The organism is Kribbella sp. CA-293567 (assembly GCF_027627575.1).
GTDB lineage: Bacteria > Actinomycetota > Actinomycetes > Propionibacteriales > Kribbellaceae > Kribbella.
This window is the reverse complement of sequence record NZ_CP114065.1, coordinates 1,878,725-1,991,903: the sequence shown is the minus strand read 5'-3', so window position 1 is coordinate 1,991,903 and position 113,179 is coordinate 1,878,725. Positions and strand designations below refer to the sequence as shown.

At 69.0% G+C, this 113,179-nt stretch carries 113 protein-coding genes (2 of these 113 cut by a window edge); 55 read left to right on the top strand and 58 right to left on the bottom strand.

The window, feature by feature from the left end; genetic code table 11:
* The 4 genes from OX958_RS09660 to OX958_RS09645 all read left to right on the top strand — a co-directional run.
* Positions 1–559, top strand: partial view of a TetR/AcrR family transcriptional regulator gene (locus tag OX958_RS09660; protein ID WP_270136914.1) — the 3' portion only. The gene continues 71 nt to the left of window position 1, outside the view; 559 of the gene's 630 nt are visible here — the last part of the coding sequence; its start codon lies beyond the left edge, outside the window; the stop codon is at positions 557–559.
* A gap of 112 nt (positions 560–671) precedes the next feature.
* Positions 672–899 carry a DUF3107 domain-containing protein gene (locus OX958_RS09655; RefSeq protein WP_270136913.1) on the top strand — a complete coding sequence of 76 codons (228 nt, stop codon included), beginning with the start codon at positions 672–674 and terminating at the stop codon, positions 897–899.
* Between the two features lie 147 nt (positions 900–1,046).
* On the top strand, positions 1,047–1,319 hold the full coding sequence (locus tag OX958_RS09650) for a GlsB/YeaQ/YmgE family stress response membrane protein (protein WP_270136912.1): 273 nt from the start codon (positions 1,047–1,049) through the stop codon (positions 1,317–1,319).
* A 213-nt stretch (positions 1,320–1,532) separates the two neighbouring features.
* On the top strand, positions 1,533–1,811 hold the full coding sequence (locus OX958_RS09645; protein WP_270136911.1) for a GlsB/YeaQ/YmgE family stress response membrane protein: 279 nt from the start codon (positions 1,533–1,535) through the stop codon (positions 1,809–1,811).
* A gap of 62 nt (positions 1,812–1,873) precedes the next feature.
* Here OX958_RS09645 and OX958_RS09640 read toward each other — a convergent pair whose 3' ends face one another.
* Positions 1,874–2,548 (bottom strand): ferritin-like fold-containing protein, encoded by a 675-nt coding sequence (locus tag OX958_RS09640; protein WP_270139021.1) that lies wholly within the window; start codon positions 2,546–2,548, stop codon positions 1,874–1,876.
* A 323-nt stretch (positions 2,549–2,871) separates the two neighbouring features.
* On the opposite strand from OX958_RS09640, the gene OX958_RS09635 reads away from it, so the two are divergent.
* Together OX958_RS09635 and OX958_RS09630 are read left to right on the top strand one after the other, a co-directional pair.
* Entirely contained in the window at positions 2,872–5,370 is a 2,499-nt protein-coding gene (locus OX958_RS09635) for a DEAD/DEAH box helicase (RefSeq protein ID WP_270136910.1), read from the top strand.
* A gap of 147 nt (positions 5,371–5,517) precedes the next feature.
* Positions 5,518–6,468, top strand: a complete 951-nt coding sequence (locus tag OX958_RS09630; RefSeq protein WP_270136909.1) for a DUF4349 domain-containing protein — start codon at positions 5,518–5,520, stop codon at positions 6,466–6,468.
* 111 nt (positions 6,469–6,579) lie between these two features.
* Here OX958_RS09630 and OX958_RS09625 read toward each other — a convergent pair whose 3' ends face one another.
* A complete protein-coding gene (locus tag OX958_RS09625; protein WP_270136908.1) occupies positions 6,580–7,329 on the bottom strand; it encodes a ParA family protein in 750 nt (249 codons plus the stop codon).
* A 68-nt stretch (positions 7,330–7,397) separates the two neighbouring features.
* Here OX958_RS09625 and OX958_RS09620 point away from each other — a divergent pair, with 68 nt between their 5' ends.
* Positions 7,398–8,255 (top strand): alpha/beta fold hydrolase, encoded by an 858-nt coding sequence (locus OX958_RS09620; protein ID WP_270136907.1) that lies wholly within the window; start codon positions 7,398–7,400, stop codon positions 8,253–8,255.
* A gap of 145 nt (positions 8,256–8,400) precedes the next feature.
* On the opposite strand, the gene OX958_RS09615 is transcribed toward OX958_RS09620, so the two are convergent.
* Together OX958_RS09615 and OX958_RS09610 are read right to left on the bottom strand one after the other, a co-directional pair.
* Complete coding sequence (locus OX958_RS09615) at positions 8,401–9,468, bottom strand: hypothetical protein (protein WP_270136906.1); 1,068 nt, start codon at positions 9,466–9,468, stop codon at positions 8,401–8,403.
* Entirely contained in the window at positions 9,465–9,983 is a 519-nt protein-coding gene (locus OX958_RS09610) for an RNA polymerase sigma factor (RefSeq protein WP_270136905.1), read from the bottom strand. Before OX958_RS09610 ends, OX958_RS09615 begins: the two co-directional genes overlap by 4 nt.
* Positions 9,984–10,300: 317 nt before the next feature.
* Here OX958_RS09610 and OX958_RS09605 point away from each other — a divergent pair, with 317 nt between their 5' ends.
* Genes OX958_RS09605 through OX958_RS09595 form a run of 3 tightly spaced genes read left to right on the top strand, consistent with a single transcriptional unit; the run spans position 10,301 to position 12,874 of the window.
* Positions 10,301–11,098 (top strand): ABC transporter permease, encoded by a 798-nt coding sequence (locus OX958_RS09605; RefSeq protein ID WP_270136904.1) that lies wholly within the window; start codon positions 10,301–10,303, stop codon positions 11,096–11,098.
* Positions 11,091–11,918 carry an ABC transporter permease gene (locus OX958_RS09600; protein WP_270136903.1) on the top strand — a complete coding sequence of 276 codons (828 nt, stop codon included), beginning with the start codon at positions 11,091–11,093 and terminating at the stop codon, positions 11,916–11,918. The genes OX958_RS09605 and OX958_RS09600 overlap by 8 nt, the downstream gene beginning before the upstream one ends.
* A gap of 2 nt (positions 11,919–11,920) precedes the next feature.
* Positions 11,921–12,874: an ABC transporter ATP-binding protein gene (locus tag OX958_RS09595; RefSeq protein WP_270136902.1), complete on the top strand. Its 954-nt coding sequence runs from the start codon at positions 11,921–11,923 to the stop codon at positions 12,872–12,874.
* A gap of 34 nt (positions 12,875–12,908) precedes the next feature.
* On the opposite strand, the gene OX958_RS09590 is transcribed toward OX958_RS09595, so the two are convergent.
* The 4 genes from OX958_RS09590 to OX958_RS09575 form a co-directional block, all read right to left on the bottom strand.
* Positions 12,909–13,220, bottom strand: coding sequence for a hypothetical protein (locus OX958_RS09590; RefSeq protein WP_270136901.1), 312 nt, complete (start codon positions 13,218–13,220; stop codon positions 12,909–12,911).
* Positions 13,217–14,041 carry a hypothetical protein gene (locus OX958_RS09585; protein ID WP_270136900.1) on the bottom strand — a complete coding sequence of 275 codons (825 nt, stop codon included), beginning with the start codon at positions 14,039–14,041 and terminating at the stop codon, positions 13,217–13,219. The genes OX958_RS09590 and OX958_RS09585 overlap by 4 nt, the downstream gene beginning before the upstream one ends.
* A gap of 91 nt (positions 14,042–14,132) precedes the next feature.
* Positions 14,133–14,750 carry a MarC family protein gene (locus tag OX958_RS09580; protein ID WP_270136899.1) on the bottom strand — a complete coding sequence of 206 codons (618 nt, stop codon included), beginning with the start codon at positions 14,748–14,750 and terminating at the stop codon, positions 14,133–14,135.
* Complete coding sequence (locus OX958_RS09575) at positions 14,747–15,628, bottom strand: PHP domain-containing protein (RefSeq protein WP_270136898.1); 882 nt, start codon at positions 15,626–15,628, stop codon at positions 14,747–14,749. The genes OX958_RS09580 and OX958_RS09575 overlap by 4 nt, the downstream gene beginning before the upstream one ends.
* 78 nt (positions 15,629–15,706) lie before the next feature.
* On the opposite strand from OX958_RS09575, the gene OX958_RS09570 reads away from it, so the two are divergent.
* The gene (locus OX958_RS09570; protein WP_270136897.1) at positions 15,707–16,111 is read left to right on the top strand and encodes an NUDIX hydrolase; all 405 of its coding nucleotides are present in this window, start codon (positions 15,707–15,709) and stop codon (positions 16,109–16,111) included.
* Between the two features lie 19 nt (positions 16,112–16,130).
* On the opposite strand, the gene OX958_RS09565 is transcribed toward OX958_RS09570, so the two are convergent.
* Both OX958_RS09565 and OX958_RS09560 read right to left on the bottom strand, forming a co-directional pair.
* Positions 16,131–16,508 carry a hypothetical protein gene (locus tag OX958_RS09565; protein WP_270136896.1) on the bottom strand — a complete coding sequence of 126 codons (378 nt, stop codon included), beginning with the start codon at positions 16,506–16,508 and terminating at the stop codon, positions 16,131–16,133.
* Between the two features lie 16 nt (positions 16,509–16,524).
* The gene (locus OX958_RS09560) at positions 16,525–17,112 is read right to left on the bottom strand and encodes a histidine phosphatase family protein (RefSeq protein WP_270136895.1); all 588 of its coding nucleotides are present in this window, start codon (positions 17,110–17,112) and stop codon (positions 16,525–16,527) included.
* A 127-nt stretch (positions 17,113–17,239) separates the two neighbouring features.
* Here OX958_RS09560 and OX958_RS09555 point away from each other — a divergent pair, with 127 nt between their 5' ends.
* Genes OX958_RS09555 through OX958_RS09530 form a run of 6 tightly spaced genes read left to right on the top strand, consistent with a single transcriptional unit; the run spans position 17,240 to position 24,851 of the window.
* On the top strand, positions 17,240–18,373 hold the full coding sequence (locus OX958_RS09555) for a LacI family DNA-binding transcriptional regulator (protein ID WP_270136894.1): 1,134 nt from the start codon (positions 17,240–17,242) through the stop codon (positions 18,371–18,373).
* Positions 18,374–18,386: 13 nt separating this feature from the next.
* A complete protein-coding gene (locus tag OX958_RS09550; protein ID WP_270139019.1) occupies positions 18,387–19,679 on the top strand; it encodes a sugar ABC transporter substrate-binding protein in 1,293 nt (430 codons plus the stop codon).
* Between the two features lie 6 nt (positions 19,680–19,685).
* On the top strand, positions 19,686–20,579 hold the full coding sequence (locus OX958_RS09545) for a carbohydrate ABC transporter permease (protein WP_270136893.1): 894 nt from the start codon (positions 19,686–19,688) through the stop codon (positions 20,577–20,579).
* Positions 20,579–21,391, top strand: coding sequence for a carbohydrate ABC transporter permease (locus OX958_RS09540; RefSeq protein WP_270136892.1), 813 nt, complete (start codon positions 20,579–20,581; stop codon positions 21,389–21,391). Before OX958_RS09545 ends, OX958_RS09540 begins: the two co-directional genes overlap by 1 nt.
* A 31-nt stretch (positions 21,392–21,422) precedes the next feature.
* On the top strand, positions 21,423–23,021 hold the full coding sequence (locus OX958_RS09535) for a glucoamylase family protein (RefSeq protein ID WP_270136891.1): 1,599 nt from the start codon (positions 21,423–21,425) through the stop codon (positions 23,019–23,021).
* Positions 23,022–23,039: 18 nt separating this feature from the next.
* Positions 23,040–24,851 (top strand): GH39 family glycosyl hydrolase, encoded by a 1,812-nt coding sequence (locus OX958_RS09530; RefSeq protein WP_270136890.1) that lies wholly within the window; start codon positions 23,040–23,042, stop codon positions 24,849–24,851.
* A 25-nt stretch (positions 24,852–24,876) separates the two neighbouring features.
* On the opposite strand, the gene OX958_RS09525 is transcribed toward OX958_RS09530, so the two are convergent.
* Entirely contained in the window at positions 24,877–25,380 is a 504-nt protein-coding gene (locus OX958_RS09525; protein ID WP_270136889.1) for a MaoC family dehydratase, read from the bottom strand.
* Between the two features lie 178 nt (positions 25,381–25,558).
* Here OX958_RS09525 and OX958_RS09520 point away from each other — a divergent pair, with 178 nt between their 5' ends.
* Positions 25,559–26,605 carry an ArsR/SmtB family transcription factor gene (locus OX958_RS09520; RefSeq protein ID WP_270136888.1) on the top strand — a complete coding sequence of 349 codons (1,047 nt, stop codon included), beginning with the start codon at positions 25,559–25,561 and terminating at the stop codon, positions 26,603–26,605.
* 13 nt (positions 26,606–26,618) lie between these two features.
* Positions 26,619–29,537 carry an AfsR/SARP family transcriptional regulator gene (locus tag OX958_RS09515; protein ID WP_270136887.1) on the top strand — a complete coding sequence of 973 codons (2,919 nt, stop codon included), beginning with the start codon at positions 26,619–26,621 and terminating at the stop codon, positions 29,535–29,537.
* Here the strand turns inward: OX958_RS09515 and OX958_RS09510 are convergent.
* Positions 29,534–30,049: a general stress protein gene (locus OX958_RS09510; protein ID WP_270136886.1), complete on the bottom strand. Its 516-nt coding sequence runs from the start codon at positions 30,047–30,049 to the stop codon at positions 29,534–29,536. The genes OX958_RS09515 and OX958_RS09510 overlap by 4 nt on opposite strands.
* A gap of 75 nt (positions 30,050–30,124) precedes the next feature.
* Here OX958_RS09510 and OX958_RS09505 point away from each other — a divergent pair, with 75 nt between their 5' ends.
* Positions 30,125–31,231, top strand: a complete 1,107-nt coding sequence (locus tag OX958_RS09505) for a magnesium and cobalt transport protein CorA (protein ID WP_270136885.1) — start codon at positions 30,125–30,127, stop codon at positions 31,229–31,231.
* Between the two features lie 230 nt (positions 31,232–31,461).
* Positions 31,462–32,490 carry an ArsR/SmtB family transcription factor gene (locus OX958_RS09500; protein ID WP_270136884.1) on the top strand — a complete coding sequence of 343 codons (1,029 nt, stop codon included), beginning with the start codon at positions 31,462–31,464 and terminating at the stop codon, positions 32,488–32,490.
* Positions 32,491–32,527: 37 nt separating this feature from the next.
* Here OX958_RS09500 and OX958_RS09495 read toward each other — a convergent pair whose 3' ends face one another.
* Both OX958_RS09495 and OX958_RS09490 read right to left on the bottom strand, forming a co-directional pair.
* Positions 32,528–33,733 (bottom strand): acyl-CoA dehydrogenase family protein, encoded by a 1,206-nt coding sequence (locus OX958_RS09495; RefSeq protein WP_270136883.1) that lies wholly within the window; start codon positions 33,731–33,733, stop codon positions 32,528–32,530.
* A gap of 189 nt (positions 33,734–33,922) precedes the next feature.
* On the bottom strand, positions 33,923–35,458 hold the full coding sequence (locus tag OX958_RS09490; protein WP_270136882.1) for a serine/threonine-protein kinase: 1,536 nt from the start codon (positions 35,456–35,458) through the stop codon (positions 33,923–33,925).
* A gap of 181 nt (positions 35,459–35,639) precedes the next feature.
* Here OX958_RS09490 and OX958_RS09485 point away from each other — a divergent pair, with 181 nt between their 5' ends.
* Positions 35,640–36,308 (top strand): peptidylprolyl isomerase, encoded by a 669-nt coding sequence (locus tag OX958_RS09485; protein ID WP_270136881.1) that lies wholly within the window; start codon positions 35,640–35,642, stop codon positions 36,306–36,308.
* A 125-nt stretch (positions 36,309–36,433) separates the two neighbouring features.
* Here the strand turns inward: OX958_RS09485 and OX958_RS09480 are convergent, their stop codons facing one another.
* On the bottom strand, positions 36,434–37,408 hold the full coding sequence (locus tag OX958_RS09480) for an HpcH/HpaI aldolase/citrate lyase family protein (protein WP_270136880.1): 975 nt from the start codon (positions 37,406–37,408) through the stop codon (positions 36,434–36,436).
* A 149-nt stretch (positions 37,409–37,557) separates the two neighbouring features.
* Here OX958_RS09480 and OX958_RS09475 point away from each other — a divergent pair, with 149 nt between their 5' ends.
* From OX958_RS09475 to OX958_RS09455, 5 genes are read left to right on the top strand one after another with little or no spacing between them, the layout of a single operon-like run.
* The gene (locus OX958_RS09475; RefSeq protein WP_270136879.1) at positions 37,558–38,514 is read left to right on the top strand and encodes a LuxR C-terminal-related transcriptional regulator; all 957 of its coding nucleotides are present in this window, start codon (positions 37,558–37,560) and stop codon (positions 38,512–38,514) included.
* Positions 38,504–39,313, top strand: coding sequence for a hypothetical protein (locus OX958_RS09470; protein WP_270136877.1), 810 nt, complete (start codon positions 38,504–38,506; stop codon positions 39,311–39,313). The genes OX958_RS09475 and OX958_RS09470 overlap by 11 nt, the downstream gene beginning before the upstream one ends.
* Before the next feature lie 12 nt (positions 39,314–39,325).
* Positions 39,326–39,853: a hypothetical protein gene (locus tag OX958_RS09465; RefSeq protein ID WP_270136875.1), complete on the top strand. Its 528-nt coding sequence runs from the start codon at positions 39,326–39,328 to the stop codon at positions 39,851–39,853.
* A 59-nt stretch (positions 39,854–39,912) separates the two neighbouring features.
* Positions 39,913–41,178 carry a magnesium transporter MgtE N-terminal domain-containing protein gene (locus OX958_RS09460; RefSeq protein WP_270136874.1) on the top strand — a complete coding sequence of 422 codons (1,266 nt, stop codon included), beginning with the start codon at positions 39,913–39,915 and terminating at the stop codon, positions 41,176–41,178.
* Positions 41,168–41,704: a DUF1003 domain-containing protein gene (locus OX958_RS09455; RefSeq protein WP_270136872.1), complete on the top strand. Its 537-nt coding sequence runs from the start codon at positions 41,168–41,170 to the stop codon at positions 41,702–41,704. The genes OX958_RS09460 and OX958_RS09455 overlap by 11 nt, the downstream gene beginning before the upstream one ends.
* A gap of 29 nt (positions 41,705–41,733) precedes the next feature.
* Here the strand turns inward: OX958_RS09455 and OX958_RS09450 are convergent, their stop codons facing one another.
* Positions 41,734–43,236, bottom strand: coding sequence for a Fic family protein (locus tag OX958_RS09450; RefSeq protein WP_270136871.1), 1,503 nt, complete (start codon positions 43,234–43,236; stop codon positions 41,734–41,736).
* Positions 43,237–43,474: 238 nt separating this feature from the next.
* On the opposite strand from OX958_RS09450, the gene OX958_RS09445 reads away from it, so the two are divergent.
* Together OX958_RS09445 and OX958_RS09440 are read left to right on the top strand one after the other, a co-directional pair.
* Positions 43,475–44,620: an Mrp/NBP35 family ATP-binding protein gene (locus tag OX958_RS09445; RefSeq protein WP_270136870.1), complete on the top strand. Its 1,146-nt coding sequence runs from the start codon at positions 43,475–43,477 to the stop codon at positions 44,618–44,620.
* Positions 44,621–44,629: 9 nt separating this feature from the next.
* The gene (locus OX958_RS09440) at positions 44,630–45,232 is read left to right on the top strand and encodes a GNAT family N-acetyltransferase (RefSeq protein WP_270136868.1); all 603 of its coding nucleotides are present in this window, start codon (positions 44,630–44,632) and stop codon (positions 45,230–45,232) included.
* Between the two features lie 270 nt (positions 45,233–45,502).
* Here the strand turns inward: OX958_RS09440 and OX958_RS09435 are convergent, their stop codons facing one another.
* The 7 genes from OX958_RS09435 to OX958_RS09405 all read right to left on the bottom strand — a co-directional run bounded on the left by OX958_RS09435 (position 45,503) and on the right by OX958_RS09405 (position 51,005).
* Positions 45,503–45,847 (bottom strand): sec-independent translocase, encoded by a 345-nt coding sequence (locus OX958_RS09435; RefSeq protein ID WP_270136866.1) that lies wholly within the window; start codon positions 45,845–45,847, stop codon positions 45,503–45,505.
* A gap of 72 nt (positions 45,848–45,919) precedes the next feature.
* A complete protein-coding gene (locus tag OX958_RS09430) occupies positions 45,920–47,275 on the bottom strand; it encodes a S1C family serine protease (RefSeq protein WP_270136864.1) in 1,356 nt (451 codons plus the stop codon).
* A gap of 390 nt (positions 47,276–47,665) precedes the next feature.
* Positions 47,666–48,739: a transcriptional regulator gene (locus OX958_RS09425; protein ID WP_270136862.1), complete on the bottom strand. Its 1,074-nt coding sequence runs from the start codon at positions 48,737–48,739 to the stop codon at positions 47,666–47,668.
* A gap of 13 nt (positions 48,740–48,752) precedes the next feature.
* On the bottom strand, positions 48,753–49,370 hold the full coding sequence (locus OX958_RS09420; RefSeq protein ID WP_270136860.1) for an anti-sigma factor family protein: 618 nt from the start codon (positions 49,368–49,370) through the stop codon (positions 48,753–48,755).
* Positions 49,367–50,050 (bottom strand): RNA polymerase sigma factor SigE, encoded by a 684-nt coding sequence (gene sigE, locus OX958_RS09415; RefSeq protein WP_270136858.1) that lies wholly within the window; start codon positions 50,048–50,050, stop codon positions 49,367–49,369. The genes OX958_RS09420 and sigE overlap by 4 nt, the downstream gene beginning before the upstream one ends.
* Positions 50,051–50,205: 155 nt before the next feature.
* Positions 50,206–50,427: a biotin/lipoyl-binding carrier protein gene (locus OX958_RS09410; protein WP_270136856.1), complete on the bottom strand. Its 222-nt coding sequence runs from the start codon at positions 50,425–50,427 to the stop codon at positions 50,206–50,208.
* Positions 50,424–51,005, bottom strand: coding sequence for a CGNR zinc finger domain-containing protein (locus OX958_RS09405; RefSeq protein WP_270136855.1), 582 nt, complete (start codon positions 51,003–51,005; stop codon positions 50,424–50,426). The genes OX958_RS09410 and OX958_RS09405 overlap by 4 nt, the downstream gene beginning before the upstream one ends.
* A 71-nt stretch (positions 51,006–51,076) precedes the next feature.
* Between OX958_RS09405 and OX958_RS09400 the strand changes: the two genes are divergently transcribed.
* Positions 51,077–52,273, top strand: a complete 1,197-nt coding sequence (locus tag OX958_RS09400; RefSeq protein WP_270136854.1) for an MFS transporter — start codon at positions 51,077–51,079, stop codon at positions 52,271–52,273.
* Positions 52,263–52,907, top strand: coding sequence for a GNAT family N-acetyltransferase (locus OX958_RS35340; protein WP_442913255.1), 645 nt, complete (start codon positions 52,263–52,265; stop codon positions 52,905–52,907). The genes OX958_RS09400 and OX958_RS35340 overlap by 11 nt, the downstream gene beginning before the upstream one ends.
* On the opposite strand, the gene OX958_RS09395 is transcribed toward OX958_RS35340, so the two are convergent.
* Both OX958_RS09395 and OX958_RS09390 read right to left on the bottom strand, forming a co-directional pair.
* Complete coding sequence (locus tag OX958_RS09395; RefSeq protein WP_270136852.1) at positions 52,843–53,313, bottom strand: SRPBCC family protein; 471 nt, start codon at positions 53,311–53,313, stop codon at positions 52,843–52,845. The two genes, OX958_RS35340 and OX958_RS09395, sit on opposite strands and share 65 nt — an antisense overlap.
* A 75-nt stretch (positions 53,314–53,388) precedes the next feature.
* Positions 53,389–54,288 (bottom strand): SIS domain-containing protein, encoded by a 900-nt coding sequence (locus OX958_RS09390; protein ID WP_270136850.1) that lies wholly within the window; start codon positions 54,286–54,288, stop codon positions 53,389–53,391.
* Between the two features lie 101 nt (positions 54,289–54,389).
* Between OX958_RS09390 and OX958_RS09385 the strand changes: the two genes are divergently transcribed.
* Positions 54,390–55,172: a DeoR/GlpR family DNA-binding transcription regulator gene (locus OX958_RS09385; protein ID WP_270136848.1), complete on the top strand. Its 783-nt coding sequence runs from the start codon at positions 54,390–54,392 to the stop codon at positions 55,170–55,172.
* A 157-nt stretch (positions 55,173–55,329) separates the two neighbouring features.
* Complete coding sequence (locus OX958_RS09380; RefSeq protein WP_270136846.1) at positions 55,330–56,004, top strand: O-methyltransferase; 675 nt, start codon at positions 55,330–55,332, stop codon at positions 56,002–56,004.
* A gap of 30 nt (positions 56,005–56,034) precedes the next feature.
* On the opposite strand, the gene OX958_RS09375 is transcribed toward OX958_RS09380, so the two are convergent.
* Genes OX958_RS09375 through glgC form a run of 8 tightly spaced genes read right to left on the bottom strand, consistent with a single transcriptional unit; the run spans position 56,035 to position 64,059 of the window.
* Entirely contained in the window at positions 56,035–56,769 is a 735-nt protein-coding gene (locus OX958_RS09375; RefSeq protein WP_270136844.1) for an alpha/beta hydrolase family protein, read from the bottom strand.
* A complete protein-coding gene (locus tag OX958_RS09370) occupies positions 56,770–57,777 on the bottom strand; it encodes an amidohydrolase family protein (RefSeq protein WP_270136843.1) in 1,008 nt (335 codons plus the stop codon).
* Complete coding sequence (locus tag OX958_RS09365) at positions 57,777–58,295, bottom strand: 3-hydroxyanthranilate 3,4-dioxygenase (RefSeq protein WP_270136842.1); 519 nt, start codon at positions 58,293–58,295, stop codon at positions 57,777–57,779. The genes OX958_RS09370 and OX958_RS09365 overlap by 1 nt, the downstream gene beginning before the upstream one ends.
* 5 nt (positions 58,296–58,300) lie before the next feature.
* Complete coding sequence (locus tag OX958_RS09360; RefSeq protein ID WP_270136841.1) at positions 58,301–58,717, bottom strand: RidA family protein; 417 nt, start codon at positions 58,715–58,717, stop codon at positions 58,301–58,303.
* Positions 58,714–60,222: a 2-hydroxymuconic semialdehyde dehydrogenase gene (locus OX958_RS09355; RefSeq protein ID WP_270136839.1), complete on the bottom strand. Its 1,509-nt coding sequence runs from the start codon at positions 60,220–60,222 to the stop codon at positions 58,714–58,716. Before OX958_RS09355 ends, OX958_RS09360 begins: the two co-directional genes overlap by 4 nt.
* Positions 60,219–61,538: an FAD-dependent oxidoreductase gene (locus OX958_RS09350; RefSeq protein ID WP_270136837.1), complete on the bottom strand. Its 1,320-nt coding sequence runs from the start codon at positions 61,536–61,538 to the stop codon at positions 60,219–60,221. Before OX958_RS09350 ends, OX958_RS09355 begins: the two co-directional genes overlap by 4 nt.
* Positions 61,535–62,836, bottom strand: a complete 1,302-nt coding sequence (gene kynU / locus OX958_RS09345) for a kynureninase (RefSeq protein WP_270136836.1) — start codon at positions 62,834–62,836, stop codon at positions 61,535–61,537. The genes OX958_RS09350 and kynU overlap by 4 nt, the downstream gene beginning before the upstream one ends.
* Entirely contained in the window at positions 62,833–64,059 is a 1,227-nt protein-coding gene (gene glgC / locus OX958_RS09340) for a glucose-1-phosphate adenylyltransferase (protein ID WP_270136835.1), read from the bottom strand. Before glgC ends, kynU begins: the two co-directional genes overlap by 4 nt.
* A gap of 65 nt (positions 64,060–64,124) precedes the next feature.
* On the opposite strand from glgC, the gene OX958_RS09335 reads away from it, so the two are divergent.
* Positions 64,125–64,664 (top strand): GNAT family N-acetyltransferase, encoded by a 540-nt coding sequence (locus OX958_RS09335; RefSeq protein ID WP_270136834.1) that lies wholly within the window; start codon positions 64,125–64,127, stop codon positions 64,662–64,664.
* A gap of 17 nt (positions 64,665–64,681) precedes the next feature.
* The gene (gene glgA / locus OX958_RS09330) at positions 64,682–65,851 is read left to right on the top strand and encodes a glycogen synthase (protein ID WP_270136833.1); all 1,170 of its coding nucleotides are present in this window, start codon (positions 64,682–64,684) and stop codon (positions 65,849–65,851) included.
* Between the two features lie 295 nt (positions 65,852–66,146).
* Here the strand turns inward: glgA and OX958_RS09325 are convergent, their stop codons facing one another.
* Entirely contained in the window at positions 66,147–67,667 is a 1,521-nt protein-coding gene (locus OX958_RS09325) for a leucyl aminopeptidase family protein (RefSeq protein WP_270136832.1), read from the bottom strand.
* A gap of 105 nt (positions 67,668–67,772) precedes the next feature.
* Positions 67,773–67,940, bottom strand: a complete 168-nt coding sequence (locus OX958_RS09320) for a DUF3117 domain-containing protein (RefSeq protein ID WP_012923066.1) — start codon at positions 67,938–67,940, stop codon at positions 67,773–67,775.
* A 184-nt stretch (positions 67,941–68,124) separates the two neighbouring features.
* Here OX958_RS09320 and OX958_RS09315 point away from each other — a divergent pair, with 184 nt between their 5' ends.
* Positions 68,125–68,973: a PaaX family transcriptional regulator gene (locus OX958_RS09315; protein ID WP_270136829.1), complete on the top strand. Its 849-nt coding sequence runs from the start codon at positions 68,125–68,127 to the stop codon at positions 68,971–68,973.
* A 32-nt stretch (positions 68,974–69,005) separates the two neighbouring features.
* The gene (locus OX958_RS09310) at positions 69,006–69,797 is read left to right on the top strand and encodes an enoyl-CoA hydratase/isomerase family protein (protein ID WP_270136827.1); all 792 of its coding nucleotides are present in this window, start codon (positions 69,006–69,008) and stop codon (positions 69,795–69,797) included.
* Between the two features lie 74 nt (positions 69,798–69,871).
* Here the strand turns inward: OX958_RS09310 and snpA are convergent, their stop codons facing one another.
* The 6 genes from snpA to OX958_RS09280 all read right to left on the bottom strand — a co-directional run bounded on the left by snpA (position 69,872) and on the right by OX958_RS09280 (position 75,367).
* Positions 69,872–70,534, bottom strand: a complete 663-nt coding sequence (gene snpA, locus OX958_RS09305) for a snapalysin (RefSeq protein WP_270136825.1) — start codon at positions 70,532–70,534, stop codon at positions 69,872–69,874.
* A gap of 199 nt (positions 70,535–70,733) precedes the next feature.
* The gene (locus OX958_RS09300) at positions 70,734–71,294 is read right to left on the bottom strand and encodes a DNA-3-methyladenine glycosylase I (RefSeq protein WP_270136823.1); all 561 of its coding nucleotides are present in this window, start codon (positions 71,292–71,294) and stop codon (positions 70,734–70,736) included.
* Between the two features lie 10 nt (positions 71,295–71,304).
* Complete coding sequence (locus OX958_RS09295) at positions 71,305–72,603, bottom strand: DivIVA domain-containing protein (RefSeq protein WP_270139017.1); 1,299 nt, start codon at positions 72,601–72,603, stop codon at positions 71,305–71,307.
* 76 nt (positions 72,604–72,679) lie between these two features.
* Complete coding sequence (locus OX958_RS09290) at positions 72,680–73,549, bottom strand: TIGR00730 family Rossman fold protein (protein WP_270136821.1); 870 nt, start codon at positions 73,547–73,549, stop codon at positions 72,680–72,682.
* A gap of 53 nt (positions 73,550–73,602) precedes the next feature.
* The gene (gene dapE / locus OX958_RS09285) at positions 73,603–74,664 is read right to left on the bottom strand and encodes a succinyl-diaminopimelate desuccinylase (protein WP_270136819.1); all 1,062 of its coding nucleotides are present in this window, start codon (positions 74,662–74,664) and stop codon (positions 73,603–73,605) included.
* Entirely contained in the window at positions 74,651–75,367 is a 717-nt protein-coding gene (locus OX958_RS09280) for a VOC family protein (RefSeq protein ID WP_270136818.1), read from the bottom strand. The genes dapE and OX958_RS09280 overlap by 14 nt, the downstream gene beginning before the upstream one ends.
* A 96-nt stretch (positions 75,368–75,463) precedes the next feature.
* Here OX958_RS09280 and OX958_RS09275 point away from each other — a divergent pair, with 96 nt between their 5' ends.
* Positions 75,464–75,811 carry a TraR/DksA family transcriptional regulator gene (locus tag OX958_RS09275; protein ID WP_270136817.1) on the top strand — a complete coding sequence of 116 codons (348 nt, stop codon included), beginning with the start codon at positions 75,464–75,466 and terminating at the stop codon, positions 75,809–75,811.
* A 92-nt stretch (positions 75,812–75,903) separates the two neighbouring features.
* A complete protein-coding gene (locus OX958_RS09270; protein ID WP_270136816.1) occupies positions 75,904–76,905 on the top strand; it encodes a LacI family DNA-binding transcriptional regulator in 1,002 nt (333 codons plus the stop codon).
* A gap of 26 nt (positions 76,906–76,931) precedes the next feature.
* Here the strand turns inward: OX958_RS09270 and OX958_RS09265 are convergent, their stop codons facing one another.
* Positions 76,932–77,789, bottom strand: a complete 858-nt coding sequence (locus tag OX958_RS09265; RefSeq protein WP_270136815.1) for a phosphotransferase family protein — start codon at positions 77,787–77,789, stop codon at positions 76,932–76,934.
* Positions 77,790–77,882: 93 nt separating this feature from the next.
* On the opposite strand from OX958_RS09265, the gene dapD reads away from it, so the two are divergent.
* Both dapD and OX958_RS09255 read left to right on the top strand, forming a co-directional pair.
* The gene (gene dapD / locus OX958_RS09260; protein ID WP_270136814.1) at positions 77,883–78,821 is read left to right on the top strand and encodes a 2,3,4,5-tetrahydropyridine-2,6-dicarboxylate N-succinyltransferase; all 939 of its coding nucleotides are present in this window, start codon (positions 77,883–77,885) and stop codon (positions 78,819–78,821) included.
* A 100-nt stretch (positions 78,822–78,921) separates the two neighbouring features.
* A complete protein-coding gene (locus tag OX958_RS09255; protein ID WP_270136812.1) occupies positions 78,922–79,893 on the top strand; it encodes a hypothetical protein in 972 nt (323 codons plus the stop codon).
* Between the two features lie 72 nt (positions 79,894–79,965).
* Here the strand turns inward: OX958_RS09255 and fdxA are convergent, their stop codons facing one another.
* Positions 79,966–80,292, bottom strand: coding sequence for a ferredoxin (fdxA, locus tag OX958_RS09250; protein WP_131285641.1), 327 nt, complete (start codon positions 80,290–80,292; stop codon positions 79,966–79,968).
* A 130-nt stretch (positions 80,293–80,422) separates the two neighbouring features.
* Here fdxA and OX958_RS09245 point away from each other — a divergent pair, with 130 nt between their 5' ends.
* Positions 80,423–81,358, top strand: a complete 936-nt coding sequence (locus OX958_RS09245; RefSeq protein ID WP_270136811.1) for a GNAT family N-acetyltransferase — start codon at positions 80,423–80,425, stop codon at positions 81,356–81,358.
* A 9-nt stretch (positions 81,359–81,367) separates the two neighbouring features.
* Positions 81,368–81,799 (top strand): type II toxin-antitoxin system PemK/MazF family toxin, encoded by a 432-nt coding sequence (locus OX958_RS09240; protein ID WP_270136810.1) that lies wholly within the window; start codon positions 81,368–81,370, stop codon positions 81,797–81,799.
* A 44-nt stretch (positions 81,800–81,843) separates the two neighbouring features.
* On the opposite strand, the gene OX958_RS09235 is transcribed toward OX958_RS09240, so the two are convergent.
* From OX958_RS09235 to OX958_RS09215, 5 genes are all read right to left on the bottom strand, one after another.
* Positions 81,844–83,628, bottom strand: a complete 1,785-nt coding sequence (locus OX958_RS09235; protein ID WP_270136809.1) for a VanW family protein — start codon at positions 83,626–83,628, stop codon at positions 81,844–81,846.
* A 47-nt stretch (positions 83,629–83,675) separates the two neighbouring features.
* Complete coding sequence (locus OX958_RS09230) at positions 83,676–84,206, bottom strand: flavin reductase family protein (protein WP_270136808.1); 531 nt, start codon at positions 84,204–84,206, stop codon at positions 83,676–83,678.
* A 56-nt stretch (positions 84,207–84,262) separates the two neighbouring features.
* Entirely contained in the window at positions 84,263–86,638 is a 2,376-nt protein-coding gene (locus OX958_RS09225) for an XRE family transcriptional regulator (protein WP_270136806.1), read from the bottom strand.
* 57 nt (positions 86,639–86,695) lie between these two features.
* Positions 86,696–87,607 carry an N-acetyl-1-D-myo-inositol-2-amino-2-deoxy-alpha-D-glucopyranoside deacetylase gene (gene mshB, locus OX958_RS09220; protein WP_270136805.1) on the bottom strand — a complete coding sequence of 304 codons (912 nt, stop codon included), beginning with the start codon at positions 87,605–87,607 and terminating at the stop codon, positions 86,696–86,698.
* An 85-nt stretch (positions 87,608–87,692) separates the two neighbouring features.
* Entirely contained in the window at positions 87,693–87,989 is a 297-nt protein-coding gene (locus OX958_RS09215) for a response regulator transcription factor (protein ID WP_270136804.1), read from the bottom strand.
* Positions 87,990–88,106: 117 nt separating this feature from the next.
* On the opposite strand from OX958_RS09215, the gene OX958_RS09210 reads away from it, so the two are divergent.
* Positions 88,107–90,467 (top strand): helix-turn-helix domain-containing protein, encoded by a 2,361-nt coding sequence (locus OX958_RS09210; RefSeq protein WP_270136803.1) that lies wholly within the window; start codon positions 88,107–88,109, stop codon positions 90,465–90,467.
* A gap of 72 nt (positions 90,468–90,539) precedes the next feature.
* Here the strand turns inward: OX958_RS09210 and OX958_RS09205 are convergent, their stop codons facing one another.
* From OX958_RS09205 to OX958_RS09180, 6 genes are all read right to left on the bottom strand, one after another.
* Positions 90,540–92,195, bottom strand: coding sequence for an ABC transporter substrate-binding protein (locus tag OX958_RS09205; protein ID WP_270136801.1), 1,656 nt, complete (start codon positions 92,193–92,195; stop codon positions 90,540–90,542).
* Positions 92,196–92,428: 233 nt separating this feature from the next.
* A complete protein-coding gene (locus tag OX958_RS09200) occupies positions 92,429–93,466 on the bottom strand; it encodes an ABC transporter ATP-binding protein (protein WP_270136800.1) in 1,038 nt (345 codons plus the stop codon).
* 28 nt (positions 93,467–93,494) lie between these two features.
* The gene (locus OX958_RS09195; protein WP_270136798.1) at positions 93,495–94,565 is read right to left on the bottom strand and encodes an ABC transporter ATP-binding protein; all 1,071 of its coding nucleotides are present in this window, start codon (positions 94,563–94,565) and stop codon (positions 93,495–93,497) included.
* A 16-nt stretch (positions 94,566–94,581) separates the two neighbouring features.
* Entirely contained in the window at positions 94,582–95,586 is a 1,005-nt protein-coding gene (locus tag OX958_RS09190; RefSeq protein ID WP_270136796.1) for an ABC transporter permease, read from the bottom strand.
* Between the two features lie 3 nt (positions 95,587–95,589).
* Positions 95,590–96,579 (bottom strand): ABC transporter permease, encoded by a 990-nt coding sequence (locus OX958_RS09185; protein ID WP_270136795.1) that lies wholly within the window; start codon positions 96,577–96,579, stop codon positions 95,590–95,592.
* 186 nt (positions 96,580–96,765) lie between these two features.
* Entirely contained in the window at positions 96,766–97,149 is a 384-nt protein-coding gene (locus OX958_RS09180) for a (deoxy)nucleoside triphosphate pyrophosphohydrolase (protein WP_270136793.1), read from the bottom strand.
* 63 nt (positions 97,150–97,212) lie between these two features.
* Between OX958_RS09180 and OX958_RS09175 the strand changes: the two genes are divergently transcribed.
* From OX958_RS09175 to OX958_RS09130, 10 genes are all read left to right on the top strand, one after another.
* A complete protein-coding gene (locus OX958_RS09175; protein WP_270136791.1) occupies positions 97,213–97,839 on the top strand; it encodes a hypothetical protein in 627 nt (208 codons plus the stop codon).
* A gap of 107 nt (positions 97,840–97,946) precedes the next feature.
* The gene (locus OX958_RS09170) at positions 97,947–98,240 is read left to right on the top strand and encodes a hypothetical protein (protein ID WP_270136790.1); all 294 of its coding nucleotides are present in this window, start codon (positions 97,947–97,949) and stop codon (positions 98,238–98,240) included.
* On the top strand, positions 98,240–99,040 hold the full coding sequence (locus tag OX958_RS09165) for a hypothetical protein (protein WP_270136789.1): 801 nt from the start codon (positions 98,240–98,242) through the stop codon (positions 99,038–99,040). Before OX958_RS09170 ends, OX958_RS09165 begins: the two co-directional genes overlap by 1 nt.
* Positions 99,041–99,074: 34 nt before the next feature.
* Complete coding sequence (locus OX958_RS09160; RefSeq protein WP_270136788.1) at positions 99,075–100,958, top strand: fumarate reductase/succinate dehydrogenase flavoprotein subunit; 1,884 nt, start codon at positions 99,075–99,077, stop codon at positions 100,956–100,958.
* Positions 100,955–101,707 carry a succinate dehydrogenase/fumarate reductase iron-sulfur subunit gene (locus OX958_RS09155; protein ID WP_270136787.1) on the top strand — a complete coding sequence of 251 codons (753 nt, stop codon included), beginning with the start codon at positions 100,955–100,957 and terminating at the stop codon, positions 101,705–101,707. Before OX958_RS09160 ends, OX958_RS09155 begins: the two co-directional genes overlap by 4 nt.
* Positions 101,708–101,855: 148 nt before the next feature.
* Positions 101,856–103,832: an ABC1 kinase family protein gene (locus OX958_RS09150; protein ID WP_270136786.1), complete on the top strand. Its 1,977-nt coding sequence runs from the start codon at positions 101,856–101,858 to the stop codon at positions 103,830–103,832.
* Positions 103,833–103,868: 36 nt separating this feature from the next.
* Positions 103,869–104,447: a TetR/AcrR family transcriptional regulator gene (locus OX958_RS09145; protein ID WP_270136785.1), complete on the top strand. Its 579-nt coding sequence runs from the start codon at positions 103,869–103,871 to the stop codon at positions 104,445–104,447.
* A 1-nt stretch (position 104,448) separates the two neighbouring features.
* Complete coding sequence (locus OX958_RS09140) at positions 104,449–106,035, top strand: carboxylesterase/lipase family protein (RefSeq protein WP_270136784.1); 1,587 nt, start codon at positions 104,449–104,451, stop codon at positions 106,033–106,035.
* A gap of 23 nt (positions 106,036–106,058) precedes the next feature.
* On the top strand, positions 106,059–106,346 hold the full coding sequence (locus tag OX958_RS09135) for a 4a-hydroxytetrahydrobiopterin dehydratase (RefSeq protein ID WP_270136783.1): 288 nt from the start codon (positions 106,059–106,061) through the stop codon (positions 106,344–106,346).
* Positions 106,347–106,419: 73 nt separating this feature from the next.
* Positions 106,420–107,247 carry an acyltransferase domain-containing protein gene (locus OX958_RS09130; RefSeq protein ID WP_270136782.1) on the top strand — a complete coding sequence of 276 codons (828 nt, stop codon included), beginning with the start codon at positions 106,420–106,422 and terminating at the stop codon, positions 107,245–107,247.
* Here the strand turns inward: OX958_RS09130 and OX958_RS09125 are convergent.
* The 4 genes from OX958_RS09125 to OX958_RS09110 form a co-directional block, all read right to left on the bottom strand.
* Positions 107,237–108,418 (bottom strand): hypothetical protein, encoded by a 1,182-nt coding sequence (locus tag OX958_RS09125; protein WP_270136780.1) that lies wholly within the window; start codon positions 108,416–108,418, stop codon positions 107,237–107,239. The two genes, OX958_RS09130 and OX958_RS09125, sit on opposite strands and share 11 nt — an antisense overlap.
* A 78-nt stretch (positions 108,419–108,496) precedes the next feature.
* The gene (locus tag OX958_RS09120) at positions 108,497–109,126 is read right to left on the bottom strand and encodes a DedA family protein (protein WP_270136779.1); all 630 of its coding nucleotides are present in this window, start codon (positions 109,124–109,126) and stop codon (positions 108,497–108,499) included.
* Between the two features lie 54 nt (positions 109,127–109,180).
* Entirely contained in the window at positions 109,181–110,137 is a 957-nt protein-coding gene (locus OX958_RS09115) for a phosphotransferase (RefSeq protein WP_270136778.1), read from the bottom strand.
* Positions 110,138–112,873, bottom strand: a complete 2,736-nt coding sequence (locus tag OX958_RS09110) for a helix-turn-helix transcriptional regulator (RefSeq protein WP_270136777.1) — start codon at positions 112,871–112,873, stop codon at positions 110,138–110,140. It abuts the gene before it with no gap.
* A 99-nt stretch (positions 112,874–112,972) separates the two neighbouring features.
* Here OX958_RS09110 and OX958_RS09105 point away from each other — a divergent pair, with 99 nt between their 5' ends.
* On the top strand, positions 112,973–113,179 hold the beginning of the coding sequence (locus OX958_RS09105) for a class I SAM-dependent methyltransferase (protein WP_270136776.1). It continues 861 nt past the right edge of the window; 207 of the gene's 1,068 nt are visible here — the first part of the coding sequence; the start codon lies at positions 112,973–112,975; its stop codon lies off the right edge, out of view.

The following is a 113,179-nucleotide window of genomic DNA, read 5'->3' as shown; positions in this document are numbered from 1 at the left end:
GCTCGAGGCGGCCCAGGAAGTCTTCGTGGCGAACGGCTACCACGCCGCCGCGATGGACGACATCGCCGACCGGGCCGGCGTCTCGAAGCCCGTGCTCTACCAGCACTTCCCCGGCAAGCTCGAGCTGTACCTGGCCCTGCTGGACACCTCCTGCGAGGCGATCGTCGCCTCGGTCCGGGACGCGCTGCGCTCGACCGACGACAACAAGAACCGGGTCGGCGCGACCATCCACGCCTTCTACGAGTACGTCGCCAACGCCCAGGGCGCCTTCCGGCTGGTCTTCGAGTCCGACCTGACCAACGAGCCCGCGGTCCGCGAGCGGGTCGACCGGGTCACGCACGCCTGCGCCGAGGCCTGCTCCGAGGTGATCAGCGCCGACGCCGGCCTGAACAAGGAGCAGTCGATGGTGCTGGCGGTCAGCCTGGTCGGGATGGCCCAGGTCAGCGCGCGGTACTGGCTCGCCTCGGACAATCCCACCCTGGCCCAGGAGCAGGCCGCCGACCTGGTCGCGAGCCTGGCCTGGCGCGGCATCCGCGGCTTCCCGCGCACCGAAGGCTGACCCGGTCAGGTTCTGCTGTGGGCGGACGGGTGAGAACCTCACGGCCGCAGCGGATAGGCTCGAATCGGGTACCGGCGAGAGCCGCCGGTCGGAACGTGCCCGGGAGGGTTTCGTGGAGGTCAAGATCGGCGTACAGCACGCCAATCGCGAGTTGGTGCTCGAGAGCGAGCAGAGTCCCGAAGAGGTCGAGAAGGCCGTCGCGGACGCGCTCGGTGGCAAGTCCAATCTCCTGCAACTGACGGACGAGAAGGGCCGCAAGGTACTGGTCCCGGCCGACCGGCTGGCGTACGTGGAGATCGGCGAGGTCTCGATCCGCAAGGTCGGTTTCGGCGCGATCTGAGCGCCGGTCCGGTGACCGCCGGACCCTCGGCTCGGTATCGGTTCGGCCGGAGCACGTTTACGGTGAGCGGACAGCGGTAACCGGTTCCTCCTCGACGCAACAACGTCACATCGTGCGGACGTGGTCGTCACTAGGAGGAGCAGCGTCATGGAAATCATCGGAGTGATCGTTGCCGGCATCATCATCGGTCTGCTCGGCAAGTTCGTGGCCCCGGGGAACCGGGACAACATCCCGCTGTGGCTCACCGTGCTGTGCGGCATCGGCGGCGTACTGATCGGGTACTACCTGGCCGCCGCGCTGGGGGTCGACGCCACGAAGGGCATCGACTGGCTTCGCTGGATCATCAGCATCCTCGTCGCCGCCGTTCTGGTCGTGGTCGCGGCCACTGTCACCGGGAAGTCGAAGACCCGGTCGGTCTGACCGGCAGCTCGCGTTCGAACCGGCCGTCGCCTTCAGGTGACGGCCGGTTCGGCGTTCCCGACCGGCGCGCCACCACGGGGTGAACATCCGGTCACGGACGGCGAGTCGGTCCGCGCGGCCGGAGTACCGGGAGGACGATGAACTCGGGACCTGCGTGACCGGTGGCCCGATCACCGGTCGCCCCGCTGGTCACATCGTCTCCTTGGAGGAACCGTGGGTTACTGGGTCTGGATGATCATCGTCAGTCTGATCGCGGGAGTCGTCTTCGGGCCGCTCGCGCGACTCGTGCTTCCCGGCAAGCAGAACATCAGCCTCGGCTGGACCATCCTCGGCGGCGGGATCGGCGCCTTCATCGGTGGCCTGATCGCCCACTTCGCCGGCATCAAGGACACCCCCGGGCCGGACTGGATCCAGTACCTGATCCAGATCGCGTGCGCCGCGGCGGTGGTGGCGTTCATCTCGTCGCGGAACAGCGGTAGAGCAAGAGTCTGACGCAGCACCGGCACAGCGGCCGCCTCCCCGATCGGGGAGGCGGCCGCTCTGCGTGGCGGTCCTCAGGCCTGCAGGCCGAGCGCGGTCATCCGGGCGGTGTGCGCCTCGGTCAGCCGGGTGAACATCCGGCCGATGGCGGCCAGGTCGAGGCCCGGGCGGTCGACACTTCCGGCCAGCAGAGCCGCCAGCGGATCGCGGTCGGCGGCGATCCGCTGCGCCTGGCTGAGGGCTTCGCCCACCAGGCGGCGTCCCCACAGCGCCAGCCGGCCACCCAGCTTCGGGTCCTCCTCGATCGCGGCCCGGACCCGGTCGACCACGAACTCGGCCTGGCCGGAGTCGGCGAAGACCTCCAGCACGAGGGCGCGGGTCTCGGCGTCGACGTACGCCGCGACCTCACGGTAGAAGTCGTTCGCCAGCCCGTCCCCGACATAGGCCTTGACCAGCCCCTCCAGCCAGTCGGACGGAGCGGTGTGGTCGTGGAAGGCGTCCAGCGGCGTGACGAACGGCTGCATCGCCTCCATCGGGTCGACTCCGAGCGTGACGAGGCGGTCTCGCAGCTGCACGAAATGGCCGAACTCGGTGGTCGCCAGCTGGGCCAGCTGAGCCTTGTCGTTGAGTGTCGGGGCGAGCTTGGCGTCCTCGGCGATCCGCTCGAACGCGGTCAGTTCGCCGTACGCCAGAACGCCGAGCAGATCCACAGCAGCGGCCCGGTAGGCGGGATCATCAAAGGCCGTCATCTCGGTCATGCTGCGCACACTATCTGCCCGGCGGCGTACGGGGTGGAAATCGGGCGAAGCGGCCGGATCGGGTATTCCGGCTACACTGGACGGTGTTTCGCCGGTGACGCGCCCAGATGGGCAGCTGGTGCGAGCCGCTTGCACAGTGTCCCGCGCCGTGAAAAGTAGGGCAGACCACGCCCACCCGGCCACCTGATGCAACTGTCCGCACAAGCATGTGAGAGGCGATCAGCCTGACCACCTTCCGAGAGCTCGGGGTTCTGCCCGAGATCTGCGACGCACTCGACCGCGTCAACATCAAAGAGCCCTTCCCGATCCAGGAGATGACGCTCCCCGTCGCACTGCTGGGGACCGACCTGATCGGCCAGGCTCGTACCGGTACCGGGAAGACCCTCGGGTTCGGCATCCCGTTGCTGCAGCGCACCATCTCCCCCGGTGAGGCCGACTACGAGCAGCTGGCCGCGCCCGGCAAGCCGCAGGCCCTGGTCGTCACGCCGACCCGTGAGCTGACCATCCAGGTCGCCAAGGACCTGGTGACCGCGTCCACGGTGCGCTCGGTCCGGATCCTCACCATCTACGGCGGGGTCGCCTACGACCCGCAGCTGGACGCGCTGAAGTCCGGCGTCGACGTCGTCGTCGGTACGCCGGGCCGGCTGCTCGACCTGGCCAACCGCGGCGTGCTCGACCTGAGCCACATCAAGGTGCTGGTGCTGGACGAGGCCGACGAGATGCTGGACCTCGGCTTCCTGCCCGACGTCGAGCGGATCCTGCGCAAGACGCCGGAGCTGCGCCAGACGATGTTGTTCTCGGCAACGATGCCGTCGGCCGTGATCGGCCTGGCCCGCACCCACATGCGGCACCCGCTGAACATCCGGGCCGAGTCGGGCGACGACTCCCAGATGGTCCCGACCACCGCGCAGTTCGTCTACCGCGCGCACGATCTGGACAAGCCCGAGGTGGTGGCCCGGATCCTGCAGGCCGACGACCGCGGCCGGGTGATGATCTTCTGCCGGACCAAGCGCGAGGCGTCCCGGCTCACCGACGACCTGATCGACCGCGGCTTCTCGGCCGCCGCGATCCACGGTGACCTGAACCAGCAGGCCCGCGAGCGGGCGCTGACCCGCTTCCGCGGCGACAAGGTCGACGTCCTGATCTGTACCGACGTCGCGGCCCGGGGTATCGACGTCGAGGGCGTCACGCACGTCATCAACAACACCTGCCCCGAGGACGAGAAGGCCTACGTGCACCGGATCGGCCGGACCGGCCGCGCCGGTGCGAGCGGTATCGCGGTGACCTTCGTCGACTGGGCGGACCTGGTTCGCTGGAAGACGATCAACCAGGCGCTCGACCTGCCGTACAACGAGCCGCAGGAGATCTACTCGACGTCGCCCGAGCTCTACCACGACCTCGGCATCCCGACCGAGGCGAAGGGCCGGATCAAGCCGCCGCGCGAACCGGCCGAGCGCCAGGAGCGGGCCGAGCGTCCGGGCCGGGACAAGTCGGGACGCCGCGGCGAGCAGGACCGGAACCGGCCCGCCCGCAGTCACGACGAGCCGAGGACCGAGGGCGAAGGCGCGACCAGCACCGATCGTCCGGCCCGCAAGCGGCCGAACCGCAACCGTCGCCGGCTGCGTTCCGGTCAGCCGGTCGAGGGTGGCCAGGCGACCGAGCAGAAGTCCGGGGAGCACCGGCCGTCCGAGCAGAGGTCGGGCGATCACCGGTCCTCCGAGCAGAGGTCGGGCGGACGCAAGTCCGAGGGTGACGTCACCGCGAAGACCGCCGTACCGCCGAATGCCGATTCCTCCACGGAGGCCGGCGAGGCTCCGGCGGAGCGCAAGCCCCGCTCTCGCAACCGTCGCCGCCGTGGTGCCGACGCTGCTGCCGTGACGGCGGATGCTGCTGGTTCGCAGACGTCCGAGGTCGCCACGCAGCAGGTGTCCGAGGTCAGCGCGCAGCAGGTCTCCGAGTCCGGCACGTCGCAGGCCGAGGCCGGTTCGCAAGCCGGCTCCGGTACGCCGAACGCCGACGGCGAGCAGGCTCCGGCGAAGCGGACACGTAGCCGTCGTCGCGCGACCGAGGGCTCTGCCGACGCGAAGGCAGTCGCAGCAGAGACTCCGGTTGCCGAGAAGGCGAGCGTCGTCGCGGCAGAGGCTCTTGCTGCTGCCAAGGCCGAGACTGCGGCGAACGAGAGCAAGGCAGCTGCAGCGGTCGAGGCCGGCGAAACGCCGCCGAAGCGGACACGTAGCCGTCGTCGCGCGGTAGAAGGTGCGACCGAGGGTGCTACCGCGCCGGCGGTCGTCGCGGAGACCGCGGCCAAGACGGAGGCTCCCGTAGCCGCGCCGGCTGCTGACGCACCGGCTGTTCAGGCACCCGCGAAGAAGGCGCCGGCGAAGAAGGCCGCAGGCCGTGCGAAGAAGGCCGAGGCTCCGGCAGCGGAAGCCGTCACTGCGGCTCCGGTTGCGGACGCTGCGGCTGAGGCGCCGGTGAAGAAGGCGGCTCGCAAGCGGACTGCCAAGAAGGTTGCCGACCAACCGGCCGCCGACCTGGTCGCAGCGGCCGAAGTACCGGTTGCCAAGGCGCCTGCCGTCGAGGCGGATGCCGAGCGGCCGGTGGCCAAGAAGAAGGCGGCCGCCAAGAAGACCGCCGTCAAGAAGGCACCGGCCGAGAAGCCCGCTGCCGAGGCCAAGGGTGCCGAGGCTCCGAAGAAGAGCGCGGTCAAGAAGAGCACCACGAAGACGACGGCCAAGAAGGCCGTCAAGAAGGCAGCGGTGAAGAAGAGCGCGGCGGGTGTCGTCGTGCCGACCTTCACGTCGCCCGAGTAGCGATCGGTAACCGGCGAGTCACTGTCGGAGGCGAGACCGGTTCGTCCCCTCTCCGTGCCCGAACAGTGACCGCCGGACCGCAACGCCCGGCCTCCCCCGGCCCGTCCTCACCCTGACGGGGACCATCGTGGGAGGAAGGGTGTGGCGATGACGAGGATGCGTGTATCGGCCGCGGTGACAGGAGTGTTCCTGGCCGTGGCCGTTCTGCTGTCCGGTTGCAGTGCGGGCGGCGGCAACGACAGCGCGGCGGGCGACAGTGCCGCGGCGCCCGCGAAGGACAGCAACAACGCCGGGCAGGAGAGCAGCACCGGCGCGGGCGGCAAGGCGGCACCGGCAGCTCAGCCGTCGATCACCCGGGCGATCATCAAGACCGGCGCGCTCACCGTCGAGGTCGACGGTGAGGACGTCAGCGACCAACGGCAGAAGGCGATCGGTGTCGTCACCGGCCTGCGCGGTCAGGTCGCGTCCGAGGACACCTCCAGCAACGACGACGGCCGGATCACGCAGGCCAACCTGGTGCTCAAGGTGCCGACGGCGGCGTACGAGACCGCGATCGAGAGGCTCTCGGGCCTCGGCAAGCGCACCTCGATCAGCCAGGAGTCGAGTGACGTGACCGAGCAGGTGGTCGATGTCGGCAGCCGGATCTCGTCGCAGCGAGCCAGTCTGGACCGGATGCGCGCGTTGCTGGCGAAGGCCAACTCGATCGGCGAGATCGTCTCGGTGGAGAGCGAGCTGACCCGGCGCGAGGCCGACCTGGAAGCGCTGCTGGCCAAGCAGAAGAACCTTTCCCTGCAGACCGAACTGGCGACACTGCGCCTGACGCTGGTGGAGAAGGGCAAGACGGCCGAGGTCGCCGAAGCCGAGGACAAGGGCTTCCTGTCCGGACTGCGCGGCGGCTGGAACGCCTTCACCGCCACCTTCTCGGCGCTCGCGACCGCGGTCGGCGCGCTGCTGCCGTTCCTGATCGCGCTGGCCCTGATCGGCTACCCGCTCTGGCGCCTCCGCAGCCGCCTTCGCCGCAACGCGCAGCCGGCGGTCGCCACCGCTGGTGCTCCGGCCGGCGGCCCGCCGCTTCCGAAGCACCCCGACCAGCCCTGACTGCCCGGACCGCCATCACCGACCAACCTCGTCCGCGACGCCTCGCGCAGGCTCAGCGGACCCTCGCAGAGTCGCTGGCCGAGAGGTTGGTCAGTGGTGGCGGTCCGGGGCTCAGAGCAGCGACTTCGCCACGGCTCGGTAGGCCTTCGCGCCTGCCGAGCGCGGCGCGGTGGTCAGGATGGACTGCCCGATCGCGGGGGCCTCGGCGAAGCGGATGGACTTCGGTATCGCCGGGGTCAGGACGGTCAGCGCATACGTCCCGGCGATCGTCTCGAGCACGGCTCGCGCGTGAGTCGTGCGCCCGTCGTAAAGGGTGGGCAGCACACCGAGCACCTCGAGGCCCGGGTTGGTCAGTCGCTGGACGTCGTAGATGGTGTCCAGTAGTTGCCCGACGCCGCGATGCGCGAGAGTCTCGCACTGCAAGGGAATCAGCACGTCCGTCGCCGCCGACAACCCGTTCACGGTCAGCGGTCCGAGGGTGGGCGGGCAGTCGATCAGGATCCAGTCGTACGCCACCGCGACCGGGCGCAGCGCCGTACGGACCAGGTGTTCGGGACTGCTCTCGGCAGCAAGGCGCACCTCTGCCGTGGCCAGCTCGATGGTGGCCGGCAGCAGGTCGGGGCCTTCGTCGGTCGGCACGATCACGTCCCGCGCCTTCACTCCGCCGAGCAACACGTGGTGGACCGACTTGTCCAGGTCCTCTGGGTCGATGCCGACCGAGAACGTCAAGCAGGCCTGGGGGTCCAGATCGACCAGCAGAACGCGCTGCCCGAGCTCGGTCAGGGCAGCGCCGAGCGAAGCCACCGTGGTGGTCTTGGCCACCCCACCCTTCTGGTTGGCGACAGCAAGGGTCCGGGGCACCCGGCCATTGTGCCGCACCGCGGAACGCCGGACCGTACCCGATACCCCGCACCCGATACCTTGGACCCGTGAGTACGCCGCGCACGCTGACACTGCCCGACGGAGTCCACCCCGCGACGCTGGAGACCGATCGTGGCGACTTCGCCACCCTGCAGGCCAGGCCCGACATCGGTACGCCGCTGGGCACCGTGCTGCTGGTCCCCGGCTGGACCGGCAGCAAGGAGGATTTCACGCCGCTGGTCGACCACCTGGCGCGGTACGGATGGATCGCGGTCGCGGTGGACCAACGTGGCCAGTTCGAGACCCCCGGTCCGGACGACCCGGCGGCGTACTCGCTGGCGGAGTTGGGTGCCGACGTGGTGGCGATGAGCAAGGCGCTTGGTGGCTACAGCCAGCTGGTCGGGCACTCGTTCGGCGGGCTGGTCGCACGCGAGGCGGTGCTGACCGACCCGAGTGTGTTCTCGACCATCACGCTGCTGTGCTCGGGGCCCGGCGCGTTCAGCGACGAGATGAAGCTGAAAGGCCTGCAGATGCTCGCGTACGGGCTGGAGAATCTGCCGATCGAGCAGGTGTACGACATCAAGCTGGAGCACGACAGAGAGGCACTCCGGTACGTAGTACCGTCCGACGACGTCGCCGCCTTCCTGCGCAAGCGGTTCACCGGCAACACTCCGGCCGGGCTCGCTGCCGTCACCAGGCGACTGCTCGACTCCGAGGACCGGACTGAGAAGCTGGCCGCGACGGGGGTCCGCGCCCAGGTCGTGTACGGCGAGTCCGACGACGGCTGGCCGCCGGCGGTCCAGGACGACATGGCCGAGCGGCTGGGTGTGAAGGCGCAGGTCGTGCCGGACGCCGCCCACTCCCCCGCGATCGAGCAGCCGGCCGCGACCGCCCGGCTGCTGGTGGACTTCTTCCACCGGCAATAGGTGTGCCGAGCTGACATAACGACGCGCCGGGCAGAATGGGAGCGACTGCCCGGCGCGTCTTCAAATCGCCGGCCTGGTGCAACAGGCCTGGCGATGGTCAGCGCCAGGCTGCTCAGCCCGGTTGGAAACATACCCAGTGGTGAGGTCAGCGGACCGGTTTCACCGCGACGTCGAGGATCAGGTTCTGCAGGCCGAACGGGGTGAAGGCGGTCTTCGCCTTCTCGTCGAACACCAGCATCCCCACCTGGACCAGGCCGTCGTCGCCACTTCCGCCGACCAGCTGGATCGCCAGGTCCCGACGGTTCGGCAGCAGGTCGGAGATGGCGCCGGCGATCCGTTCGCTGTCGGCCTGGCTGAGTCTGCCCGCGAACACGCACAGGTTGCCTTGATAGACCTTCTCGAACGTCTTCCGGAAGGCCGCGGGATCACCCTGCGCGACCCCGATGGCGATCACCACCGGAGCGTTGCGGCTGTAACCGTTGGGGTAGGCCGAGCGCAGGCTGGCGATCACCGCGCGGTTGGCCTCGAGGAAGTTCCGCACCGGCTGCGACTGGATGTTGCTCGGTCGCGACGGCCAGCCCCCAGAAGGCGTGGGGCAACGAAGCGGTTCGGCCGGAGTCTGTACCTTGTGGGGCGCGGACTGCTCCTCGACCGTGAGCGTCCGGTCCTGCCAGCGACCGACCAGGTGGGCGAAGCCGGAGCGCACCCCCTTGGTGAGCTTCGGTTCGCTGAGCTTGCCGAGATCGACGCCGATCAGCTTGACCGAGATCTCCTCGGGGCAGTTGGGCGCGGGCTCCTTCCCGGGCGGGTATCCGATCGCGTGGCGGGCGACCGGCGGACAGAAGACCGGATCCTTACCCGGCGCGGCGATGACCTGGCCATCGACCACGACCTTGTCACCGTTGCGGACCAGTAACTCCTCGGCGCTGGGCTTCCCTGACGGAACACCGCCCTCCGCCGTTTGCAGGGTCGGGCTACTGACCGGCGGCGCGACGGCCGGCTCCTTGGTGTCGGGCAGCACGGTCAGGGCGGCGACGGCGATCGCGGCGACGCTGGCCGCCGCCAGAGTAGGGACCAGCCAGCGGCGTCTGCGGTGCCGATCGGTGCTGCCGGTGATGCGGTCGAGGTCCGGTTCGGGGGCCGACGGCTGGCCGGCCCGCCACTGGGCACCGGCCTTCGCCAGCAGGTCGTCGACCTTGTCGGTCGGGTTCATTCGCTGACCTCCAGCAAGGAGCGCAGGCGGGCCCGCGCGTCGGAAAGAGTTGACTTGACGGTGCCTTCGGAGCAATCCATCACGGCCGCGGTGTCGGCGATCGACAGGTCGGCGAAGTAGAAGCAGTCGACCGCCAGGCGCTGCCGGGGCGACAGTTCGGCGACCGCGTGGTCGACGTCGACGCGCGCCTCGACGTCCGGTCGGGCCACCGGCTGGTCGTGGTCGGCGAGCTCGGCGACCGGGCGCAACCGCCTGACCGCCTTCCGGGCCTGGTCCGCGGTGATCGCCAGCAACCAGGAGGAGGCGGCACCCCGCGTCCCGTCGTACTGGTGGCGCTTCTGCCAGGCGCGGGTAAGCGCCTCCTGGACGATGTCGTCGCGGTCTGCACCGACCGCGAGCCGCGCGGCCAATCTGGCCATCGCCGGCAGATGCGGGCGCACCCAGTCGACGAAGGCGCCGCTGTCGACTGGTGGACCACCAGGCTGATGCCGCGCCGGCATCGGGTCTTCCGTCATCGTCGGCATACCTTGTCTACCCCGGGAACACTGATCCGGTTGGGGCCCTCCGGCAAGTCAACGAGAGGGGTCACGCCAAGTCATGGTCTCGCGGCCCCAGGACCATCACGGTCCTGACACAGCCTCGCGGCTGCGGTAATCCGATTGACGCTGCGCGGCGGCCCGGCGTACTGTCCGGTTCCTTCCCTTGACAACGGCACGGCTTCCGCCTGCCGCCACAGTGGTGTCCGAACCCCCCGGCCGTTCCGGAACGGGGGCGGTTCTGCGTGCCGCTGCGCCCCTTCGAGACACCACACCAGTGTTCCGAAGGAGGTCCGATGGGCGTGTACTGGGCGATCGCGGCGCGGTCGTTCCGCCGGTTCTCGACGTACCGGATCGCCACCTTGTCCGGCATCTTCACCAACACGGTGTTCGGGTTCATCTTCTGCGGCGTCTACCTGACGCTGTGGAGCGCCCGGCCCGGCCTCGGCGGGTACGACGTGTCCGACGCGCTCACCTTCGTCTGGCTGCAGCAGGGACTGTTGCTGCCGGTCGGGATCTTCGGCGCGACCAGCACGAGCGAACTCGGCGAGCGGGTCCGGACCGGCGAGATCGCCGTCGACCTGTACCGGCCTGCTCACCTGATGCTGTGGTGGCTCTCGGTCGATGCCGGCCGGGCCGCGTTCCAGTTGCTGGTCCGTGGCGGGGCGCCGCTGCTGGTCGGGTCGCTGGTGTTCGACCTGACCTTCCCGTCGTCGGCGCGCCAGTGGGCGGCGGTGGCGCTCGCGATCGTCCTCGCGATCACGGTCAGCTTCGGCGTGCGGTACCTGGTCGCGCTGTCGGGGTTCTGGATCACCGACTCGCGCGGGATGGAGAACCTGGCGATGGCGTTGTCGCTGTTCTTCTCCGGCTCGACGCTGCCGCTGGTGCTCTTCCCGGGCTGGATCGGCGAGGTCGCGCGGGCCACCCCGTGGGCGGCGACGCTGCAGGTGCCGATCGACGTTTGGCTGGGGCGCAACCCCGGCGGGATCGGTTCGGCACTGGCGTTCCAGTGCGGCTGGGTGCTGGCACTGGTGCTGGCCGGGCAGCTGGCGACCTACTACGCGACGCGGAAGGTGGTGATCGCGGGTGGCTGAGTCGAGGTTGCGTACCGCGATGGGCTGGCCCGGCCAGTACTGGATGCTCGTGGCGATGTGGATGCGGTCGGGACTGGCCTATCCGTTGTCGTTCGCGCTGAGTCTGCTGACCGGCGTCCTGATCACCGGGACGGACTTCGTCGCGGTATTCCTGATGTTCAGCCACATCGAGTCGTTCGGCGGGTTCGGCCTGGGCGAGATGGCGATCCTCTACGGCACCGCCTCGATGACGCTCGGGCTGGCGAACCTGCTGACCGGGTCGCTCGACCGGGTCGGGCAGCACATCCGGACCGGCGAGCTCGACGTCTGGCTGATCCGGCCGGCGCCCGCCTTCCTGCAGGCCGTGGCGAACGACTTCGTCCTGCGGCGGATCGGCCGGCCGTTGCAGGCGGCGCTCGTGCTGGCCGTCGCCGTACCGCGGACCGAGCTCGACTGGACGGTTGCCAAGGGCATCGTTCTCGGCGTCTCGATGGTCAGCGGGACGATCATCTTCGGCGCGATCTTCGTGCTCGGCGCCGCGTTCCAGTTCGTCTCGATCGACTCGGCCGAGCTGGCCAACTCGTTCACCTACGGCGGGCAGCAGCTGACCCAGTACCCGCTGGTGGTCTTCGGCCAGGACGTGGTGCGCGCCGTCACCTTCGTCGTACCGCTGGCCTTCGTGAACTACTACCCGGTGCTCTACGTGCTGGGCAAACCCGCCCCGCTGGGGCTGCCGTCCTGGATCGGCCTGCTCGCCCCGGTGGTCGCCCTCGCGATGCTCGCGCTGGCGGCCCTGGCCTGGCGAGGCGGGCTCCGTCGCTATCGCAGTACAGGGAGTTAGCTGTGTCCGTGATCGAACTGGAGAACGTGTCACGTGCCTTCACGGTGCGCGGCCGGGTGGGGCTGCGGCGGACCCAGCGGGAGGTGCGCGCGGTCGACGGGTTGACCTTCACCGTCGAGCCCGGCGAGGTGATGGGCTACATCGGGCCGAACGGCGCGGGCAAGTCGACCACGATCAAGATGCTGACCGGCATCCTGGTCCCGACCGGCGGCGCGATCCGGGTGGCCGGCGTGGACCCGTCGCGCAACCGGCTCAAGCTGGCGAAGCGGATCGGCGTCGTCTTCGGCCAGCGCACCACGCTGTGGTGGGACCTGCCGTTGCGGGACTCCTTCGCGGTGCTGCAGAAGCTGTACGGCGTACCGCGGGCCCGGCATCTGGAGAACCTCGCCACCTTCGTCGAACTCCTCGACCTGGGCGATCTGCTCGACGTCCCGGTCCGGCAACTGTCGCTCGGCCAGCGGATGCGCGGCGACATCGCCGCCGCCCTGCTGCACGACCCGGAGATCGTCTACCTGGACGAGCCCACCATCGGCCTGGACATCATCAGCAAGGCCCGTCTGCGGGAGTTCCTCGCCCAGGTCAACCGGGACCGCGGCACCACGATCATCCTCACCACCCACGACCTCGACGACATCGAAGCGCTCTGCTCCCGCGTGATGGTGATCGACCACGGCCGGCAGGTCTACGACGGCACCCTGACCGGCCTGCGAGCCAGCCAGTCGGCCCCGCGCACCCTGATCGTCGACCTGGCCACCTCGCTGCCCCCGATCGACATCCCCGGCACCACGGTCACCCGAACCGAAGGCCCCCGCCAGCACCTCACCTTTCCCCCCACCACCAGCGCGGCCCCGCTGGTGGCGCAGATCGCGGCCTCGTACCCGTTGGTGGACCTGTCGATCTCCGACCCCACCATCGAGTCGATCATCGCCCGCCTGTACGCCGGCGAGCCCGGCTGACGCCTGCCTGCTGTCAACTGTCGCGGTGGGGCCGTCAGGGGTTGAAGCCGGCCGCCATGGAGAGGACCTCGGCGGGGTCGAGCGGCTTGGGGTCGGCCCGCCACTCGGCCAGCACGTCGGCATAGTCGTCTTCGTCCAGCCGGCCGAGGTCGGCGCCGATGAGGTTCCGCGCCTCGGCGCTGCCGATCTCGGTGTAGGTGAAGTGGCGTTCCATGTAGAAGTCGTTGCGCAGGGCAAGATTGTCGTGGAACTTGCCGGTGTTGGCCACGTAGCTGTACATCACTTCGCTGGCCAGCGCGGCCACCCAGACCGACCGGTCCCGTTCCTTCACCAAGTAGAGCTTCATCGCTGGATCCCGTCAGTTCTGGTCGTCGTCGGTGTCTGACCTACGCTCGGGCGGCCGGCATCCGTTGCGCTGCCCGACGAGTTCGCCTTCGTCCGCTGCCGGGAGTCACTGTAGTTGTTCACCTCGAGGCGGATCCCGCCCAGCACCTTCAGCCCGTCGATGCCTCGGGGAGCTGCCAGCGTGGCGGACAGCCGCACACACTCCTGCCGTGCGGCGGCCCGCTGGCTCAGAGTCGCGTCGGCGCTGCGCTCGATCTCGTAGTACGGCGTGGTCGCCTCCTTGACCTTCGCCGAGGCCAGCGAATGGAACTGCACCTCGACGGTCTCTCCCGGCGGAGTCGCGAGGTGAGCGTGAATCCCCTTGTACCGCGAGTCTTCCGTGTACGAGTGCATCGCGTAGGTGACCTGCCATCCCGAGTCGCCGAGCCCCTCGATGGTCCGGCGGGTGGAGGCGACGAGCGCATCTTCGTGCTCGGTCAACACGGTGTATCGGAGCAAGTCTTCAGGCGGCAGTTCCCGGCCGGCCCGCTGAGCATCGCGGAGCTTGCGGGCGAGCGAGTGCGGCGACTTGATCCTCGACGCCAGCTGGTACGGCGCGGCGGACGGTGGCATCGCGGCCAGCACCTGCGCCGTGATGCGGGGCTCGGTGGCTACTGCTCGCTTCAGCAACTCGAGGCTGCGGACGGTCGCCGGTACGCCGTACTGCCGGGCGATCTCCGCTGTCGTCGGCAGGTCGGCGCCCCAGTCGACCTCGCCGTGCTGGGCGAACGCGTCGCGCAGCTCGCGCGGTTCCGGTACGTCGGTGAGGCCCGGCGGCGGCATCTGTCCCCCTCTGGATTCGGTCTTTCAACCGTAGAGAGCCGCGCGCCGTCGGTGGGGTGAGAATCAGGATCTGTGGATAACCGACCGGAGGTCAGCCGGCCTTGATGAAGTCGGTCACCGCGTCGGCCACCAGCTGGACGGCGATCGCGCTCAGCAGCAGACCCGCGATCCGGGTGACGAGCAGGACGCCGTTCTCGCCGAGCAGCTTCATGATCAGGCCGGAGAACCGCAGGGTCAGCCACATCACCAGGTGGATCAGCACGATGCCGACCGAGATCGCGATCACGTCCGCCAGTTTTCCGTCGGCCCGCTGGACGAAGACCATGGTGGCGACGATCGCGCCCGGGCCGGCCAGCAGCGGCGTACCGAGCGGGACGAAGGCGATGTTCACGTTCTTGGTCTGGACCGGGTCCTCGGCGGTGTCGGTCAGCAACTGCAACGCGATCAGCAGGAGCAGCAGACCGCCCGCGCACTGCAGCGCGGGCAGGGAGATGTGCAGCTGGCTCAGGATCTGCTGCCCGAAAGCGGCGAAGACGACGATCACGCCGAAGGCGACCAGGACCGCCTGCCAGGCAGCCTTCTTGCGCACCGCGCGGGACTGTCCGGCCGTCAGCGAGATGAAGACCGGCACCGTGCCGGGCGGGTCCATGATCACGAACAGCGTGACGAAGACCGAGCTCAGCAGGGAGAGGTTGATGATGTCGTTCACGGCAGGTACGCCTCGGGGGCGGTGGCGTCGGCGGCGGCCGCGTTCGCCTTGGCGACCTCGAGCAGCCGCTGGAACTGCTCCGGGTCGGTCGTGTTCACACCCAGCTCGTGGTCGATCTTGCCCACCCCGTGGTGGTCGCTGGACCCGGTCTGGATGATGCCGAGGTCCCGCGCGATCGAGCGCAACGCGGTCCGCGACTCGGGCGAGTGGTCCTGGTGGTCGACCTCGATCCCGGCCAGGCCGTGCTCACTGACGAGCCGCGCGATCGTCTCGGCGGTCATCACCTTGTGGCTGGACCGGCCCCAGGGATGAGCGATCACCGGTACGCCGCCCGCCGCGCGGACCAGGTCGATCGCGTGCCCCGGCTCGATCGCGTAGTGCGAGACGTGCCCCGGACGCCCGTCGGCGAGGAACCGGTCGAAGGCCTCACTGCGGTTGGCGACCGTGCCGTTGGCGACCAGCGCGTCGGCGACGTGCGGGCGGCCGACGGACGGCGTACCGGTCGCTTGGGCCAGTACTTCGTCGACGGTCAGCGGGACGCCCATGCTGTTGAGCCGGGCCACGATCGACGGCAGCCGGTCGTGGCGGCCCTCGCGGACGGTGGCGAGCTCCGCGGCCAGCGGCTGGTACGACGGGTCCGGCAGGTAGCCGAGCAGGTGCACGCTGATGCCGTCCAGCTTGCAGGAGATCTCGATCCCCGGCACGAAGCCGATCCCGAGGTCCTCGGCGGCACGCCGGCCCTCGCCCCAGCCGTCGGCCGTGTCGTGATCGGTGAGCGCGATCACGTCCAGACCGTCCCGCTTCGCGTGCGCGATCAGGACGTCGACCGGGTCGGTGCCGTCCGAGCGGTTCGAATGGGTGTGCAGGTCGATGCGCACGAGTGATCGGGATCCCTTCTCTGGACAACTGTCAGCGCTGATGCTATCGGGCTCGGCTGACGGCCCTATCGTCTTCCCATGGAAAAGCAGCGGGTCGACTGTGTCGGTGCTCTCGTGTACGACGAACAGCACCGGCTGCTGGTCGTCCAGCGGGCCAACGAACCGGGCCGCGGGCTGTGGTCGCTGCCCGGCGGCCGGGTCGAGCCGGGCGAGGACGATCCCACCGCGGTGGCGCGGGAGGTCGCCGAGGAGACCGGGCTGCAGGTCGCGGTCGGCGAACTGGTCGGTGAGGTCGAGCGGGATGCCCCGAACGGCAAGCTCTACGTGATTCGCGACTACCAGGCGGAGTCGGTCGGTGGCGCGCTGGTGGCCGGCGACGACGCCCTGGATGCCCGGTTCGTGAGCCGCGAGGAGTTCGAGAACCTGCCGACCACGACGCTGCTCGCCTCGACCCTGGCACAGTGGAACGCACTACCGGGTTGAGCAACTGGTGCTTCCCGGGTCAGTTCACTCGAATCAGAGTGTTGTTGTCGCTGGGGGCCAGTTCGAACTCGTCGCAGACACAGTCGTCCAGGTCGGGGGCCGGGATGTCGAGCGGGCCAGAGTACGACTTGAGGTACTTCTTTCCGTTGTACAGCTCCAGTTCGATCTTCGAGGCGTCGTAGACCTCTGAGCTCAGCCAGATCCCATAAGGGTCAGCCGGCATCGGCCGAAGCCGGCCACACTGGCCGTCGATGCAGACCCGAATGCCAGTGGCTCCGCTGCGAATCGAGCGCACGTCGATGACGCCGGCCCCGCCGCAGGGAGCGCAGTCGATGGTCTTCGAGCACGCCGCCAGGGCGAGCGTCAGCGCGATGCTGGTGAGCAGGGTGCGGCGCATCTCTCCAGTGTGGCTGTCAGGCGTTCCACTGGTGGATGGCGGGCGAGCCGCGGTCCCAGCCGAGGATGGAGACGGTGGCGGTGTTGAGGACGAAGTGGCGGCCTTCGGTGACGTCGAGTTCCAGCCAGCGGGCGGTCAGGGCGCGGAGGGCGTGGGAGTGGCCGAAGACCAGGACGTCGCCGTCGACGGCGGCGATCCGGGTGTTGACGCGGTCCAGGCGGGTGGCGACCTGGGCCGGGGTTTCGCCGTTGGGTACGGGATTCGCCCAGACCGTCCAGCCAGGGACCGTCTGGCGGATCTCCGCGGTGGTGATGCCCTCGTAGTCGCCGTAGTTCCACTCGACCAGGTCGTCGTCGACCTCGGCGTGCCCGAACCCCGCGATCTCCGCCGTACGCCGGGCGCGCTGACGCGGGCTGGTCAGCACCAGGTCGAACTCCTGGCCCGCCAGCCGGTCCTTCAGCGCGGACGCGATCCGTTCACCCTCCTCTGTCAGCGGCAGGTCGGTGGTCGACGTGTGCCGGCCCGACTTGCTCCACTCGGTCTCGCCGTGGCGAACCAGCCACAGCCGGTCCTTCCGCTCTGTCGACTCCGCGTGTGTGGTCACCCCGCCATCGTCGCAGAAAGCCGGACAACCAGGGTCGAGCCCTTGACCGATCGGCCCGCCACAGGGCAAGGTCGAAAACTGTAAGCGCTTCCATTTCGTCCGACGCGAGGGCTGGGAGGAGACACCGATGGCGTCCGGATCGGCAGGCAGGCCGGCGACGATCTACGATGTCGCGGCGCTGGCGAAGCTGTCGATCGCGACGGTTTCGCGTGTCCTGCAAGGGACCGGCCCGGTGTCGGCGAAGGCCCGAGCGAGGGTCGACCAAGCGGCGCAAGAGCTGAACTACGTGCCGCTGCGGGCGGCCCGCAGCCTCGCGGTCCAGCGTCACGAGGCGCACGGGCTGGTGCTGCCCGACCTGGCCGGCCCGTTCTACGGCGATCTGCTGATGGGCTACGAACGCTGGGCCGGTGAGCACGGCCAGAGCGTGATCCTGACCGTTACGCACGGCAATCCTGATCCCCTGCGGAGCCTGCGGGACCTGGCCGGGCGGGTCGACGGGATCGTTGTCCACGGCAACGCACTGGACCTGCCCGCGATCCAGGGCCTCCGCCGGGCGAACGTACCGGTCGTACTGGTCGCCCGCCCGCCGGTGACCGGCTGCGACTCGGTCCGCACCGAAAGCGCCACCAGCGCTGAGCAGTTGACCAGCCGGCTGCTGGAGCACGGCCGGAAGAACCTGCTGTTCGCCGGTGATCCCGCCAGCTCGTACGACGTCTCCGAACGCTACGCCGGCTTCACGGCGGCGCTGCGGGCGCGAGGGCTGGCTGTGCCGGAGCCGGAGCGGGTGCCGCTGACCGAAGAAGCTGGGGCCGCCTTCGCGAAGAAGTTGCTAGAAGCAACAAGCCGGACGGAAACGCAAGACGGAGCATGCACCGCGGAAGCGGGCACCGCGGGAGCCGGCGGGGGTGCGGCAGGAGGCGAGCGGCGCTGGTCCGCAGGGCCTGACGCTCTGGTCTGCGCCAACGACGAGTTGGCGTTAGCGGTTCTGAAGACGCTGGGGGACGGCGGCATCGACGTACCCGAGCAAGTAGTGGTGACCGGCTGGGACGACGTGATGGCGGCCCGGTACGTGTCGCCAGGACTGACGACGGTTCGGCAGCCGATGGCCGAGTTGGGCAGGTTGGCCGCTCAGCGGTTGCACGAGCGGATCACCGGGGAGCGGACGCGGGGACGTAACGACGTACTGGGGACGGAACTCGTGCTGCGCAGCAGTTGCGGCACGGCACCGGGGGAAAGACCAGCTATTCGATCGACCGGTTGAGGAGAAACAAGTGATGTTCACCCCTACCACCCGCCGCCGACTGGTGATCGGCGGAGCGGCACTGACCGCGACAGCGCTGGTACTCACCGGCTGCGGCCGTTCGGCCGAGACCGGAGAGGCCGCGCCCAAGGCAACGACCAGCGTCGGCGACGGGCCCGCCACCGGCGAGCTGACCGTCTGGGCGATGGGCACCGAGGGCGAGAACCTGCCCAAGCTGACCGCCGCCTTCGAGCAGGCCAACCCCGGCGTCAAGGTGAAGGTCACCCCGATCCCGTGGGACGCCGCGCACAGCAAGTTCACCACCGCGATCACCGCCCGGACGACTCCGGACGCCGCGATGGTCGGCACCACCTGGATGGGTGAGTTCGCCGACCTGGACGCGCTCGACCCGACCCCGGGCAACATCGACACCGCCGGCTTCTTCGAGGGAGCCAACGAGACCACCAAGGTCGGCGGCACCAGCTACGGCGTCCCCTGGTACGTCGAGACGCGGCTGGTCTACTACCGCAAGGATCTGGCGGCCAAGGCCGGCATCACCACTCCCCCGACCGACTGGGAGGGGCTCAAGGCGATGGCCAAGGCGATGCAGGAGAAGGCCGGCGCGAAGTACGGGATCAACCTGCAGCCGGGCGGCACCGGCTCCTGGCAGACGGTGATGCCGTTCGCGTGGTCCGCGGGGGCGGCGATCACCGGGGACGACCAGAAGGAGTTCACCTTCGACACCCCGGAGATGCAGGAGGGGCTGAAGTACTACCAGAGCTTCTTCACCGACAAGCTGGCCGGTACCGACCTGCCGCCGAACCAGACCGAGGCGCAGTTCGTCAGCGGCCAGGTGCCGATGTTCATCTCCGGACCGTGGATGGCCGGTTCGGTGGCCAAGCTCGGTGGCGAGGCGATGAAGAAGAACATCGGCGTCTTCCAGCTGCCGAAGAACAGGACCGCCACCTCGTTCGTCGGCGGCAGCAACTTCGTCGTGTTCAAGAACGGCAAGAACAAGGACAGCGCCTGGAAGCTGGTCAAGTGGCTGTCCGACGCGAAGACGCAGGCGCAGTGGTTCAAGCTGTCGACCGACCTGCCGGCCGTGAAGACCGCCTGGGAGGACCCGAGCATCGCCAACGACCCGCTGCTGCCGGTCTTCGGCAAGCAGCTCGAGGACGCCAAGGCACCGCCGGCGATCGTGAACTGGGAGCAGGTCGCCACCGCGTTCGACGCCGAGGTGGAGAAGATGGCCAAGTCCGGCCAGTCCCCGGCCGACACCGCGAAGGCGATCCAGACCAAGGCCGCGTCGATCGGCACCGGTAGCTGATCGCTGATGAGTGCAGCCGTGAGAGGTGGCTCCGGGCGGCAGACCGCCGCCGCCTGGATCCTGACCCTGCCCTTCGTCGTCCTGTTCCTGGCCTTCACGGCCGGACCGGTGCTCGGTTCGCTCGGGATGAGCTTCACCGACCTCAGACAGCGCGACCTGCGCACCCCGTTCGCGGTGAACGGGGTCGGCCTCGACAACTACCTGAAGGCGCTGTCGGACGAGACGTTCCGCAAGGCCGCGCTCAACACGGCGTACTTCGTCCTGGTCGGGGTCCCGCTGACGCTCGGCCTCGCGCTGGCCGCGGCGCTGTTGCTGGACCGGGGGGTGAAGCGGTTCCAGAGCCTGTTCAAGGTCGGCTACTACCTGCCGGTGATCACCTCGATCGTCGCCATCGCGGTGATCTGGCGGTTCGTGCTGTCGCCGGACGCGGGCCTGCTGAACACGGTGCTGTCCTGGATCGGCGTCGACGGGCCGAACTGGCTGGCCTCGGAGACCTGGGCGATGCCGTCGCTGATCATGATGGCGGTCTGGCGCAACTTCGGCTCGGCGATGATCATCTTCCTGGCCGGGCTGCAGGGCATCCCGCAGACCGTCGAGGAGGCCGGCCAGCTGGACGGTGCGGGCTCGTGGCAACGGTTCCGGTACCTGATCCTGCCGCTGCTGCGGCCGACCGTGCTGTTCACCAGTGTGACCACCGGGATCGGCTACCTGCAATTCTTCGAGGAGCCGTTCGTGATGACCCAGGGCGGTCCGCTGAACAGCACCATCTCGGTGTCGATGTACACCTACCAGCAGTTCGGTTTCGGCAACTACGGGCTGGCCACCTCGATGAGCTACCTGCTGTTCGTGGTGATCGCCGTCGTCACCTTCGTCCAGTTCCGTCTGCTGAGGGAGAAGTGATGCGCCGGACCTGGTGGATCTACCTGATCGCGGTGCTCGGGCTGGTCGCGGTCGCGGCGCCGTTCCTGTGGATGCTGCTCGGCAGCTTCAAGACCCAGGGTGAGCTGCTCCGGGTGCCGCCGACCTGGTGGCCCGAGGCACCGACCACGCAGAACTACGATGACCTGTTCAGCAAGGCGAACTTCCCCCGGTACTTCCTCAACTCGACGATCGTGGCGCTGGCCGTGACGGCCGGCAACCTGCTGTTCTGCTCGATGGTCGGCTACGCGCTGGCCAAGCTGAACTTCCGCGGCCGCAACGCCCTGTTCGTCGTGGTGCTGGGCACGCTGATGATTCCCGGCGTGGTCACTTTCGTCCCGCTCTTCGTCCTGGTCACCAACGCCGGGCTGGCCAACACCTACCCCGGCCTGATCCTGCCGTTCCTGGTGTCCCCGTTCGGGGTCTTCCTGATGCGGCAGTTCTTCCAGGGCCTGCCCGACGACCTGATGGACGCCGCCCGGGTGGACGGCAGCGGCGAGCTCGGCATCTTCGCCCGGATCATGCTCCCGTTGACCAGGCCGGCCCTGGCCACTCTTGGGATCCTCACCTTCCTCGGCTCCTGGAACAACTTCCTCTGGCCGCTCGTGGTGGCCCAGACCGAGGAGAAGTACACCCTGCCCGTCGCCCTCGCCCTGTACTCGACCGGACAGAACGCGCAGAACTTCGGCCTGCTGATGGCCGGCGCGGTCGTGGTCGTCGTACCGGTGCTGGTGATCTTCCTGGCCTTCCAGCGCCATGTCACCAAGGGCATCGCCATCACCGGCATCAAATAACCCCGTAGTACAAGCGATTCTGGAGGCTCCGATGACCGCCAACATCAGCCGACGCACCCTGTTGGCAGTTTCAGGTACTGCCGCTCTCGCCGGTTCCGCCGGCCTCACCACCAGCTCGTACGCCGGTCCGCGCGGCGCCGCGAGCCCCGATCCGGGCGCCCTGCTCAAGGGCGGCTGGCATCCGAGCCGCCACGACCGGGCGCTGGTCGGCCGCTGGGCCCGCGACACCTGGCGCAGCCTGGTCGCGATGACGGACGAGCGGACCGGCCTTCCCGCCGACAACATCGGCGAGTCCGTCACCGACCCGGTGCGCAGCAAGTACACGTCGCCGACCAACATCGGCGGCTACCTGTGGAGCACCGTGGTCGCCCGCGAGCTCGGCATCATCTCCCCGCAGGAGTCCGTCCGGCGGCTCACCCGGACGCTGACGACGATGGCGAAGGTCGACCACCACGAGCCGAGCGGCATGTACTTCAACTGGTACGACGAAGCGACCGGCGCGGTGCTGACCGTCGACCCGGACGGCACCAAACCGATCACGCCGTTCGTCTCCAGCGTGGACAACGGCTGGTTCGCCGCCGCGCTGATGGTGGTCCGCAACGCCGAGCCGCGGGTCCGCCGGCTGGCCGACTCGCTGCTGAACCAGATGAACTTCGCCTACTACTACAACCCCGCTGTCCGGCCGGGCGGACTGATGCGGGGCGGCTTCTTCGAGACCTCACCGCCGGACGAGGAGACCGACCGGGGCAATCACGCCGGGACCGGTCCGGACGTGTTCTACCGCAAGTTCCACTACGACACCTGCAACACCGAGGCCCGGATCGCGCCGTACATCGGGATCGCCCGAGGCCAGGTCCCGCCGCAGCAGTACTTCGCCACCTACCGGACCTTCCCGGAGTCCTGCGACTGGGCCTGGGTCGAGCAGAAGCCGGTCGGCGTGCACCGCACCTACCTCGGCATCGACGTGTTCGAGGGCAGCTACTCCTATCGCGGGATGCGGATGGTCCCGTCCTGGGGCGGCGACATGTTCGAGTCGCTGATGCCCGACCTGTTCGTGCCGGAGTCGCGGTGGGCACCGCGCAGTTGGGGGATCAACCACCCGCTGACGGTCCGGGCCCACATCGAGCACGGGCTGGACGAGGCGAAGTACGGCTACTGGGGCTTCTCCCCCGCGAGCAACCCGAAGGGCGGGTACTCCGTCTACGGGGTGGACGCGATCGGGATGGACCCGGGTGGTTACCCGTCCGACCTCGAGGCGACCAACTACGACGCGGGCTTCGACGGCTGCCGGGAGGGAGTCAACCCGAACCCGAAGTACGGCGACGGTGTGGTGACTCCGCATGCGGCCTTCCTCGCGATGCAGTACGCCCCACGGCAGGCGATCCAGAACCTGGTCCGGATCGAGTCGAGACTGCACGCGTACGGCAGGGGTGGGTTCTTCGACTCGGTGGCGGTGAAGTCCGGACTGATCGCCCGCCGCTACCTGTCGCTGGACCAGGCGATGGTGATGGGTGCTATCGGCAACGTCTTCGCGAACGACGTGATCCGCCGCAACTTCGCCACCGGTGACGTGGTCCGGAAGGTCAAGCCGCTGATCGCCATGGAGCAGTTCACCGCCGGCCTCGACTGACACACGGGAGTCACTTGTATGAGCAACGCGAAGGCCGACTGGGACGAGCGGATCGCGATCCGCAGCGACGAGACCCGCGCCGTTCCACTGCCTGACCTGGACCCACCCGCCTCGGTGACGGCGGTGGGTGGGGTCGGGCAGGTGACCGTGGACTGGTCGCCGGTGCCGGGGGCGGTGGGCTACGTGATCCTGCGCGGCCCGGACGATTCGTCCCTCGAACCGGTCGATCATCACAGCGGTGACCTCTTGTCGGTGCCCGGACCGCCGTATGTCGACACCACCTGCACCGCCGGTACGACGTACAGGTATGCGGTGGCGAGTGTCCCTGAGGTGACGGTGCACGGGCGTCCGGGCGCGTCGGTGGAGGCGACGCCACTGGTTGACAATGGCAACGTTCCGGCCGTCCGGCTGACTGTCGACGCCCTTGCCGAAGGCACTGAACTGCATCGCCCGTGGGTGCCGATGGTGGGCAGCGAGCGGCTCAGTCAGCTGCTCTGCGAGGAGTCGAGCGGCGGTCGCGAGATCGGCGCCGAGCTGGAGCAGGCGCTGCGGCGGATGCATGACGAGCTCGGTGTCCGGACGGTGCGGGCGCATGCGATCTTCCACGACGACACCCGGGTCTACCGCGAGGTGGACGGCGTACCGCAGTACGACTTCGAGGTCGTCGACGCGATCTACGACAAGCTGCTGGGGATCGGGCTGCGGCCGGTGGTCGAGCTCGGCTTCATGCCGCGGGACCTGGCCTCCGATCCGGCGAGGACGGTCTTCGAGTACGGCGCGATCATCTCGCCGCCGAAGTCCTACGAGCGGTGGCACGACCTGGTCCGGGCGCTGGTCGCGCACCTGGTCGAGCGGTACGGGCCGGACGAGGTGCTGGGCTGGGACTTCGAGGTCTGGAACGAGGCGAACCTCGAGGTCTTCTGGTCCGGCAGCAAGGCCGAGTGGATGCACCTGTACGACGTGAGCGCCGCCGCGGTGAAGTCGGTCGACGAGCGGCTCGCCGTCGGTGGCCCCTCGTCGGCCGCGGCCGGCTGGGTGGACGACCTGCTCGCCCACGCCGCCTCGACCGGCTCGCCGGTGGACTTCGTCACGACGCATACCTACGGGAGTCCGCCGCTCGATGTGCAGGCCTCGCTCGACCGGCACGGCTTCGGCCGGGCACGGATCCTGTGGACCGAGTGGGGAGTGACGCCGAGGCACTTCAACCCGATCAACGACTCCGTGTTCTCCGGGGTGTTCCTGCTACGCGGGATGCGGTCAGCGGCCGGACGGGTCGATGCGCTGGCGTACTGGGTCGCGTCGGACCATTTCGAGGAGCTCGGCCGGCCACCCCGCTGGCTGCACGGCGGCTTCGGGCTGCAGACCATCGGCGGCCTCGCGAAGCCGCGCTTCCACGCGATGTCGCTGCTGAGCCGCCTGGGACCGGCCGAACTGCCCGTGGCGTTCGAGGGCGACGGCGGCGGAGGGCTGGTGGAGGCGTGGGCCTCCAGGGACCGCGACCGGATCGCCGTCCTGGTGTGGAACCTGACGCTCGACCAGTCGAAATCCGGCGGCGCGGCAGAGCTGACGCGAGACGTCACACTCTCGTTTCCCGGAGTGGACCCCGCCTGGCGGGCGACCGCCACCTGGCTGGCTCCTGGAACCCCGGGCGATCTGGTCACGGCGGCGGCCGCGATCGGCGTCGGCGACTGGCCGACCGAGGAGCAGTGGGCCGAGTTGGCTGCGCACAACGAACTTCAGGTAACGCCGGTAGAACGCGACGGCGCGGACCTGACGGTCACCTTGCGGATGCCTTCGGCTGTCCTCGTCGAGCTCCGCCCGCCCGGCTGAGCAGTGGCAACCGGCTCGGCCGGCCTCACTCCACCGGGGTGGGGCGGGCGGGCTGGTCGCCGCCGCGGGCCTCGAGGTAGGAGTTCTTCGGGACCATCACCTTGCGCTTGAACAGGCAGACGACGGTGCCGTCCTGCTTGTAGCCCTTGGTCTCGACGTAGACCACGCCCCGGTCGTCCTTGGACTTCGACTCCCACTTGTCCAGCACCACGGTCTCGCCGTAGATGGTGTCGCCGTGGAAGGTCGGGGCGATGTGCCGCAACGACTCGATCTCCAGGTTGGCGATCGCCTTGCCGCTCACGTCGGGGACCGACATGCCGAGCAGGATCGAGTAGATGTAGTTGCCAACTACAACGTTCTTGCCGAACTGGGTGGTCTGCTCGGCGTAGTTGGCGTCCAGGTGCAGCGGGTGGTGGTTCATCGTGAGCAGGCAGAACAGGTGGTCGTCGGACTCGGTGACCGTCTTGCCGGGCCAGTGCTTGTAGACCGCACCGACCTCGAACTCCTCGTAACTGCGGCCGAACTGCATCTCTGCTCCTTCCGGTGACCCTCTCCCGGGGCCAATCGTGCCCTAAAACCCGCCTGCCGACGGGGCTGGGAGAGAAACGTCACCCGGAGGTGAGCGATCGGTAAGGGGCGGCTGTTTCCCTAGTGCTCTGGGGTCACTTTGCCCGGCCCTGCGTGGACCGGGAGTGGGAAGGACAGCAATGCTGCGGATTCACTTCACTGCCGAGGACTTTGCCCGTACGACGCTCGCCGCCGAGCCGGATCCCCTGTGGGAGGTCCTGCTCAGCCTGCACATGCTGCAGGTCGAGGACGGCCCGCTCGCGTACGGCGCCTGGCGGCAACGCATGCGCCGGCGACTGCCACGGGAGACGGTGGGGCCACTGGCCGCGCTGGCTCCGCCGGTGGGCTACTCCCCGGACTTCCTGACGCCCACGGCCCGATCCAGCGAGTTCGGCGACGCTGTCGATCTCATGCTGTCGGCACCGCGTCAGCAGGTCCGGACAGACTTGTCGAGGTTGTGTGCCCGGCGCACGGCGGCCACCTGGGTGCGGCAGCTCTCCGAGGCTCGACCGGAGACCTTGCATCGGCTCGGCCACTCCGTGCGGGTCTACCACCGTCAGGCGCTGGCGGCGTACTGGCCGTCGCTGCGGGCCGCAGTACAGGCGGACAACCGGCAACGGATGCAGCAACTGACCGCCGGCGGGGTCGCCTCCATGCTGACGGACATCCATCCACAAGCACGGTGGAGCGGCCAGGTGCTGGAGATCGCGGCCTACCCTGCCGACGAGGAGATGCGGCTGGACGGTCGTGGCCTGCGCCTGCAGCCGTCGTACTTCTGCTGGAAGGCACCGACGAAGCTGGCCGACGAGGGGCTGTCGCCGGTCCTGGTGTTCCCGATCAAGCACGCCAGTGGTCTGTTGCACAAGGAGCGGTCGGGCGTCGACACCCAGGAGCGGCTCGCCGCGCTGGTGGGCCGGACCCGGGCGACCGTGCTGGCGCTGACCGTCGACGGCTCGACCACTACCCAGCTGGCTCGCTCCTGTGACATCACTCTCGCGACGGCGAGCCACCAGACCGCAGTACTGCGGGACGCCGGGCTGATCGTGTCGCAGCGGCAGGGAAAGTCCGTGATTCATCAGGCAACCTCGTTGGGACACGCGCTGCTGGAGGGGACGGACCCCTGGTCGGGAGACACTGACCAGCATGCGTCCCGCCTTTCGACTACTGGGTCCCATAGCGGTCCTTGAAGAGGGGACGGAGGTGCCGATCGGGGCACCCCGGCTGCGGACGCTGCTGGCCGCGCTGCTGATCAACGCGAACCAGACGGTCACCTTCTCGGAGCTAGTCCTCTGGTTATGGGGTGGTGAGCCGCCGGCACATCCGCAGCGTGCTCTGCACACGGCAGTGTCGCGGCTCCGTGCGGTGCTCGGCCCCGAGTCCGGGCTGCAGACGGTCATCGGCGGCTACCGGCTCGACGTGGACGACGAACAGCTGGACCTTCGCCGGTTCCGGTTACTGGCCGCCGCGGGGACCATCGCCGACCTGACGGCGGCGCTGCGGCTCTGGGTGGGCGAGCCGCTGACCGGAGCTCTGGACTACCCAGTGGTCCGCGACCAGCGTTCGGTGCTGCAGGAGGAGTGGCTGCGGGTCACTGAGCAGTTGATGGACGCGCGGCTCGCCCTGCGTGAGCACGCGGAGCTGGTGCCGGAGCTGACCGCGCTGACGAAGCAGTACCCGCTGAGGGAGAGGTTCTGGGCACAGTTGATCCTCGCGCTGCACAGCTCGGCCCGGCAGGCGGAGGCGTTGGCGGCGTACCAGCAGGTGGCGGAGCTGCTGCGGGAAGAGCTGGGAATCGACCCCGGTGAGGAGATCCAGCGTGTCCACCTGGCTGTACTGGCCGGGGAGGTGCAAGATCGGCCTCCCGCGCCTGCCGAGTGGCAGGTGCATCGGCAGCTCCCGCTGGATATCGGGGACTTCGTCGGGCGGCAGGACGAGGTCGACGCGATCGTCACGCGGCTGACGAGCTCTGCCGGCGTACCGGTGGTGACGATCAGTGGGCCGCCCGGGGCGGGCAAGACCGCGCTGGCTGTGCGGGTGGCCCACCAGTTGCGAAACCGCTACCCGGACGGGCAGTGGTATGTGCGGCTGGACGGTGCCGGCGACTCCGAGCGGGAGCCGCTGGAAGTACTGCGCTCGCTGCTCGAGCTGGCTGGGTCCGAGGTACTGACAGGTGACGTGGACACGCTCTCGGCTCGGCTGCGTTCGATGCTGGCCGACAAGCAGGTGCTGATCCTGCTGGACGATGCCAAGGACTCGCGGCAGGTCAGGCCGTTGCTGCCGGGTTCGCGTGACAGCGCAGTACTGGTGACGAGCCGGAACGAGCTTGCCGGGTTGAGTGTTCTGGACAGTGCCTTGGGGACGACTGTCGCAGTACTGGAGCTGACTGAGGCTGTAGAGCTGCTGCGGGCCGTGCTCGGGGCTGACCGGGTCGACCGGGAACTGCAGGCAGTGGAGGACCTTGTCAGGTTGTGTGGCTGCCTTCCGCTCGCGCTGCGGATCGCGGCCGGTCACCTGGCTCTGCGGTCGGATGACTCGATCGCTGCGTATGCAGACGAGTTGCGCGGCAGCAACAGGCTGCTGGCGCTCTCAGTGGTCGGTGAGCCGGACGCTGCGGTGGAAGGAGCGTTCGCCCGCTCGTACGAGGGATTGCTGCCCAGCTCACGGCGCCTCTTCGCCCTGTTGGGACTGGTGCCCGGGCCAGACGTGACCGTCCCCACCGCTGCCGCGCTCCTGGGCTCGAATCTGCAGCAAGCCGGTGCTCTGCTGGACAGCTTGGTCAGCGCCAACCTGCTCGTCCGTCAAGGCGACAGGTACCGCATGCACGACCTCATCCGCCTGTACGCCGAGCAGCGTGCCGAGGTGGAGCCGGATGCCCAACCAGCGTGGAGCCGGCTCTGCGATTGGTACCTGGCGACAGCCGATGCTGCCACCCGTTTCGCTTACCTTCCGGCTGTGCGGCTGACCCCTCAGCTCGGGCTGCAGGTCTTCGGCCACCCGGACGAGGCGCAGACCTGGTTGGAGGAGGAAGAGGCCGGACTGGTCGCCATGGTCAAGCGAACTGCCGAGCACGGGCCTGCTCAGGTCGCCTGGCAGCTGGCCGACATCCTCCGCCAGTACCTGACACTCAACCACCGCGTCGATGCCTGGCGTGCGACCGTGCTGAGCGGAACAGCGGCCGCCAAGGCAAGCGGGCACCTGGGCGGGCAAGGCGCGATGCTGCACAGCCTGGGAGCACTGCAGTTCGCCAGTGGCGACACCGCTACAGCGATCGAACTGGCCGGCCAGGCGGCCGAACTCTACGCCCGCGCAGGATTCGGCCTCGGTTATTCCGCACTGCTGTGTAACCTGGGGATGGCTCTCGACGACCAGGGCGACTCACGGAAAGCCGCGGAACTGCTGAACCGAGGAGTCAACGGACTGCGGGAGTTCGACCGCCCTGGAGCTTTGGTCAACGCCCTCAACAGTCTGAGCAACGCGCAGTGCAGTCTCGGCAACCTGGCCGCCGCTCTCGCCGCCGCGGACGAGGCGGTCGAGATCGCGCCCGACGTGCGCAACAGGACCGTGGCGCTGTTCAACCGCGGCGTCGCGCACCGATTGCTGGGCAACCTCGAACAGGCGGAGACAGATCTCCGCGAGGCCGCGCAGTCTCCGGACGAGTCGCTGCCACAGCAGTACGAAACGGCTCTGCTGTATGCGGACCTGGAGTACCTGGAGGAAGCCGAGAGCTGGGCGAGGAGGGCACTGACCCGCAGCCACGGCAACGGCCAGCCCTGGCACGAGGCCGCCGCCCTCAACGCGCTAGGAACCATCTGCAGCCGCCGGGGGCACTGGAACGACGCTGCTCGCCACCACCAGGCCGCCGGGGGCATCGCTCGGAGCAACGGCCACCGGGCGACGGTCGCCGAGTCCGTGCTGGGTCTGGCCGAGGCGGATCTGGGCAGAGGCCAGCCCGAACGAGCAGCAGAGCTGGCCAAGCAGACCTTGCTGTCCGCTCGCCGGCTCGGCCATCGCATCCTCGTCTGCCGCGCTCTGCGCCTGCTCGCCGTCCTGGAACCCGCCGCCGGCCATGCTGCCGAAGCGGCGGCGATCCAGGAGGAGACCGGCTACCGGCCGCCCTAGTTCGACTGCTCCGGGAGGCGAGGGGCGACCTCACCCTTGAGCGCCAGCTTGGCCAGGTGGTTGCGTGCCTCTTCGGCGAACTTGAAGTCGCACAGCACGTCGTACGTCGTCGCCACCACCGCGGTCCGCGAGGTGAAGTCGCGACGGCCGGCCGACTGCGCGTAGCCGATCGCCGCGAACGCCATCCCGAAGATGGCACCCAGCACCACACCGGTGACGAGAGCGGCCAGCCAACCGCCGTCGCTGGCGAACAACCCGAGCAGCACCCCCACGAACAGCCCGAACCAGGCGCCGCTGGCCAGCCCGGCGACGACCGCCCGGCCCCAGGTCAGCCGGCCGGTGATCTTCTCCACCTGGCGCAGGTTGTTGCCGACGATGGTGGTGTGCTCGACCGGGAACTTCTCGTCCGAGAGGTAGTCGACCGCTCGCTGCGCCTCCCGGTAGGTGTCGTAGGTCCCGATCGTCAGGCCGGTCGGCCGGGGGTCTATCGAACCCATGCCCTGCGTGGTCATCGTCGTTCCTCTCCGCTTGCTTCCAGCTCCATCATTGCCGACGGCTGGTGACGGCACATTGATAGCCTCGCCTCGATGACCGGGCGGAAGTGGGACATGGGCGCGACACGCCGGGTAGGACGTGTCTTCGCCAGGCGTTCCCCGGGCGGTCCCGCACCGCTGGATCTGGTCGGCAGCGGCAAGCTGGACGGCGCGCTGATCGACTGGGCGTACTACCGCGACGGCCGCCGCGACACCCGCTCCGGTTCGTACGTGGACGCGCTCACCCGGGCGCGGCGCGGGGACGGCTTCGTCTGGATCGGCCTGTTCGAGCCGAGCGTGCAGCAGCTGGCCGTGATCGGCAGCGAGTTCGGGCTGCACAAGCTGGCTCTGGAGGACGCCGCCGAGGCGCATCAGCGGCCGAAGCTCGAGCGGTACGACGGGATCCTGTTCGCGGTACTGAAGACGGTGCGGTACGTCCCGCACGGCGATCTCACCGCCACCAGTGAGGTGGTGGAGTCGGGTGAGGTGATGGTGTTCTGCGGTCCGGGCTTCGTGATCACCGTGCGGCACGGGGACCACGGCGAGCTGACCGGACTGCGGCAGCGGCTGGAGCAGGAGCCGGAACGGCTGGCCGCCGGTCCCGGCGCGGTCCTGCACGCGATCACCGACCATGTGGTCGACAGCTACCTGGCCGTCGCGGGCGCGGTGCAGTCCGATATCGACCTGATCGAGATCGAGATGTTCAGCCCGCGCGGCTGGCGCAACATCGACCGGGTCTATCAGCTCAAACGCGAGGTGCTGGAGCTGAAGCGGGCCGTGGCGCCGCTGACCGGTCCGATGCGCGCGCTGTCGACGCTGCGGCACCCGTTGATCGGCGACGACATCCGGAACTACTTCCGCGACGTCGACGACCACCTGCTGCGGGTGAAGGAGCAGGTGGTCTCGTTCGACGAGCTGCTCAGCTCGATCCTGCAGGCCGGGCTGGCCCAGGTGCAGGTCTCGGAGAACGACGACATGCGCCGGATCTCGGCCTGGGTCGCGATCCTCGCCGTACCGACCCTGATCGCCGGTGTCTACGGGATGAACTTCGACAACATGCCCGAGACCACCTGGAAGTACGGGTACTACGCCGTGCTGGCGCTGATGCTGACCGCTTGCACGGTGCTCTACCGGCTGTTCAAGCGGAACCGCTGGCTGTGATCCGGGGCGGCCATCTCGCCGTCACTTGTTGTCCACCAATACCGCGTCGGCGGTGAGTTGGCAACCTCTTGCCATGGCCGCCACTCCACCACCGGAGTGTGACCCAACCGGTTGTGTGCCCCGGAACCGGCTGATTCAATCGGAGTCGTCGCGTTCGGTCAGCGATCCGCCACATGGTGCGACCGACGGCATCGGGGGATGTCGTGACGCCGAGGATCCGGGAGGGCTCCGTGCTTCGCATCCACTTCACTCCACGCGATCTCGCGCGAACGACCGTCTCGACCAGGCCGGCGGCGTCCTGGGAGATCCTGCTCAGCCTGCACATGCTGCAGCAGTCCGAGGGCCGGCTGATCTTCGAGGACTGGCGGCGCTCGATCCGGGCCAAGGTGGCGCCGGACCAGATGCGGCTGCTGCTCGAGCTGACGCCGCCGAAGGGCTACTCCCCCGACTTCCTCACCCCGGCTGCGTCGGCGCCGGACTTCGAGACCGCGCTGGAACTGGTGCTGGCGACACCTCGCCAGGAGCTGCGCGGCCAGCTGGAACTGCTGGCGAAGTACCGGCCGGTCTCGCCGTGGACTCGGGAGCTCGCGCAGGGCGACCGGAGCTCGCTGGACCGGCTCGGCCGCGCCATCCGGTCCTACCACGACGCCGCGATCGCGCCGTACTGGAAGTCGATCGGCACTCACATCTCCGCCGACCACGCGCACCGCGGCGACGCGCTGGCCAGGCACGGCGTGGATCGGCTGCTGTCGACGCTGCATCCGCGGGTCCGGTGGGTGGCGCCGGTGCTGCAGGTGCTGGACATGCACGACCGCGATCTCTACCTCGACGGGCGCGGCATCGAGCTGCAGCCGTCGGCCTTCTGCTGGCGGGTGCCGACCAAGCTGCGCGACCCGGAACTCAAGCCGATCCTGGTGTATCCGATCCAGCACGCGCCGGGCATCCTGCGCTCGACGTCGGCCCAAGCCACCGACTCCTCGGACGTCCTCGGTTCCCTGCTCGGTTCGACCAGGGCGGCGGCCCTGGAAGCCGCGGTGACCGGCTGTACGACGACCGAGCTGGCCCGCCGCTGCAAGATCTCCCCGGCGGCGGCCAGCCACCAGGCGACCGTGCTGCGCGAGGCCGGGCTGATCACCACGCGCCGGGTGGGCGCGTCGGTGCTGCACGAGGTCACGCAGCTCGGGATCTGGCTGTTGTCCGGCCACGGTTCCGGCAACCAGCGCGCGACCGGCGCGCGACCCGCCGTACCGGCGCACTGAGGGCGGTACGGCGGCTGCGGCGTCGGACCTGCCGGCGTCAGAGCTTGTAGTCCTCCAGCAGGCGGCGGCCGATGATCATCCGCTGGATGTCGGCCGTGCCCTCGCCGATCAGCAGCATCGGCGCCTCGCGGTAGAGCCGCTCGATCTCGTACTCCTTCGAGAACCCGTAGCCGCCGTGGATCCGGAACGAGTCCTCGACCACCTGGGAGCAGTACTCGCTGGCCAGGTACTTCGCGACGCCGGCCTCGAAGTCGTTGCGGGAGCCGGCGTCCTTCTTCCGGGCCGCCTTGACCATCAGTTCGTGCGCGGCCTCGACCTTGACCGCCATGTCGGCCAGCCGGAACAGCACGGCCTGGTGCTCGGCGATCTTCTTGCCGAACGTCTCCCGCTGCTGGGCGTAGGAGATGCCCAGCTCGAACGCGCGCCGGGCAACGCCGCAGCCGCGGGCGGCCACGTTCACCCGGCCGACCTCGACACCGTCCATCATCTGGTAGAAACCCTTGCCCGGTACGCCGCCGAGAATCTGGTCGGCGCCGATCCGGTACCCGTCGAAGATCAGCTCGGTCGTGTCGACGCCCTTGTAGCCCATCTTCTCGATCTTGCCCGGCACCGTCAGGCCCTGGTCCACCTCGCCGAAGCCAGGCTCCTTCTCGACCAGGAAGGTGGTCATGTTCTTGTAGACCGAGTCGGAGCCCTCGTCGGTCTTGACCAGCACCGCGACCAGGTTGCTCGAACCACCGTTGGTGAGCCACATCTTCTGGCCGTTGATGGTGTACAGGTCGCCGTTTTCAGCCGATGCGGTCTTGACCGCTTTGGTCTTGATCGCGGCGACGTCGGAGCCACAGCCGGGCTCGGACATCGAGAACGCACCGCGGACGTCACCGGTGGCCATCCGGGGCAGGTACTTCTGCTTCTGCTCGTCGGTGCCGTGCTGCAGCAGCAGGTAGGCGACGATGAAGTGGGTGTTGATGATGCCGGAGACGCTCATCCAGCCGCGAGCGATCTCCTCGACGCAGAGCGCGTAGGTCAGCAGCGACTCGCCCAGCCCGCCGTACTCCTCGGGGATCATCAGACCGAACAGGCCGAGCTCCTTGAGCCCCTCGACGATCTTCGTCGGGTACTCGTCCTTGTGCTCCAGCTCGGTGGCGACCGGGAGGATCTCGGACTCGACGAAGGCCCGGACCGTCTTCAGGATCTCTTCCTGGATGTCGGTGAGTCCCTCGGTCTGCTGCAACCTGCTCATCAGCGGCGCTCCTTCCGTCGGCCACGACCCGTACCCGCGGTACTACTGGTGAGTATCGCGGCTCCCAGCATCGCGGTCACACCCGACACCCGCTGTGACACCGGCCACCCCAGCACCGTCGCCTGCCTCACGCCGGAACGCCGGGGGCCGCCGGTGCGCAGGTACTGCGGTCGCCTGGGCTGCCGGTTGCTAGTTGCGGTTCCAGCCGTTCCCGTTGCCGTTGTCGCCCTCGTCGCCATCGCCATCGCCCTCGCCGTCACCGGAGTCACCCTGGTAGCGGAGGGCGGCCCCGACCGCCGAGAACATGGCGGAGATCTGCGGAGTCGAGTGCCAGCGTCCCTGTCGCTGCGCCTCCAGTAGTCGCTGCCTGGCCTGCTGGAACTGCTTCACCGCTTCTCTGGAGTCACCCTCGTCGACGGCCTTGGCGGACTGATCGAGGTCCTTGGCTGCCTCGCGCACGGCCCGCTCCGCGTGCTCCTGCTTGTGCGCGCGAACCAGTTGCGCCAACGTCCGCAGTGCCGCCGACGTGTTGTTCTGCGGCGGCGCCGGCTTCTTGGTGGGCGTCTTCTTCGGCGTCGGCTTCTTGCTGGGCGTCTTGGTCGGAGTAGGAGTCGGCTTCGGCTTGGACACCGGCTTCACGCTCGTCGCGGGAGTCGTCACCGGCGGGCCGGCCTCCGCTGTCGTGTCCGGCGCGACACCCTCCCGCAGCAACGCGGCGATCACCACTCCAGCCAGCACGACGCCGACCCCCACGATCGCCTTCGCCAGCGGGAACCGTCGCTTGGGTGCGACAACGTGTTCGTCATCCTGGAAGGTCCGAGCAGGCAGGATGGAGGCAGCAGCGGAAGGCTCGTCAGGCTTCGGCAGGAGCGGCAGCACTCGAGTGCCCTCACCGGCAGGTGGCAGCGGAGCAACTTGAGCAACAGCAGACGGGTTCAGGTAGTCAGCGACAGCAGCAGCCGAGGACGGGCGGGCAGCAGGGTCCTTGGAGAGCAGTCGCATCACCAGGGCGTCCAGGCCGGGAGCGCCCTCGGTACGGCGTACTGGGAGGGGCTGGGCGTCCAGGTGCTGGTGCATGACGTCCATGACGTCCGCGCCGACGAAGGGCGTGGTGCCTTCGAGTAGTTCGTAGAGGACGCAGCCGAGGGCGTACCAGTCACTCGCAGAGGTCGCGCGCTCGCCGCGGACCTGCTCGGGCGAGACATAGCCGGCAGTACCGAGCAGCACCGGTCCAGTGGCCCCGTCGACTCCGGCCTGCTGGGCGATCCCGAAGTCGGTCATCTTGAGGGTGCCGTCAGGGGCCAGCAGCAGGTTGCCCGGCTTGATGTCCCGGTGCACGATTCCGGCGTCGTGAGCGGCGTCCAGCGCACGCGCGCCCTGCAGCGCGATGTCGGCGACGAAGCGGTCCGGTGGAAGCCCCTTGGTGCGCAGCAACTGCGCCAGGTCGGGCCCGTTGACGAGCTCCATCACCAGGAACACCTGGCCGTTCGCGGTGCCGACGTCGTACGTCGCGACCACGTTGGGATGGGTCAGCCGGGCCGCGGCCTGGGCCTCGATGCGGAACCGCTCGACGGCGTCCATCTGGTCGCCCTCCAGCCGGCGGAGCAGTTTCACCGCCACCGGCCGGGCCAGGACCGCGTCCTCGCCTCGCCACACCTCGCCCGCGCCGCCGCGCCCCAGCGGGGCCAGCAATCGATAGCGCCCCGCGAGTACCTCGCCGTTCACACCAACACCTCACTGTCAGCCAGATAGCGGGCCCCACCCTAGGCGGCTCACCTGGCCAGTGCGAGTCCGTGGCGAATTCCTTGGCAAACCTTGAGACGCCCGCCGCGTCCGACGACCGTTCGACGCATCGCCCGCCGGTTTCCAGTGACAGCGCTGTCAGGTCAGGACTAGCGTGCTGTTCATGTTGCGCAGACTCTGTTTGGTGGTTGCCGCAGGCCTAGCCGCGGCGACCCTCACCTCGACCAGCGCGGGCGCGGCGCCCGCGGTACCGGCCGGACACCAGCCGCCGACGGTGCGGTGCGAGTTCACGCCGACGCCGGAGAACCCGGCAGCCAAGCCGGTCACCGTACCCAAGGCGAAGGCGCTCGCGAAGGGCACCGTCGACGTGTACTTCGTGACCAACTACGGCCCGTTCGTGGTCCGGATGGACCGCGCCAACGCGCCTTGTGGGGTGTCGAACTTCGTGCACCTCACCAAGAGCCGGTTCTACGATTGGACCCAGTGCTTCCGGCTGACCAACTCGGCCCGGCTCGGCGTCCTGCAGTGCGGTGACATCTACCGCCAGGAGGAGGGCGGACCGGGGTACAAGTTCCCCGACGAGGTGACCGGCAAGGAGACCTACCCCCGCGGAACCGTTGCCATGGGCAACCAGGGCCCGGGCACCAACGGCAGCGAGTTCTTCGTGGTGCACTCGTTCGCCAACATCCCGCCGAACTACACCGTGCTCGGCCGCGTCGTCCACGGGATGTCCACCTTCGACCGGATGGTCAAGGCCGGAATCGCCGACCCCGACCTGGACGGCCCCCCGGTCCGCCCGATCCGGATCTACAAGGTGCTGACGCTGGGCTGATCCCGCCAAGCCCACCAGTGGTGGGCTTGAACACCCTGCGGCGACCTTGAACACGTCAGACCTTGTTCAAGGTCGCCGGTCGGTGTCCGCGCCCACCACTGACGGGGTCGGCGCGGGAGGCGGCGTCAGGCTTCCGGGGTCCAGACGTTCGTGCGGGTCATGTTGGCGGCGCGGCCCTTGGCCGAGATGACGAGTGCCATCTTGCGGGAGGCCTCGTCGATCATCTCGTCGCCGAGCATCACCGCGCCACGGGCACCACCAGCGGCGGAGGTGTAGTGGTCGTAGGCGTCGAGGATGTTCTCGGAGTGGTCGTAGTCCTCCTGCCGCGGCGAGTAGACCTCGTTGGCGGCGGCGATCTGGTCGGGGTGCAGCACCCACTTGCCGTCGAAGCCGAGGGCGGCGGACCGGCCGGCCACCCGGCGGAACCCGTCGAGCTCCTTGATCTGCAGGTACGGGCCGTCGATCGCCTGCTGCCCGTAGGCGCGGGCCGCCATCAGGATCTGCATCAGGATGTAGTGGTAGGCGTCGCCGACGTCGTACCCGGGCGGCTGCTCGCCCACCACCAGCGACTTCATGTTGATCGACGCCATGAAGTCGGCCGGCCCGAAGATGATCGTCTCGACCCGCGGCGAGGCGGCGGCGATCGCGTTCACGTTGGTCAGGCCGAGCGCGTTCTCGATCTGCGCCTCGATCCCGAGCCGGCCCTGCTCCAGCCCGTGCACCTTCTCCAGCTGGGTCAGCAGCAGGTCGAGCGCGACCACCTGCTCGGCGGTCTGCACCTTCGGCAGCATGATGCAGTCCAGGTTCGCGCCGGCGCCGGAGACCACCTCGATCACGTCGGCGTAGGTCCACTGGGTGGTCCAGTCGTTCACCCGGACCACCCGGGTCTTGCTGCCCCAGCCGCCCTCGTTCAGCGCGGCGACGATGTTCTTGCGGGCGTCGACCTTGGCGATCGGCGCGACCGAGTCCTCCAGGTCGAGGAACACCTGGTCGGCGTCCAGGCCCTTGGCCTTCTCCAGGAAACGCGGGTTCGATCCCGGCGTCGCCAGGCACGAACGCCTGCTCCGGAAGGCCCTGCCGGTGGTGGTCTGGTCAGCCATCGCTGCATCCCTAAGGTCGGTTACCCGTCGGTCACTCGCAGCGTACGGCGAAATGTCAGCCGGTACGCCGGTGACGTCGATCACGCCCGCCGGACATGTGGTGGGCGTCACCGCGAGCCAACGACCCGGAAGTGGGCGAGGATGGTGCCGTGCTGGAGCCTCTGGGTCTGACTCGCGCCGAGCAGGACCTCTACGAAGACCTGGTGTCGCGCCGCCCGGTGACCGAGGCCGAAGTGAGCGACCCGGCGGCCGCTCGGCGGCTGGTCGAGCTCGGCCTGATCACGCTGATGCCGTCCAAGCCACCGCGCTTCCTGGTGCTGCCGCCCGACGTCGCTCTGGAGCTACTGGTCCGGGACCGCGAGCTGGAGCTGGCCAAGGCGCGGCAGGAGACAGTACTGCTCGCCACTCAGTTCCACACCGGCGCCGCACGGACCGAGCCGCCCGAGCTGATCGAGGTACTCCGCGGCGAGCCGGAGATCGCCGCCGGGATCGAGCGGCTCATCCGCAGCGCCAGGAGCGAGGTCTGTCTCTCGGACGCGCCGCCGTTCATGACCGACCCCACCCAGGTGCACCAAGAGGAGCTGGAGAGCCTGCGGGAGGGTGTCGGCATCCGGATCCTCTACGACCGCACCCGCTCCGTGGACCGGCCCGGGCGACTGGCTGCCCGGGTCCGTGGGGTCAACGACGGCGAGCAGGCCCGAGTCGGCGACGTGCCGCTCAAGCTGCTGCTGACCGACGGCCCGATGGCCTTCGTCCCGATCGACGTCGGCGCCACCCAGTACTCCGCGGCGCTGCTGATTCATGACCCGACCCTGGTGGCCGCGCTGCAGACACTCTTCGAGCAGCTCTGGAGCAGGGCAGTCCCGTTGGCCACCTACGCCGGGCAGACGGGAAGCGCAGACGGTCCTACCGATCAGGAGCGGGACCTGCTGGCCCTGCTGATGTCCGGCCTCACCGACAGCGAGACCGCCGTTCAGCTGGGCTGGACCGAGCGCAGCGTCCGCTCGCGCATCGACCGGATGCGCCAGCGGCTGGGAGCCGACACCAGGTTCCAGGCAGGCTACGAAGCCGTACTACGCGGATGGCTGGAACCTCATGAAGGATGACCTCTCAGTGCTCGGGCTGGCGCCGGCCGAGCACGCGGCGTACCGGGCTCTGGTCGCGCAGGAGCCGGTCGCAGCCGAAGACCTGCTGACTGCGCTGGTCGACAAGGGCCTGGCGGCGCTGGTGGACGGCAGGTACGTCGCAGTGGCGCCGGACATCGCGCTGGAGGTGCTGCTGGCGAACCGCGAGAAGAGCCTGCGGGAGGCGCGCGAGCACATCTCCACCCTAAAAGTTGCCTACCGCAAGCATTTGACCAAGCCGATGCCGACCCTGCTGGAGTATGTGGGCGGCGCGGCGGCCGTGCGGCAGCGGATCGTGCAGATCCAGCAGGCGGCTCGGTCCGAGGTCCGTCGGCTGATCCGGTCGCCGCAACCTCCCGTTGAGCTTCTGGCGGACTGCCGGACCATCTACGAGGCCGCGGCCCTGCCGACGGATCCACCTGTTGACGCCCGCGTGGTTCCTGTCCTGCCGCTGGAGCTGTACCTGCTCGACGACCGGCTGGCGCTGGTGATGCTCGACGAGGACCGGGCCGCCATCCTGCAGCCGTGTGGACTGCTCGACGCCTACATGCAGCTCTTCGAGAGGCTGTGGGAGCGTTCGCTGCCTGCCGTGCCCGACGAGCAGGAGGAGGCCCGGCTGCTGACCTCCTTGCTGCTGTCAGGGTTGTCGGATCACGCGATAGCGCGGGAGCTCGGGGTCAGCCCCCGGACGGCTCAGCGGAAGCTTGCGGCGATGCTGCAGGACCTAGGCGCGCACACTCGCTTCCAGGCGGGAGTACAGGCCGCTATCCGTGACCTGTGACACCCTGGGCGGGTGACGACTGACGAGGCTGTTGCGGAGATCGCCGGGGTGATGAAGAAGGCCGGGCTCGTCTGGTTGTCCTGGAACGGCGGCCGGCCCGCGCCGGCTTGGTTTGCCACAGTGGACGGCGCGTACGTCGTACTGGCTGATCGGGCGGGGAGTGCCGAGCAGCCGTTGCCCGGATTGGCTGAGGCGGATGCTGCTGAGGTCGTAGTACCGGCTAAGCCTGCTAACAGCCGCTTGGCCGGCTGGATGGCCGCAGTACGGCGTCTGGAGCCTGGCAGCGATGAGTGGACAGCCGCAGCCCAGGTACTGCGTACCGAGCGGCTCAACGCGTCCGGTCTCGACACCCAGCTCAACCGCTGGCAGACAGAGGCCGACCTGCTCGTCCTGGAGCCCACTGGCGAAATCACCGAGACTGCAGGCCGGTACGACGGCAGCCTGCGGCTGGAGACGCCGAAAGGCAGCCCGGCCACCACCCGCGGCAAGCGGCCGATCACCCTCCACCGACGCTCCAAGCGCAGGCCCAAGCTCACCTGAGTTGCCTCCCGGACATGTCCTGGGCCGGGACAGTGCGCTGGGGCACTAGCCTTCGAGTTATGAGCGGCCCTCCTTCACGCGTCTACGTGGCTCGGCTGGCTGGTCTTCCCGTGTACGACCCGAACGGGGACCAGGTCGGCAAAGTCCGCGATGTCGTCGTCATGCTCCGGCAGGGCACGCAGCCGCCACGGGTGCTCGGACTGGTGGTCGAGGTGTTCACCCGGCGCCGGATCTTCCTGCCGATGACCCGGGTGACCTCGGTGGACGCCGGCCACGTGATCACCACCGGGCTGGTGAACATGCGCCGGTTCGAGCAGCGCACCACCGAGGTGCTGGTGATCGGTGAACTGCTGGACCGGACCGTGACGATCCGCGAGTCGAGCACCCAGGCGACCGTCTTCGACCTGGCGATGGAGCAGTGGCGGACCCGCGACTGGGTGCTGTCGAAGGTGGCCGTCACCGAGGGCGGGAAGCGGTTCCGGCGGCGCCGGGGGCAGACACACGTCCTCGACTGGGCCGAGGTGAGCGGCTTCGCGCAGATCGAAGAGGGGCAGGGTGCGACGCACATCCTGGCCGCCTTCGAGTCGATGAAGCCCGCTGACCTGGCCGGCGTACTGCACGAACTGTCGCCCAAGCGGCGCAAGGAGATCGCTGCCGCGCTGGACGACGAGCGGCTGGCCGACGTACTGGAGGAACTGCCGGAGGACGTCCAGGTGGAGATCCTGGCCGGCCTGGACACCGAGCGGGCCGCGGACGTGCTCGAGGAGATGTCACCCGACGACGCGGCCGACCTGATCGCCGAGCTGCCGACCGAGACGGCCGAGCGGCTGCTGACCCTGATGGAGCCCGACGAGGCCGAGGACGTCCGCCGGCTGCTGACGTACGAGGAGCGCACGGCCGGTGGCCTGATGACGTCGGAGCCGGTGATCCTGCCCGCCGACGCCACCGTGGCCGACGCTCTCGCGCACGTGCGCAACGCCGAGCTCAGCCCCGCGCTGGCCGCGATGATCTACGTCTGCCGGCCGCCGCTGGAGACCCCGACCGGCCGTTTCATCGGCATCGGCCACATCCAGCGGCTGCTTCGTGAGCCGCCGTCCGCGCTCGTCTCCGGCGTGCTGGACACCGACCTCGACGGCCTCCGGCCGGACGACAGCCTGCACGCCGTCAGCAAGTACCTCGCCACCTACAACCTGGTGGCGGCGCCGGTGCTCGACGAGGAAGGCCGGCTGCTCGGCGCGGTCACCGTCGACGACGTACTGGACCATCTGCTCCCCGACGACTGGCGCGGACCCGATCAGCAGGAGGTGGATCACCATGCCCCGTGACGACCGCAGCAGCGACGACCGGCGGTTGACCCGGTCGACCGCCGGCCGGCTGGACATCCCCCGCGAGCTGCGCCGGACGATCGTGCGCCGGCGCGCGTACGACGCGGACGCGTTCGGCCGGCTGTCGGAGCGGATCGCCCGCTTCCTCGGCACCGGCCAGTTCCTGGTCTACATGACCGCGACGATCGTCTTCTGGGTGCTCTGGAACATCTTCGCGCCCGAGCAGATGCGCTGGGACCAGTACCCGTTCATCTTCCTGACCCTGGCGCTCAGCCTGCAGGCGTCGTACGCCGCCCCGCTGATCCTGCTCGCCCAGAACCGGCAGGAGGCCCGCGACCGGGTCCAGTACGAACGCGACCGCGACGTGGACGCCCGCACCCGCGCCGACATGGAGTTCCTGGCCCGCGAGATGGCCGCCCTCCGGATGTCGGTCGGCGAGGTGGCCACCCGCGACTTCCTCCGCTCCGAACTCCGCTCCCTGCTGGCCGAACTCGAACTCAAGGACCGCGAGGAGGACCGCGTCTGAGGTGGACAAGTCGGCTTCGACTCGGCGCACTAACTTCTGAGCCTGAGCCGAACTCCACTCGCCTCCGCGATCGCGGAGTCCATATAGGCGTTTCCTGCTTTCAACTCGGCGTCGGCCGCCTCGTAGCTGCGCCAGTCCGCCGCTGCGGTCCAGCGCTGAGCGAAGTCCAGCACCGAATGGAGCGTCTGGCCGTTGCCGGCACCGTTACTGACGCCGACCAGCCCGGCAAGGTAGTTGTTGCGGAAGACTGTCGGGATCACGATCCGGATCTGTCCCGCGGTGCTCAGTTCGGCGTTGGCGAACAGCCGCGCGATCCGCCCGTTGCCGTCGTCGAACGGATGCACCTCCGTCAGCAACAGCATGATCGCGACCGCCCGCTGGAAAGGATCGATGATCGAGGACATCGCCTCGAAACCGCGGCGCAGGGTGCCGAGCACCATCTCGGGCGCCACGAAGGCGTACCCGCCGGCATAGTTCTGCTGCTCCTTGAACTGTCCTGGCCGCTTGTCCTCGCGAGCCGCCATCAACGTGGCGTGCCTGTCGACCAGAAGGTCCAGCAGGTCCGCGCTCGAGACCGGCACCGCGGCCGCCAACTCCGGGTCCGAGGCAATCCGGTAGGTGGCGGCCACATCGTGCGCGTCCTGTGGTCTGGCGGCCGGCACCTCGCCGTCGATCGCGATCCGCCGGGCTTCGTCGACGCCGAACTGTGTGCCCTCGATGAAGTTGGAGAAGTACGACTCGAAGAACGGCAGCCACTGCCATCGCTGCGCTCCGCCCAGGGCGGGCCGGGGTACGGGCGGGACCGTGTGCAGGTAGTCGACGAGGCGTCCCAGCAGTTGCAGCCGATGCTCGTCGTAGGGCTGTCCCTCGAGTCGCGCGGCGAACTTGGCGGATTTGAACGCCGCGTCCGGGCGGGTGCCGACCAAAGCCGCGAGCCGGCTGCGGACAACCTCGACGGATCGCTCGCTGAAGTGCCCGGAGATGACATCCAACTGCTGGAGCAGAGCACGCACTCGGCCCGCTCCGCCGTCGCGCGCCTGCTCGTCCAACTGATCCTCGACGACGGCGATGCCGGCTTGTCTGGCGGGTTTGCCCTGCCGCGGACGACCTCGCGCTTCGACGTTCTCGACCAGGGCCCTGGCCCGGCCGGACAGGAACAGACCGGACGGCATGGCCATGTCACCGGGCAACTGTCCGGGCCCGATCCGAACGGAGAAGGTCAGTCCGGGCACGGCGAGATCGGCCCGCCGCCCAGGTTCTGGGTGACAGAGGAAGAGCCACCCGTCGACCGGCTCGCCACCGCTCAGTCCGGTGCGATCGCAAAGGACCGCGCCCGGCCAGAGATGGGCAGCAATGGCGAACCTGTGCTGATACGCGACCTTCTCGGGCGGAAGCGTTGCATCGAGGGCGTAGAGGCCCGGTGCCAGCCGGATCGCACGACCGGACTTCCGTTGCCGTGAAAGCCTCGAGCGAGTGGTTTCGGTCGCGAACTCCAGGCGGCCGGCGGGATGCACACCTTGTGCAACATTCATCAGCAAAGTCCACTCATTGAGGTGCGTACGCAACATCTGATAGCTAAAGATTGCCACCGATGCAACAAATGCACCATAAAGACTGAGCGATCAGGCTGTTCGAGACTGCCTTCACCAGTTCAGCAGGACTCAAGGACGATCGCGTCCAGAGTGCGTGAGCAAGGCGTCCTTCCTTGCAGGGCAGAGGTCACAGTGGACTGGGGTCGGGTGGCTGGGGTGCAGCACGTAGCCTGGTGGCATGGCCCCAACTGCTGACCAGGTGACCGTCGCGCTCGGCGGCGTGATCGACCCCGAGATCAAGAAGCCGATCACCGAACTGGGCATGGTCGAGTCCGTCGTGGTGAGAACCGATGGCGTGGTCGCGGTGAAGATCCTGCTGACCGTCTCGGGCTGCCCGATGAAGGACACGCTGCGCCGTGACACGACCGCCGCGGTCAGTGCGCTGGAAGGCGTGACCGGGGTGGAGATCGAGCTGGGCGTGATGTCGACCGAGCAGCGCGCCGCACTGCAGACGCAACTGCGCGGTGGCGTGGCGGAGAAGGAGATTCCGTTCTCCCGGGCCGACTCGCTGACCAAGGTGTTCGCGATCGCGTCCGGCAAGGGCGGGGTCGGCAAGTCGTCCGTGACGGTGAACCTCGCCGTCGCGATGGCGGCCCAGGGACTGTCGGTCGGCGTACTGGACGCCGACATCTACGGTCACTCGATCCCCGCGATGTTCGGGGTCGCCGACGAGCGCCCGACCGCGGTGAACGACATGATCATGCCGGTGCCCGCGCACGGTGTGAAGGTGATCTCGATCGGCATGCTGAAGCCCAAGCGCGACCAGGTGGTCGCCTGGCGCGGTCCGATCCTGGACCGCGCGCTGGTGCAGATGCTGGCCGACGTGTACTGGGGCGACCTCGACGTCCTGCTGCTCGACCTGCCGCCCGGCACCGGTGACATCGCGATCTCGGTCGGCCAGCGGCTCACCAGCGCCGAGGTCATCGTCGTCACCACACCGCAGGAGGCCGCCGCCGAGGTGGCCGAGCGCGCCGGCACAATGGCGCAGATGGTCCACCAGCGAGTGGCCGGCGTGATCGAGAACATGTCGTTCCTGCCCTGCCCGCACTGCGGCCCCGAGCACCGCATCGAGATCTTCGGCTCCGGCGGTGGCGCGCGGGTGGCATCAACGCTGTCCCAGCGCCTGGGGTACGAGATCCCTCTGCTCGGAGAGATCCCGCTGGACGAGCGCCTGCGCAGCGGCGGCGACATCGGCCAGCCGCTGGTCACCGCGGACCCGGACACCCCGGCAGCTCACGTACTCGGCGACATCGCGATGCGCCTGGGCGGCAAGCCCCGGGGTCTTCTCGGTCGCCAGCTGGGACTGTCACCGGCCGGTCGCTGACACCTCCCCGTGTCGTCGGACGACCCACGCCAGCGAGACCGGATCCGGTTCGAGAATCCGGTACTGGAGACCGAGCGCCTGCGACTGCGCACTTGGCGTGCCGACGAACTCGACCGGATCACGACTGCACGGACCAACCAGGCGACCGCGCATTTCCTTCCGTTCATCCCCCAGCCCTTCACCGCCGAGGACGCACGGTTCTGGCTGGGCGACCTGGCCGAGCAGGCGGCGGCCGGACTCCGCTTCAACTGGTGCGTGGCGGACCGCGCTTCCGATGTTGCCTTGGGCAACTTAACCCTGTTCAACCTTGGCGAGGGTGGAGGCGAGCTGGGGTTCTGGGCGCATCCGGATGCCCAGGGCCGAGGGGTGGTGGCGGAGGCTGTGCGGAGGGTGAGCGTCTGGTTCTTCGGGTCGCCGGCGGATGGCGGGTTCGGGGGAAGGCGGCTGGCGATTCGTACGGCCGCGACGAACCGCGCCGCGCGGCGGGTAGCGGAGTCGGCGGGCTTCCGGGAAGACGGGATTGAGCGCGAGGCTTTCTGGTTGGGGTCGGGGGTTTGTGATGATCGGGTCAGCTACGAGCTGGTGAAGAGCGATCAGTCGGCTGTGTGCTGAGCTGGTGGACCTTTCACTCGCAGCCCCGCGCCTCCCCCGCCAGACTTGTGCCTTCGCCAAGCGGGCGACGTAGCTGAGCTGGCACACCTTCACCCACATACGCGTCTCGCTTGCCGACACCGCTGCTCTACCAAGCGGGCGACGTAGGAGCCGGCGTGGCACCTTCACCCACACACGCGTTGCCCCGCCACACCCCCGCTGTCACCAAGCAGGCGACGCAGGAGCCCGCGCACCGGGTGGGTGGGAGCCAGCGCAAGCGTGGGGAAAGACCTAAGTCGCCTCGGGATCGAACGGCGCCCGCGCTCCGGCAGGCAGCCGCTGCGGCGTCATCATGTCGGTGGAGTTCGACACCGGCTTGTCGTCGAAGTCGTCGTCGATGCCGTCGAGCAGGTGTTTGCGGACGAAGCTGCGCGGGTTGAGGTCGCGGACGTCGAGGTCGGCGAACTCCGGGCCGAGTTCGTCGCGCAGGTCGGTCTGCGCCTTGCTGACCATGCCGCGGACCTGGCGCAGCAGCTGGGCGGCGGTACGGGCGAACTCCGGAAGCCGGTCGGGGCCGAAGACGACGATCGCCACGATCGCGATCACCGCTATCTCGAGCGGACCGATGTTGAACATGCCCCCACCCTCTCGGTTCTTCCGTTGTGCCGCGGACAGCGTAGCCCGCGGCTGGTCAGCCGCCCGCGCGGGTCAGCCGACCTGCTGCCCCAGCTTGATGACGACCTGCCGGGGTTTGCCACCGCGTTCGTAGTCGAGCCGGACGCTCTCCCCCGGCCGGTGCGAGCGAATCGCCACGATCAGCGCCTCGGCGGTGTCGACCGCCTGGCTGTTGATCTTGGTGATGACGTCACCGGTGCGGAGTCCGGCGCGGGTGGCGGGGCTGTTCGGCTGGACCTCGCTGACCCGGGCGCCGCCCTCGAACTGCATGTCGACGTTCGCGCCGATCACCGGGTACGACGCCTGGCCGGAGGCGATCAGCTGCTGCGCGGTCCGCCGGGCCTGGTCGATCGGGATCGCGAACCCGAGCCCGATGTTGCCGCTGGCCCCGGGCTCGGCGCCGCGCACGGTCGCGATCGCGGAGTTCACGCCGATCACGCGGGCCTCCATGTCGACCAGCGGGCCGCCCGAGTTGCCGGGGTTGATGGCCGCGTCGGTCTGCAGCGCGTTGATGTAGGAGATCTCGCCCTCGCCGCCGGCGGTGACCGGGCGGTTCTTGGCCGAGACGATGCCGGAGGTGACGGTGCCGGCCAGGCCGAGCGGCGAACCGATCGCCACCACGTCCTGCCCCACGATCGACTTCGCCGACTCGCCGAACTGCACCGACGGCGCGTCCAGCCCGGCGACCTGCACGACAGCCAGGTCGTACGCCGGTGAGCGGCCGACCAGCCGGGCGGTCGAGACCTTGCCTTGCTGCGTGACGACCTGGATCGAACCGCCGGACGCCGCCGCCGAGACCACGTGGTTGTTGGTCAGGATGTGCCCGGAGCCGTCGATCACGAAGCCGGAGCCGGTCGCGTTGGCATTGCCGGAGCCCTCGACCTTGAGCTGGACGACGCTCGGGAGCAGGGTCTGGGCGATGGCCGAGACGGAGCCGGTCTTGATCTTGGGGTCGGCGCCCTGACCGATCGGCGGACCGGTCTGGTCGTCGACGACGCCGTTCCGGTCGAGTGCCAGCACGGCCGCGGCGCCACCTCCACCCGCGACCAGCCCGACGATCAGGGCGACGGCGGCCGCGAGGCCGATCACCTTGTTGCGCTTCTCGGGCGGCGACGGCGTGTAGGCGCGAGCCTGCTGCTGGTGCCAGTCCAGCGGCGGAGGCGGCACGTACGTCGGTTGCTGGGTCGGCCAGGCCTGCCCCGGGTAGGCAGGCCGGAAGCCTGACTCCTGCGGCTCAGGCTGCCCGAAGCTCCGCTGGCTCGTGGACCGCCCACTGCTCTGCCGGTACGCCGAACTGCTGCTGCCCGGCGCCGGAATCGGTGCCGTCCCCGCACCGGGGCTCGGCGGCGTCATCCCGGTCATCGGACCGGCCGAGGCCACTGCGCCCATCGAACTCACCGGGCCGGCAGGCGAGCCCGTGGGCCCAACAGACGCAGGTGTCGACTCCGCGGGTGCAGGCGTCGACTCCACGGGTGCAGGTGTCGACTCCGCGGGTGCAGGCGTCACCGGCATCGGGGTGGTCAACGCCGCGGCCGCGTCGGCCAGGGTCTGGCCGGACTCGGCACCAGCGGGTGACCCGGCAGCAGCGGGCGACTCGGCACCAGCGGGTGCGGGAGTTAATGCAGGAAGCTCTTGCGTGTTGTCCGGAGTCGCAGGGGTCTGCGGGTTCCGGGCAGTCGGCTCGGCGTCATCCCAGCTCACGGTGTCCGCCTCACGTCGTCGTCGTCTCGGTGTCGGGAGAGCCTGCACCGGGGTGCGGGGAAGTGCTCCCAGAGTTGATTATCCCAGCTTGTGGGAAAGCGCACCCACCGGAGTGAGCCACGACGCGATTTTCGCCAGTCCGGTGCCCATCCGCTGCACGGCGGTCACCTTCGGCGGCGGGGTGTGCGGGAAGGCCGCCACCACCTTGGCGAGGTTCTCGTACGGCAGGTCACCGACCAGCGTGTAGACGATGCCGCCGGACGACCAGACGGCGTACGACGGCATCCCGTAGCGCTGGTAGATCCGTGCACCGTCCGCCGTGGTGGTCATCGTGTAGCCCGCCACCGCCGCGGGGTCGAGCTCTCCACGCTGCTCGAAGAGGGAGACGTTGAAGAGCCCGTCGGAGTACGAGAACTGCAGGGACTTGGTCGCCTGGTCCTGGTGGACGTCGTAGAGCTGCAGCGACGCCGGGAGCGTCGGTGAGCAGGTCCAGCCTTGGGAGCGCAGCCCGTCGACACTGCTCATCCCCACCGACTCGACGCTGCCCGGAGCCATCGGCGGGAGGTGACCGATGAACTCGGACTGCTCGATCTCCAGGTCGGTGAACACCGTCGCCCGGACCATCGTCTTGCCGTCGTCGCCGAACAACTGCCGCTGCAGCAGCAGCCCGGTCGTCTGGTCGATCCAGAACCGGCCCGCCACGGTCCGGTCGCCGCGCAGCGCCTCGACCAGTACGGCGGCGCGTCCGATCGTGTCCGTGCAGCACTTGTAGACCAGCTCGTAGGTCTCCTTGAGCAGCGCGAGCGGTCCGCCGTCGACAGTCGGCCCAGCGGCGTGGTTGGCCCGCTGCACGAACGCCTTGGCGCCCGGGGAGGCAGCCGAGCCGACCACGCTGATCTCCGACCCCTGCGAGGCCGCGTGGACGATGTCGAGCATGGCCGAGCTAGCGCCCTGCGGTCCCCAGGAGGTGATGATCTGGGTGCCGTGGAACGACACGTGATCCGGCGCTGCCGCAGCTCGTTGGAGCCAGGCGACGGCGCTCGGGTTGTCTTCACGCTGTGCGGCAGGCGCAGGCGTGGCCGCGGCGGGCAGAGGCAGGCCGAAGCCGATCAGCGCGGTGCCGACCAGTACGGCGAGCCGGGAGAGGCTCACGAGGTCACCCTGGTCAGCGGCCCGTCAGGGCCACCGGCTGCAGCGTCGGGCTCAGCCCGGCGTAGCCAGCCCCGTTGAACGAGTTCATCAGCGCCACCGGGTCCGTGAACGGAGCACCGGGGTTGGCAGCAGCGTGGTCGGCGGAGAAGCTCGTCACGGGCGGCTGCAGCCCGGGGGGCTGCTCCGACCGCGCCGGGTCACCCAGCACGAACGCAGTACCGAGTAGTGAGGCCATGGCGGCAGCAGAGCCCGCCGCGCCCAGTACGCCGGTACGCCGACGGCTGCGGCTCGGCGTCCGGGTGCCTGGCCGTGTGGCGTCAGTGCGAGCCGCGGGAAACGCGGAGCGCTGCGGGCTGAGTGTGTACGCCGCTGCCGGCGTCAGCACCGGCCGGACCTCCTCACGCACGTCCGGCGAGAACGAGGAGACGCCCATCAGGCGCTGCATCAGGTCCATCGAGGGCTCCGGCGCGGCCGTCGCGGCCAGGCGGGCCTTGAGCCGCCGTTGCGCGTCCACCTCGGAGCGACAGGCGTCGCAGCCGACCAGATGGCTGAGCACCTTGTCGCGCGAGTCGTGGTCGAGTTCGCCGTCCACGACGGCGCTCAGCTTGTCCATGGGGTGTTGCGAGGTCACCGGTCACCACCTCCGGCAAGGAATGGCCCGTCCGCGGGCGGGCCACTGATACGGGTCTGGCCGGACCGGGGGGCGCGGTGCTCGAGGTGCTTGCGCAGCATCGAGCGGCCACGGTGAATCCGGCTGCGAACGGTGCCGAGCTTCACGTTCAGCACGTCGGCGATCTCGTCGTACGTCATGCCCTCGATGTCGCAGAGCACCACGGCCGCACGGAAGTCCTCCGGCAGCGCGTCCAGCGCATACTGCACGTCGTGGTCGAACAGGTCGTGGTCCAGCTTCTCGGCCGGGCCGGAGCCCTTCGCCGGCAGCCGGTCGTGCGCGTCCTCGGGCAGACCGTCGAACCGGATCCGCTGCTTGCGGCGCGCGCCGTCCAAAAAGAGGTTCGTGGTGATCCGGTAGAGCCAGCCCTCGAACGTGCCCGGCGTGTAGGACGACAGCGACCGGAAGACCCGGACGAAGACCTCCTGGGTCAGGTCCTCGGCGTCGTGCTTGTTGCCGGTCAGGCGGTAGGCGAGCCGGTAGACGCGGGCCGAGTGGGCCCGGACGATCTCGTCCCAGGACGGCAGCGTCTCGGCCTCGGGCCGGAACTGCGGGGTGCTCGGAGCGGGCACCACGGGGCTGTCGACCGGTTTCACGCCAACGCCTCCCTGGGTCCGCTCGGCAACGAGTGAGAACACCATGGTGCCGCGTTCACCGTCCTCTTCGCACGTCGGGTACACCCTGGTTCGACCCTGGGATGCCGGTACGACGGGACAACGGGCCCCACCAACGGGAAGTTCCCGCTGCCGGCAACTCTCAGGAAAGCAGACGCGCCGGCCGCCATCGAGGGTGGCCGCTACTTGTCTTCGATGACCGCGATCGGGTCGCCGTCCCGGACGACCTCGCCCTCGGAGACCCGCAGTTCGGTGATCGTGCCGGCCACCTCCGCGAGCACCGGGATCTCCATCTTCATCGACTCCAGGATGACGAGCGTGTCCTCCGGACCGACCTGGTCCCCGGCCTTGGCGATGATCGACTGGACGTTCGCCACCAGCTCTGCCACGACGGTGTGACTCACGCGCTCTCCTCGGTTCGGCGGGGGTCCTGTGGCGATCCTAGTGCGCCGCCCGATCGGCGGGCCCGGTACGACGCGACGCGGCTCCGGCTGGAGCAGGTCGGCGTACAGAACCGGCGCGGACGCCGCTGTGCCCCGTTGACGAAGACGCGCTCGCAGTCGTGCGCCGCACAGGTGTCGATCGCCTCGAACCCATGGCCGGCGGCGAACCCCGACAGCCCGAGCGCCGCGCCGGCGGCCAGCCACTCCGCCCAGGTCGCGTCGGGCCTGGCCACGTGCAGGTGCCACGGCGACCCGTCGTGATCGGACAGATAAGGCCGTACGGCGTACTCGGCGAGCAGGGCGTTGAGGATTTGGGCCGCTTCGCGGGGTTCGGCCCGGAAGACCGGCCGCAGGCGCTCCCGCACTTCCTTCACGGCGGCCAGATCGGCCTCGCCGACCGTCACGATCGGCTCTCCGTGGTCGAGCAGGAACTGCTCCAAGGCGGCCACGGAGGTCAACTGCTCCGGCTCGAGCGTCCTGGTGTTCACCAGGTCCACGGCGATCCGGATCATCCGGTCCGGGGTCGTCAGACTCTCCACTCGACCGATCGTAACGGGTTTGTTAGCGTAACGCGTAACTACCATTTATACGTTACGGAGGGACGGCTTCAGTGTTGCTCCGCTATCTGACCGCCGCGACGCTCGCGCGGGTCGGCGACGAGATGGTCGCCTTCACGCTCGTCCTGCTCGTGCTGCAGCGGACCGACAGCGCGGTGCTGGCCGGCGTAACCGGAGCCGCCTATGCGTTCCCGGCGATCGTGACCGGTCCGCTGCTCGGCGCGTGGCTCGACAGGACGCAGTACCGGCGTACCGCGCTTGCGCTCAACCAGGCTGTGCTGGGAGCGGTGATGGTCGCGATGCTCGCCGTGGTCGGACACAGCGCTCACTGGGTGACGCCGATGCTCGCAGCAGTCGCCGGTACGACGCTGCCGTTGGTGAGCGGCGGCTTCACCAGCATGCTGCCGAGCCTGGCCCCCAGGGAGGGTCTCCCCCGGGCCAACTCTTTGGAGGCGGCCAGCTTTGGCGCTGCCACGATTACTGGACCAGCGGCGGCCGCCACGATCACAGCGGTCGCCTCGGTGGAGGCGGCCGCAGTGGTGATCGCCGTGACGGCTGCACTCAGCGTCTTGGCGATTGGGCGGCTACCCGCGCTACCAGCGGGCGACGGACCCCGGGAGCCCTTCCTCAGTTCAGTAGTGGCCGGACTTGTGCACCTGGCTCGTACTCCGCGCCTGCGGGCATCCACGGTGACTACCACTCTGCTGATGGGTGTGACCGGCATGCTGCTCATCACGCTGCCGCTGCATATGGAGTCACTTGGCATGCCTCGTTCGGCAGCGGGTTATCTGTGGGCGGCATTGGAACTGGGCAGTGTCGCTACCGCTCTGCTACTAGGGCGGTTTCAGACCCGCTGGCGGCCGGAGCAGGTGGTAATGCTGGTCGTGGCCGCCTACGGACTCGCCTTCACCGCTTGGCCGCTGGCAGGCAGTTTCGCCGTACTGCTGGTGCTGGCGGTGGCCACCGGTCTGGTGGAGGGGCCGATGCTCCCGGCGATGTTCGGAGCTCGCCAGGTGTACAGCCCAGTGGCTCTGCAAGGAAGGGTGAGCACCACTGCTGCCAGCTTGCGAGTAGGGGCTGCAGCGCTCGGGCAGGCGACGGCTGGGCTACTAGTTCCGAGAGTGGGCACGCATACTGCGCTGCTGCTGGTCGCGGGCGGTTTGATGGCGGCATCCGGCGCCGGCTGGCTTGCTGGACGGCTGAGTGGTGCTGCGGTCTCAACGGATCAAGGAGCAGCCTATGTCGGCTGAGCTGGCAGGGGCGTGGGCGCAGGGCTGGGCGATCTCGCGAGGGACGCCTCTACCGGTCGAGGTGCCGGAGGGTTGGCGGATTGAGGTTGGCCTGCCGGGCCACCTCGTGCGCTACGTGCTTCCGGCCCCTGCACCAGCTTTGGCCAGCCGCCTGACCACGCCCGGCACTTGGCTGAAGGTCTGCGCCGACCCGGCGACAATCCAGCTCGATGAGCGATGGCAGGTTCAGCCGGCCGAGTACCTGATGACCACGCAGCTAGCTGCAGACCCGCCGACCTGCGGACTGCAGTACGAGCTGGAAGTCAGTCAGGCCGGCAGTGTCCTCGACGTAGTCGTCACTAGCCGGGGGAAGGCGGCTGCACGGGGTAAGGCGGCTCTGGCAGGCGACTACGCAGTGATCGATCAGGTGGTGACCGAGGCCGCTCATCAACGCCGAGGGCTCGGCACCACCGTCATGCGTGCACTCACCTGTACGGCAAGCCGCAGCGGCGCTCGTACCGGAGTACTGGTCGCTACAGCTGACGGGCTGGCGCTCTACAGCCGTCTGGGATGGGCGCTGGTCTCCCCTGTCACCGCTGCTCGACTGTGCGGGCCAGAATGCCCAGCGTTGCGCGCAGACCGGCCTCGGGGATGACCGGGAAGTTGACCTTGCCCCGGTAGCGCTCTTCGATCTGGCTCCAGTCGTAGTACGACGTCACCAGCGTCCCGCCGGCACTCGCCTCCAGCCGGTAGCCGTAGAGGTGCTTGATCGGCGGCTGGATCGTGCCGGAGATGGTCCACTCGAGCTCGGTGTCGGTCGCGAACCGGGTGATGATCACCGTCACGTCGTACTTGCCCATCGGCAGGTCGTTCAGCGACTCCCGGTCCATGTGGACGACGAACTGGTCACCGACCTCGCCGACCGGCTCGCCGTCGGCCGACTGCAGCATGCCGGAACTGTCGATCGCGACGTGGCCGCGAGGGTCCCGCAGGACGGCGAAGATGTCCGAGGGTGAGGCGGCGATCTCTCGCCGGACTTCGAAACGCTCGTCGGTGGTCACCCGGTGAGGATGTCAGACCAGCGGAAGCTCGTCGGGCCCGGCCGCAGGACGCGGCCTGGCCCGACGAAGATCAGGTCAGCTGAGGATGACGGAGCGGGTCAGGCTGCGCGGCTGGTCGGGGTTGAGGCCGAGGGAGATCGCCTTCGCGACCGCCACCCGCTGGGCCACCACGAGGGAGGCCATCGGGTCGAGCTCGGCGTGGTGGACGATCGTGGCGCCGGTGGCGGTGACGTCGTCGAGCAGGTCCGCCGGCGGCTCGCCGAAGATCCAGACGCCGCGGCCGGGCTGTGCGATCGCGATCGGGCCGTGCCGGTAGTCCATCGCGGGGTACGCCTCGGTCCAGGCCGACGCGGCCTCGCGCTGCTTCAGCCCGGCCTCGTGGGCCAGCCCGATGGTCCACCGGGTGCCGAGATAGGTGACCTGCTCCAGCTCGGCCAGCGCGTCGACGTCGACGGTGAGCGCCACCTCGGCGTCCGCGGCGGCCTGCGACAGGTCCTCACCGAGCGAAGCGCGCAGCAGTGCCAACGTTGTAGTGGCGAACCTGGTCTGGACCACGGACTGCTCGTCGGCGAAGTCGAGCAGGATCGTGTGGTCGGCCAGCTCGACGATCGGCGAACCCGGCGTCGCGGTGATCGCGATCGTCGGCAGTTCGGTGGCGCGGATCAGGTCGAGCACCTCGGTCGTCGTACCGGAGCGGCTGATCACCACCACCGCGTCGTACTCGCGGCCGGCCGGGAACTCCGAACCGGCGAACGCGTCCGTCAGGCCCTGGCCGAGATCCTCGCGCAGCGCGGCGTACGCCATCGCCATGAACCACGAGGTGCCGCAACCGACGGCCGCGACGCGTTGGCCCGCTTCGGGCAGTGCGCCACCGTACTGCGCGAAACCGGCGGACACCCGCCGCCACAGCTCGGGCTGGGTGGCGATCTCGGTGCTCACGAAGGGCGTGTCGGCCAAAAGGGGCGTGTCGGTCATGTCGTCTCCGGAGATGTAATGGTCGAAACTGCTCGAACGTGATCGAATGGTGCCAACCGGCAGCCGTCCGGCTGACCGATTGTGTGAAGGGGGAGCCCCGGGTGAAGCGTTATGAACGCCTGAATACGTTGCTCGAAGCGCTCGCGGAAAAGGGCGCGATCGATGTCGACGAGCTCGCGGAGCAGCTGCACGTCTCCGCGGCGACGATCCGGCGCGACCTGGACCACCTGGGAAAGCAGCAACTTCTGACCCGTACCCGCGGTGGCGCGGTCGCCAACGCGGTCTCCTACGATCTGCCGCTGCGCTACAAGACTGCGCGTTTTGCTTCGGAGAAGCAGCGGATCGCGCAGGCCGCGGCCACGCTGGTCCGGCGCGGCATGGTGATCGGGATGAACGGTGGCACCACCATCTCCGAGGTCGCGCGCACGCTGGCGACCCGGCCGGAGCTGTCCGCCGAGCACGGCGAGCCGGCCTTCACCCTCGTCACCAACGCGCTGAACATCGCCAACGAGCTGATCGTCCGGCCGCACGTGAAGATGGTGCTGACCGGCGGCGTCGCGCGGCCGCAGTCGTACGAGATGATCGGCCCGCTGTCGCACCGGATCCTGGCCGACCTGTCCCTGGACATCGCCTTCATCGGCGTCGACGGGATCGACGACACCGGCGCCACCGCCCACCACGAGGGTGAGGCGAACATCAACCAGCTGATCGTCAGCCGGGCCGCCAAGGTGGTCGTGGTGGCCGACTCCAGCAAACTCGGCCAGCGCGCCTTCGCCCGGATCTGCGAGCTCAGCGAGATCGACACGCTCGTCACCGACGCGCAGGCCGACGAGTCGCAGCTGGCGATCTTCAAGGAAGCCGGAATCGACGTCATCCGCTCCTGAGCACTGGCCTGACATCTGTCCGCACCTCCTTCGACGGGTGATTGCTGCCTAGTCAACACGATCATATCTGCTCAGGTCTAGAAGTTACGAGCAAGAGTGCGCAACGTCAGCGCGTGAGGCATGGCCCGGACGCTGCGGGACGCTAGGCTTCGGCCAGATGAGTACCGCAGCGGCATCGATCAGGGAGGGCATCATCGCCACGGGCATCGACCCCACGTCCTGGGCCTACGCCGAGGACTACACCGGTGAGGACGAGGTCGTCACCGGTGCACGGGCGAGCGCCGAGGACAGTGGCATCACAGCGATCGGCCCCGGCGCGGCCTCCGCGCTGAGCCTGCTGGCCGCCGCGGTGGGCGCCAAGGCGGTCGTCGAGATCGGTACCGGCACGGGCGTCTCCGGCCTGGCGCTGCTGCGGGGCATGCGCACCGACGGCACGCTGACCACGGTCGACCTGGACGCGGAGAACCAGCGCCTGGCCCGCAAGACCTTCCTGGACGCCGGTGTACCGTCCAACCGCTTCCGCCTGATCGCGGGCTCCGCGCTGGACGTCGTCACCCGGCTCACCGACGGCCACTACGACCTGGTCTTCTGCGACGCCGACAAGCGCGAGTACACGGCGTACCTGCACGAGGCCCTGCGCCTGCTCCGCCCCGGTGGCGTCGTCGCCTTCGACAACGCCCTGCACCGCGGCCGCGTCGCCGACCCGTCCCACCGCGACCCCGAGACGACGGCCGTCCGCGACCTGATCCGCGCCATCCGCGACAACGACGACCTGACCTCGGCCCTCCTCCCGATCAGCAACGGCCTCCTCGCCGCCGTCAAACGCCCCTGACGGTTCGATCGGGCTCTGCCGCGGTTCGGGCTACTGCTGGGCCCAGCCGGCGTATCTGGCGATCTCTGTGGTGACGTGGGTCCAGGCGTCGGTGAGTGGGTCGATGAGTTCGAAGTGGCCGGCGCCCTCGACCGGGACGAGTCGGGCGGTCGGGTGGGCGGCGGCGTAGGACTCGGAGACGGCGAGCGGGACCCGGGCGTCGGCGGTGCCGTGCACGATGGAGACCGGCATGATCGGGGCCGGCAGGTGGGTCGGGTCGAGGTCGTTGCGTACGCCGCCGCCGATGAAGTCCTGTACGGCGGTCTGGTCCAGGCCGAGCTGGTCGGCCATCAGCAGGTCGGCGACCGGGGCCAGGGCGACCACGCCGCGCAGCCGGAGAGGGTTGAAGGTCGATGCCGCCCACAGCGCGAGCTGGCCGCCGGCGGAGTGGCCGACGAGCACGAAGCCGGCGCCGAGGTCCATCAGGTCGGGCAGCTTGTCGAGTGCGTCGCGTACGTCGCCGGTGGTCGAATCAGGCTGCCCTGGCTCGCGCCGGTAGTCGATCGAAGCCACCGGCCAGCCCTCGCCGGCCAGCGCCTCGCCGAGCGGCCGGGCGTGCATCCGGTCGTACTCCGGGCGCCAGAAGCCGCCGTGCAGGAAGACGATCGCCGGCCGGTCGCTCTCGGCATGCCAGACGTCGACCATCTGCTCCGGATACCTGCCGTACTGAAGCTCTTCGTCCGGATCACCGGCCTCGCGGCTGAGCACGGAGCGGTCCTCAGACATTCAGGCCTCCAAGTTCGGTCCCAGGAAACGTAGCGCGTTGTCAGACAGCAGCTTGGCCTGCTGGGCGGCCGAGAGCCAGTCGGCCCGCCGAACAACCTCGCCCACCGGGCGCTCACCCAGCGGGTACGGGTAGTCACTGCCGACCATCACCTGGTCCTCGCCGAGGGTGTCGACCAGCAGCCGCAGCGCGGGTTGCTCGAAGACGACGGTGTCGACGGAGAACCGCCCGACGTAGTGGCTGGGCGGATACTGCGACTTCCCCCGTACGACGTCGCCGCGGCGCTCCCAGGCGTTCTCCACCCGGCCCAGCCAGAAGGCGAAACTGCCACCACCATGGGCGAAACAGATCCGCAGCGACTCGGGCAACTCGTCGAAGGCACCGCCAAGGATCATCGCGAGCAGCGAAAGGTGCGTCTCGGCCGGCATCCCGGTCAGCCAGCGTGCCATCCACCGGTCGAGCCGCGGACCGCCGGGCATGTCCCACGGATGCACCAGCACCGGCGCGCCGACCTCCGCACAGTGCTTGAGGAAGGCAACGATGCCCGCGTCGTCGAGGTCCTTGTCGCCGACGTGGTTGCCGATCTCGACCCCGACGTGCCCGGCCGCCAGACAGCGGTCGAGCTCTGCGCAGGCGGCGTCGGGATCCTGCAACGGGACCTGGCAGAACGGCACCAGTCTGTTGTCCCCGGCAAGTGTCTCCAGGGTCAGGTCGTTGAAGATCCTGGCCACCTTGACGGCCTGATCGGCCGGCCGCTCGTAGGCGAAGAACACCGGGGTCGGCGACACCACCTGAAGATCGATGCCGTCGGCATCCATATCGGCGCGCCGGGTCGCGGGGTCCCAGGCCTGCGCGCCGACCGGCCGGAACTCGGTCTCCCCGATCATGATCATCGCGTCGCGCTCGGAGTCGATCCGCAACCACGGCCAGTCCGCTCCGCCGCAAGCAGCCGTCAGCTCCGGCCAGCCCTTGGGAACGAGATGGGTGTGGACGTCGACCGCTCGGGGCATCAGGCTCTGCCGGGATGCAAGGTGTCGCAGTGCGGGCAGGTGCGGGCTTCTTCGCTGGCGTAGAAGGCCTGGAAGACCGGCGGGAGGTCCTCGACGATGTCGGTGACCTGGAGCTCGACCTCGTGCACGATGCCGTTGCAGTTGGCGCAGTACCAGCGGAACTTCTCCAGCACGCCGGGCTCGCGGACTCGTTCGATCACCAGGCCGATCGAGTCCGGACCGCGCTGCGGGGAGTGCGGCAGGTTGCGGGGCAGCACCCACATCTCGCCTGCGTTCACTTCGACGGTCGCCGGGCCGTCGTCGGTCATCACGTTCACCCGGAGCTCGCCGGAGATCTGGTAGAAGAACTCCTCGTACGGGTCGACGTGGAAGTCGGTGCGCTGGTTCGGGCCGCCGACCACCATGGTGATGAAGTCGTCGCCGGTCGGGAACATCTGCTTGTTGCCCACCGGGGGTTTCAGCAGGTGCTTGTTCTGCTCGATCCACTCCGGGAAGTCGGTCGATTCCAGGTTCACCATCGTCTTCACCTCTCCGGTACGGCTGCGACTGCTTGGATCTCGATCAGGAGCTGGGGATGGGGTAGCTGGTGCACCGCCACGGTGGTCCGGGCCGGTCCGCTCTCGTCGAAGAACTCGCCGTACACCTCGTTGTAGCCGCCGAAGTCGTTCATCGACACCAGGTACGTCGTGACGCTGACCAGGTCGTCGAGACCGGCCCCGACGGCGGCCAGGATGTCGCGGATGTTCTCCAGCACCGCCCGCGTCTGCTCCCGGATGTCCAGCGTCGTGGTCCCGAACTCGTCGGCCGACGCGCCCGCGATCGTGTTGTCGGGCAGGCGGCTCGACGTCCCCGAGACGTACGCGAACCCACCCGCGACCTTCACGTGCGGGAACCGTCCCCGCGGCGTCGCCTTGCCGGCCACCACCTTGGCATCGCTCACGACAGCTCCACACAGACGTTGGTGAGTTCGGAGTAGAAGTGCAGGGAGTGGTTGCCGCCCTCGCGGCCGATGCCGGAGAGCTTGGTCCCACCGAACGGGGTCCGCAGATCGCGGAGGAACCAGGTGTTCACCCAGACGATCCCCACGTCGAGCGCCGCGCCGGCCCGGTGGGCGCGGCCGACGTCCCGCGTCCAGACGGTGGCCGCGAGCCCGTACTGGCTGTCGTTGGCCAAGGCAAAGGCTTCGTCCTCGGTGTCGAACGGCGCGACATGACAGATCGGGCCGAAGATCTCCTCGGTGTTCGTCCGGGCGTTCGCCGGCAGGCCGGTCACCACCGTCGGTTGCACGTAGCAACCGTTGTCGCGGGCATCGCCGAAGGACGGCACGCCGCCGCCGGCGAGGACTTCGGCGCCCTCGGCGCGCGCCAGGTCGTAGTACGAGAGGACCTTGTCCCGGTGGGTCTTGGAGATCAGCGGCATGTTGACCGTTGCCTCGTCGGCCGGCCAGCCGAAGGTGAGCTCGGCGGCGCGAGCGGCCAGCCGGGTGCAGAACTCGTCGAAGACGGGGCGTTCGACGTACAGGCGCTCGGTGCAGAGGCAGACCTGGCCGCCGTTGGTGAACACCGACCGGACAGAACCTTCGACCGCCGCGTCGAGGTCGGCGTCGGCGAAGACCAGGCCTGCGTTCTTGCCGCCCAGCTCGAACGACACCGCCTTGACGCCGTCGGCGGCGACCTTGGCGATCGCCGTACCGGTGGAGGATTCGCCGGTGAAGGTGATCGCGTCCACGCCCGGGTGCCGGGTCAGGAACTCGCCCGCCGACGAGGGACCGAAGCCGTGCACGAGGTTGAACACGCCGTCCGGTACGCCGGCCGCCGCCATCACCTCGGCCAGTACCGTCGCCGAAGCCGGAGTCTCCTCCGAAGGCTTGACGACGACAGCGTTGCCGCAGGCAAGCGCCGGTGCCACCTTCCAGGTGAGGAGCAGGAGCGGAAGGTTCCAGGGCACCACGATCGCCACTACGCCGACCGGCTTGCGTACCGCGTAGTTGAGCGCTCGGCGGCCGTCGGCCAGCACGGTGGTGAACGACTCCGTGGACGCGGTGGTCGCGAAGTCGGCGAACGAACGGAAGTTCGCCGCGCCGCGCGGGATGTCCAGGGTCCGCGCCTGACTGATCGACTTGCCGGTGTCACCGACCTCGGCGGCCACCAGATCGTCGAAGCGCCGCTCCAGCTCGTCGGCCACGCGCCGGAGAACCACGGCCCGTCCCTGCTCCCCCAGCTGTCCCCACGGCCCGCTGAGAGCAGCCCGCGCGGCGGTGACGGCGGCGTCGACCGTGCCGGCATCTGCTTCACAGACGTCGAAGAGTTGCTCGCCGGTCACCGGGCTGACCTTCGCGAACGTCGAACCGCCGTCGACGAAGGAGCCGCCGACGAAGTTTCGCAACAGCCCGACGCTCTCCGGCTGCCCGGTGAGCAACCCGGGCTGCCACAAGGTGCCGCTCATCGGCGCCTCCCGGCCGCTCGTGCTGCTCGGGCCGCCGCGGTCAGGACTGCCGCACCCAGAAGCCCGGCTGCGGCGAGGTACTGGTGCTGCCGGCGGACCCGGCCCTGGACCTCGGCGTACGGGGTGGTGGAGAAGGAGACCAGCTCGTAGCGGGAGACGTAGCGACCGGGGAAGGCCCGCTCGAGGGCGTGCTCGATCCGCTTGGTCAGCCGGAAGACCGGCGAAGCGACCTTGTCGCGCATCTCGATGAAGTTGCCGAGGGCCATCTCGGCGATCGCTTCGGCGTTGACCCGGCGACGATGCTCGAACAGCGGCAACGCGCGGGCCCAGGAGCCGCCGGTGTCGGAGAGGCAGCGGTCCAGCTCCACCACGTCCTCGAAGGCGCAGTTGGCGCCCTGGCCGTAGAACGGGACGATCGCGTGGGCGGCGTCGCCGATCAGGGCGGTGCGGCCGTTCGCCTGCCAGGGCCGGGTGTGCACGGTGCCCAGCACGCCGACCGGATTGTGCTGGTAGTCGCCGACCAGAGAAGGGGCCAACGGCAACAGATCGGGGTACTGCTCGGCGAAGTACCGTTCGATCGACTCACGGTTGCTGAGGGCATCGAAATTGCCGGCCGGCCAGAACAACGTGCAGGTGAAGGAGCGGTCCGGGTTCGGCAGCGCGATCATCATCGACGTACCGCGGGGCCAGATGTGCAGCGCGCCGGGATCGAGCGCGAACTCGCCGTCCACCGCCGGGATGCTCAGCTCCTTGTAGCCGTAGTCGAGGAAGTCGACCTCGTCCCGCACGGCTCCCTCGGCCACCAACCGCTCTCGCACCGCGGACCCGGCACCATCAGCACCCAGTACGACGTCCGCCGTCGCCTCCACCTTGCCCGCAGGCGTCTCGAACACCATCGCCCCGGAAGCGGAGTCCAGCTCGAGCAGCCGGTGCTCGAACAGCACCTCGACCCCGGGCGCCGCCGCGGCCGCGTCGAGCAGCGCGTTGTTCAGCGTTCCGCGGCTGATCGAGTTGATCGCCCGGTCCCCCGACGCGCTGTACTGCTGGAAGTCCAGCGGCCCGTCGACCGGATGGATCATCCGGCCCTTCATCGGCAACGCGTCGGCCATCACCTGGTCGACCAGGCCGATCCGACGCAACGCGTCCAGCCCGCGCTCGGAGATGGCCAGGTTGATCGACCGTCCCCGCTCCGGCTGCCCCACCCGGGGGTCGGCACGACGCTCGTACAGGGTGACCGACAGCCCGCGTCGCGCCAGGTAGCACCCGAGCAGGCTCCCGGCCAGACCGGCACCGACGATGGCAACACGCTCACTCATGCGTTCTCCGGAACAGCCTCGGCCAGCGCTCGTACTGCGCGCCAGCAGTCGTGGTACAGCGAATAGAGCGGGACGGGAGCCAGCCGCAGTACGTCGGGCTCCCGCGCGTCGGCGATCACGCCGTGCTCGAAGCGCAGCGTCCTGGCCAGCTCACCGGCGCGGAGTCCACCGCCGATCCGCAGCGAGAGTTGCGCGCCTCGCCGTGCGGGGTCGGCCGGAGTGATCACCCGCAGCGGCCGGGTCGGAGTGATCTCCGCCAGCAGCTTCTCCAGGTACGCCGTCAGCCGCAGGCTGCGCTCCCGCAGTACGGCGATGCCGACCTGGTCGAAGATCTCCAGCGAGGTCCGCACCGGGCTCATCGAGAAGATCGGCGGATTCGACACCTGCCACGCCTCCGCGGAGGCCGGCGGACGCGACTCGGGGGCCATCTCGAACCGCGACGCCTCCTCGGTGCTCCACCACCCCTCGAAGCGCGGCAACCCGGCTGACAGATGCCGCTCGTGCACGAACACCCCGGCCAGTGCGCCCGGACCGGAGTTCAGGTACTTGTAGGAGCACCAGGCCGCGAAGTCGACGTCCCAGTCGTGCAGCGCCAGCGGCACGTTGCCGGCCGCGTGCGCCAGATCCCAGCCGACCACGGCACCGGCCGCCTGACCTGCTGCCGTGATCGCCGGGAGGTCCATCAGCTCGCCGGTCAGATAGTTGACGCCGCCGAGCAGTACCAGGGCCACGTCGGGGCCGAGAGCCGCGACGACGTCCTCGGTGCGCAGTACTTCTTCACCGGTTCGCGGCCGGAGCCGCACCACCGCGGCGTCCGGGGAATAGCCGTGGAACGAGACCTGCGACCGGACGGCGTAACTGTCCGACGGGAAGGCAGAGTCCTCGATCACGATCTTGAAGCGCTCGGCGGTCGGCCGGTAGAACGACACCATCAGCAGGTGCAGGTTGATCGTCAGCGAGTTCATCACCACGGTCTCGCTCGGCAACGCCCCCACCAGCCGGGCAGCCGCCGCGGTCAGCGAGGCGTGGTACGGCAGCCACGGCCGTTTCGCGTCGAGATGCCCCTCGACTCCCCACCGTCCCCAGGAGTCGAGATCCTCGAGCAGCTCGACCCTGGTCGCCTTCGGCCGCAACCCCAGCGAGTTCCCGGCGAAGTAGGCCACCTCCGGATAGGGACCGGCCTCCACCGGCGGGACGTCGAACAGCTCGCGCCACCCGGGATCCGCCTCGTCGAGGGCGACCGCGGCGGCCTCGACCGGGTCCATGGCCCGGTCCGGCCGCATCCTGCCCTGACTCACGGTTCGATGACCGTGTCTTTCCCGATCGCGGTCACGCCACCTTTGCTGACGGTGTAGCCGCGTTCACGGTCGTGATCCAGGTCGATGCCGATCTTGGCGCCGTCCGGCACGATCACGTTCTTGTCCAGGATGACGTTCTTCAGCACCGCATCGGCGCCGATCTTGCAGTTGTCCATGATGACGGAGTTCTCGATCTTCGCGCCGGCGCTGACGATCACGTTGGCACCGAGCACCGAGTGGTCCACGGTCGCGCCGGAGATGATCGAGCCGGCGCAGACGATCGACTCACCGACGGTGGCGTTGTCGGTGAACTTGGCGCCCGGCAGTTGCGGATGCGAGGTGAAGATCGGCCAGTCGGAGTTGTAGAGGTTGAAGACCGGCTGGATCGAGACCAGGTCCATGTGCGCCTCGTGGTACGAGTCGAGCGAACCGACGTCGCGCCAGTACGAACGGTCCCGGTCGAGCGCGCCCGGTACGTCGTTGTCCTTGAAGTCGTAGACCCCGGCCTTGCCCTCGGCAACCAGCATCGGGACGATGTCGCCGCCCATGTCGTGCCGGCTGGCCGGGTTCGCCGCGTCCTTGCGCAGCGCCTCCACCAGGACGTCGGCGCTGAACACGTAGTTGCCCATCGAGGCGAACGTCTCGTCCGGGGAGTCCGGCAGGCCCGGCGGGTCGGCCGGCTTCTCCAGGAACTCGGCGATCGTGTGCCCGTCGTCGGCGGTCTTGATCACGCCGAACTCCGACGCCTCGGCCCGAGGTACCCGGATGCCGGCCACCGTGACGCCGTTGCCGCGCGCGATGTGGTCGGCGACCATCTGCGAGGCGTCCATCCGGTACACGTGGTCGGCGCCGAACACGATGATGATGTCGGGCTTGTGGTCCCTGATCAGGTTCATCGACTGGTAGATCGCGTCGGCGCTGCCCTGGTACCACTGCGGGCCGAGCCGCTGCTGGGCCGGCACGCAGGTGACGAAGTTGCCGAGGAAGGTCGACATCCGCCACGTCATCGTGACGTGCCGGTCCAGCGAGTGCGACTTGTACTGCGTCAGTACGCACAGGTTGCGGTAGCCCGCGTTGACCAGGTTGGACAGTACGAAGTCGATCAGCCGGTAACTGCCCCCGAACGGCACGGCCGGTTTGGCCCGGTCCGCCGTGAGCGGCATCAGCCGCTTCCCCTCGCCACCGGCCAGCACGATTCCCAGGACCCTCGGTGCCTTCGCCATGTCCGCACCTTAGCTTCCGATGCCCCGTTGCATAAGCCGGTTGCGAGTGTCGTGACACTGGGTGCATGCCTATCCTCGTCGAACCCACCGTCGTCGTGCACCGATCGTTCCTCCAGGCGTGGGACGAGTTGGCTGCCGACGACGTGCGGTGGATGGGGGCGCGCGGGTTCCGGCAGGAGTGGGCCAGGGAGCAACTGGAGGATCCTGGCGAGTTCGCCCGGATGGTCGAGGCGATCCGCGCGGACGCCGACGAGAGCGTCCCGCCACCGCCGGACCTGGTGCACGAGACCACGCTCTGGTTCGTCGACGACGGCACCGAGTGGCTCGGCCGGTTGTCGATCCGGCATGCCCTGACTCCGGCGCTGGAGGAGCTCGGCGGCCACATCGGGTACTTCGTCCGCCCGTCGGCCCGCGGCCGGGGTCACGCCACCCGGATGCTGGCCCAGTCTTTGCCGATCGCCGCCCGGCTCGGCATCGACCCCGCCCTGCTCACCTGCGACACCGGCAACGAGGCGTCCCGCAAAGTCATCCTGGCGGCCGGTGGCGAACAGGAGGACGAGCGGCACGGCAAACTGCGTTTCTGGGTCGCCACCCAGGTGCGGTGATGGCTTAGTGTCGGAGCATGGAGATCGCGATCTTGACGCGTGAGTTCCCGCCCGACGTGTACGGCGGGGCTGGGGTGCATGTGGACTTCCTGGTCCGGGAGCTGCGCAAACTGCATCAGCGGGGTGAGGTCGCGGTCGAGGTGCACTGCATGGGTGAGCCGCGGGCCGGCGCGATCGCGCACTCCGAGGACGACGCGCGGATCGAGCACGCGAACGCGGCGCTGCGGATCCTCTCCACCGACCTGACCATGACGGCGGCCGTGGGCAGCGCGCAACTGGTGCACTCCCACACCTGGTACGCGAACATGGCCGGCCACTGGGCCAAGCTGCTGTACGGCGTACCGCACGTGGTGACCGCGCACTCGCTGGAGCCGCTGCGGCCGTGGAAGGCGGAGCAGCTCGGTGGCGGGTACAGGTTGTCGAGCTGGGCCGAGCGGACGGCGTACGAGGCTGCCGACGCGGTGATCGCGGTCAGCAACGCGACCCGCGACGACATCCTCGCCAGCTACCCGGCGATCGATCCGGCCAGGGTGCACATCATCACCAACGGCATCGACGCGGACTTCTACCACCCGGACCCGGCGACCGGCGTACTGGAGCGGCTCGGGGTCGACCTCACTCGTCCGTACGTGACGTTCGTCGGCCGGATCACCCGCCAGAAGGGCGTCCCACATCTGCTCCGCGCCGGGCTGCAACTCGACCCGTCGGTGCAGCTCGTGCTGCTGGCCGGTGCCGCCGACACCCCTGAGCTGAAGGCCGAGACCGATGCCCTCGTCGACGAGCTGAAGGCGACCCGCGACGGCGTCTTCATCGTTTCCGAGATGCTGCCGCGCGAGGAGGTCCGCCAGGTCCTCACGCACGCGCTCGCGTTCTGCTGCCCGTCGGTCTACGAGCCGCTCGGCATCGTCAACCTGGAGGCGATGGCCTGCGAGACCGCCGTCGTCGCCAGCGCCGTCGGTGGCATCCCGGACGTCGTCGTCGACGGCGTCACCGGCACCCTGGTTCCCTACGACGAGAACGACCCCGCCACCTTCGAACGCCAACTGGCCGAAGGCATCAACGCCCTGGTGGCCAATCCCGCTCAGGCCGAGGCCATGGGCAAGGCCGGCCGGGCCAGGGCCATCTCGGAGTTCGGCTGGGACGCGGTCGCCGACCGCACCGTCGAGCTCTACCAGTCGCTGCTTTAGGTAAGGGAAACTCCACCGGCGTGGGGGCCGACCGCCCTCGCGGCAGTCGCTCCGCCGATCTGTTGCTGGCGGCAAACAGCCTGTCGCCCTCCGGCGAGAAGTCCTGGTCACCTCGTGGAAGCAGCATCGAAAGCCTCTTCGACGGCACCCACACTTTCCAGAAGATCGGCGGGGCTGAGCAGGAGGCCCGGAGCTCCACCACAGACCAACCCGCTCGAAGCCACCCTGCCGAGCCCACGCTGAGCGTGCGCCGGCTGGGCTCAGCGTGGTTGGTCTGTGGTGGAGCTCCGGTCGCTCAGCCGATGCCCGCGGTCGGCGACTCGCCTGTCAGCCAGGTGGTGAGCAGGCGGGCGCCGGCGCCGGTCGCGCCGAGGGAGTACTCGAACTCGTCGCGGGGTGACTCGGCGATGCTCGACAGATCGAGGTGCGCCCACGGCAGGCCGCCGGCGAACGGCTTCAGGAACAGGGCGGCGGTGATCGAGCCCGGTCCCTTCGAGCTGTTCACCGAGTCGGCGATCGGCGTCGAGATCAGATCGGTGTAGACGTCCGGCAACGGCATCCGCCACAGCCGCTCGCCGGAGACCTCACCCGCGCCGGTCAGCTGCTCGGCGAGGCGGTCATCGGTGGCGAACAGACCGCCGTACAGCATCGATCCGAGCGAGACCTTGATCGCGCCGGTCAGTGTGGCGATGTCGACGATCGCGTCGGGCTTCAGCTCGTTCACCGCGTAGGCGAGTCCGTCGGCCAGGACCAGCCGGCCCTCGGCGTCGGTGTTCTTGACCTCGGTCGTGCGTCCGCCGTAGTGCCGGATCACGTCGTCCGGCCGGAACGCGGTGCCCGACGGCATGTTCTCCGCAGCGCAGATCAGCCCGGTCACCTTGACCTGCGCGCCCAGCTCCCGTAGCGCCGCCATGGTCGCGATCACCGAACCGCCGCCGGTCATGTCGCGCTTCATCGACACCATGCTCTCGCGCGGCTTCAGCGACAGGCCGCCGGTGTCGTAGGTGATGCCCTTGCCGACCAGTACGACGTACGGCGTGTCCTTGGTGGCGCCGTCAGGCGTGTAGTCGAGGCGGATCAGCCGCGGCGGCCGGGTGGAGCCCTGACCGACCGCGAGGATGCCGCCGAAACCTCCGGCAGCGAGTTGGCCCTCGTCCCAGACCTTGACGTCGAGTCCCGTCCTGCCCGCCAGCTCCGTCGCGCGGGCGGCGAGCCAGGCCGGATCCTTCTCGTTCGACGGGGTGGTCGCAAGCTCCCGCGCCAGCCAGCCGGTCCGGCCGATCACCAGGCCGCGCGCCAGCGGAGCCGCCCGGTCCTGGTCGGTGCCGTCGGTGAGCACGATCCGCTCGACCACCGGCTTGCCCACGTCCACGGTCTTCCGGGTGAACGTGAACGATCCCAGCGCGGCGCCCTCGGCGAACGCCTGCAGCCCCTCGTCGCCGATGCCCTCGGCAACCACCGTGGTCAGCTCGTCCTTGCCCCGGCCGAACCTCGCGATCGCCGCTCCGGCGTGTCGCAGTTCCAGCGGCGTACCGTCGCCGGCACCCACCAGCAGCACCTCGGTGACCGCGCCGGTCAGCAGCGGGTACGCCGCGGTCGTGCCCGCGGCGTGGCTGAAGCCGGTCTCGCGCTGCACCTCGAGCAGCCGGTCCAGGTCCACGCCGAGCCGCTCACCGGCCTCTTTCGCGGCGGCCGGCAGACCTGCCTCACCGACCAGGATCACCCAGGTCCGCGCCCCGTGGACGGGGAGCCCGGGCTGCCAGCTGACGGCGGGCAGGGTCGGGAAGATGTTGCGGGCGCTGCTGCGGCGAGCCACCTGACGTCCTCACTTCTGGTCAAAGGGTGTGGATGCAACCGTAACGACCCCGGCCGGTGCCGGAAACGGCACCCACCGGGGTCGTGGAGTGTTTCGGGGACTGGATCAGCCGACAACGGCTTTGAGCGCGTTCCCCAGCTCGGTCGCCTCATCGGCGTTCAGCTCGACCACGAGCCGACCGCCGCCCTCGAGCGGAACCCGCATCACGATGCCCCGGCCCTCCTTGGTGACCTCGAGCGGACCATCGCCCGTCCGCGGCTTCATCGCCGCCATGCGCGCACCCCTTCCCTCATTGGATACTGCCCTCTTCGGTGTTGAGCGACGACACCGCAGGGGCTGTCCGTCGCCGGCGCCCACGCGGTGATGCGCCGTCGGCGCGCATCGCAAAGTGTGTATCTCGACCCATTATCCCCGATCCCGGGCCAGAGCCGTGCACCATACGGCAGACTCAGGTCTCGTGCACGCCCGATCAGCGCTCTTCGACCTGTACGGCGACCACCTGCGCGCCCGCGGCGCGCGCGCACCGGTGGCCGCTCTGGTACGGCTGCTTGCCCCGCTGGGCGTGCATCCTCCGGCTGTCCGGACCGCCGTGTCGCGGATGGTCCGGCAGGGCTGGCTGGAGCCGGTCCGGATCGACGGACAACCTGGTTACGGCCTGACCTCCCGGGCGCGTCGCCGCCTCGACGACGCCGCCGCCCGGATCTACCGGACCGCTTCCGAGGCCGACGGCAACGACTCCGCCGGCGGCCCTGACAGCGGCCCTGGCGCCGGCCGGAAGGGCGACCCGAGCTGGGACGGGCACTGGCATCTGGTCATCCTGCAGGAGGTGCCGAACGCGCGCCGCCGCGAGCAACTGGCCGGTCAACTCGCCTTCCTGGGTTGGGCTCCGCTGTCCGACGCGGCCTGGGTCGGGCTGCGCAACGACGCCGAGGTGGACCAGATCCTCGGCCAGGAAGGCATCGCCGCGGACCGGTTCCGGGCGCCGGTCGAGGACGACGCGGCGGAGTTCGCCCGCCGGGTCTGGAAGCTGGACGCGCTCGGCGCGTCGTACGACGTGTGGCTGACCGAGGCCAAGCCGCTGGCCAGCAGCGCGGGCGACGAGGTCACCGACGAGCAGGCGTTCGCCGTACGGTCGGAGCTCGTGCACGAATGGCGCAAGTTCCTGTTCGTCGACCCGGGCCTGCCGGCCGAACTGCTGCCGGCCGACTGGGCCGGCACCCGGGCGGCCGCCTTCTTCGACTTCCACGCCACCCGCCTGAGCCACGCGGCCGGGCGTTTCGTGGACAACTGCCTGACCGTTCACTGACTGTTTTCACCGAGTGCTAGGAGCTTGCCACGATGAGTGACTCTGTCGCGTACGACGTGACCGCGGGCGTCGCCACGATCACGCTGAACCGGCCGGACGCGATGAACTCGCTCGACACGCCGACCAAGGTCGCGCTGCGGGACGCGGTCCAGGCGGCCGCCACGGACGACGCCGTCCGGTGTGTCGTGCTGACCGGCACCGGGCGCGCGTTCTGCGTCGGCCAGGATCTGAAGGAGCACATCGGGCTGCTCCAGGCCAACGACCTGGACGCGTTGTGGAGCACGGTCCCCGACCACTTCGCCCCGATCGCGCTGGCCCTGGCCGAGATGCCGAAGCCGGTGATCGCCGCGGTGAACGGGGTCGCCGCCGGGGCCGGCGCGTCGATGGCCTTCGCCTGCGACTTCCGGATCGTCGCCGAGACGGCGGGATTCAATCTCGCCTTCGCCGGCATCGCGCTGTCCTGCGACACCGGCATCTCCTGGACCCTCCCCCGGCTGGTCGGCCAGGCTCGTGCCACCGAGTTGCTCTACTTCCCGCGCACGGTGCCCGCGGCCGAAGCGTTGACGCTCGGCCTGGCCAGCTCCGTCGTACCGGCGGAGGAACTGACGGCCGCGACTGCCGAGCTGGCCACCAAACTGGCGAACGGCCCGACGGTCGCCTACGGCTCGATCCGCCAGTCGGTCGCGTACTCCGCGACGCACACCCTGGCCGAGGCACTGGAGTTCGAGGCCGGCAAGATGCGGCTGACCGGCGCGACCGAGGACCACCACAACGCGGTCGCCTCCTTCGTCGCCAAGGAGAAGCCGGTCTTCCACGGCAAGTAGGCCTGCTGACGCACCGCGGCCCGGAACCCTGACCGGTTCCGGGCCGCAGCGCGTTCAGTGGATCGGCAGGCCGCTCAGCGAACGGTCCGGAAGGTGTTCAGATCGGTCTTGCCGTTGGCCCACAGCTGGTTGACCCGGCTGCGCTCGTTGGCGTTCGGGGTCGCGTTGGTGCAGGACGGGCCGGGGCCGCCACCGGACATCAGCTCGCTGCACGGACCGGAGTAGCGGTCCGGCAGACCGAGCACGTGGCCGGTCTCGTGGGCCGTGATCCGGGTCGAGTTGTACTGCTGGGCCTGGCGGTAGTCGATGAAGATGAAGCCGCGGCCGTGACCGTTGGTGGAGGCGTACGAACCGCGGGAGTCGTTGCCCTCACGGTAGTAGAAGTCGTACGTCCCGGTGGTCTGCACCAGCCGGACGTTGCTCACCGACGAGTTCCAGATCTGCGTCGAGCGCGCGATCTGGCTGGCGAAGGTGGGAGCGTTGACGCGGTACCGGACGGTGACCGCGGCGAGCTTGTTGCCGCTCTTGGCCTGCTGGGCCTTGGCGGACTTCATCACCGCGTCGTAGAACGCCTTGTTGTTGGCGGCTTCCTCCGGCGAACCGGCGTACGACGAGACGACGGTGGCCTCCGCCCGCTCGGGAGCGGGCGCCGCCGCGGCGGGGACGGCGGCGAAGGCGGTGGCGCCGAGGGCGGCGGTGGCCAGGACGGCCAGGGAGGACATGATCTTGCGTGGCATGGGCGGGCCTCATTCAGATCTTGGGGCGGACAGCGATCGGTGGACTACCGAAAGCAACTGACCCGAAAGTGATACCAAGAGCCCGCATTTTCCGCACCAGGCCGGGAAATAACCGAGGGTATTCCTGCACGCACGCTCGGTACGGACCGGAACCGGCCGGGTAACCCGTCGTTTGAGACCGCTCACAGCCCCGGTCCGGTCAGCGGGCGATGCAGTCGGCGAGGTGGTCGTTGACGATGCCGGTCGCCTGCATCAGCGCGTAGCTGGTGGTGGGGCCGATGAAGACGAAGCCCTTCTTCTTCAGGGCTTTCGACATCGCGACGGACTCCGGGGTGGTGGCCGGGACGTCGGCCATCGTCTTCGGCGCCGGGTGGTTGGCGGGCCGGAAGGACCAGAGCAGCTCGGTCAGCTCGCCGGGCGCCAGCTCGAGCAGGGCCCGGGCGTTGGTGATGGTGGCGTTGATCTTGAGCCGGTTGCGGACGATGCCGGCGTCGGCCATCAGCCGGTCGAAGTCGCCCGGGCCGTACGCCGCGACTCGCTCGGGGTCGAACTGGTCGAACGCCCGCCGGAAGTTCTCCCGCTTGCGCAGGATCGTGATCCAGGACAGCCCGGACTGGAACCCCTCCAGCGTCAGCCGCTCGTACAGCGCCTGGTCGTCGCGGATCTCCCGGCCCCACTCGTCGTCGTGGTACGCGATGTACTCCGGGGCCGAGGTCGCCCAGCTGCAGCGGAGCGCGCCGTCGGGACTGGGCGCGGTCATGCGGTGATCATCAGGTGGGGCGCTGGACGGAGCTCACATCGGGCGCGGCGCTGTGGCGGCCGCGTGGCCGGCCGTCGGCGTCGAGGCCATCGGCGTCTTCCTCAGCTGCCTGGTCCGTGGCGTCCACGTCCGGGGTGACGGCCTGGAAGGTGCCGGTGTGGTCCGGCGGCGGCTCCTTGGCCTCGAACCACGGAGTTGCCTCCGAGTCGTCCTGGGTGTGCACAAGCTCCTGGAGCAGCGGCGGAAGCGGGACGGGCGCCTTCGGCTGCTCGTCGAGAGCCGAGACCGGCGGCTCGTCGTTCGTGAACCAGTCATCAGCCGGTACGTCGTCGTGCGTCCGCGCAGGCGGTGCGTCTGAGCCGGATACAGCGTGCTCGTCGCGCAGCTCCGCCGATGCCGGGGATGCGTCTGCGCCGGTCACAGCATGGTCCTCGTGCAGATCCGCCGATGTCGCGGATGCGTCTGCGCCGGTCACAGCGTGCTCGTCGCGCAAATCCGCCGATGCCGGGGATGCGTCTGCGCGAGTCACAGCGTGTTCGTCGTGCAGATCCGCCGATGCCGCGGATGCGTCTGCACGGGTCACAGCATGCTCGTCGCGCAGATCCGCCGGTGCTTCTGCGCGGGCGACAGCGGGCTGGTCAGCCGGAGCGGACTCCGGCTCGGTGCTGCTGGCGGCCGGCTGCTGAACGGGCACACCGCCGGGAAGGGCGATGTCCGGCTGAGCTTCGACTGCCGCAGGGGCCGGCGAGGTTGCGTCATCCTCGGTGCTGCCAACTGCGGGCGGCTGAGCAGGCGCGTCACCGGGGAGGTCGGTCTCGGGCTGGGCCGGGGCTTCCTGTGCGGCAGGCACTTCGGCGGCGGCTTCGGCTGCGGGGGGTGCTTCGGCCGGCTCCGGGGTGTTCGCGGCTTCCGGCTGCGGTGGGAAGTCACCGCCGACGAGGATCGGCTTGCTGTAGCCGGTGTCGTCGAAGTCGGCGTACTGGTAGTCGGCGCGGGCGGTGAAGCCGGCACCTTCGGGACCGTGGACGATCGGGCTGACGGCTCGCTCCAGGTCGGCGATCCGGCGGTCGCGTTCGGCCACCTCGCGGGCGACCCGCTCGAGCAGCGTGTCGACCTCGTCCATCCGGTAGCCGCGCAGGCCGACGCCGAACCGGGCCGTCTCCAGGTCCGCGGCGGTGAGCGCTTGCCGCGCGGGCACCGTCAGATCCGGCCGGTCGTCGTACGCGGGGCCCATCGCACCCCATCGTCCCGACGCAACGACGGCAACAGCCCCGATCAGGAGCACCACAATCAACCCGAAGAACCACATCACGGGACCGATCGTGCCATGCCGACGGACAACCCCGCACAACCACGGGCCGGTCGCCGGTTGTCAAGAGGCAGTCTCAGCTCCCGTCGGAGCCGAGCCGCCGCACCTCACGCCGCTCCCGGGCCTCCGGGCTGTCGGCCTCGGCGACGTCCCGCGCCGCCGACGACGCGGCTTCCTCGGCCGCCGCGTCGGCCAGCTCACCGGACTTGACGATGTAGCTGATCGCCTCGTCCACGTCGTCGGTGATCGTGAACATGTCCAGGTCGGCCGGCGAGATCTTGCCGTCGGCAAGCATCGTCTCGCGCAGCCAGTCGGCCAGCCCGCTCCAGTACGACGTACCGAACAGCACCACCGGGAACGACGTCACCTTGCGGGTCTGCGCCAGGGTGAGCGCCTCGAACAGCTCGTCCAGGGTGCCGAACCCGCCCGGCATCACCACGAACCCCTGCGCGTACTTCACGAACATCGTCTTGCGGGTGAAGAAGTAGCGGAAGTTCATCCCGACGTCGACCCACTCGTTCAGGCCGTTCTCGAAGGGCAGCTCGATGCCCAGCCCGACCGACACCCCGTCCGCCTCGGAGGCGCCCTTGTTCGCCGCCTCCATCACCCCCGGCCCGCCACCCGTGATCACGGCGTACCCGGCCGCGACCAGCTTCCGCCCGAACTGCTCGGCGGCGGCGTACATCGGGTCGTCCGGCTTGGTCCGCGCCGACCCGAAGACGCTGATCGCCGGCCCGAGCTCGGCCAGCATCCCGAAGCCCTCGATGAACTCCGACTGGATCCGCAGCACCCGCCACGGGTCGGTGTGCACCCAGTCCGACGGGCCGCGGCTGTCCAGCAGCCGCTGCTCGGAGGTCGACTGCTGCACCTGGTTGCGGCGCATCACGACAGGCCCTCGCTGCTGCGAGCCCTGCGGACGGTCGGGGTGGATCGATGGTTCTGCCATGCCCCCAGGTTAGTGCGGCGAACCAGTACGGACCTGCTGGAACGGGGCGCGCCTCACGCCGTCAACCAACTCCTCAACCGCTGTTCACACTGCTCGATCTCCGCGTCGGGCACGAATTCCTCCTGCTTGTGGGCGAGCAGCGGATCCCCCGGCCCGTAGTTCACCGCCGGTACGCCGAGCAGCGTGAACCGCGCCACGTCGGTCCAGCCGAACTTCGGCTTCGGCTCGCCGCCGACCACCTGCAGGAACGCGGCCGCGGCCGGCCGGTCGAGCCCCGGCAGACCACCCGGGGAGGTGTCGGTGACCACCACGTCGTACCCGGCGAACACCTCCCGGACATGCGCCTCGGCCTCCGCCTCCGACCGGCTGGGCGCGAACCGGTAGTTCACCGACACCACGCACAGATCCGGTACGACGTTGCCGGCGACCCCACCGCTGATCCCGACCGCGTTCAGGCCCTCGCGGTACTCCAGCCCGTCGATCGGCACCCGCCGCGGCTCGTACGCCGCCAGCCGGTCGAGGATCTCGCCGGCGGCGTGGATCGCGTTCTCGCCCATCCACGACCGCGCCGAGTGTGCCCGCTCGCCGCGCGTGGTCACGTCGACCCGCATCGTGCCCTGGCAGCCTGCCTCGACCACCGCGTTCGACGGCTCCATCACCACGGCGAACACGCCCTGCAGCAGGTCGGGATGCGTCTGGGTGAGCTTGAACAGACCGTTTCGCTCGGCTTCGATCTCTTCGCAGTCGTAGAACACGTAGGTGACGTCGCGGTTCGGCTCGGTCAGGGTCGCCGCGAGCCGCAGGCCGACGGCGACGCCGCCTTTCATGTCGCAGGCACCGAGCCCGTGGATCAGCCCGTCCGCGCGCCGGGCCGGCAGGTTGCCGTTCAGCGGGACGGTGTCGAGGTGCCCGGCGATCACGATCCGCTCGGCGCGGCCCAGCTCGGTCCGGGCGACGACGGTGTTGCCGTGCCGGCTGACGCTCAGGTGCGGGTACGCCGAGAGCGCCGCCTCGACCGCGTCGGCCAGTTCCTGCTCGGTCCCGCTGACCGACGAGACGTCGACCAGCGCCGTACACAGGTCGGGGCCGGACAGGGACAGATCAAGCTTCGCCATCGGAATCCTCAGCTGCGGGTGACTGGGTCTGGTCGGGCAGGAAAACGCAGAACTCGTTGCCCTCGGGATCGGCGCAGACGTGCCAGCCGATGGTGTCGTCCTTGGGCCGGAGCAGTGTCGCACCCGCGGCGAGCACGGCGTCCAGGTCGTCGGCCGTGATGTCCCAGTGGATCCGGTTCTTGACCGCCTTCGGCTCCGGCACCGGGACGAACACCCAGTACTTGAACGGCAGGCCCGGCACGTTCTCGAGCCAGCAGTACGGCTTGCCCGGCTCCTGCCCGACGTCACCGCCGACGATCCCGGCCCACCAGGCAGCCTGCGCGGCGGGATCGGCCGAGTCGACCACCAGCTCCATCAACCGGTACTCCGGCACCTTGTCGCGCACGAACCCGCAGAACTCGCCACCCTCGGGATCGGCCAGCACCGCCCACGGCTGCTCCTCGCTGACCGGGCTCAGCAGCCTGGCCCCGAGCCGCTCGAGCGCCTCGACCGAGGTGGTGTTGACGTCCAGGTGGACCCGCTGCTTCAAGGTCCGCGCCTCGAGCACCCGGTTGATCCAGACCGTCTGCTCCGGCCGGTTCCCGAGCAGCACCTCGGGGTTGTCGGCCGGCGTCGTCAGCCCGAGCACCTGGCCCCAGAACGAGGTCATCACGCTCGGCGAACCGACATCGATACACAGATCCTTGAAGCGCCCAAGACTCATGTTCCAAGGCTAGTGGGCCGCACGGCGGTGGGCCCGATCGCGGGCGACATACCGGAGCTCGGCCGCTGGCCCTGAATCCGGGTCACAATCATTGCCATGACAGCAGTCGATCCCGAGCTTCGGGCAGCACTCACCGCCGACCGGGCCGGTACGGCGGAGCGGATCATCGCGCTGAGCGCCGACCTGGAGGCCATCATGGAGGCCTCGCGGCTGGTCGCGACCGACGACGAGCACGATCCGGAAGGGTCGACGATCGCCTTCGAGCGGTCCCAGACCAGCAAGTTCCTGGACGACGCGCGCAAACGCCTAGGGGACCTCGACGGCGCGCTGGCCCGGCTGGACGCCGGCGACTACGGCCGGTGCGAGACCTGCGGCAACGCGATCGCGGCCGGCCGCCTGGTGGCCCGGCCGAGCGCGCGCACCTGCATCGACTGCGCGACCTGAGCAGCAGGCTCCGGCCGGCCCGGCCGAGCAGCACCCACGTGAGATCCTGGAGCCGTCCGGGCGGCCGATGGGTTGTGAACAGGGGAGCGAGCATGACGACGATCTACGACGTCGCGCGTAGATCCGGCGTCTCGCCGGCCACCGTCTCGCGGGTCCTCAGCGGCCGCCGCAACGTGGATCCCGAACTGTCCGAGAAGGTCCGCGCCGCCGTCGCGGAGCTCGGCTACCGCCCGAACGGCGTGGCCCGCAACCTGCGGCGCGCGAGCACCAACCTATGGGCCGTCGTCATCTCCGACATCGAGAACCCGTTCTTCACCTCCCTGGTCCGCGGGCTGGAGGACGTCGCGCAGACCGAGGGGTACCACGTCGTGCTGTGCAACTCCGACGAGGACCCGGCCAAGGAGGCGGCGTACGCGTCGGCGGTGCTGACCGACCAGATGGCCGGCGTGGTGATCTCGCCGACGTCGACCGCCGAGGGGGTTCAGCTGCTCGACCAGGCGAAGACCCCGATGGTGCTGATCGACCGCCGGGTGGAGGGCGTCGAGGCCGACACCGTCCTGGTCGACAACGAGCACGGCGCGGCCGAGGGCGTGAAACACCTGATCGACGGCGGCTACACCCGGATCGCCTGCATCACCGGCCCCCGTCGCGTCAGTACGGCGATGGACCGGCTGGCCGGCTATCGCGCCGCTCTCCGCGGTGCCGGCCTGCGCTTCGACAAGAACCTGGTCCGGCACGCCGACTTCCGCGAGGCCGGCGGTTACGCCGCGATGGAGAGCCTGCTCGACGGCCCCGAACGCCCCGACGCCTTCTTCGTCGCCAACAACCTGATGACCGTCGGCGCCCTCGAATGCCTCGCCAAACGAGGCCTCCGCGCCCCCGACGACCTCGCCGTGGTCGGCTTCGACGACCTCCCCTGGGCCGGCCTGATGGTCCCCTCCCTCACCACCGTCGCCCAGCCCACCTACGAACTCGGCCGCACCGCGGGCCTGCTCCTCAAGGACCGCATCACCTCCCCCGACCGGCCCCCGTCCACAGTCACCCTCCGCACCGAACTCCACATCCGAGCCACCTCAGCCCCAAAACACCCCTGACCCGGCTTCCGCGGGGACGAAAAGGTTCATCGCAGGTCGTTGGTGATGGTGGCGAGTTCGGTCAGCAGGGAGCCGATCCACTCGTTGGAGGACGGCACGGTTCGGCGGCCTTCCTCGACGATCCAGGTCAGTGCTCGCAGGGTGAAGGCGACTCCGCCGATCGTCAGCTGGCGTCGGACCAGGGCGGGGTCGGTGCCCGCGGCGTCGCGGTAGCGGGCCACGATCGGGTCCGGTTGGTGGCCGAAGGCAACGGCATCGCGGACCAGGGTGTAGAGGTCGCTGAGGTGTGGGGCGACGTAGGCGAGCGGCCAGTCGACGATGGTCCAGCGCGTGCCGTCGGTGACCAGGTTCTTCGGCACGTAGTCGCCGTGCACGACTCGTGCAGGCGCGTCTTCGTGCAGTTGGTCGACCAGCTCCGCCAGAGACTCGAGTCGCGCGGTCAGCTCGGCATCGGCCGGACTGCGCCGTACCAGGTCGAGCAGGTGCGTCGAGGTGAACTCGCTGGCCGCATCCACCGGCTTCGATCGCACCTCGGCCAGCAGTTCGGCGCCGGCCAGGAAGCCTTCCACCGTCGGCTCCTGCTCCAGATTCACCAGCCCGACATCGGCCAGGACGAGCAGCACCGCACCCTCGGTCTCGACCGCATGCACGAGCCGAGGTGCCGGCAACCGCAACGGCATTACGAACCGCTCGTACGCCGTTCCCTCGCTCGCCTGCGTATCGCTGCCCCGCTTCACGATTACGCTGCGCAGCCCGTACGAGAGCCGCCAGACCTCCGAGGATCCCCACTCCCGCAGCACCTCGCCCTTGAGCTCGGCGACGGATGGCGCCTGGGTGGCGGAGAGGACGGGCCCGGCGATCGGATCGAGCCAGTGGGGAAGCATGAAAAGATCCTTCCGGACGGGGGCAGCCGACCGGTACAGCATGCCCCGGCGACCCCCCGCCGCCAGGTTTCGGGCGTCTGGCAGGCTTTGGGCATGACTGAGAACGCCACTCGCGCCTGGGGCTTCGGCCTCGCCACCGTCACCGCTTCGGGCACCGTGCTCGACGTCTGGTACCCAGCCCCCGAACTGGGTGAGGCGCCTGCTGACGCGAAGGCGCCGGCCGAGCTGATCGCTGCCGAGGGCAACGACGACCTCCGCCAGGTACGCCGTACGGTCGTGCAGGCCGCGATCACGCTCGACCAGGCACCGGCGGACACCGCCGACGCCTACCTGCGGCTGCACCTGCTCTCGCACCGCCTGGTCCGTCCGCACGGCCTCAACCTGGACGGCATCTTCGCCGCCCTGCCGAACAACGCCTGGACCTCGCACGGCCCGGTCCCGGTCGACGAGATCGAGAGCGTCCGGCTGCGTGCCCGCGCCGCCGGCCTGCACCTGGCCGTGACGAGCGTCGACAAGTTCCCGCGGATGACCGACTACGTCGTCCCCTCCGGGGTCCGGATCGGCGACGCGGACCGGGTCCGTCTCGGCGCGCACCTGGCCGAGGGCACCACCGTGATGCACGAGGGCTTCGTGAACTTCAACGCCGGAACGCTCGGCACCTCGATGGTCGAGGGCCGGATCGTGGCCGGGGTGGTCGTCGGCGACGGCAGCGACATCGGCGCCGGCGCGTCGATCATGGGCACCCTGTCGGGCGGCGGCAAGGCCGTCGTCTCGATCGGCCAGCGCTGCTTGCTCGGCGCGAACGGCGGGATCGGCATCTCGCTCGGTGACGACTGCGTGGTCGAGGCGGGGCTGTACGTGACCGCCGGCACCAAGGTCACGCTGCCCGACGGCTCGGTGGTGAAGGCGCGGGAGCTGTCCGGCCAGCCCGGCCTGCTCTACCTGCGCAACTCGGTCACCGGCGCGGTCGAGGCTCGCCCACGCCAGGGCCAGGGCATCACGCTCAACGAGGCACTGCACGCCAACGCGTGACGAACCACGCCAACCAAGTGACGGTTCCGCACGTCGTACAGAACGTGACCTCTGTTCAGGAACCAGTACGCCGGGCCCGCACGTTGGGTTCGGTATGCCGATGAACCGTGGCGCTGTGGTCGCAATAGGTGCAGTGGGCGCGCTCGCCCTTGCCGTCGGGGCCGGGATCTCCTGGATCAGCGGCAAGGAGTTCGGGCCGCTGCTGCCCCCGCGCGAGCAGTGCCAGGCGACAGTCAGTGGCGGGTCCGTGGTGGTGAGTCACGAGCAGGCCGAGTCGGCGGCGATCATCGTCGGCATCGCGGTACGGCGTGGCCTGCCGGCGCGGGCGGCGACGATCGCGCTGGCGACGGCGTACCAGGAGTCGGGGCTGCGCAACGTGACCCACGGCGACCGTGACTCGCTCGGGTTGTTCCAGCAGCGGCCGTCGCAGGGCTGGGGCACGGCCGCGCAGGTGCAGGACCCGCACTACGCGGCCGGGAAGTTCTACGACGCGCTGGTGAAGGTGAAGAACTACCAGACGCTCGCAGTGACCGTCGCTGCCGACAAGGTGCAGCGCAGCGCCTTCCCCAATGCGTACGCCGATCACGAGGCGGATGCCCGCATCCTCGCCTCCGCACTGACCGGCCAGACCGCGGCAGCCTTCAGTTGCACCGTCAACACCGATTCGCTGCCCGCCGAGACGATGGGCCGGACCGGGCTGACTCCCCGCGCCGAGGCGGTCCGCAAGGACCTCGCCGAGACCTTCGGCAAGCTCTCGACCGGCGGCTTCCAGGCGGGCGGCGTCAAGACCGGCCATATGGAGGGCTCGGCCCACTACGAGGGCCGCGCGGTGGACATCTTCGTCAAGCCCATCTCGGCACCCACCACGATCAAGGGCTGGGCCGTCGCGCAGTACCTGGTGGCCCGCGCCGAACACCTCGGCATCCGGACCGTGATCTTCAGCGACAAGATCTGGACCGCCGGCGGCCGGTCGGACAACGGCTGGCGCGACTACACGGCCCCGGACCGTCCCGGCAACAAGGACACCCTCCGGCACCTGGACCACGTGCACGTCGACGTGATCGACCAGTAGCCGGCACGGAAGCAGAACACCGCAGCGCGCCGGAAGCGGCTCGCTGCGGTGTCCCGTTGTCTTCGGGAAGACCTACTCGTCGTGCTCCTGCGGAGGCAGCGCGGCGATGAACGGGTGATCCTTGTCGATCTTGCCCATCTTGGACGCGCCGCCAGGCGAGCCGAGGTCGTTGAAGAAGTCGACGTTCGCGGTGTAGTAGTCCTTCCACTGCTCCGGGGTGTCGTCCTCGTAGTAGATGGCTTCCACCGGACAGACCGGCTCGCAGGCTCCGCAGTCGACACACTCGTCGGGGTGGATGTAAAGCATCCGGTTGCCCTCGTAGATGCAGTCGACGGGGCATTCCTCGACGCAGGCAAGATCCTTGAGGTCAACACACGGCTGCGCGATGACGTAGGTCACTGGTACTCCTCCTATAGCCAGCAGGCGCAGCGGACTGGGTGCTGCGGTGCGGTGTTCCAGATGCTCATATGGTGGTCCGGCTACCTAGTATCACGGTAGTACCCGCCCCACTCTGCCAGGAGTCCGCATCGTGTCAGGCCTCAGTGCCCGTGATATCGGCCACCGTGTCGTGGTCCGCCACCGGCTTCCGGGCGGCCAACTGACCGATGTGATCGGGGTGTTGCAGTCGTACGACGAGAACTCGCTGGTGGTCCGGCACTCCGACAGTACGCCGTACGAGGTCCGTCTGGGGGACGTCTCAGCAGCCAAACGGATCCCACCGATGCCGCTGCGGCCAGTGGACGTCGAGCAACTCTTCCTGACCACCGCCCTGGGCCGCCCGGCCGCAGAGACCGTGTATGCCGGCCAGTGGCTGCTGCGGGCCTCTGGTGGCTGGACAGGACGGGCCAACTCCCTGCTGCCCGCCGGTGACCCCGAGATGCCCGTTTCAGAGGCGCTGAAGCTCGCAGAGACGTTCTACACCGAGCGAGGTCTCCCCCCGCTCGCATTGGTCCGGCTGGAGAGTCCGGTGGCCCAGGAGTTCGAGCAGCTCGGTTGGGTGGACGCCCGGCCGGAGGAGGCCGACACGTTCGTTCTCCACACGACACTCGACCTGGTGAACGCCGCACCGGCGTACGACGTGAGCTTGAGCGACAAGCCGGACGCCGCTTGGTACGAGACAGCTTTCGAGGGCACGCCGCCGCCTGCGGCTCCCGCTGTGATGGAGGGCGCCCCCAAGACGGCTTTCGCCGCGGTGGAGCTGGACGGCAAGGTCGTTGCGGTCGCCCGCGGCGTCATGACCGGTCACTGGCTGGGTGTGGACGCGGTCAGGGTCGACCCGGCGTACCGGAGGCGTGGGCTCGCCACAGCACTCGTGCAGGGCCTTGCACGCTGGTCTGGGCAGTTGGGAGGCCGCCGGACCTATCTGGAGGTCGTCTCGTCCAATGTGGCGGCTCTGACGGCGTACGAGAACCTCGGCTACGCCCTTGCCTATCGTTACCGCTATCTCACCGTGGGCAGTCGGTAGGGTCGGAGCATGACTGAGCTGGAGCGACCGCCGTACATCGGCGACTACAAGGGCACGGTGCAGGTCGAGTACACGCCGCATCCTGACGACGGGGTCGCCGATCCGGGCGAGGTCGTCTGGACTTGGGTGCCGTTCGAGGAGGACCACTCCCGCGGCAAGGACCGGCCGGTGCTGGTCGTCGGCTCGGATGGGCCGTCACTGCTGGCTCTCATCCTGACCAGCAAGGACCACGACCGGGACGCGGCCGACGAAGCCCGCTGGGGCCGGGTCTGGCTCGACATCGGCAACGGCCCGTGGGACAGGGACGGCCGCAACAGCGAGGTCCGGGTAGATCGCGTACTGCGGATCGACCCGGCCGCCGTCCGCAGGGAAGGCGCTGTGATCGGCGAGCAGATCTTCGGCCAGGTAGCGGCCAGCCTGCACGCCCTGCACCGGGCATGACAAAGGGCCGCCCCCGGTGACGGGGCCGGCCCTCGATCAGTGCTTCAGTTCGGCGGCGGGGTGCTGGCGACCGCTGTCGTCGGCTTCGTCGCGCCGGGCGGCGGCGGAGTCTCCGCCGACGGCGGCGGCGTGGTGCCCGGCTTGGGGCCACAGCGGATGGTGTCGGCCGCGTTGTAGTTCGTGGTGAACGACTCGGTCTTGACCCGGGTGCCGTTCTTCGCGAAGTACCGGTAGATCTTGATGTCGAAGCCGGTGGTCGGCGCCTGCGGGCGGCAGCCCGGCTCGGTGTTGTAGACCAGACCGGGAGTGCGGAAGTTCGTCTTCGCCGACTGGCCGGCGGTGATGTCCCAGACCTTGGTGCCCCAGATCTTCACCGTCAGGCTGCCCGAACTGCCCGGCTTCGAGGCGACGAAGATGGTCTCCACCAGCACTCCGTTGCCGGAGTCGTTGAGGAACTTCAGGTCGACCGACGGCCAGGCCACGGTCGCCTCGCGACCGACCGGGTAGCGGTCGATGTAGACGCTGTGGGCCTTGTGCTCGACGTCCTTCAGACCGGCGAAGAAGGCCGCGTTGAAGGTGGTGGTGGCCGACTGCGAGACACCGCCGCCGAGATCCAGCACGAACTTGCCGCCGTTGATGATGTTGCCCTCGGTGAACCCGTTGGCCTTGGTCCGCTCGCCGACGATCTTGTTCAGGCTGAACACCTCGTTCGGCTTCAGCAGCGTGCCGTTGATCTTGCGCGCGGCGGTGCCGATGTTCACGTTGCGGTAGGTGGCGTGCGGGAACTTGGTGGTGGACTGTCCCATCACCTCTTTGATCCCCAGCGCCGCGGCCGCCTCGGTGGTGACGGCGGCCTTGGTGTGCGCCAGGCCGACCGCGGCGGTCCGCTGACCCGACGGCTTCGGCAGCAGCGCGAGGATGGCCGGCACCACCTTGTCGCGGGCGACGACCATGCCGTCGACGGCCGGGATCACCTTCGGCTTGCCGGCCACGATCTGGACGGTGGCGTCCTTCGGCAGCGTCTCGAGCTTCTTGAACCGCTCGGCGAACAACGGCTCGAGCAGCTTGGCGTTCAGCGACGGCGTGATCCCGCCGTCCTTCGCGACCAGGGTCAGCGCCGGAGCGAGCTCCTCGGGCTGCAGGTCCGCGCTCTTGTCGCCGACGGTCAACCGGATCGGGCCGGACATGGCGGGCTCGGCGTACTCGGTCATGGCCTTGTCGATGGCCTCGGACCCGGCCTTCGGCTTGGTCACGCTGACCTGGAGGTCCTTCGGGTTGCCGTCCGACGGGAACCCGGAGACCACCGTTTCGGTGGCCTTGGCGTTGTCCAGTTGCAGGCCGTCGGCCGACGGCTGCTTGACCGCCTTGGCCTTGACGAAGGTGATGGTGCCCTCGGTGGCCGGCCGGTTCACCTGGGTGGCGAGCTTGTCGATCGCCGCCTTGAGCTTGGCCTCGTCCTTGGCGATCACCGGCTCGATCGCGTCGCCGCCGGTCATCGCCCGCAGGATCCGGGCCGGGTTGAGGCTGCGCCCCGCGCCCGCCTCGGCGACCGTCGCGTCGACGTCGAGGGTCAGCCCCGCCTCAGCGGGCTTCACCTGGTACGTCGTCGGGCCGGCCTTGACCTTGATCGGCAGCACCAGGCGATCCTTCAGCCCGGCCTGAACCTTGGCTTTCGCCTCGTCCTCGGACAGACCGCCGAGCGGGATGCCCAGCACCGTCGTGTCCCCGGGGACCTTGTCGCCGGTCAGCGCGAACGCCAGACCGTAGACGATCACGAGCACCCCGAACCCCGCCGCGGCAATGATCCCCGCGAGCCGTTTTCTCCCCACCGGACAGAGTCCTCCTGCTCGTAACCTTGTAACAGCAACGGCACAGACTACAGGACCGGGCCGGGTCCGCTGCCCCCGAGTGCCCGGTACTGGCCTGAGTAGTAGATCAGCGCGGCGGGGTCATCCGGCTCGCCGGTACCCAGGCTCAACACCTCGCCGACGACGATCGTGTGGTCCCCGCCCGGATAGGTGGCCCAGGTGCGGCACTCCAGCCACGACAGCGCTCCCCCGATCACCGGACAGCCCGTCTTCGGACCGGCCTGGGTGACCACCCCGTCGAACTGCCCGTACAGGTCCCGCCCCGACCTGGCGAACCGCTCGGCGAGCTCCCGATGACCGTCCGCCAGCACCGAGACGGCCCAGAACCCGCAGTCCAGTACGGCGTCGTGCATCCGCACCTTGTGATCCACGCACACCAGCACCAGCGGCGGATCCAGCGAGACCGAGGTGAACGCGTTCGCGGTCATCGCGTGCGCGATCCCACCCTGCAGGGTGCTGACGATCGTGATCCCCGACGCGAACCGCCTCAACGCCGTACGGAACTGGCCGGAGTCGATGCTGCCGCCGGGTTCCGTCACTCCAGCAGCCTAAGACCCTACGAAGGTTGACGCCTCAACCCTGCGTGTGGTCCCGCTCACGAACGCTCCAGCAACACCCGAACCTGATCGGCTGCCGCGGCGCCGTGCCGCTCGTAGACACCGAGCGCCTGCCGCCACTCTTCCCGGGCTTCGGCGGCCCGGCCCAGCTCCGCCAGCGTCTGCCCTCGCCGGGTGCGGACGCTGGCCTCGCGGTACCAGAGCTGCTGGGCCAGCGAGATCTCCAGCGCCTCCGCCTGGCAGGCCAGCGCCTCGTCGTACTGACCGAGGCCGTGCCAGGCGACGCTTAGCGACTCCAGTGCGTCGGCGACCGCCATCTCGTCGGAGCTGGCCCTGGACAGCGCCAGACTCTCCCGCAAGGGTCCGAGCGCCTGCTCGAACTGGCCGCTCTCGGCCAGTGACTGACCGACCATGACCAGCCGGATCTCCAGCATCCGCGGCTCGTCGATCCCCCGCAGCAGCTCGGTTGCCTGAGCAAAGGCCTCTCGTTGCCCCTCCCGGTCGCCCTGCCGGCCGGCCACCTTCCCGATCATCAGGTATGCCGTCGAGACCCGTTCGGTGTCGCCGTTGCGCCGGGCCAGCTCGAGCGCGCGCCGGCCCACGGCGGCACCCTCGGTCAGCTGCCCCGACCGCTCCAGCGCATGACTGAGGTTGATCAGGCAGATCGACTCGAACTCCGGATCTCCGATCAGCGAAGTCAGCTCCAGGGCCCGTCGATGGTGCGGCACCGCGCGGGCGTAGTCGTCCAGCTCCGACAGTGCGTTGGCCAGGTCGACCCGGACCATCCCCTCGGCTCGCGGATCGGCCAGCTCACCGACGATGTCGACCACGGCCAGGTTGAGGTCACGCCACTCGCCCCAGCGCTGCCGGGGAAGAACGAACCTGTTGGCGGTGATCGCGACCCGAACCGCCAGCAGTCGCTCGTACGCCGACCCGCGCGCGGCCCGGCGTACGGCGTTGAGCAGGGCGGGCCGCTCGGCGTCGAGCCAGTCGAGCAGCGCCTCGGCGTCGGTCTGGTCCTGAGCGTCCACCGACCAGGCCGGGTCGACCCAGCCTGCGATGAAGGCGCGTGGCCGGGTCAGGTCGGCGACCCTGGCCAGCATCGCCAGGTAGCACTCCAGTACGCGCTGCTCGATCGCTGCCAGCTCGTCCGGGGACAGCTGCGCCTTGGCGTCGGCTTGCCCGACAGCGCAGATGAGATCGTGCATCCGGTACCGGCCGGGGAGCGGGGTCTCGAGCAGGTGCACGTCGACGAGTCGTTCGAGCAGCGACTCGGCTTCGTCGATGCCGAGTTGCAGCGCCTTCGCGGCGACTCGCAGGGAGAAGTCGTCGCTGCCCAGCATCGCCAGCGCCGGGAAGGTAGCAGCGGCGGCACGATCGACCGGTCGCTCAGCTGCCGCCAGCGCCGCGACGGACAGCGACAGCGTCGCCCGTACGCCGACGTCGGAGCCGCCGAGCACGTCCAGCCGGGCGGACTCGTCGGCCAGCAGTCCGCTGAGCTGAGCCAGCGTGCAGTCCGGATGGCCGGACAGATAGGTCCCCGCGATCCGTAGCGCCAGCGGAAGACCTCCGCACCGGTGAACGATCTCCAGTGCTGACTCACGCTCAGCCTGCACACGTTCTGAGCCGACCACCGCTGCCAGCAACTCCAGCGCATCCTGGTCAGGGAGCACGGCCAGTTCGAGATGCCGGACGCCGGGCAGCCCGTAGAGCCCGTGCCGACTCGTCACGACGGCCGTCGAGCCCGCAGTACCGGGCAGGAGATCCTTCACCTGGTCCACGTCGGCGGCGTCGTCGAACAGGATCAGGACTCGGCGGCCGGCCAGGACCGAGCGGTAGCGAGCGGCAGCTATCGCCACGTCGTCCGGCACCTCGTCTCCCGGCGCCCCCAGACCACGTAGCAACCGGTGCAGCGCCTCCAGCGGCGGCAGCGGCGTACCGGCTCCGCTTCCGTGGAGGTTCAGGTAGAGGACGCCGTCCGGGAATGCCTCGGCGCACTTGTAGCCGGCTCGGACAGCAAGAGCCGTCTTGCCGACTCCGCCCATCCCGGCGATGGCCGAGACGACGACACTGATGCCGTCGGCACGTGCCGCCGCCGTCAGCAGACCAGCCAGCTCGGCCAACTGGTCACTCCGCCCGGTGAAGTCCGCGATGTCGGGCGGGAACTGCTGCAGCGGGCCGGCTGCGGGCGGTCGAGCGGCCGCTTGCTCGAGTCGCGACCGCTCTGCCGCGGAGATCCCCAGCGCAGCCGCCAACTGCTCGAGCGTGCTGCGCCGCGGATGTCTGCGACGCCCGGCCTCGAGCGCGCGCACTGCCTCGACGCTCAGGTCGGCCAGGGCAGCCAGCTTCTCCTGGGTCAGTCTCGCCGCCAGTCGATGCGCGCGCAGCAGACCGCCCAGCCCGGGGCCGGTCATCGAACACCGGCCGGCCTGCGCCGGGCGGACGGTCGCCGCATCGGGACGCCGCTCGGGTTACAGGCCGGCGAACAGGTCGGACTCCAGGCCGTCGGGACCGGGGGCGGCGGTGCCCTTGACCAGGCGGTAGGCCTCGCTGCCCCAGATCTCCAGGCCGTTGTTGTTCGACAGGGCGAAGAACGGGCCGTCGACGGTGATCTGGGTGGCGTGGGCCTTCATCGCGTTCATCTTGCGGTCGAGGTAGCCCTCGGCCGAGATGACGCAGTCGATCTGGGCGTCCGGGGTGATCATCGGCGGCATCGGGCCGTCGGGGTCCATCCCCTCGAAGGTGGTGGTGTCACCGGACTCGCGGAGCCGGCGCAGGCTCTCCCGCATCATCGACTCCGCGATCGCCGGCCAGTAGACCTTCGCGATCTCCCAGGCCGCACCCAGCTCCGGCCGGTACGACGGCGCCGCGGCCAGGGCGGCGGCGTAGGTGGCGACGCGGTGGGCCTTGATGTGGTCGGGGTGACCGTAGTTGCCGAACTCGTCGTAGGTGACCAGGACCTGCGGACGGATCTCCCGGATCACCGGGATCAGGTCGTTGGCCGCGGCCAGCAGGTCGGCGTCCCAGAAGCTGTCCGGCCGGGTCTGCGGCGGGACGGCGGCGTTGCCTTCCTCGTTGTAGACCATCCCGGTGTCGCGGTACTTGCCCGGACCGCCGAGGAACCGGTGGTCGGTGACGCCCAGTTCGTCCATCGCGGCGGCCAGCTCACCGATCCGGTGCTTGCCGAGCTCGTCGGTCCGGTCGCTGGCCAGGTGCTCCAGCTCCGAGACCAGCACCTCGCCCTCCTCGCCGAGGGTGCAGGTGACCAGGGTGACCTGGGCCCCCTCGGCGACATAGCGCGCCATCGTCGCGCCGTTGTTGATCGTTTCGTCGTCGGGGTGCGCGTGGACCAGCAGCAAGCGGCGGTCGGGAAGCTCGGTCATGGAGTCAACCCTACGTGGCACCCCCGACAGATTCCCGGCGCCTTTTCCGGCGCCGGGAGCCCCCCGGTGCAGCGTCCGCCGGGCCTCAGCCGAACCGGCGGACCAGCAGGCAGCCGGCCTGGAACCGCGACCGGGCGCCGAGCCCGGCGATCAGCGCGCTGATCTCGGCCCGGACGGTCCGCAGCGACAGTCCGAGCTGCCGCGCGATGGCGGCGTCCTTCGCCCCGGTGGCCATCAGCCGGCCGATGGTGACCTGACGGCTGGTGAGCTCCTTGGCCGCGACCGGCGTCTCGCGCCGCGATCCCAGCTCGTAGACCTCACAGACGACCTCCGGTGCGAAGTCCTCGCGTCGCACCGCAGGAACAGCCTGGTAAACCGACATGCACATCTCCTCCCCAGTCGTCGTGCAGGTCCAATTCTCGACTGGTCCAGACCGGGTCACCAGGTACAACCCATACAGTTCACCCATACAAAAGTGGCGTTCGGGGAGGTGTTGGCGATGGAATCGCAGTTCGCGGCACTGCTCCGCCGCCATCGGACCGCCGCCGGCCTGACCCAGGACGAACTGTCGGCAGGGTCCGGGGTGAGCGTGCAGGCGATCAGCACGCTGGAGCGAGGCACTCGGCGCTACCCGCAGCTCAGCACGGTCGAAGCCCTGGCCGAGGCGCTCCACCTGGACGCCGACCAGACGGCCGCACTGGCCGCAGCGGCGTCTCGCCGAGGCCGGACCGACAAGGCCAAGACCAAGCCCGCGCTGCCGGCGTCCCCACGCCAACTGCCGTTCGCCAGTGGCGACTTCACCGGCCGGGTCAAGGAGATGGACCTGCTGACCCAGCACCTGACCACCGCCAAAGGTGTCAGCGTGACGGTGATTACCGGCATGGGCGGCATCGGCAAGACCACCTTGGCCATCCACACTGCCCACCAGGTCGCGGAGCACTTCCCGGACGGCCAGCTCTACCTGGATCTGCGCGGCTTCGGTATCGGCCCCCCACTGGAGCCACTGGACGCCCTGACGTACCTGCTGGAAGACCTGGGCGAGACTCCTCCCGCAGACCTCACCTCAGCCACCGCCAGGTTCCGTACGGCGCTCGCCGGGCGACGTCTGGTGCTGCTGCTCGACAACGCCTCCGACAAGGACCAGATCCGGCCGCTCCTGCCAGGCTCCGGCAACTGCGCTGTCGTCGTGACGAGCCGGCGGACCATGGCCGGGCTGGCTGGGCGACAGTTCCCGCTGGGCGAGCCGCCACTGGAGGAGTCGATCGAGATGCTCCGCCGCATCTCCGAGCGCCCGGACGCCCCGGAAGACGAGTGCGCGGAGGTAGTGCGGCAGTGCGGTGGCCTTCCGCTGGCCATCCGGATGGCAGGTGCTCGGCTGGCTTCACGCCCGACCTGGCCAGTGGCTCACCTGGCCGAGCGGTTGGCTGATGGTCGTCGCAGGCTGGACGAACTACAGCTGGACGACTCCGGCGTACGGGCGACCTTGGTGCTGTCGATCGAGCAGTTGGCCGGCAGCGACGACCCTGTCGACGTACAGGCCGTCACGATGTTCGCGCTGCTCGGGCTGTCCGACTCTGTGGATCTCAGCTCGGCACTGGCCGCGGCACTGTCGAACAGTCCCGAGCCAGAGGCGGTCGTCGTATTGGAGCGGCTGGTCGACGTTCACTTGCTGGCGACGCCCAGCCCTGGGCTGTACAGGCTGCACGACCTCGTACGGGTGGCGGCGCGGGAGCTGGCAGAGCAGATGCTGACGGCCGAGGACAAGGCCGCGGCCACCACCCGCTGGATCAAGCGAGTGACAGCTGTCGTCTGGAAGGCCAGCGAGTACGCCGGCCATGGGGTGACTCGCGAAGGCTGGCTCGACAAGGAATGGCTCGACGGAGCGGACGACCTCACCAGCCAGGAAGACGTCCTCGCCTGGCTGGACACCGAGCGGACCACCCTGGTCGGTGCCGTGCAGCAGGCCGCCGTGGACCAGCCGAGCCTCGCAGTACAGCTGGCCATCGGACTCAACGCCTACTACACCCTTCGCCGGGCGTGGCTGGAGTGGCTGCAAGCCAACGAGGCCATTCTCCGTCTGGTGAGTGGCGGCCCCGACCGCATCGCCGAAGGACTCGTCCTGCACGACCTCGGCGCGGCGCACGCCGAGCTTGGGCAGTACGAGCTGGCAGTAGACCCGCTGCGTCGAGCAGTGGACGTCGCTGAAGCCTCTGGCGACGGCAACCTACAGGCGCTCTGCTTGAGCAGCCTCAGCCACGTGCTGGAGCGCACGGGTCGCACCACCGACGGCATCCCGTACGCCGAACGCGCCCGCGAGATCGGCCTCCGTCTGGGCATCCCACCCCGGGCCGCCTGGGCCTGCCTGGCGCTCGGCATGCTCTACCTGAAGACCGGGATGCCCCAGTCCGCCCAGCGGCTGTTCGCCGAAGCGATGGAGATCCTGGTGGAGCCCGGCCTGGAGAAGTACCGCGGGATGATCGCTCAGAACGTGGGAGTCGCCTACCGGGAGGTCGGCCAGTTCGAGGTGGCCGGCGAGGCGCTGCACGAGAGTCTGGCGCTGTACCGCACTGCCGGGGCGTCGATCCCGCAGGCCGAAGTACTGAACGAGCTGGGCCGCCTCCGGATGGCCGAGGGCCGGTACGCCGAGGCCATCGCCGCCCAGAGCGAGGGCCTTGCGATCGCGGGCCAGCACGGCGACTGGCTGGTCGAGGCCGACATCCGCAAGAGCCTGGGCGAGGTCCACCGGGCCCAGGGGCACCTACCGGAAGCCCGGCGCGAGTGGCGGATCGCCCTGTCGATCCACCAGCAGCACAACGCCCACGGCGCGGCTGCCCTGGAACAGCTTCTACGGTCTACCTGACCTGCGAAGGGGCGGTTTCCCGAAGGAAACCGCCCCTCCTGTCACCTGACTACGGTGAAAGTGCTACCTGGCTCAGTTCGCCTTCTTCAGCGCGATCTGGGTGAGGTCCGGCAGACCACCCGCGTTCGGGTCGGCCACCGCGTTGTCGATGTTCGAGCCGACGACGTACACGTTGAGGTCCTGAACGACCGGCACCAACGGCGCCGTCTTCATGACCTCGGTGTAGAGGTCGGACAGGCCGGTGACGAGCTTGGCCTTGTCGGTCTCCTTGTTCAGCTCGGCCATCTTGTCCCAGCCGTCCTGGCTGCGGCCGTAGTTGTTCTGCGCGGCCTTGTTCGGCGCGGTGGTGTCCGGGCCGAGCACCGGCGGCACGATGGTGGCCAGCGACGCCCAGTCCTGGCACCAGCCCGCGGTGATCAGGTCGGTCGCCGAGGCGTCCTGCTGCTGGGTCGAGTAGTAGTTGTCGCCCGGGATCTTGCGGATGTCGACGTTGATGCCGACAGCCTTCCAGGACGCCTGAGCGGCCTCGGCCGCCTTGACGGCCAGACCCGAGTCGGCCGAACCCAGGACGAGCTTCTCGCCCTTGTAGCCGGACTCGGCCAGCGCGGCCTTCGCCTTGGCGGGGTCGCCCTCCGGCGGAGCCTTGAAGTGCTCCTCCGGCTTGTAGCCGTCCAGGTCCTGCGGAATGATCGAGTCGATCACCGCGGCCAGTCGCTCGCCACCACGCGCGTCGCGGTAGCTGGTCCGGTCGAGACCGTAGTACAGCGCCTCGCGCAGCTTCTGGTTCTTCAGCAGCGGCTTCTGCTGGTTGAAGGCGATGTAGCGACGGCAGACGTCGGTGGACTCGACGACGCGGTCCTTGACGTTCGCCTGGTTGGTCTTGGCGATGTTCTCCGGCTGCACACCGGCGAAGCTGACCGAGCTCTTGTCGGCGGCACCGTCGGCGAACAGACGCTGGTCGACGGTCGCCTCGGCGTCACCGAACTTGAAGATGAACTTGTCCGGCTTGGCGGTCCGCAGCGGGTCCGTCTTCGCGTCCCACTGGTCGTTGCGGACCAGCACGAGCTGCTTCTTGCGGGTGTAGCTCTCGATCTTGTACGGGCCCGAGGCGAACGGACGGTTGTCGTACGCGGTCTTGGTGTCCTTGGCCTTCGGCACCGGCGACCAGATCTTCATGCTGGCCGCACCCTCGAAGGTGGTGACCGGCTGGTTCAGCTTGAAGACGATGGTCTTCTCGTCCGGCACCTCGATCGCGGTGCAGCCCTTGCCGCCGTTGTTGCCACCGACGTACGGGCCCTTGTAGCCCGGGCAGTCCAGGTAGTTCTTCGCGTACGGCGCACCCTCGGCCATGTCCGCGGCGAACGAACGCTCGGCGCCGTACTTGATGTCGGCGGCGACGATCGGCGTGCCGTCCTCGTACTTGATCCCGTCCTTCAGCTTGAAGGTCCAGGTCTTGAAGTCGGGCGAGTTCTCGTAGCTGGCCGCCAGGTCGTTCTCCAGGACGGTCTTCTTCGCCTTGGCGTCGTAGCGGTAGTCGGTCAGCGTCCGGGTGATCAGCTTGCCGATCGCGCCGGAGTCGGTGACGAAGTTACGTCCCGGGTCGAGGTGCTCTACATCGTTGACGTGGTAAACGGTGACGGTGCCCCCCGTGGCCCCGGCCGTGCCTTCGGTAGTCTGCGTGCCGGCATCATCGCTGCCGCCCCCGCAAGCCGTTGCCAGCAGAGTCACGGAGACTCCCACGGCAACTACCTGTCCTACTCGTTTGGCGTACTTCATAGCCAGTAGTTCCTTCCTTGTCATGACGTTCCACGCCGGGTCGCGGCGGCCGGTAGGTCACTTGACGTCAATTCGCGGTCATCAACTCACGGATTCACAGGTGGCGCAACGAGCATTCCGCTCGGTGACCAGATCGTGATTGGTTCAATGCCATCGATAGATCTTTCAGCTACTCTGTGTAGTTTTCAGATCACGTCGCGCTCCTCCGGGAAGTGGCAGGCCGCCTGGTGGCCCGGGGCTCCGATCTGCACCAACGGTGGCTCCTGCTCGGCGCAGATGTCTTCCGCTTTCCAGCACCGGGTCCGGAATCGGCAACCCGACGGTGGATTCAGGGGGCTCGGCACGTCACCGGTGAGCCGGATCCGCTCACGGTGCGCCAGCGCGTCCGGGTCCGCTTCGGGGACCGCCGACAACAGCGCGTGCGTGTAGGGGTGCCGGGCATGGTTGTACAACTCGTCACGGTCTGCGATCTCGACCACCTTGCCGAGGTACATCACCGCGACCCGGTCGGAGATGTGCCGGATCACCGACAGGTCGTGGGCGATAAACATGTAGGCGAGGTTGAACTCGTCCTGCAGGTCCTCCAGCAGGTTCACGATCTGGGCCTGGATCGAGACGTCGAGGGCCGAGACCGGCTCGTCGCAGACGATCAGCTTCGGCCGCAGCGCGAGCGCCCGGGCGACGCCGATCCGCTGCCGCTGACCACCCGAGAACTCGTGCGGGTACCGGTTGTAGTGCTCGGGGTTCAGCCCGACCCGCTCCATCAGCGCCTGGACGGCCTTCTTCGTACCGCCGTCGCTGTCCACCTTCTGGATCTCGAACGGCGCCGCGATGATGGTGCCGATCGTCTGCCGCGGGTTCAGCGACGAGAACGGGTCCTGGAAGATCATCTGGATCTCCCGCCGGTACGGACGCATCCGCTGCCGGCTGAGATGACTGATGTCGTTGCCCTCGAACCGGATGGTGCCACCGGTCGGCTCGTCCAGCCTGGTCACCAGCCGGCCCGTGGTGGTCTTGCCACAGCCCGACTCGCCGACCACGCCGAGAGTCTCGCCGGAGTGGATGGTCAGGTCGATCCCGTCGACCGCCTTGACCGCGCCGGTCTGCTTCTGGAACACGATTCCCCGGGTCACCGGGAAGTAGCGCTGCAGTCCCTTGACCTCGAGCAGCGGCTCCCCCTGCCCGGCGCTGACGACCTGCTCGGCCGACGTCGACGTACTCACGATCGCTCCTCGTTCTTGCGGTTCCGCATCACAGGGCCGGCTTGATCTGCTCGGTGAAGATCTCGCGCCGCTTGGCACTCTCGATGTGGCAGCGCACCCGGTGCTCCTCCACCCCGACCTGCAGCAGCTCGGGTACCTCGCCGGTGCAGGAGTGACCCTCGACGTACTGCTGGTAGTCGCAGCGCGGCTGGAACGGGCACCCCTTCGGCAGGTTGATCAGCGACGGCGGAGTTCCCCGGATCGACTTCAGCCGGTGGTCGCCGCCGCGGTTCACCCGCGGGATCGAACCGAGCAGACCCCAGGTGTAGGGCATCTCGGGCCGGTAGAAGATGTCGCGGACCGGGCCGGACTCGACCACCCGGCCGCCGTACATGACCACCACGTCCTGCGCCATCTGGGCCACCACGCCGAGGTCGTGGGTGATGATCACGATCGCGGAGTTGAACTCCTTCTGCAGGTCCTGCATCAGGTCGAGGATCTGCGCCTGGACGGTGACGTCCAGGGCGGTGGTCGGCTCGTCGGCGATCAGCAGCTGCGGGTCGCACATCAACGCCATCGCGATCATCGCGCGCTGCCGCATTCCGCCGGAGAACTGGTGCGGGTAGTCGAAGAACCGCTTGTCCGGCGACGGGATGCCGACCCGGTCGAGCAGGTCGATCGCGCGCTTCTTCGCCACCGCCTTGGTCACCTGGTTGTGCACCCGGTACGCCTCGACCAGCTGGTCGCCGACCCGGTAGAACGGGTGCATCGCCGACAGCGGGTCCTGGAAGATCATCGCCACCTGCTGGCCGCGCAGCCGGCGCATCTCCGGCACGGACATCGACACCAGTTCGGCGCCGTCCAGCCAGATCTCACCGCTCACCTGGGCCCGGCTGCCCTTGTGCAGGCCCATGATCGCCAGGCTCGACACACTCTTGCCGGAGCCCGACTCGCCCACGATGCCGAGGGTCTTGCCCCGTTCCAGGCTGAAACTCAGACCGTTCACGGCCTTCACCAGACCGTCGTCGGTCGGGAAGTGCACCTGCAGGTCCTTCAGTTCCAGGAACGGCTTACCGGTACCACGGTCCGCACTTGCTGTGGTTGTCACAGACTCGGTCACTTGTCTCCTCGTCGGGTCAGGACAACCGCACGCGCGGGTCGATGACGGCATACAGGATGTCGACGATCACGTTGGCCACGACGACGAAGATCGCGGCGAACAGGACGACGCCCATGATGGCGGGCAGGTCGTTGCCCAGTACCGAGTCGATCGAGAACTTGCCCAGACCGGTGATGCTGAAGATCTGTTCGGTGATCACCGCGCCGCCGAGCAGGCTGCCGAGGTCGAGACCGAAGATCGTCACGATCGGGGTCAGCGCGGAGCGCAGTCCGTGCTTGAAGATCACCGTGCCCTCACCCAGCCCCTTGGCCCGCGCGGTCCGGATGTAGTCCTCGTTCATCGTGTCGATCATGTTGGCCCGGGTGATCCGGGTGTAGAGCGCCGCGTAGACCAGCGCCAGCGTGATCCACGGCAGGATGTAGAACTGCAGCCACTTCAGTGGGCCGACGGTGAACAGGGCCGCGTTGGCCGTGTCCGGGAACGGGATCCACTGCAGCTTGACGATGAACAGGAACAAGAGCAGGTAGCCGAACACGATGGTCGGGAACGAGACCCCGAACAACGCCAACCCGACACTCAACTTGTCCAGGGCCTTGCCCTTGCGCAGTGCCGCCAGCAGACCGAGCATCACGCCGAAGATCAGCCAGATGATCGCGGCGCCGGCGGCCAGCCAGAAGGTCGCCGGGAAGGCGTCGGAGATCGAGTCCCAGACCGGGATGCCGTTCTGGTAGGACTCACCGAAGCACGGCCAGTCGCAGTTGCGCTCGTTGCCCTCGGAGCCGATCTCCCGGCCGGAGGGGCTGATCAGCCCCTTCATGTACGTGCCGTACTGGACGACCAGCGGGTCGTCGAACCCGTACGTCGCGTTCACCGTCGCGATCGTCTCGGTGTTGCAGTTCTTGCCACAGATCAGCAGCGCGGGGTTGGCCGGCGTGATCCAGAACAGGAAGAACGTGATGGCGCTGATCACCCAGAGGATGACGAGGGTCTGCAGCAGCCGGCGGATCAGATAGCGGCCCATGGGTCAGCTCCTCCCGGCACGGGGGTCGAGGGCGTCACGCACGGAGTCACCGAGCAGGTTGAACGCCAGAACGGTGATGAACAGCGCGAGGCCCGGGAAGAACAGGTAGAGCGGGTTGCTCTCGATCCAGTTCGACGCGTCGGAGATCATCCGGCCCCAGGAGGCGGTCGGCTCCTTGATGCCGACACCGAGGAAGGACAGCGCGGCCTCCGCGGTGATGTTGCCCGGGATCAGCAGCGTCGTGTAGACGAGCAGCGTCGGGATCAGGTTCGGCAGGATCTGCTTGAAGATCACGTACGCCGGTCCGGCGCCGAGCGACCTGGCCGCTTCGACGAACTCCCGCTCCCGCAGGGACAGCGTCTGGCCGCGAACGATCCGGGCCAGGTACGCCCAGCCGAAGAAGCCGAGCACGAACATCAGCACGCCGAGCCGGAGTCTGTTGTCGTCGGGGATGCCCAGCAGATCCTGACCGCGGTCGGCGACCACCGGCGTCAGGGCCATGATGAACAGCAGCGACGGGAAGCTCAGCATGATGTCCATCAGCCGGCTGAGCAGGGTGTCGACCCAGCCACCGAAGTAACCGGCGACCATGCCGACCACGGTGCCGATGACGATCGCGATCAGGGTGCCACCGAGGGCGACCAGCAGCGAGACCCGGGTGCCGTAGATCAGCCGGGAGAACACGTCGCGGCCGTTCTGCGGCTCGACGCCGAGCCAGTGCTCGGCGCTGGTGCCACTGCCCCACAGGCCACCGATCGGGATGCCGCCGTCACGCGTGTTCAGCAGCGGCCCGCCGTCCTCGTTGAGCTTGTTGAACTGGTCCGGCGGGAAGCCGTTCAGCTTGACGATCAGCGGCGCGAAGACCGCCACCACGATGATCAGCAGGATCACGATCGCGCTGATGACCGCGATCTTGTCCTTCTTCAGCCGGGCCCAGGCGATCTGCCCCAGGGACCGGCCCTCGATCTGTTTGGCCTCGGACGTCTCGGCCAAACCATCTGCCGGAAGACCGCCTTCTGGAGACAGGTCTTCGGAAACCCCCAGCGTCATCGCTGTTGCCTACCCTTCCCCTTGTCGCACCGTCGGGCTCCGACGGTCGAGTTGCCGGGAACCCTACGGATCTCGCAGTGTGGACGCCACTGGGCTGGCACCGATGTCACGGAATCGTGACGGATCGATTTACGCACTGAAAACCTCACGTAATAAGGGCAGGAAGGGCCGGTCGGCCGGCAGCCAGTCGAGTTCTGCCAGCTCACCGGCTCCCACCCAGCGGATCGCGCCGTGCTCCCGCAGTACCGGCTCACCGGTGAGGAGTGACGCGGTGTAAACACGCAGTACGTATTTGTCGTTGATCGGCTGGTCGAGGCCGAGGGAGCGGCCGGGCTCGATCTCGAGTCCCAGCTCCTCCCGCAACTCGCGTACGGCGGCCTGCTCGTCGGTCTCCCCCGCCTCGACCTTGCCACCGGGAAACTCCCAGCCGCCGTCCGGTCCGGGGCGCAGCGCCGCCAGCACCCGGCCCGCGCGGATCACGGCGACCCCGACGACGATCTGCTGGTTGCTCATGGAGCTGAACTCTAGAAGTGCCCGGACTCCGGAAGTGTCGGTGGCCGCCGTCAGGATGGTGACGTGCCGCTACAGAACAGAGTGCTGCCGACGCAGGAGATCGTGGCCGAGGCCGGCCGCGGCCTGCTGATGGGCAATCGCGGCAGCCTGCACCGGCCGGACCGCACGCTCGGCACCACGCGCTGGCGATCGAAGGCCTGGATCTGTTGCGTTCTTGATTGGAAGGGCGCCCAGAGGGAACCGATGCCACTTGGACGCTGGACCGCACTGTTCTTCTACGACGAGGCGGTGGCACTGGCCGCCGGACACCGCCCGTGCGCCTACTGCCGCCGTCACGACTTCCTCCGGTACGCCGGTGCGTGGGCCGCCGCACGCGGTCTGCCCGAGCGGCCTCGAGCGAACGAGATGGACGCCCAGCTCCATCTCGAACGGGTCGAGCCGAGGACTCGCCGGCAGCGCACGACGAGGGCGGATCCGGCCGAGCTTCCGGACGGCGCGATGATCCGTCACGCCGGCCGGCCGGCGCTCGTGCTGGCCGGGAAGGTGCTCGGCTGGACGTGGGAGGGATACGCCACACCGGTGCGACCGGCCGGCGTACGCGAGGTCGAAGTGCTGACACCGCCGGCGAATCTCCTTGTGCTGAAGGCCGGTTTCGCCCCTTTACTCCACCCGACCGCCATCGGCAACTGAGGTGAACCTAAGTAGAAACACGCCGTACCGAGAGGTCTTCCGTTGTGCGCCGAGCGAGGGCAAAGTGTGCCCATACTTACAGCGACAAATCCATCACTGGAGTCGGCATGGGTGACGGCAACAGCACCGTGGCAGCGGTGCAACGCGCTCTCGAAGCGCTTCATGGCAGCGTCGGAAAGCTCAGCCAGGAGTACGGTGACACCCTCGGCGTACGCCGGCTGGTGTCGGACGTGGCCCGGCTGAGCGACGATCTGGCCGAGCTCGGCCCGCCCGACCCGCATCACAGACCCGGACCTGTTCCGGAGGAACTCGAGGAGATCCCCGACGTGGAATACGACGCGTCCATGTGGACCGGCGCGGAGCACGAAGGCTTCGGCGCACCCGACCGGCGCGCTCCCTGATGGCGTCCGGAACGAGCGCACCCGGTCGCGCACAGATCAAACAGAAGACTCTCCGTACCGATCGCTGGTGGCTCGCGCCATTGCGGATCGGGGTGATCCTGGGCTTCTTCGTCGTCTACGCGACGGTCCGGATCTTCATGAACCAGTGGTACTGGGTCGACGACTTCCACTACCTGACCCCGCTGTACTCGCCGTGCGTCACGTCGTCGTGCGTGGAGGGGTCGAGTCACCTCGGCACCTGGTTCGGTGACTTCCCCCGGGTGATCCCGTTCAGCATCATCACCTTCGCCGTGCTGGCCGGCTTCCGCGGCACCTGCTACTACTACCGCAAGGCGGGGTACCGGTCGCTGTTCTTCGCGCCGTCGGCCTGCGCCGTGCCGGAGCCGCACAAGAAGTACACCGGTGAGCGGAAGTTCCCGCTGGTCGCGCTGAACCTGCACCGCTACTTCTTCTACGGCGCGCTGGTCTTCGGCGTTCTCAACGTCTACGACGGGGTACTGGCCTTCCATGGCAAGGACGGCGGCTTCGGGATCGGCCTGGGGACCGTGATCATCTGGATCAACCTGGTCTTCCTGTGGCTCTACACGCTGTCGTGTCACGCCTGCCGGCACATCGTCGGCGGCCGGCTGAAGAACTTCTCCAAGCACCCGCTGCGCTACCGGTACTGGACCTTCGTGTCCAAGCTGAACCCCAAGCACGGCACCTTCGCGATGATCTCGCTGTTCACCGTGATCCTGACCGACGCGTACATCATGTCGCTGTCGGCCGGCTGGTTCTCCGATCTGCGGTTCTTCAACTGATGCAGTTTCAACTGATACGGACGTCTGACGACTTATGACTGAGCTGGAACGACACCAATACGACGTCATCGTGATCGGCGCCGGCGGCGCCGGCCTGCGGGCGGCGATCGAGGCCCGTGAACAAGGCAAGCGCACCGCGATCGTGTGCAAGTCGTTGTTCGGCAAGGCGCACACCGTGATGGCCGAGGGCGGCTGCGCCGCGGCGATGGGCAACGCGAACTCCAACGACAACTGGCAGACCCACTACCGCGACACGATGCGCGGCGGGAAGTTCCTGAACAACTGGCGGATGGCCGAACTGCACGCGCAGGAAGCCCCCGACCGCGTCTGGGAACTGGAGACGTACGGCGCGCTGTTCGACCGGACTGCGGACGGCAAGATCAGCCAGCGCAACTTCGGCGGGCACACCTACCCGCGGCTCGCGCACGTCGGCGACCGCACCGGGCTGGAGCTGATCCGCACCCTGCAGCAGAAGATCGTCTCGCTGCAGCAGGAGGACTTCGCGGCCACCGGCGACTACGAGGCGAACCTCAAGGTCTACGCCGAGTGCACGGTCACCGAGCTGTTCAAGGACGGCGACGCGATCTCCGGCGCCTTCGGGTACTGGCGTGAGTCCGGCCGGTTCATCCTGTTCGACGCCCCGGCCGTGGTGCTGGCCACCGGCGGTGTGGGCAAGTCGTTCAAGGTCACCTCGAACTCGTGGGAGTACACCGGTGACGGTCACGCCCTCGCGATGCGGGCCGGCGCGACGCTGATCAACATGGAGTTCATCCAGTTCCACCCGACCGGCATGGTCTGGCCGCCGTCGGTGAAGGGCATCCTGGTCACCGAGTCGGTCCGTGGTGACGGTGGGGTGCTGAAGAACTCCGAGGGCAAGCGGTTCATGTTCGAGTACGTGCCGGACGTGTTCCGGGCGCAGTACGCGGAGACCGAGGAAGAGGCCGACCGCTGGTACAAGGACGCCGACAACAACCGGCGTCCCCCGGAACTGCTCCCCCGCGACGAGGTCGCCCGGGCGATCAACTCCGAGGTCAAGGCCGGCCGCGGTACGCCGCACGGTGGCGTCTTCCTGGACGTCTCCTCCCGGCTGCCGGCCGAGGAGATCAAGCGCCGGCTGCCGTCGATGCACCACCAGTTCAAGGAGCTGGCCGACGTCGACATCACGGCCGAGCCGATGGAGGTCGGGCCGACCTGTCACTACGTGATGGGTGGCGTCGAGGTCGATCCCGACACCGCGTCGTCGGTCGTACCGGGTCTGTTCGCGGCCGGTGAGGTGGCCGGTGGCATGCACGGCTCGAACCGGCTGGGCGGCAACTCGCTGTCCGACCTGCTGGTCTTCGGGCGCCGGGCCGGCAGCGGCGCGGCGATGTACGTCGAGTCGCTCGGCGAGAACCGGCCGAAGATCGCCGAGGAGGACGTCACCGCGGCGGCCGCCGACGCGCTGGCGCCGTTCGAGCTCGAGGGCGGGGAGAACCCGTACACGATCCACCAGGAACTGCAGCAGTCGATGAACGACCTGGTCGGCATCATCCGCAAGGCCGAGGAGATGGAGCAGGCGCTGTCGAAGCTGGCCGAGTTCCGTGGCCGGATCGCGAAGATGACGGTCGAGGGGCACCGGCAGTTCAACCCCGGCTGGCACCTCGCGCTCGACCTGCGCAACATGCTGACCGTCTCGGAGTGCGTCGCGAAGGCGGCGCTGGAGCGGCAGGAGTCGCGCGGCGGACACACTCGCGACGACTTCCCGGGGATGGACGCCGACTGGCGCAAGGTGCTCCTGGTCTGCTCGCAGGAGCAGGGCGGCGACGGCACCGTGCTGGTGGTCCGCAAGGACCAGGTGCCGATGCGCGAGGACCTGCTGGAGCTGTTCGAACGGGACGAGCTGACGAAGTACCTGACCGAGGAGGAACTGCCGGTATGACCTACAAGGGCAAGTTCCGGGTCTGGCGCGGGGATGCCGAGGGCGGTGACCTCCAGGACTACGAGGTCGACGTGAACGAGGGCGAGGTCGTCCTCGACGTCATCCACCGCCTGCAGGGCACCCAGGCGCCCGACCTGGCCGTCCGCTGGAACTGCAAGGCCGGCAAGTGCGGCTCCTGCAGCGCCGAGATCAACGGTCAGCCGAAGCTGATGTGCATGTGCCGGATGAACACGTTCGAAGAGGACGAGGTCGTCACGGTCACGCCGATGCGCACCTTCCCGGTGATCCGCGACCTGGTCTGCGACGTGTCGTACAACTACACCAAGGCCCGCGAGGTCAAGGCGTTCACGCCGCCGGCCGACCTGAAGCCCGGTGAGTACCGGATGCAGCAGGTCGACGTGGAGCGCTCGCAGGAGTTCCGCAAGTGCATCGAGTGCTTCCTGTGCCAGAACACCTGCCACGTGATCCGCGACCACGAGGAGAACAAGGAGTCCTTCTCGGGCCCGCGTTTCCTGATGCGGATCGCCGAGCTGGACATGCACCCGCTGGACGCGGCCGACCGCCAGCACCAGGCCCAGGACGACCACGGCCTCGGCTTCTGCAACATCACCAAGTGCTGCACCGAGGTCTGCCCCGAACACATCAAGATCACCGACAACGCCCTCATCCCGATGAAGGAACGCGTCGCGGACCGCAAGTACGACCCGATCGTCTGGCTCGGCAACAAGATCCGCCGCCGCCCGAACTGACGCTCAGTACTCCGAAAGCCGCCTCCGCCAACCAGCGGAGGCGGCTTTTCCCTTGCCCACACTGTCTGTTGCTCTTTGCTCCGGCGGGGGAGGTGGATCCCCCGCGTGGGTGAGGCGGGCGAACCGGCTCGGCGCCTAGGGTGCCGGGATGGACGTCGTGGTGGTCGGGCTGATCAATATCGGTGTGTTCATGGTGTTGTTCGTGCCGATCTCGCAGCGGTTGCTCGGGGTGCGGTTCGGGCTGGGGCGGATGGCGGTGGGTGCCGCGCTGACGCTGGCCATGTTCACGCCGTTGATGACCGCGCTCGCCGGGCCGTTGCCGTGGACCGGTTCGAACGGCGCCGCGATCGCGCTGCTCGGCCTGGCGACCTTGTGTTCGACCCTGACCGGCTTGATCTTCCTCGTCCTCGCCGAGGCTCTCGTCCCCACCGGATCGTTGCCCAGGGCCCGTGATCTGCGCCGCGACCTCAGCGGCCGCGTCGCGCGCACCCGGCGCTACCTGCAGATCCTCCGCATCGCCATCAAGCACGGCCTCGGACCGTACCTGCGCGGTCGCCGCCGCCCCGGCCACGAGAACGCCGCCGGCCAGGCCGATCTCGCTCGTTCTCTCCGGCTCGCGCTGGACGAGGCCGGCGTCACCTTCGTCAAGCTCGGCCAGGTCCTCTCCACCCGCAGCGACGTGATCCCGGCTGCCGTCGCGCTGGAGCTCAGCCGCCTACAGGACCAGGTCTCCCCCGCGCCCTGGCCGCAGGTCGAAGCAGTGCTCACCGAAGAGCTCGGCGCTCCGCCGCACCAGGTCTTCACGAACTTCGTCACCGAACCGCTCGCCGCCGCCTCCGTCGCCCAGGTGTACGCCGCCACCCACGACGGCGTACCGGTCGTCGTCAAGGTGCAGCGTCCCGGCATCGCCTCGGTCGTCGACCGGGATCTCGACATCGTCCGGCGACTCGCGCGCCTGCTCGAGCGGAACACCGACTGGGGCCGGTCGATGGGCGTGCGGTCCCTCGCCGAAGGGTTCACCGACGCGATGCGCGAGGAGCTCGACTTCACCGTCGAGGCCGGCAACATGGCCAGCGTCGCGGCCGGCCGGTCCGTGCTGGGCAACCGCGACGTCGTCGTACCGGCGCTGTATCCGGAGCTCTCCACCAGCCGCGTGCTGACCATGCAGCGCCTCGACGGCATCGGTCTGGGCAACGCCGCCAAGTCCATCGCGGACCGCGGTCTGGACGCCGCCCGGCTGGCGAAGGTGCTGTTCGAGTGTCTGCTGGGTCAGGTCGCGATCGACGGCGTGTTCCATGCCGACCCGCACCCGGGCAACTTCCTGCTGCTGACCGACGGCAGGATCGGCATGCTCGACCTCGGCTCGGTCGGCCGGCTCGCCCCGTCCACCCGCGAGGCCCTGCAACGCTTCCTGCTCGCCGTCGACCACGGTGACCCGGTCGCCGCGACCGACGCGTTGCTGGAGATCGTGCACCGCCCGGACGTGATCGACGAGCAGAGCCTGGAACGCGCGGTCGGTCAGTTCATGGCCCGCCACCTCGGCGCCGGCGCCCAGCTCGGGCCCGCCATGTTCAACGACCTGTTCAGGATCATCACCTCGCACGAACTCGGCGTCCCGCCCGAGGTGGCCGCGGTCTTCCGTGCGCTGGCCACCGTCGAGGGCACGATCTCGCGCATCTTCCCCGCCTTCGACCTGGTCGCCGCCTCCCGCCAGTTCGCCTCCGCCCACGTCACCGACCGGCTCGCCCCCGACGCGCTCCGCCGTACGGCGACCGAGGAACTGGCCACCCTGTTGCCGATGCTCCGCAGACTGCCGCGCCGGATCGACCGGATCGCGGCCGCCGCGGAGAGTGGACGCCTCGGCATCAACGTCCGCCTGCTCGCCGACGAACGCGACCGCCGCCACATCACCGGTCTCCTCCACCAGGCGCTGCTCGCGATCCTCGGCGCCACCGCTGGGCTGATGGCGGTCCTCCTGCTCGGTACGCCGGGCGGCCCCCAGGTCACCGGCAGCGTCAGCCTCTACCAGCTCTTCGCCTACAACCTGCTGGTGATCTGCGCCGTCCTCGTACTGCGTGTCCTGGTGCTGATCTTCCGCCTCCCCGACAGCCGCTCCCGCGACTGACCGAACGGGCTTGCTTGCCTGAGCTAATATTTGCTCATGCGAGCAAACAAGACGCCGACCGAACAGGTCAGGCGCGCGCAGATCGTGGCCGCGGCGATCGAGGTGATCGCCCGGGACGGGGTCGCCCAGGCCTCCTTCAAGGTGATCGCCGAGCAGGCCGGGCTGAGCAGCACCGGCCTGATCTCCTACCACTTCGCCGGCAAGCAGGACCTGATCGACGAGGTCGGCCGCGAGATCCTGGCCCGTTTCACCGAGTTCGTCCTGGACCGCACCGACGGCGTGGAGGAGCCGACCGCGGTACTGCGCGGCTTCATCGCGGCGAACGTCGACTTCCTCCGCACTCATCGCAACCACGCCTCCACCCTGGTCCGGATCAAGAACGACCTCGCCACGGTCGACCTGGCCCGCTCCGACCAGGCCGCGCTTGCCGCAGTACTGCGCCAGGGCCAGAACTCCGGCGTACTGCGCGCCTTCGATCCGCACCTGATGGCCGTCTTCGTCCTCTCGATCCGCGACGGCCTGATCCGCCAGCTCGACCTCGACCCGGAGCTCGACCTCGACGCCGCGACCCGTGAGTTCACGACGCTCGTCGACCTTGCCACCAGGAGGACCTGACATGCGACGCCTACTCGGACTGACTCTCGCCGCCCTCGTCCTCGCGGGCTGCAGCGAGAAGACCGACCCCGGAGCCCAGCCGACAGCACCGCCCGGACCCGTCGTACGCACGGACACGGGTGACGTCCGGGGCATCGTGCACAGCGACCGCCGCATCTTCAACGGCATCCCGTACGCCGCTCCGCCCGTCGGCACTCTCCGCTGGGCACCGCCCGAGCCTGCCGAGCCCTGGACCGGCGAACGCGCCGCGACCCGCCCCGGCAGCGCCTGCCCGCAGAACAAGAACGCGATCGCAGACCTTGCCAGCAGCAACGAAGACTGTCTCTTCCTCAACGTCACCACGCCGAACTCCGCGTCACCCGAGCACCGGAAGCCGGTGATGGTCTGGATCCACGGCGACGGCGCGATCGGCGCGGGGGCGCAGTTCGATCCCACCCGGCTCGCGGTCAAGGGTGACGTCGTGGTGGTCACCTTCAACTTCCGCCTCGGCGTCTTCGGCGGTTTCGCACTGCCCGGCCTGAAGGACTCCGGCACGATCGGTCTGCAGGACCAGCGCGCCGTACTGCGCTGGGTCCAGCGCAACGCCGCCGCGTTCGGTGGCGACCCGGGCAACGTCACGCTCTTCGGCGTCTCGTACGGCGCGACCGCGACCAGCGCGCATCTGATGTCGAAGGAGTCGCACGGCCTGTTCCACAAGGTCGCCATGCAGAGCGGCTTCACCCTGATGGACATGCCGGCCGGCGTCACCTACCCCGGCATCCCCGCGCTGCCCTGGTACGGCTGGACGACCACCAAGGACGCCGAGACACAAGGCCAGGTGGTGGCGAAACAGCTTGGCTGCAAGGACCTCGCGTGTCTTCGCAAGGTCCCGGTGGCCAAGCTGCTCGCCCTGCCGCAGGTGATGAACATCTTCCAGCCCTATGCCTTGGGCAACGAACAGCTACCGGCCGACCCTCTCCGGGCGCTGACCGCGGGCGACTTCGCCGAGGTGCCGGTGTTGTCGGGGACGACCCGGGACGAGCACACGACGTTCGTCGCCTTTTTCCGCGAACTGGCCGGCCAGCCGGTGACCGCAGCCAACTATCCCGAGTTGCTCCGAACCGCCTTCGGAAACAAGGCCGGACGGATCGCGGCGGAGTACCCGTTGAAGGACTACCCGACCCCGGCCCGGGCCTGGGCCGCGGTGGTCACCGACCGGATGTGGGCCCAGGCCCAGCTCCGGCAGAACCAGTTGCTCTCGGCAAAGAACCCGCTGTGGTTCTACGAGTTCGCGGACCGGGACGCGCCGATCGACATCCCGTTCCCGAAAGGTTTCGACCCGGGCGCCTGGCATGCCGGTGACGTGAGCTACCTCTTCCCGGACGCCACCAGCACCAAGGCGATGCGCCCGGACCAGGTCGCGTTGTCCGACACGATGATCGGCTACTGGACGAACTTCGCCCATCGAGGCGACCCGAACGGGGACGGCGTACCGGAGTGGCAGCGTTTCAGTACTCCGGGCAGCGTCCAGTCGCTCGCCCCGGGCAAGATCGCCCCGGTCGACTACGAACAGGAACACCGGCTGGCGTTCTGGCGGTCACTCGGCTAGCGGGATAGCACTAGAGTGTCGCCATGGCTGAGCTGCTGACCGATGACCAGATCGACGCCGCGTTGCGCGATCACCTGCCGCAGTGGAAGGTCGTGGAGAACTCGCTGGTGCGCAGCGTCCAGAAGGACTCCTTCCTGGACGGCATCCGGCTGGTCGCGACCGTTGCCCAGCTGGCCGAGTCGATGAACCACCACCCCGACATCGACATCCGTTACACCACGATCACCTTCCGGGTCACCAACCACGAGGCCGGCGGCCTGACCGACGACGACCTGGTGCTGGCCAGCCACATCGACACCGCCGCGGGCTGACCCCGCCCAGGACGCAGCGCGGTTTCGGTCAATCCGGAAGACCGGTAACTATCCAACGACTACGGTTGGCGTCGTGATCACCGCTGAGGAATACCGCCTGCTGGGTTTCACCGACGCCGACCGGGCGGCGGCCGAAAAGTTCGAGGCCGACCCGGCCGCGGTCGAGAAGCTGGCCGGGCAACTGCGGGCCACGATCGGCACCTTCCGCGCCGAGGGTGACGGCCTGGAGTTGCCGGAGGATCCGCGGATCTCGGTGGCGGCGTTCCTGCGAACGGTCCCCGACATCCGTGCGTGGCATCGCCGGCGTGGGATCACCGACGAGATCAGCTGGGCGACCCTGGCCGACCTCGGGCTGCAACTCGACGTGCACCGCCGGACCTTCGGTGAATACGGGCTGGCAACGCACTGGTGGCTGACCAACCACTGGGTCGGCCTCATCTACACGCTCGGCCGCCTGCAGTACCTGCTCCACCAGGTGCCGGCCGTCAACCCGGCGCCCGGCACCGAGCCCGGCGAGTGGGTGATCGGCGTCCATATCCCGGAGTCCGGCCCGCTGACTCCGGGGGCGATCGACGAGAGTTTCGACCAGGCCCGCGAGTTCTTCCCGCGCGTCTTCCCGGAGTACCCGGTGCGCACCGCCACGCTCGACTCCTGGCTGCTGGACTCCTATCTGCTGGACAACCTGCCGCAGGACTCCAACATGGTCCGGTTCGGCCGCCGCTTCACGCCGTACGGCGAACCGCGCGACTCCCAGGACAGCGCGATCTTCTTCACCTTCCGCAGCCACGACCTGAGCCGGCTGGACGAGTTCCCTCGGGACACCCGGCTGCAACGCCTGATCGTCGAGCGGATCAAGGCCGGCGGCACCTGGCAGAGCGCGACCGGCTACCTCAAGCTGTAGCCGGTACGCCGTACTTCGTCAGCCACCCAATCAGCTCGACGTTGGAGACGCAGCGAACGTCGGGCTGCGTACAGGTCTCCTTGACGAAGCTGGTCAGCGCATCGGAGTACACGCTGTTGTTCCAGCGGTTGAAGTGGTTGCCGAGGAACAAGGGTGGGTTGCCGCCGTCGCGGGAGCGTGCCAGCGCCATCCGGTACGTCGCGAGCACCTGCGCCTTCAGTGCGGGAGCATGCGCGAGTGGAGCCTCGTGCGCCTCCGTCTGGCTGTACCAGAGGTTGTAGTCCATCGTCAGGGTGTTCTTGTGCGTCCCCGCCAGCTGCACCGACTGCAGCGGGAAGTTCCAGAGCCCGTCCGTCTTTTTCGGCCACGCGATATAGCCAGGCTCGGACGCGTCGTACAGCATGCCGCGCTGCTTCATCACCGCCCGGTACGCCGGACGGTTGCCCTCCAGACATGGCGTCCGCATCCCTTTGACCGTGCTGGGGTCGAACGGCGCCGCCAGCGTCTTGCCTGCCGCCAGGGCCGGCCCGGTGCGCACCATCGACTCGAAGGCGTCCAACTCGCCGGTCCACTGGGCTCCGGTCCAGCGGTTGATCCCGTCCTTGCCGCAGAAGTGCCCGTTGGCGTGGGTACCGATCTCGTGGCCCTCGGCGATCGCCTGCCGCAGTACGGCGGCCCGGCGCAGCACCTTGTCGGGATCACCCCAGCCGATGTCGGAGGCGCCGGCCTTCTTGTACGGCGGCTGGTAGTCGGTCCTGCGCGCCTGCGGGTACACGTACGGGCCGGACAGGAAGAAGGTCATCCGGGCGTCGACCTGCTTGGCCAGCGCACGCCACTGCGCCCACAGAGGCAGGTCACCGGCGCCGTCGAACGAGATGACGACGAACAGCGGCGGCTTGCCGTTCTTCAGCTTGGCCGGGAAGCTGCGCGTCACCGGCGCTGCTGCGGGCGGCTTCACGCCGGGTGTCAGCGTGGCCGACGGGTCCGGGGCGGTAGGCGAGGCACTGGGCGTCGTGCTGGGCGGGGCGTTCGGTGTCCGGCTCGGCGTACCGTCGGGCGTTGCAGCCGGTCCCTGACCTGCCGCCCCGTCGAGCGGCACATCAGCACAGCCACCGGCCAGCGCCGCCAGTACGACGGAGCAGGTCAGCAATCGGGGCAGCGCAGGCCTCACCACGCCTCCACTGACGCATGGTGGCCGGTCCCGGCCGATCCGGGACACGCGTTCGCGCGGAAAGCGAACGGGTGATCGTTACCCGGCTGTGAGCTTGGCTGCTCGCCGCCGGAGGGCGATCCGGCGGGACGTCTCGATCACGAGACCGATGGTGAAAGCCAGGCTCAGACTGAACGCCAGCGCCTTGAGCGAGTCGTGCGCGAACGCGTCGCCGCCCAGATAACCGAGCAGCGCGACATACGTGTACGCCACCGTGACCCCGGCGGCGGTGAACAGGATGAACTTCCGGAACGAGTACGCCGTCGCGCCCGCCGTCAGCGTCGCGACCATCCGAGCGCCCGGAACGTACCGCACTGTCATCAGGATCAGCCCACCCCGCGTGTGCAGCGCCTTGGACACCTTCTCGAAGATCCGCTGCCGCCGTTCCTGCCGCTTCAGCCAGCGATGCAGCGCCGGCCCGGAACCACGGCCGAGCAGATAGCAGACGGACTCGCCGATGATCGAGCCGACCATCGCGGCGACGATCACCAGCAACAGGTTCTGATGACCGGCCGCGGCCGCCATCCCCGCCGTGACGACCAGTCCCTCACTCGGGATGACCGGAAAGACCGCGTCGATGGTGGCGGCCAGGAAAAGCACCAGGATCAGCCACTGCGAAGCCATGGCGAGCTCGAGGAACTGCCGGGCGGCTTCCATCAAGTCAGTCATCGCAAGCCAGCATGCCACCCGATGTCAACCGCGACCGAATTCACCCGGCCACCCTCAGGCAGTGGTCAACCAGGAATTCATCCGCAAGGACCACAGAGTTTCCACCGGCGCCCGAGCGAACTCGCCAGGCTCGTCGTGCAGCGCCCGTTGCCAAACCAGCGCCCGCGCCACCTTGCCGATCCAGCAAGCCAGCTCGAGCTCGGCGACCAGCTCGGCGGGGTTGCCGAACGCCTCCAGATAGGCGTCGCGCGGACGGCGTACCAGCGGGTCGTCGGGGCTCACCCCGAGCTGCTGGGACAGGAACGAGAGCGCGACCAGCATGCTGCTGAACGGATGCGCGAGCACGCTGTCACCCCAGTCGTAGAAGCGCACTGAGCCGCCCGGCCGGCCAAGAATGTTCTCGGTGTGCATGTCGTTGTGATCGAGACTTGCCCGATCGGGCAGCTCGGCGCAGCGAGCCGCGAATGCTCGGCGCTGACTCGAGACCCAGGTGTGCCACTCCCCCGCCTCCGCGTCTCGAGCGGCGAAGCGCCCAGTCACCTCCAGCGCCTCCTCCAGCCGCTGCGGCATCACCGCAGGCCGCATGTCTGTGACACCTGCCGCGAGCAGGTCGTCGGCGTGCCCCATCAGGTCAACCTGCAGTTGCCCGTACTGCGGAAGCACCCGAGTCATCACCTCGGACAAGTCACCGTTCCCCAGCCCCTCCCGCAGAGTCGGTCCACCGTCCGGAAGCAGCACCCAGCCACGCTCCACATCGACCGCGATCGGCTCCAGCACCCACCGAGGAACAAGCGTCGCGAGCAACCGATAGAGCGGCACCTCGAACGCCGTCTCCGGCCCAGGCGCCTTCAACCAAACCGGGCCGCCGGTCGTCTCAGCGCGCAGTACGGTCCCCCACGCCCGAACCCTCGGCTGGGTGACCTCACCCACCCGCCGTAGACCAGCGGCGCCCAACTGCTCATCCAGCCAGTCCCGCGCGCCGCTGAGCCATTCTTCAGTCGTCCAGTCCATTCAGAGCTTCTCCAGGATGTCAGCCAACTCGGGGCGGGAGTGGATGCCGAGCTTCGTGTAGACCTTGCGGAGGTGGTACTCAACCGTCTTGGGGCTCAGGAAGAGGCGGGCGGCGACGCTGCGGATGCTCTGCCCGTCGGCGAGAAGCAGGGCGATCTGCCGCTCCTGCGGGGTCAGGTCATCCGCAGTACTCGGCTGTCGGCGGCGTGCGGTCTCCCCTGTCGCCTTCAGCTCAGCAGCGGCTTGGTCGGCCCAGCCTGGCGCTCCCAGCTTGTCGAAGGCGGCCACTGCCTCGCGTAGCTGCTTACGCGCGTCCACTCGTCGCCTTGTTCGCCGCAGCCAGGCTCCGTAGACCAGCCGGGTCCGTGCCGCCTCGAAGACATCCAGTGTCCGCGCATGCCACTCCAGGGCCCGCTGGAACTCGCTCTCGTCCTCCTCCACCAGTCCGATAGCTCTAGCCGCCCTCGCCTGCGCCCACGGCTGTCCCTTCTCTTCAGCCCGTACTGCGAACGCTCGCGCGGCCGCTGCAGCGTCACCGGCCCGCCCCAACCGCAGATAGACCTCAACCAGCTCAGGCGCCGGCGACAGGTCCGGGTCCAGCACCCCGAGCGAGGTCAGTACCTCGGCCAGCCGCTCGTAGTGCGGCAGCGCGGCCTGCGGATCGCCCTTGCCCAGTTCGAGGTCTCCCAGCGCGAACAGCGACCAGAGCGTGCCCAGGTGGATCTGCCGTTCAGCACAGATCGCCATCGCCTCCGCCGCGCCGGCCCGGCACTCCTGCTCGCGCCCTTGATGAGCCGACAACCAGGCAAGACCGGCCAGGTTGATCGCGAACTCCGTCGTCTGCCCGGTCTCGCGACTCAGCCGCACCCCTTCGTCGTACGCCGTGGCCGCATCCGCCCAGCGATCGGTGGTCGCGTCGTCGCGGGCGAGCAGGAACAGCACCGCGGGCAGTACGCCGACGGCGACCTGGTCCCGCCGTTCGCGCATCGTCTCCTCGATCAGCGCGCGACCGGTGCCCGTCTCACGGAGGAACATCGGGGCGAGCATCATCCAGATCTGCCGCCGCCGGTCACGGTCCAGCGCGACCGACGGTGCCAGCGCGACAGCCTGACGGATCTCGTCGGTGCCGCCACGGCCGGCCAGCACCTTGGCGACACCGCTGGCCAGCAGACCGATGACGCGGGTGCTCGGCCGGTCGACCCGGCGGAGCAACTCGGTCAACTGCTCCGCGGCGCCCAGCGCCCCTGCCGCGTCGCCCAGCCGGAAGCACGCGTTGATCACGTCGGAGAGCAGACCGACAGCCGCCTCGGGCTCAGCAGTGCTGGCCGCTGCGGCGACGAGGATGTCCCTGGCTCGGGCAGGTGAGCCGCACTTCACCGCTATGTCGCCCCTGAGTTCGTCGGCGTGAGTACGGACCTGTGCGGGCGGGTCAAAGGTGAGTGCCTCGTTGAGCAAGCTGTCGGCTCGCTCGGGCAAACCGGCGAACCACGCCGCCTGCCCGGCCGCGACCAGCCGCAGCGCGCGAGCGTTCGGCGTACCGGTGAGGCGGGCGGAGCGCTCGAAGGCGGTGGCAGCGACCGCATGTGCGCCTCTAGCGACGGCGTGGTCGCCAGCCAGCTCCAGTGCGGCCGCTACGGCGTCGTCTGTACCGAGCACTGTCTCGGAGAGATGCCAAGCCCGACGGTCGTCGTCCTGTACTGCGTTGGCGACCGCTAGATGCACGGCTCTCCGCAGTACAGGCTCCGCGCCGGTATAGATGGCCGAGCGAACCAGGGGGTGTCTGAATTCGACGCGGCCATCCCTGAGCTTCACCAGCGACGCGCGCTCACCTTCAGCCAGTACTGCGATGTCGACGCCCAGCTCGACACAGGCGCGCGCTACTACTCCCAGCTCACCGTCGTCGACCGAGGCAACGAGCAGTGCCGTCTGCGCTTGCCCACTGAGCCTATTTGCCCTTGCTGCGAAGGCGTCTGCGAGCAGGGCAGGCACAGGCACCGGTACGCCGGGCGGAATCCGCTGCAGCTGCTCGGGATCCCGGGCCAGCTCGATCAAAGCCAACGGGTTGCCCGCCACCGTGCGATGCAGACTCGCCACCAGGTCCACCGGCATCCCCGCCATGAGCTCCTGCGCCGCCCCCAGCCCGACCCCGCTCAGCCGCAGCTCCGGTAGCTCCGCCTGAGCCAACGGATGCGCCTCGTCGGCCCGTGCCGCGACCACCAACATGATCGGGTCAGCCAGCAGCCGCCGCGCCGCAAACGCGATCGCCTCGGCCGACGGCAGGTCCAGCAGTTGCGCGTCGTCCACCAGCAACGCCACTGGCACCCGCTCCGCGTACCGGCAGACCAGGCTCAGAGTCGCCGCCCCTACTGCGAACCGCTCCTCCGGGCTGACCCCAGGACCATTGCCCACCACTCGGCCGGTCCCGGGCGCCTCACTCTGATCGAGAGCCAGCGCGGCAGCCAATGCCTCTCGTTGGGGTGCGGGAATCCGGGGCAACTCCCCCAGCGCCGGCCGGAGCAACTGGTGCAGCGCGCCGAACGGAAGGTCCCGCTCGGCCTCCGTCCCGCGAGCCCGCAGGACGTGCAGACCCGCGGCGAGTGTCGCGGCCTCGGCCACGAGCGCCGTCTTCCCGATCCCCGGTTCCCCGGTGATCAGCAGCACCCCGCTGGCCCCCACCCGTGCTCCCGCGACCAGCCGTTCGATCACCCGCCGTTCGGTTTCCCGCCCGATCAGCATGTCTGGCAGTACACCACCGATCGGCTAGGTGGGTCACCTGATGCGAGCAGCGCCCCCGCGCTCCTAGGTTCGGCGTACAGATCCAGGGAGGGAACTGAGATGACAACAGTTGCGATCGACATGGACAAGCTGATGGCGTTCGTCGGCCAGGCCGTCGGCGAGGTGGGGGCCACCCTGAACGCCGCGCTGGTGGTGATGGGCGACCGGCTCGGCTACTACCGCGCGTTGGCCGACGGCGGGCCGGTCACGCCGGCCGAGCTGGCAGAACGCACCAGCACCAGCGAGCACTACACCCGTGAGTGGCTC

Bases quoted from the DNA above. Each gene is read 5' to 3' on its own strand.
- sigE (WP_270136858.1), bottom strand. From the start codon at position 50,050: ATGGTGTTCTCACTCGTTGCCGAGCGGACCCAGGGAGGCGTTGGCGTG.
- OX958_RS09590 (WP_270136901.1), bottom strand. From the start codon at position 13,220: ATGAAGCTCTACTTGGTGAAGGAACGGGACCGGTCGGTCTGGGTGGCC.
- OX958_RS09290 (WP_270136821.1), bottom strand. From the start codon at position 73,549: ATGGCAGAACCATCGATCCACCCCGACCGTCCGCAGGGCTCGCAGCAG.
- OX958_RS09445 (WP_270136870.1), top strand. From the start codon at position 43,475: ATGGCCCCAACTGCTGACCAGGTGACCGTCGCGCTCGGCGGCGTGATC.
- OX958_RS09355 (WP_270136839.1), bottom strand. From the start codon at position 60,222: ATGAGCGGCACCTTGTGGCAGCCCGGGTTGCTCACCGGGCAGCCGGAG.
- OX958_RS09495 (WP_270136883.1), bottom strand. From the start codon at position 33,733: ATGAGCAGGTTGCAGCAGACCGAGGGACTCACCGACATCCAGGAAGAG.
- OX958_RS09535 (WP_270136891.1), top strand. From the start codon at position 21,423: ATGACCGCCAACATCAGCCGACGCACCCTGTTGGCAGTTTCAGGTACT.
- OX958_RS09265 (WP_270136815.1), bottom strand. From the start codon at position 77,789: ATGCTTCCCCACTGGCTCGATCCGATCGCCGGGCCCGTCCTCTCCGCC.
- OX958_RS09225 (WP_270136806.1), bottom strand. From the start codon at position 86,638: ATGACCGGCCCCGGGCTGGGCGGTCTGCTGCGCGCGCATCGACTGGCG.
- OX958_RS09505 (WP_270136885.1), top strand. From the start codon at position 30,125: ATGACCGGGCGGAAGTGGGACATGGGCGCGACACGCCGGGTAGGACGT.
- OX958_RS09310 (WP_270136827.1), top strand. From the start codon at position 69,006: ATGAGTGACTCTGTCGCGTACGACGTGACCGCGGGCGTCGCCACGATC.
- OX958_RS09640 (WP_270139021.1), bottom strand. From the start codon at position 2,548: ATGACGGCCTTTGATGATCCCGCCTACCGGGCCGCTGCTGTGGATCTG.
- OX958_RS09610 (WP_270136905.1), bottom strand. From the start codon at position 9,983: ATGACGGAAGACCCGATGCCGGCGCGGCATCAGCCTGGTGGTCCACCA.
- OX958_RS09470 (WP_270136877.1), top strand. From the start codon at position 38,504: ATGAAGGATGACCTCTCAGTGCTCGGGCTGGCGCCGGCCGAGCACGCG.
- OX958_RS09380 (WP_270136846.1), top strand. From the start codon at position 55,330: ATGAGTACCGCAGCGGCATCGATCAGGGAGGGCATCATCGCCACGGGC.
- OX958_RS09180 (WP_270136793.1), bottom strand. From the start codon at position 97,149: ATGAGCAACCAGCAGATCGTCGTCGGGGTCGCCGTGATCCGCGCGGGC.
- OX958_RS09135 (WP_270136783.1), top strand. From the start codon at position 106,059: ATGGCTGAGCTGCTGACCGATGACCAGATCGACGCCGCGTTGCGCGAT.
- OX958_RS09335 (WP_270136834.1), top strand. From the start codon at position 64,125: ATGCCTATCCTCGTCGAACCCACCGTCGTCGTGCACCGATCGTTCCTC.
- OX958_RS09480 (WP_270136880.1), bottom strand. From the start codon at position 37,408: ATGGCTGACCAGACCACCACCGGCAGGGCCTTCCGGAGCAGGCGTTCG.
- snpA (WP_270136825.1), bottom strand. From the start codon at position 70,534: ATGCCACGCAAGATCATGTCCTCCCTGGCCGTCCTGGCCACCGCCGCC.
- OX958_RS09510 (WP_270136886.1), bottom strand. From the start codon at position 30,049: ATGACCACGCAGGGCATGGGTTCGATAGACCCCCGGCCGACCGGCCTG.
- OX958_RS09630 (WP_270136909.1), top strand. From the start codon at position 5,518: ATGACGAGGATGCGTGTATCGGCCGCGGTGACAGGAGTGTTCCTGGCC.
- OX958_RS09615 (WP_270136906.1), bottom strand. From the start codon at position 9,468: ATGAACCCGACCGACAAGGTCGACGACCTGCTGGCGAAGGCCGGTGCC.
- OX958_RS09215 (WP_270136804.1), bottom strand. From the start codon at position 87,989: ATGTCGGTTTACCAGGCTGTTCCTGCGGTGCGACGCGAGGACTTCGCA.
- OX958_RS09450 (WP_270136871.1), bottom strand. From the start codon at position 43,236: ATGAATGTTGCACAAGGTGTGCATCCCGCCGGCCGCCTGGAGTTCGCG.
- OX958_RS09170 (WP_270136790.1), top strand. From the start codon at position 97,947: ATGGGTGACGGCAACAGCACCGTGGCAGCGGTGCAACGCGCTCTCGAA.
- dapE (WP_270136819.1), bottom strand. From the start codon at position 74,664: ATGGCGAAGCTTGATCTGTCCCTGTCCGGCCCCGACCTGTGTACGGCG.
- OX958_RS09160 (WP_270136788.1), top strand. From the start codon at position 99,075: ATGACTGAGCTGGAACGACACCAATACGACGTCATCGTGATCGGCGCC.
- OX958_RS09485 (WP_270136881.1), top strand. From the start codon at position 35,640: ATGTTGCGCAGACTCTGTTTGGTGGTTGCCGCAGGCCTAGCCGCGGCG.
- OX958_RS09115 (WP_270136778.1), bottom strand. From the start codon at position 110,137: ATGGACTGGACGACTGAAGAATGGCTCAGCGGCGCGCGGGACTGGCTG.
- OX958_RS09530 (WP_270136890.1), top strand. From the start codon at position 23,040: ATGAGCAACGCGAAGGCCGACTGGGACGAGCGGATCGCGATCCGCAGC.
- glgC (WP_270136835.1), bottom strand. From the start codon at position 64,059: ATGGCGAAGGCACCGAGGGTCCTGGGAATCGTGCTGGCCGGTGGCGAG.
- OX958_RS09320 (WP_012923066.1), bottom strand. From the start codon at position 67,940: ATGGCGGCGATGAAGCCGCGGACGGGCGATGGTCCGCTCGAGGTCACC.
- OX958_RS09520 (WP_270136888.1), top strand. From the start codon at position 25,559: ATGCTGCGGATTCACTTCACTGCCGAGGACTTTGCCCGTACGACGCTC.
- OX958_RS09165 (WP_270136789.1), top strand. From the start codon at position 98,240: ATGGCGTCCGGAACGAGCGCACCCGGTCGCGCACAGATCAAACAGAAG.
- OX958_RS09240 (WP_270136810.1), top strand. From the start codon at position 81,368: ATGACTGAGCTGGAGCGACCGCCGTACATCGGCGACTACAAGGGCACG.
- OX958_RS09190 (WP_270136796.1), bottom strand. From the start codon at position 95,586: ATGGGCCGCTATCTGATCCGCCGGCTGCTGCAGACCCTCGTCATCCTC.
- OX958_RS09375 (WP_270136844.1), bottom strand. From the start codon at position 56,769: ATGTCTGAGGACCGCTCCGTGCTCAGCCGCGAGGCCGGTGATCCGGAC.
- OX958_RS09350 (WP_270136837.1), bottom strand. From the start codon at position 61,538: ATGAGTGAGCGTGTTGCCATCGTCGGTGCCGGTCTGGCCGGGAGCCTG.
- OX958_RS09390 (WP_270136850.1), bottom strand. From the start codon at position 54,288: ATGACCGACACGCCCCTTTTGGCCGACACGCCCTTCGTGAGCACCGAG.
- OX958_RS09585 (WP_270136900.1), bottom strand. From the start codon at position 14,041: ATGCCGCCGCCGGGCCTCACCGACGTACCGGAACCGCGCGAGCTGCGC.
- OX958_RS09280 (WP_270136818.1), bottom strand. From the start codon at position 75,367: ATGAGTCTTGGGCGCTTCAAGGATCTGTGTATCGATGTCGGTTCGCCG.
- OX958_RS09525 (WP_270136889.1), bottom strand. From the start codon at position 25,380: ATGCAGTTCGGCCGCAGTTACGAGGAGTTCGAGGTCGGTGCGGTCTAC.
- OX958_RS09155 (WP_270136787.1), top strand. From the start codon at position 100,955: ATGACCTACAAGGGCAAGTTCCGGGTCTGGCGCGGGGATGCCGAGGGC.
- OX958_RS09435 (WP_270136866.1), bottom strand. From the start codon at position 45,847: ATGTTCAACATCGGTCCGCTCGAGATAGCGGTGATCGCGATCGTGGCG.
- OX958_RS09555 (WP_270136894.1), top strand. From the start codon at position 17,240: ATGGCGTCCGGATCGGCAGGCAGGCCGGCGACGATCTACGATGTCGCG.
- OX958_RS09460 (WP_270136874.1), top strand. From the start codon at position 39,913: ATGAGCGGCCCTCCTTCACGCGTCTACGTGGCTCGGCTGGCTGGTCTT.
- OX958_RS09545 (WP_270136893.1), top strand. From the start codon at position 19,686: ATGAGTGCAGCCGTGAGAGGTGGCTCCGGGCGGCAGACCGCCGCCGCC.
- dapD (WP_270136814.1), top strand. From the start codon at position 77,883: ATGACTGAGAACGCCACTCGCGCCTGGGGCTTCGGCCTCGCCACCGTC.
- OX958_RS09145 (WP_270136785.1), top strand. From the start codon at position 103,869: ATGCGAGCAAACAAGACGCCGACCGAACAGGTCAGGCGCGCGCAGATC.
- OX958_RS35340 (WP_442913255.1), top strand. From the start codon at position 52,263: ATGTCGGCTGAGCTGGCAGGGGCGTGGGCGCAGGGCTGGGCGATCTCG.
- mshB (WP_270136805.1), bottom strand. From the start codon at position 87,607: ATGACCGAGCTTCCCGACCGCCGCTTGCTGCTGGTCCACGCGCACCCC.
- OX958_RS09365 (WP_270136842.1), bottom strand. From the start codon at position 58,295: ATGGTGAACCTGGAATCGACCGACTTCCCGGAGTGGATCGAGCAGAAC.
- glgA (WP_270136833.1), top strand. From the start codon at position 64,682: ATGGAGATCGCGATCTTGACGCGTGAGTTCCCGCCCGACGTGTACGGC.
- OX958_RS09370 (WP_270136843.1), bottom strand. From the start codon at position 57,777: ATGCCCCGAGCGGTCGACGTCCACACCCATCTCGTTCCCAAGGGCTGG.
- OX958_RS09540 (WP_270136892.1), top strand. From the start codon at position 20,579: ATGCGCCGGACCTGGTGGATCTACCTGATCGCGGTGCTCGGGCTGGTC.
- OX958_RS09110 (WP_270136777.1), bottom strand. From the start codon at position 112,873: ATGCTGATCGGGCGGGAAACCGAACGGCGGGTGATCGAACGGCTGGTC.
- OX958_RS09300 (WP_270136823.1), bottom strand. From the start codon at position 71,294: ATGACCGCGCCCAGTCCCGACGGCGCGCTCCGCTGCAGCTGGGCGACC.
- OX958_RS09140 (WP_270136784.1), top strand. From the start codon at position 104,449: ATGCGACGCCTACTCGGACTGACTCTCGCCGCCCTCGTCCTCGCGGGC.
- OX958_RS09635 (WP_270136910.1), top strand. From the start codon at position 2,872: ATGACGCTCCCCGTCGCACTGCTGGGGACCGACCTGATCGGCCAGGCT.
- OX958_RS09455 (WP_270136872.1), top strand. From the start codon at position 41,168: ATGCCCCGTGACGACCGCAGCAGCGACGACCGGCGGTTGACCCGGTCG.
- OX958_RS09430 (WP_270136864.1), bottom strand. From the start codon at position 47,275: ATGGGCGCAGTGGCCTCGGCCGGTCCGATGACCGGGATGACGCCGCCG.
- OX958_RS09295 (WP_270139017.1), bottom strand. From the start codon at position 72,603: ATGTGGTTCTTCGGGTTGATTGTGGTGCTCCTGATCGGGGCTGTTGCC.
- OX958_RS09650 (WP_270136912.1), top strand. From the start codon at position 1,047: ATGGAAATCATCGGAGTGATCGTTGCCGGCATCATCATCGGTCTGCTC.
- OX958_RS09550 (WP_270139019.1), top strand. From the start codon at position 18,387: ATGTTCACCCCTACCACCCGCCGCCGACTGGTGATCGGCGGAGCGGCA.
- OX958_RS09570 (WP_270136897.1), top strand. From the start codon at position 15,707: ATGGAAAAGCAGCGGGTCGACTGTGTCGGTGCTCTCGTGTACGACGAA.
- OX958_RS09605 (WP_270136904.1), top strand. From the start codon at position 10,301: ATGGGCGTGTACTGGGCGATCGCGGCGCGGTCGTTCCGCCGGTTCTCG.
- OX958_RS09255 (WP_270136812.1), top strand. From the start codon at position 78,922: ATGAACCGTGGCGCTGTGGTCGCAATAGGTGCAGTGGGCGCGCTCGCC.
- OX958_RS09565 (WP_270136896.1), bottom strand. From the start codon at position 16,508: ATGCGCCGCACCCTGCTCACCAGCATCGCGCTGACGCTCGCCCTGGCG.
- OX958_RS09275 (WP_270136817.1), top strand. From the start codon at position 75,464: ATGACAGCAGTCGATCCCGAGCTTCGGGCAGCACTCACCGCCGACCGG.
- OX958_RS09150 (WP_270136786.1), top strand. From the start codon at position 101,856: ATGGACGTCGTGGTGGTCGGGCTGATCAATATCGGTGTGTTCATGGTG.
- OX958_RS09210 (WP_270136803.1), top strand. From the start codon at position 88,107: ATGGAATCGCAGTTCGCGGCACTGCTCCGCCGCCATCGGACCGCCGCC.
- OX958_RS09120 (WP_270136779.1), bottom strand. From the start codon at position 109,126: ATGACTGACTTGATGGAAGCCGCCCGGCAGTTCCTCGAGCTCGCCATG.
- OX958_RS09270 (WP_270136816.1), top strand. From the start codon at position 75,904: ATGACGACGATCTACGACGTCGCGCGTAGATCCGGCGTCTCGCCGGCC.